The 115,343-nt window shown below is 36.1% G+C and carries 116 protein-coding genes, 1 pseudogene and 1 riboswitch (2 of these 118 cut by a window edge); of the genes and pseudogenes, 24 read left to right on the top strand and 93 right to left on the bottom strand.

The window, feature by feature from the left end:
• Positions 1-14, bottom strand: the beginning of a protein-coding gene (rnz, locus tag AN964_RS08965) for a ribonuclease Z (RefSeq protein ID WP_055739348.1). Its footprint begins 913 nt before the window's first position; only the first 14 of its 927 coding nucleotides appear in the window; the start codon lies at positions 12-14; its stop codon lies off the left edge, out of view.
• 353 nt (positions 15-367) lie between these two features.
• Here rnz and zwf point away from each other — a divergent pair, with 353 nt between their 5' ends.
• Both zwf and AN964_RS08955 read left to right on the top strand, forming a co-directional pair.
• Positions 368-1,876 carry a glucose-6-phosphate dehydrogenase gene (gene zwf / locus AN964_RS08960; RefSeq protein ID WP_055739347.1) on the top strand — a complete coding sequence of 503 codons (1,509 nt, stop codon included), beginning with the start codon at positions 368-370 and terminating at the stop codon, positions 1,874-1,876.
• A gap of 122 nt (positions 1,877-1,998) precedes the next feature.
• Entirely contained in the window at positions 1,999-2,448 is a 450-nt protein-coding gene (locus tag AN964_RS08955) for a YueI family protein (protein WP_055739346.1), read from the top strand.
• Here the strand turns inward: AN964_RS08955 and AN964_RS08950 are convergent.
• The 5 genes from AN964_RS08950 to mce form a co-directional block, all read right to left on the bottom strand.
• Complete coding sequence (locus tag AN964_RS08950; protein ID WP_055739345.1) at positions 2,445-3,680, bottom strand: DNA polymerase IV; 1,236 nt, start codon at positions 3,678-3,680, stop codon at positions 2,445-2,447. The two genes, AN964_RS08955 and AN964_RS08950, sit on opposite strands and share 4 nt — an antisense overlap.
• Before the next feature lie 35 nt (positions 3,681-3,715).
• Complete coding sequence (locus AN964_RS08945) at positions 3,716-4,195, bottom strand: chemotaxis protein CheW (RefSeq protein WP_055739344.1); 480 nt, start codon at positions 4,193-4,195, stop codon at positions 3,716-3,718.
• Positions 4,196-4,485: 290 nt separating this feature from the next.
• On the bottom strand, positions 4,486-5,607 hold the full coding sequence (locus tag AN964_RS08940; protein WP_055739343.1) for a tripeptidase T: 1,122 nt from the start codon (positions 5,605-5,607) through the stop codon (positions 4,486-4,488).
• Between the two features lie 144 nt (positions 5,608-5,751).
• Positions 5,752-7,299, bottom strand: a complete 1,548-nt coding sequence (locus AN964_RS08935) for an acyl-CoA carboxylase subunit beta (protein WP_055739342.1) — start codon at positions 7,297-7,299, stop codon at positions 5,752-5,754.
• Positions 7,300-7,333: 34 nt separating this feature from the next.
• A complete protein-coding gene (mce, locus tag AN964_RS08930) occupies positions 7,334-7,732 on the bottom strand; it encodes a methylmalonyl-CoA epimerase (protein WP_055739341.1) in 399 nt (132 codons plus the stop codon).
• Positions 7,733-7,911: 179 nt separating this feature from the next.
• Between mce and prli42 the strand changes: the two genes are divergently transcribed.
• On the top strand, positions 7,912-8,004 hold the full coding sequence (gene prli42 / locus AN964_RS26010; RefSeq protein ID WP_126648952.1) for a stressosome-associated protein Prli42: 93 nt from the start codon (positions 7,912-7,914) through the stop codon (positions 8,002-8,004).
• Positions 8,005-8,073: 69 nt separating this feature from the next.
• Here prli42 and AN964_RS08925 read toward each other — a convergent pair whose 3' ends face one another.
• The 12 genes and pseudogenes from AN964_RS08925 to AN964_RS08870 all read right to left on the bottom strand — a co-directional run bounded on the left by AN964_RS08925 (position 8,074) and on the right by AN964_RS08870 (position 25,105).
• Positions 8,074-8,511, bottom strand: coding sequence for a BrxA/BrxB family bacilliredoxin (locus tag AN964_RS08925; protein ID WP_055741192.1), 438 nt, complete (start codon positions 8,509-8,511; stop codon positions 8,074-8,076).
• Positions 8,512-8,859: 348 nt separating this feature from the next.
• Complete coding sequence (gene meaB, locus AN964_RS08920; protein WP_055739340.1) at positions 8,860-9,984, bottom strand: methylmalonyl Co-A mutase-associated GTPase MeaB; 1,125 nt, start codon at positions 9,982-9,984, stop codon at positions 8,860-8,862.
• Positions 9,985-12,153, bottom strand: coding sequence for a methylmalonyl-CoA mutase (scpA, locus tag AN964_RS08915; RefSeq protein ID WP_055739339.1), 2,169 nt, complete (start codon positions 12,151-12,153; stop codon positions 9,985-9,987).
• Between the two features lie 7 nt (positions 12,154-12,160).
• Positions 12,161-14,005 (bottom strand): methylmalonyl-CoA mutase family protein, encoded by a 1,845-nt coding sequence (locus AN964_RS08910; protein WP_083489270.1) that lies wholly within the window; start codon positions 14,003-14,005, stop codon positions 12,161-12,163.
• Between the two features lie 532 nt (positions 14,006-14,537).
• Positions 14,538-15,821: a dihydrolipoamide acetyltransferase family protein gene (locus AN964_RS08905; protein WP_055739338.1), complete on the bottom strand. Its 1,284-nt coding sequence runs from the start codon at positions 15,819-15,821 to the stop codon at positions 14,538-14,540.
• A gap of 18 nt (positions 15,822-15,839) precedes the next feature.
• A complete protein-coding gene (locus AN964_RS08900) occupies positions 15,840-16,823 on the bottom strand; it encodes an alpha-ketoacid dehydrogenase subunit beta (RefSeq protein WP_055739337.1) in 984 nt (327 codons plus the stop codon).
• Between the two features lie 24 nt (positions 16,824-16,847).
• A complete protein-coding gene (locus AN964_RS08895; protein WP_055739336.1) occupies positions 16,848-17,846 on the bottom strand; it encodes a thiamine pyrophosphate-dependent dehydrogenase E1 component subunit alpha in 999 nt (332 codons plus the stop codon).
• 187 nt (positions 17,847-18,033) lie between these two features.
• Entirely contained in the window at positions 18,034-19,458 is a 1,425-nt protein-coding gene (gene lpdA, locus AN964_RS08890; protein WP_055739335.1) for a dihydrolipoyl dehydrogenase, read from the bottom strand.
• A gap of 16 nt (positions 19,459-19,474) precedes the next feature.
• Entirely contained in the window at positions 19,475-20,581 is a 1,107-nt protein-coding gene (gene buk / locus AN964_RS08885) for a butyrate kinase (RefSeq protein ID WP_055739334.1), read from the bottom strand.
• A gap of 246 nt (positions 20,582-20,827) precedes the next feature.
• Entirely contained in the window at positions 20,828-21,925 is a 1,098-nt protein-coding gene (gene bcd / locus AN964_RS08880; protein ID WP_055739333.1) for a branched-chain amino acid dehydrogenase, read from the bottom strand.
• 17 nt (positions 21,926-21,942) lie between these two features.
• A complete protein-coding gene (gene yqiS, locus AN964_RS08875) occupies positions 21,943-22,848 on the bottom strand; it encodes a phosphate butyryltransferase (protein ID WP_055739332.1) in 906 nt (301 codons plus the stop codon).
• A 194-nt stretch (positions 22,849-23,042) separates the two neighbouring features.
• Positions 23,043-25,105: pseudogene (locus AN964_RS08870) on the bottom strand (sigma-54 interaction domain-containing protein).
• A 285-nt stretch (positions 25,106-25,390) separates the two neighbouring features.
• Between AN964_RS08870 and AN964_RS08865 the strand changes: the two are divergent.
• A complete protein-coding gene (locus tag AN964_RS08865; protein ID WP_055739331.1) occupies positions 25,391-25,630 on the top strand; it encodes a DUF2627 domain-containing protein in 240 nt (79 codons plus the stop codon).
• Positions 25,631-25,708: 78 nt separating this feature from the next.
• Here the strand turns inward: AN964_RS08865 and AN964_RS08860 are convergent, their stop codons facing one another.
• Positions 25,709-26,449, bottom strand: coding sequence for a glycerophosphodiester phosphodiesterase (locus AN964_RS08860; protein ID WP_055739330.1), 741 nt, complete (start codon positions 26,447-26,449; stop codon positions 25,709-25,711).
• A gap of 289 nt (positions 26,450-26,738) precedes the next feature.
• On the opposite strand from AN964_RS08860, the gene AN964_RS08855 reads away from it, so the two are divergent.
• On the top strand, positions 26,739-26,939 hold the full coding sequence (locus tag AN964_RS08855) for a cold-shock protein (protein WP_055739329.1): 201 nt from the start codon (positions 26,739-26,741) through the stop codon (positions 26,937-26,939).
• Between the two features lie 51 nt (positions 26,940-26,990).
• Here AN964_RS08855 and spo0A read toward each other — a convergent pair whose 3' ends face one another.
• The 28 genes from spo0A to AN964_RS08720 form a co-directional block, all read right to left on the bottom strand.
• Positions 26,991-27,779, bottom strand: a complete 789-nt coding sequence (gene spo0A, locus AN964_RS08850; RefSeq protein WP_055739328.1) for a sporulation transcription factor Spo0A — start codon at positions 27,777-27,779, stop codon at positions 26,991-26,993.
• Between the two features lie 288 nt (positions 27,780-28,067).
• On the bottom strand, positions 28,068-29,363 hold the full coding sequence (spoIVB, locus tag AN964_RS08845) for a SpoIVB peptidase (RefSeq protein ID WP_437177100.1): 1,296 nt from the start codon (positions 29,361-29,363) through the stop codon (positions 28,068-28,070).
• Between the two features lie 304 nt (positions 29,364-29,667).
• Positions 29,668-30,927 carry a group II intron reverse transcriptase/maturase gene (gene ltrA / locus AN964_RS08840; RefSeq protein WP_055737770.1) on the bottom strand — a complete coding sequence of 420 codons (1,260 nt, stop codon included), beginning with the start codon at positions 30,925-30,927 and terminating at the stop codon, positions 29,668-29,670.
• 611 nt (positions 30,928-31,538) lie between these two features.
• Positions 31,539-31,697, bottom strand: coding sequence for a hypothetical protein (locus AN964_RS26305; protein WP_161809225.1), 159 nt, complete (start codon positions 31,695-31,697; stop codon positions 31,539-31,541).
• 162 nt (positions 31,698-31,859) lie between these two features.
• Complete coding sequence (gene recN / locus AN964_RS08835; RefSeq protein ID WP_055739326.1) at positions 31,860-33,575, bottom strand: DNA repair protein RecN; 1,716 nt, start codon at positions 33,573-33,575, stop codon at positions 31,860-31,862.
• A 184-nt stretch (positions 33,576-33,759) separates the two neighbouring features.
• Entirely contained in the window at positions 33,760-34,209 is a 450-nt protein-coding gene (ahrC, locus tag AN964_RS08830) for a transcriptional regulator AhrC/ArgR (protein WP_055739325.1), read from the bottom strand.
• 167 nt (positions 34,210-34,376) lie between these two features.
• A complete protein-coding gene (locus tag AN964_RS08825) occupies positions 34,377-35,216 on the bottom strand; it encodes a TlyA family RNA methyltransferase (protein ID WP_055739324.1) in 840 nt (279 codons plus the stop codon).
• Between the two features lie 2 nt (positions 35,217-35,218).
• Positions 35,219-37,111, bottom strand: a complete 1,893-nt coding sequence (gene dxs, locus AN964_RS08820; RefSeq protein ID WP_055739323.1) for a 1-deoxy-D-xylulose-5-phosphate synthase — start codon at positions 37,109-37,111, stop codon at positions 35,219-35,221.
• A gap of 360 nt (positions 37,112-37,471) precedes the next feature.
• A complete protein-coding gene (locus AN964_RS08815; protein ID WP_055741190.1) occupies positions 37,472-38,332 on the bottom strand; it encodes a polyprenyl synthetase family protein in 861 nt (286 codons plus the stop codon).
• A 28-nt stretch (positions 38,333-38,360) separates the two neighbouring features.
• Positions 38,361-38,585, bottom strand: a complete 225-nt coding sequence (xseB, locus tag AN964_RS08810) for an exodeoxyribonuclease VII small subunit (RefSeq protein ID WP_055739322.1) — start codon at positions 38,583-38,585, stop codon at positions 38,361-38,363.
• Positions 38,578-39,933 carry an exodeoxyribonuclease VII large subunit gene (gene xseA / locus AN964_RS08805; RefSeq protein ID WP_055739321.1) on the bottom strand — a complete coding sequence of 452 codons (1,356 nt, stop codon included), beginning with the start codon at positions 39,931-39,933 and terminating at the stop codon, positions 38,578-38,580. Before xseA ends, xseB begins: the two co-directional genes overlap by 8 nt.
• 163 nt (positions 39,934-40,096) lie before the next feature.
• Positions 40,097-40,963, bottom strand: coding sequence for a bifunctional methylenetetrahydrofolate dehydrogenase/methenyltetrahydrofolate cyclohydrolase FolD (folD, locus tag AN964_RS08800; RefSeq protein ID WP_055739320.1), 867 nt, complete (start codon positions 40,961-40,963; stop codon positions 40,097-40,099).
• Between the two features lie 257 nt (positions 40,964-41,220).
• The gene (gene nusB / locus AN964_RS08795) at positions 41,221-41,613 is read right to left on the bottom strand and encodes a transcription antitermination factor NusB (RefSeq protein ID WP_055741189.1); all 393 of its coding nucleotides are present in this window, start codon (positions 41,611-41,613) and stop codon (positions 41,221-41,223) included.
• Between the two features lie 432 nt (positions 41,614-42,045).
• Entirely contained in the window at positions 42,046-42,456 is a 411-nt protein-coding gene (locus AN964_RS08790) for an Asp23/Gls24 family envelope stress response protein (protein WP_055739319.1), read from the bottom strand.
• A gap of 22 nt (positions 42,457-42,478) precedes the next feature.
• Positions 42,479-43,828 (bottom strand): acetyl-CoA carboxylase biotin carboxylase subunit, encoded by a 1,350-nt coding sequence (gene accC / locus AN964_RS08785; protein WP_055739318.1) that lies wholly within the window; start codon positions 43,826-43,828, stop codon positions 42,479-42,481.
• Between the two features lie 13 nt (positions 43,829-43,841).
• Entirely contained in the window at positions 43,842-44,348 is a 507-nt protein-coding gene (gene accB, locus AN964_RS08780; RefSeq protein WP_055739317.1) for an acetyl-CoA carboxylase biotin carboxyl carrier protein, read from the bottom strand.
• A 232-nt stretch (positions 44,349-44,580) separates the two neighbouring features.
• On the bottom strand, positions 44,581-45,129 hold the full coding sequence (locus AN964_RS08775) for a SpoIIIAH-like family protein (RefSeq protein WP_055739316.1): 549 nt from the start codon (positions 45,127-45,129) through the stop codon (positions 44,581-44,583).
• A 12-nt stretch (positions 45,130-45,141) separates the two neighbouring features.
• Positions 45,142-45,801 (bottom strand): stage III sporulation protein AG, encoded by a 660-nt coding sequence (gene spoIIIAG / locus AN964_RS08770; RefSeq protein ID WP_055739315.1) that lies wholly within the window; start codon positions 45,799-45,801, stop codon positions 45,142-45,144.
• Positions 45,802-45,805: 4 nt separating this feature from the next.
• On the bottom strand, positions 45,806-46,417 hold the full coding sequence (spoIIIAF, locus tag AN964_RS08765) for a stage III sporulation protein AF (protein WP_055739314.1): 612 nt from the start codon (positions 46,415-46,417) through the stop codon (positions 45,806-45,808).
• 35 nt (positions 46,418-46,452) lie between these two features.
• The gene (spoIIIAE, locus tag AN964_RS08760; RefSeq protein WP_235950591.1) at positions 46,453-47,640 is read right to left on the bottom strand and encodes a stage III sporulation protein AE; all 1,188 of its coding nucleotides are present in this window, start codon (positions 47,638-47,640) and stop codon (positions 46,453-46,455) included.
• A 30-nt stretch (positions 47,641-47,670) separates the two neighbouring features.
• A complete protein-coding gene (gene spoIIIAD, locus AN964_RS08755; protein WP_055739313.1) occupies positions 47,671-48,054 on the bottom strand; it encodes a stage III sporulation protein AD in 384 nt (127 codons plus the stop codon).
• Between the two features lie 55 nt (positions 48,055-48,109).
• Positions 48,110-48,313 carry a stage III sporulation protein AC gene (spoIIIAC, locus tag AN964_RS08750; protein WP_055739312.1) on the bottom strand — a complete coding sequence of 68 codons (204 nt, stop codon included), beginning with the start codon at positions 48,311-48,313 and terminating at the stop codon, positions 48,110-48,112.
• Positions 48,314-48,332: 19 nt separating this feature from the next.
• On the bottom strand, positions 48,333-48,848 hold the full coding sequence (spoIIIAB, locus tag AN964_RS08745; RefSeq protein ID WP_055739311.1) for a stage III sporulation protein SpoIIIAB: 516 nt from the start codon (positions 48,846-48,848) through the stop codon (positions 48,333-48,335).
• Complete coding sequence (gene spoIIIAA, locus AN964_RS08740; RefSeq protein ID WP_055739310.1) at positions 48,845-49,771, bottom strand: stage III sporulation protein AA; 927 nt, start codon at positions 49,769-49,771, stop codon at positions 48,845-48,847. Before spoIIIAA ends, spoIIIAB begins: the two co-directional genes overlap by 4 nt.
• A 136-nt stretch (positions 49,772-49,907) precedes the next feature.
• Complete coding sequence (gene efp, locus AN964_RS08735) at positions 49,908-50,465, bottom strand: elongation factor P (RefSeq protein WP_055739309.1); 558 nt, start codon at positions 50,463-50,465, stop codon at positions 49,908-49,910.
• Positions 50,466-50,531: 66 nt separating this feature from the next.
• Positions 50,532-51,593 carry a M24 family metallopeptidase gene (locus AN964_RS08730; RefSeq protein ID WP_055739308.1) on the bottom strand — a complete coding sequence of 354 codons (1,062 nt, stop codon included), beginning with the start codon at positions 51,591-51,593 and terminating at the stop codon, positions 50,532-50,534.
• A gap of 1 nt (position 51,594) precedes the next feature.
• On the bottom strand, positions 51,595-52,041 hold the full coding sequence (aroQ, locus tag AN964_RS08725) for a type II 3-dehydroquinate dehydratase (protein WP_055739307.1): 447 nt from the start codon (positions 52,039-52,041) through the stop codon (positions 51,595-51,597).
• Positions 52,042-52,130: 89 nt separating this feature from the next.
• On the bottom strand, positions 52,131-52,649 hold the full coding sequence (locus AN964_RS08720; RefSeq protein WP_055739306.1) for a YqhR family membrane protein: 519 nt from the start codon (positions 52,647-52,649) through the stop codon (positions 52,131-52,133).
• Between the two features lie 183 nt (positions 52,650-52,832).
• Between AN964_RS08720 and AN964_RS08715 the strand changes: the two genes are divergently transcribed.
• Both AN964_RS08715 and AN964_RS08710 read left to right on the top strand, forming a co-directional pair.
• Positions 52,833-53,783 (top strand): DUF1385 domain-containing protein, encoded by a 951-nt coding sequence (locus tag AN964_RS08715; protein ID WP_055739305.1) that lies wholly within the window; start codon positions 52,833-52,835, stop codon positions 53,781-53,783.
• A 246-nt stretch (positions 53,784-54,029) separates the two neighbouring features.
• Positions 54,030-54,383 (top strand): SA1362 family protein, encoded by a 354-nt coding sequence (locus AN964_RS08710; RefSeq protein ID WP_055739304.1) that lies wholly within the window; start codon positions 54,030-54,032, stop codon positions 54,381-54,383.
• Between the two features lie 3 nt (positions 54,384-54,386).
• On the opposite strand, the gene AN964_RS08705 is transcribed toward AN964_RS08710, so the two are convergent.
• Both AN964_RS08705 and AN964_RS08700 read right to left on the bottom strand, forming a co-directional pair.
• On the bottom strand, positions 54,387-55,271 hold the full coding sequence (locus tag AN964_RS08705; protein ID WP_055739303.1) for a patatin-like phospholipase family protein: 885 nt from the start codon (positions 55,269-55,271) through the stop codon (positions 54,387-54,389).
• A gap of 137 nt (positions 55,272-55,408) precedes the next feature.
• On the bottom strand, positions 55,409-57,967 hold the full coding sequence (locus tag AN964_RS08700; protein WP_055739302.1) for a vitamin B12-dependent ribonucleotide reductase: 2,559 nt from the start codon (positions 57,965-57,967) through the stop codon (positions 55,409-55,411).
• 477 nt (positions 57,968-58,444) lie between these two features.
• Between AN964_RS08700 and AN964_RS08695 the strand changes: the two genes are divergently transcribed.
• Together AN964_RS08695 and AN964_RS08690 are read left to right on the top strand one after the other, a co-directional pair.
• Positions 58,445-58,825, top strand: coding sequence for a rhodanese-like domain-containing protein (locus AN964_RS08695; protein ID WP_055739301.1), 381 nt, complete (start codon positions 58,445-58,447; stop codon positions 58,823-58,825).
• Between the two features lie 330 nt (positions 58,826-59,155).
• Entirely contained in the window at positions 59,156-59,953 is a 798-nt protein-coding gene (locus AN964_RS08690) for an AAA family ATPase (protein WP_055739300.1), read from the top strand.
• Between the two features lie 34 nt (positions 59,954-59,987).
• On the opposite strand, the gene gcvPB is transcribed toward AN964_RS08690, so the two are convergent.
• From gcvPB to gcvT, 3 genes are read right to left on the bottom strand one after another with little or no spacing between them, the layout of a single operon-like run.
• On the bottom strand, positions 59,988-61,445 hold the full coding sequence (gene gcvPB, locus AN964_RS08685) for an aminomethyl-transferring glycine dehydrogenase subunit GcvPB (protein WP_055739299.1): 1,458 nt from the start codon (positions 61,443-61,445) through the stop codon (positions 59,988-59,990).
• Positions 61,438-62,787, bottom strand: a complete 1,350-nt coding sequence (gene gcvPA / locus AN964_RS08680; RefSeq protein ID WP_055739298.1) for an aminomethyl-transferring glycine dehydrogenase subunit GcvPA — start codon at positions 62,785-62,787, stop codon at positions 61,438-61,440. Before gcvPA ends, gcvPB begins: the two co-directional genes overlap by 8 nt.
• Positions 62,788-62,806: 19 nt before the next feature.
• Positions 62,807-63,910 (bottom strand): glycine cleavage system aminomethyltransferase GcvT, encoded by a 1,104-nt coding sequence (gene gcvT, locus AN964_RS08675; RefSeq protein WP_055739297.1) that lies wholly within the window; start codon positions 63,908-63,910, stop codon positions 62,807-62,809.
• Positions 63,911-64,092: 182 nt separating this feature from the next.
• A riboswitch (glycine riboswitch) is annotated at positions 64,093-64,190 on the bottom strand.
• Positions 64,191-64,375: 185 nt separating this feature from the next.
• Here gcvT and AN964_RS08670 point away from each other — a divergent pair.
• Complete coding sequence (locus tag AN964_RS08670) at positions 64,376-66,082, top strand: DEAD/DEAH box helicase (RefSeq protein ID WP_055739296.1); 1,707 nt, start codon at positions 64,376-64,378, stop codon at positions 66,080-66,082.
• Positions 66,051-66,848, top strand: coding sequence for a YqhG family protein (locus AN964_RS08665; protein ID WP_055739295.1), 798 nt, complete (start codon positions 66,051-66,053; stop codon positions 66,846-66,848). Before AN964_RS08670 ends, AN964_RS08665 begins: the two co-directional genes overlap by 32 nt.
• Before the next feature lie 129 nt (positions 66,849-66,977).
• On the opposite strand, the gene AN964_RS25415 is transcribed toward AN964_RS08665, so the two are convergent.
• The 15 genes from AN964_RS25415 to AN964_RS08590 form a co-directional block, all read right to left on the bottom strand.
• The gene (locus tag AN964_RS25415) at positions 66,978-67,154 is read right to left on the bottom strand and encodes a YqzE family protein (protein WP_083489266.1); all 177 of its coding nucleotides are present in this window, start codon (positions 67,152-67,154) and stop codon (positions 66,978-66,980) included.
• Between the two features lie 45 nt (positions 67,155-67,199).
• The gene (locus tag AN964_RS08660; protein ID WP_055739294.1) at positions 67,200-67,697 is read right to left on the bottom strand and encodes a shikimate kinase; all 498 of its coding nucleotides are present in this window, start codon (positions 67,695-67,697) and stop codon (positions 67,200-67,202) included.
• Between the two features lie 18 nt (positions 67,698-67,715).
• Positions 67,716-68,090, bottom strand: a complete 375-nt coding sequence (gene comGG, locus AN964_RS08655; RefSeq protein WP_055739293.1) for a competence type IV pilus minor pilin ComGG — start codon at positions 68,088-68,090, stop codon at positions 67,716-67,718.
• A complete protein-coding gene (gene comGF / locus AN964_RS08650) occupies positions 68,080-68,574 on the bottom strand; it encodes a competence type IV pilus minor pilin ComGF (protein WP_055739292.1) in 495 nt (164 codons plus the stop codon). Before comGF ends, comGG begins: the two co-directional genes overlap by 11 nt.
• A complete protein-coding gene (locus AN964_RS08645) occupies positions 68,534-68,851 on the bottom strand; it encodes a type II secretion system protein (RefSeq protein ID WP_055739291.1) in 318 nt (105 codons plus the stop codon). The genes comGF and AN964_RS08645 overlap by 41 nt, the downstream gene beginning before the upstream one ends.
• On the bottom strand, positions 68,838-69,275 hold the full coding sequence (comGD, locus tag AN964_RS08640) for a competence type IV pilus minor pilin ComGD (protein WP_055739290.1): 438 nt from the start codon (positions 69,273-69,275) through the stop codon (positions 68,838-68,840). The genes AN964_RS08645 and comGD overlap by 14 nt, the downstream gene beginning before the upstream one ends.
• A complete protein-coding gene (gene comGC / locus AN964_RS08635) occupies positions 69,272-69,598 on the bottom strand; it encodes a competence type IV pilus major pilin ComGC (RefSeq protein WP_083489265.1) in 327 nt (108 codons plus the stop codon). Before comGC ends, comGD begins: the two co-directional genes overlap by 4 nt.
• Before the next feature lie 13 nt (positions 69,599-69,611).
• Entirely contained in the window at positions 69,612-70,619 is a 1,008-nt protein-coding gene (gene comGB, locus AN964_RS08630) for a competence type IV pilus assembly protein ComGB (RefSeq protein WP_183102050.1), read from the bottom strand.
• Positions 70,591-71,691: a competence type IV pilus ATPase ComGA gene (gene comGA / locus AN964_RS08625; RefSeq protein WP_055739288.1), complete on the bottom strand. Its 1,101-nt coding sequence runs from the start codon at positions 71,689-71,691 to the stop codon at positions 70,591-70,593. The genes comGB and comGA overlap by 29 nt, the downstream gene beginning before the upstream one ends.
• 246 nt (positions 71,692-71,937) lie before the next feature.
• Complete coding sequence (locus AN964_RS08620; protein ID WP_055739287.1) at positions 71,938-72,876, bottom strand: LCP family protein; 939 nt, start codon at positions 72,874-72,876, stop codon at positions 71,938-71,940.
• A gap of 324 nt (positions 72,877-73,200) precedes the next feature.
• Positions 73,201-74,682, bottom strand: coding sequence for a UDP-N-acetylmuramoyl-L-alanyl-D-glutamate--2,6-diaminopimelate ligase (locus tag AN964_RS08615; protein WP_055739286.1), 1,482 nt, complete (start codon positions 74,680-74,682; stop codon positions 73,201-73,203).
• A gap of 338 nt (positions 74,683-75,020) precedes the next feature.
• Positions 75,021-75,173 carry a DUF1648 domain-containing protein gene (locus AN964_RS27475; RefSeq protein WP_367591775.1) on the bottom strand — a complete coding sequence of 51 codons (153 nt, stop codon included), beginning with the start codon at positions 75,171-75,173 and terminating at the stop codon, positions 75,021-75,023.
• 155 nt (positions 75,174-75,328) lie between these two features.
• The gene (locus AN964_RS08600; protein ID WP_055739283.1) at positions 75,329-76,168 is read right to left on the bottom strand and encodes a DUF2785 domain-containing protein; all 840 of its coding nucleotides are present in this window, start codon (positions 76,166-76,168) and stop codon (positions 75,329-75,331) included.
• A gap of 104 nt (positions 76,169-76,272) precedes the next feature.
• A complete protein-coding gene (locus AN964_RS08595) occupies positions 76,273-76,656 on the bottom strand; it encodes an NUDIX hydrolase (protein WP_244885863.1) in 384 nt (127 codons plus the stop codon).
• Positions 76,657-76,716: 60 nt separating this feature from the next.
• Positions 76,717-77,436 carry an alpha/beta fold hydrolase gene (locus tag AN964_RS08590; protein ID WP_055739281.1) on the bottom strand — a complete coding sequence of 240 codons (720 nt, stop codon included), beginning with the start codon at positions 77,434-77,436 and terminating at the stop codon, positions 76,717-76,719.
• Between the two features lie 176 nt (positions 77,437-77,612).
• Here AN964_RS08590 and AN964_RS08585 point away from each other — a divergent pair, with 176 nt between their 5' ends.
• Positions 77,613-80,141: a glycosyltransferase gene (locus AN964_RS08585; RefSeq protein ID WP_055739280.1), complete on the top strand. Its 2,529-nt coding sequence runs from the start codon at positions 77,613-77,615 to the stop codon at positions 80,139-80,141.
• 32 nt (positions 80,142-80,173) lie between these two features.
• On the opposite strand, the gene AN964_RS08580 is transcribed toward AN964_RS08585, so the two are convergent.
• Positions 80,174-80,812 carry an NUDIX hydrolase gene (locus AN964_RS08580; protein ID WP_055739279.1) on the bottom strand — a complete coding sequence of 213 codons (639 nt, stop codon included), beginning with the start codon at positions 80,810-80,812 and terminating at the stop codon, positions 80,174-80,176.
• Positions 80,813-81,043: 231 nt separating this feature from the next.
• Between AN964_RS08580 and AN964_RS08575 the strand changes: the two genes are divergently transcribed.
• Entirely contained in the window at positions 81,044-82,300 is a 1,257-nt protein-coding gene (locus AN964_RS08575) for an MFS transporter (protein ID WP_183102052.1), read from the top strand.
• 188 nt (positions 82,301-82,488) lie between these two features.
• Positions 82,489-82,728 carry a DUF2626 domain-containing protein gene (locus tag AN964_RS08570; protein ID WP_055739278.1) on the top strand — a complete coding sequence of 80 codons (240 nt, stop codon included), beginning with the start codon at positions 82,489-82,491 and terminating at the stop codon, positions 82,726-82,728.
• Between the two features lie 227 nt (positions 82,729-82,955).
• On the opposite strand, the gene AN964_RS08565 is transcribed toward AN964_RS08570, so the two are convergent.
• Positions 82,956-83,591 (bottom strand): MBL fold metallo-hydrolase, encoded by a 636-nt coding sequence (locus AN964_RS08565; RefSeq protein WP_055739277.1) that lies wholly within the window; start codon positions 83,589-83,591, stop codon positions 82,956-82,958.
• A 214-nt stretch (positions 83,592-83,805) separates the two neighbouring features.
• Between AN964_RS08565 and AN964_RS25410 the strand changes: the two genes are divergently transcribed.
• Positions 83,806-83,979: a DUF2759 domain-containing protein gene (locus tag AN964_RS25410; protein WP_083489263.1), complete on the top strand. Its 174-nt coding sequence runs from the start codon at positions 83,806-83,808 to the stop codon at positions 83,977-83,979.
• A 14-nt stretch (positions 83,980-83,993) separates the two neighbouring features.
• On the opposite strand, the gene AN964_RS08560 is transcribed toward AN964_RS25410, so the two are convergent.
• The 8 genes from AN964_RS08560 to rpmG form a co-directional block, all read right to left on the bottom strand.
• Positions 83,994-85,121, bottom strand: a complete 1,128-nt coding sequence (locus AN964_RS08560; protein ID WP_055739276.1) for a YqgU-like beta propeller domain-containing protein — start codon at positions 85,119-85,121, stop codon at positions 83,994-83,996.
• Between the two features lie 145 nt (positions 85,122-85,266).
• A complete protein-coding gene (locus AN964_RS08555; RefSeq protein WP_055739275.1) occupies positions 85,267-87,138 on the bottom strand; it encodes an LTA synthase family protein in 1,872 nt (623 codons plus the stop codon).
• A 119-nt stretch (positions 87,139-87,257) separates the two neighbouring features.
• Positions 87,258-88,226 carry an ROK family glucokinase gene (locus tag AN964_RS08550; protein ID WP_055739274.1) on the bottom strand — a complete coding sequence of 323 codons (969 nt, stop codon included), beginning with the start codon at positions 88,224-88,226 and terminating at the stop codon, positions 87,258-87,260.
• A gap of 5 nt (positions 88,227-88,231) precedes the next feature.
• Positions 88,232-88,438, bottom strand: coding sequence for a YqgQ family protein (locus AN964_RS08545; protein ID WP_055739273.1), 207 nt, complete (start codon positions 88,436-88,438; stop codon positions 88,232-88,234).
• Between the two features lie 37 nt (positions 88,439-88,475).
• A complete protein-coding gene (locus tag AN964_RS08540) occupies positions 88,476-90,005 on the bottom strand; it encodes a rhomboid family protein (RefSeq protein ID WP_055739272.1) in 1,530 nt (509 codons plus the stop codon).
• A 131-nt stretch (positions 90,006-90,136) separates the two neighbouring features.
• Positions 90,137-90,313: a protein YqgO gene (gene yqgO, locus AN964_RS26300; RefSeq protein WP_161809224.1), complete on the bottom strand. Its 177-nt coding sequence runs from the start codon at positions 90,311-90,313 to the stop codon at positions 90,137-90,139.
• A 68-nt stretch (positions 90,314-90,381) separates the two neighbouring features.
• A complete protein-coding gene (locus tag AN964_RS08535; RefSeq protein WP_055739271.1) occupies positions 90,382-90,942 on the bottom strand; it encodes a 5-formyltetrahydrofolate cyclo-ligase in 561 nt (186 codons plus the stop codon).
• Positions 90,943-90,997: 55 nt separating this feature from the next.
• Entirely contained in the window at positions 90,998-91,147 is a 150-nt protein-coding gene (rpmG, locus tag AN964_RS08530; protein ID WP_055739270.1) for a 50S ribosomal protein L33, read from the bottom strand.
• Between the two features lie 183 nt (positions 91,148-91,330).
• On the opposite strand from rpmG, the gene AN964_RS08525 reads away from it, so the two are divergent.
• Together AN964_RS08525 and AN964_RS08520 are read left to right on the top strand one after the other, a co-directional pair.
• Positions 91,331-91,684, top strand: a complete 354-nt coding sequence (locus tag AN964_RS08525) for a hypothetical protein (protein WP_126647720.1) — start codon at positions 91,331-91,333, stop codon at positions 91,682-91,684.
• 26 nt (positions 91,685-91,710) lie between these two features.
• The gene (locus tag AN964_RS08520; protein ID WP_055739268.1) at positions 91,711-92,166 is read left to right on the top strand and encodes an endolytic transglycosylase MltG; all 456 of its coding nucleotides are present in this window, start codon (positions 91,711-91,713) and stop codon (positions 92,164-92,166) included.
• A 35-nt stretch (positions 92,167-92,201) separates the two neighbouring features.
• On the opposite strand, the gene AN964_RS08515 is transcribed toward AN964_RS08520, so the two are convergent.
• From AN964_RS08515 to AN964_RS08495, 5 genes are all read right to left on the bottom strand, one after another.
• Complete coding sequence (locus AN964_RS08515; RefSeq protein WP_055739267.1) at positions 92,202-94,403, bottom strand: peptidoglycan D,D-transpeptidase FtsI family protein; 2,202 nt, start codon at positions 94,401-94,403, stop codon at positions 92,202-92,204.
• A gap of 136 nt (positions 94,404-94,539) precedes the next feature.
• Complete coding sequence (locus AN964_RS08510) at positions 94,540-96,762, bottom strand: peptidoglycan D,D-transpeptidase FtsI family protein (protein WP_055739266.1); 2,223 nt, start codon at positions 96,760-96,762, stop codon at positions 94,540-94,542.
• Between the two features lie 154 nt (positions 96,763-96,916).
• Positions 96,917-98,137: an MFS transporter gene (locus AN964_RS08505; protein WP_055739265.1), complete on the bottom strand. Its 1,221-nt coding sequence runs from the start codon at positions 98,135-98,137 to the stop codon at positions 96,917-96,919.
• Between the two features lie 147 nt (positions 98,138-98,284).
• On the bottom strand, positions 98,285-98,893 hold the full coding sequence (gene sodA, locus AN964_RS08500) for a superoxide dismutase SodA (RefSeq protein ID WP_055739264.1): 609 nt from the start codon (positions 98,891-98,893) through the stop codon (positions 98,285-98,287).
• 129 nt (positions 98,894-99,022) lie between these two features.
• Positions 99,023-99,505, bottom strand: coding sequence for a DUF456 domain-containing protein (locus AN964_RS08495; RefSeq protein WP_055739263.1), 483 nt, complete (start codon positions 99,503-99,505; stop codon positions 99,023-99,025).
• A gap of 246 nt (positions 99,506-99,751) precedes the next feature.
• Here AN964_RS08495 and AN964_RS08490 point away from each other — a divergent pair, with 246 nt between their 5' ends.
• The 3 genes from AN964_RS08490 to ispG all read left to right on the top strand — a co-directional run bounded on the left by AN964_RS08490 (position 99,752) and on the right by ispG (position 102,493).
• Entirely contained in the window at positions 99,752-100,525 is a 774-nt protein-coding gene (locus AN964_RS08490; RefSeq protein ID WP_055739262.1) for a DUF1189 domain-containing protein, read from the top strand.
• Between the two features lie 434 nt (positions 100,526-100,959).
• Positions 100,960-101,289 (top strand): protein YqfZ, encoded by a 330-nt coding sequence (yqfZ, locus tag AN964_RS08485; RefSeq protein WP_055739261.1) that lies wholly within the window; start codon positions 100,960-100,962, stop codon positions 101,287-101,289.
• Positions 101,290-101,389: 100 nt separating this feature from the next.
• Entirely contained in the window at positions 101,390-102,493 is a 1,104-nt protein-coding gene (gene ispG / locus AN964_RS08480; protein WP_055739260.1) for a flavodoxin-dependent (E)-4-hydroxy-3-methylbut-2-enyl-diphosphate synthase, read from the top strand.
• 64 nt (positions 102,494-102,557) lie between these two features.
• Here ispG and AN964_RS26660 read toward each other — a convergent pair whose 3' ends face one another.
• Positions 102,558-102,989: a DUF4190 domain-containing protein gene (locus AN964_RS26660; protein ID WP_183101948.1), complete on the bottom strand. Its 432-nt coding sequence runs from the start codon at positions 102,987-102,989 to the stop codon at positions 102,558-102,560.
• 200 nt (positions 102,990-103,189) lie between these two features.
• On the opposite strand from AN964_RS26660, the gene AN964_RS08470 reads away from it, so the two are divergent.
• On the top strand, positions 103,190-103,762 hold the full coding sequence (locus AN964_RS08470; RefSeq protein WP_055739259.1) for a hypothetical protein: 573 nt from the start codon (positions 103,190-103,192) through the stop codon (positions 103,760-103,762).
• A gap of 23 nt (positions 103,763-103,785) precedes the next feature.
• Here the strand turns inward: AN964_RS08470 and AN964_RS08465 are convergent, their stop codons facing one another.
• A complete protein-coding gene (locus AN964_RS08465) occupies positions 103,786-104,211 on the bottom strand; it encodes a Fur family transcriptional regulator (protein ID WP_055739258.1) in 426 nt (141 codons plus the stop codon).
• A gap of 556 nt (positions 104,212-104,767) precedes the next feature.
• On the opposite strand from AN964_RS08465, the gene AN964_RS08460 reads away from it, so the two are divergent.
• Entirely contained in the window at positions 104,768-105,022 is a 255-nt protein-coding gene (locus tag AN964_RS08460; RefSeq protein WP_055739257.1) for a DUF2624 domain-containing protein, read from the top strand.
• A gap of 38 nt (positions 105,023-105,060) precedes the next feature.
• Here AN964_RS08460 and AN964_RS08455 read toward each other — a convergent pair whose 3' ends face one another.
• Positions 105,061-105,954 carry a deoxyribonuclease IV gene (locus tag AN964_RS08455; protein WP_055739256.1) on the bottom strand — a complete coding sequence of 298 codons (894 nt, stop codon included), beginning with the start codon at positions 105,952-105,954 and terminating at the stop codon, positions 105,061-105,063.
• Positions 105,955-106,144: 190 nt separating this feature from the next.
• On the bottom strand, positions 106,145-107,461 hold the full coding sequence (locus AN964_RS08450) for a DEAD/DEAH box helicase (RefSeq protein WP_055739255.1): 1,317 nt from the start codon (positions 107,459-107,461) through the stop codon (positions 106,145-106,147).
• A gap of 245 nt (positions 107,462-107,706) precedes the next feature.
• Here AN964_RS08450 and vrrA point away from each other — a divergent pair, with 245 nt between their 5' ends.
• Positions 107,707-108,510, top strand: coding sequence for a VrrA/YqfQ family protein (vrrA, locus tag AN964_RS08445; protein ID WP_055739254.1), 804 nt, complete (start codon positions 107,707-107,709; stop codon positions 108,508-108,510).
• A gap of 204 nt (positions 108,511-108,714) precedes the next feature.
• The gene (locus tag AN964_RS08440) at positions 108,715-109,674 is read left to right on the top strand and encodes a 4-hydroxy-3-methylbut-2-enyl diphosphate reductase (protein ID WP_055739253.1); all 960 of its coding nucleotides are present in this window, start codon (positions 108,715-108,717) and stop codon (positions 109,672-109,674) included.
• A 24-nt stretch (positions 109,675-109,698) separates the two neighbouring features.
• On the opposite strand, the gene AN964_RS08435 is transcribed toward AN964_RS08440, so the two are convergent.
• The 7 genes from AN964_RS08435 to dnaG form a co-directional block, all read right to left on the bottom strand.
• Positions 109,699-110,817, bottom strand: coding sequence for a Nif3-like dinuclear metal center hexameric protein (locus AN964_RS08435; RefSeq protein WP_055739252.1), 1,119 nt, complete (start codon positions 110,815-110,817; stop codon positions 109,699-109,701).
• Positions 110,814-111,518: a tRNA (adenine(22)-N(1))-methyltransferase gene (locus AN964_RS08430; RefSeq protein WP_055739251.1), complete on the bottom strand. Its 705-nt coding sequence runs from the start codon at positions 111,516-111,518 to the stop codon at positions 110,814-110,816. Before AN964_RS08430 ends, AN964_RS08435 begins: the two co-directional genes overlap by 4 nt.
• A gap of 98 nt (positions 111,519-111,616) precedes the next feature.
• Positions 111,617-112,000, bottom strand: coding sequence for a cytochrome c550 (gene cccA, locus AN964_RS08425; protein ID WP_055739250.1), 384 nt, complete (start codon positions 111,998-112,000; stop codon positions 111,617-111,619).
• A gap of 193 nt (positions 112,001-112,193) precedes the next feature.
• On the bottom strand, positions 112,194-113,336 hold the full coding sequence (locus AN964_RS08420) for an acyl-CoA dehydrogenase (protein ID WP_055739249.1): 1,143 nt from the start codon (positions 113,334-113,336) through the stop codon (positions 112,194-112,196).
• A 97-nt stretch (positions 113,337-113,433) separates the two neighbouring features.
• Complete coding sequence (locus AN964_RS08415) at positions 113,434-113,964, bottom strand: hypothetical protein (RefSeq protein ID WP_055739248.1); 531 nt, start codon at positions 113,962-113,964, stop codon at positions 113,434-113,436.
• 116 nt (positions 113,965-114,080) lie between these two features.
• A complete protein-coding gene (gene rpoD / locus AN964_RS08410) occupies positions 114,081-115,217 on the bottom strand; it encodes an RNA polymerase sigma factor RpoD (RefSeq protein ID WP_055739247.1) in 1,137 nt (378 codons plus the stop codon).
• A gap of 79 nt (positions 115,218-115,296) precedes the next feature.
• Positions 115,297-115,343, bottom strand: the final stretch of a protein-coding gene (dnaG, locus tag AN964_RS08405) for a DNA primase (protein ID WP_055739246.1). It continues 1,765 nt past the right edge of the window; the window shows 47 of its 1,812 coding nt (coding positions 1,766-1,812); the start codon falls outside the window, past its right edge — the gene reads right to left on this strand; its stop codon occupies positions 115,297-115,299.

Genomic DNA, 115,343 nt, shown 5'->3' with positions numbered 1-115,343 from the left:
AACAATAATTCCAAACATTAGCCCTCCCATCACTTCTTTTCTATAGACTGTTTTCGTATCGTTTGTTGCTATTTGTAAATCGTGTTATAACCTTAAATAGACTTAGTTTCATTCCTTTCTTAAAAAAGCTATACATTTAAAACCCGGATGTTTATAAGGGTTTCGTCTACGAAAGCTACATAGCTTTTCTAAATAATACCATAATAATAGAAGCAATTCCTATTTTTAAAGTTGAGTAGCAAATATATTGCTATTCATGCGTGCTAGCGATAGAATTATGAACTTGTAGGGACTTTTTTATTTAGTATAAATGCGAATTTTTGGCATCCTATAGAGTAGAAACATGAAAAGGAGAGGTATTACCATTATGAAATCAAATGAAACTCCATCGTCATTAATCATGATTTTTGGTGCAACCGGCGATTTAGCTAAACGTAAACTTTTCCCATCCCTTTACCATTTATACCAAAAAGGGAGATTAGGCAATAATTTTGCTGTAATTGGAACAGCAAGGCGCCCATGGACACACGAAGAATTAAAAGAAAATGTGAAGGATTCTGTTCTAACGTCTATCGGTAATTGCGAAAATATTGATGAGTTTGTTTCACATTTCTACTATCAGGCACATGATGTAACAAATACAGAATCATACATAGAATTAAAACAATTAGCTAATCAGCTTGATGAGCAATATTCATTAAATGGAAATCGAATTTTTTATTTAGCAATGGCACCTGAATTTTTCGGTACGATTGCCGAACATTTACAAACAGATGGTTTAAATGATACATCTGGATTCAAACGATTAGTCATTGAAAAACCTTTTGGACATGATTTAGAGTCTGCAAAAGCTCTAAATACCCAAATTAGAAAGGCTTTTAATGAGGAAGAAATCTATCGTATCGATCATTATTTAGGGAAAGCAATGGTGCAAAATATAGAAGTAATTCGTTTTGCGAATGCTTTATTTGAGCCGCTATGGAATAATCGTTATATCTCCAATATTCAAATCACATCCAGTGAGATTCTCGGTGTAGAAGAACGGGCAAGATATTATGAAAAAAGCGGTGCACTGCGTGATATGGTTCAAAACCATATGCTGCAGATGGTGGCACTACTTGCAATGGAACCGCCGATTAAATTATCCACAGATGAAATTCGCAGTGAAAAGGTCCGAGTATTTCGTGCGCTCCGTCCAATAGAAGGCGAACATGTAAAGGAATATTTTGTTCGCGGCCAATACGGCGCTGGGCAAATTGATGGTCAAGATGTACCGGCTTACCGGGATGAATTAAATGTTGACCCAGCTTCCAATACAGAAACATTTGTTGCAGGAAAATTAATGATCGATAATTTCAGATGGGCAGGAGTTCCATTCTATATACGAACAGGAAAGAGAATGGAAACAAAATCTACTAAAATTGTGATTCAATTTAAAGATATACCGATGAATTTGTATTACAATACAGAGCAGCAGCAGCAGTTGGCACCAAATCTGTTGGTTATTCATATTCAGCCAGAAGAAGGCATTACACTGCATCTTAATGCCAAAAAATCAGGACAGCATATGGAAACAACCCCTGTTAAATTAAACTTTTCCAATACAAGTACACACGGCATTAATACGCCGGAAGCATATGAAAAGCTTTTGGATGATTGCCTGCGCGGCGATGCAACAAACTTTGCCCATTGGGATGAAGTGGCCTTATCATGGAATTTCGTTGATAAAATTTCCGAGGTTTGGGAAAGTAAAGAGCAAACAGAATTTCCTAATTATGCATCCGGTACAATGGGACCAAAAGAAGCAGATGAGCTTCTTGAAAATGACGGTTATTTCTGGTGGCCGGTATCAAATTTAGATATTGATAATTGTTAATGTGTGCTAAAAAAAAAAGACCTCATGTTGATGGGGTCTTTTTTAGCAAATTAGGAACCAATTTTTCCTTTAAAGCTTATTTTGTATAGAGTAAGGAACAAAAATTTAGGAGGTACATTCTCTTGAGAAACCCTAGCCTTGAAGATTATTTGGAAAAAGGCTTGTACGGTGAAAAACAGATAAAGCCTGCAGAAAAAAAGAAGTTTTTAGGAACATTTAGAGAGAGGATTGTTGTAGCTCTAACGAAAAGCCAGGTAATGGAAAAGGATGTCTATCCCGAAGTAGATCATTTTATCAAACAGCATCCGACAGCGACTTTATTGGTAAATGGAGACTTGAATTATTCCGCCATTTCCAAATACATTCAAATCGCTAAATCAAACGGAATGTCATTTTCCATCGTTACCAATCATACAAGCTCAACAAATATTGGCTTAGTATTAGCATATGATTATGCTATTGATAAAGAAGATATTTTTATCCAAAAAACGAAAATCACCTCAGAGGTCGAAAATAAAAAAAAGGAAGGTTTGTGGTCCTCCCTAAAAAGTAAATTTAAGAAAAAAAGCTAAGTTGGTTCGTTATCATTTTTGGGAGTAGGTTGATGTGTTCTCCCTTTCAGGGAAACCCCTTTCGTTACGGCATGTTCCCCAAACTTTTCACGAAGCATTTCCATCGCATTATAAAGGGGTTCCTTCTTTGCTTCCTTTTCATAAGAAAATAAATCTAATTGTTCCACAGCTTGATGCTGTTCTACTAAATCCTGTCCAGTCACCCCTAATAGTCTTACAGGGTTTCCATTCCAATGCTTTAAAAACAAATCCTTAGCAGCTGCATAAACATCCTCTGCTTTATTGATTGGATTTTGTAATTTTCTACTGCGAGTTATCGTTTGCCGATTTTTATAGCGAATGGAAATAGAAACATTTGTCGCATAATATTCTTTCTTTTTTAATCTATTTGAAGTCTCTTCCGATAATTTTTTTAAATATGCTAACAACTCGTGCTGGTTAGCAATATCTTTAGGCAATGTTAACGAGCTTCCCACACTTTTATAATCATTAGCGGATTCAGGATCAACCTTTCTCTTATCTTCGCCATTAGCCCTTTCCTTTAATTGCAATCCTCTTATACCTAGTAGATGGCGTAACCTAATATCGTTCGCCTTTGCTAAATCATGTATTTTTTCAATGCCTTCGGACGATAATTTTTCAGCTGTTTTTTTTCCAATTCCATGCATTTCAATCAATGGCAAGGGCCAAAGTTTTTCCGGAACATCCCTTTTTCGCAAAATGGTTATTCCAAGCGGCTTTTTCATATCTGAGGCCATCTTTGCTAAAAACTTATTTGGTGCAATTCCAATACTGCATGGCAAGTCTAATTCCTGTATTAACTGTTTTTGAATTTTTTCTGCAATCTCTATTGGAGTGCCGTATTCACTGCTATCTGTAATATCAATATATCCTTCATCAATAGATACCGGCTCCACCAGATTGGAATATTGCCGTAAAATAGAAAACATGGCAGATGAGGCTTCACGATACCGGTGAAAATTTGGCCGCAAAATAATTAATTGCGGGCATAGTTTTTTAGCTTCCCATACAGTCATTGTCGTTTTTACACCGAATTTTCTTGCCTCGTAGCTGCATGTAACGACAATTCCTTTTCTCTCCTCGGGATTCCCTGCAATAGCTAGCGGTTTCCCCTTTAAGGAAGAATCATGGGCCATTTCAACCGCTGCAAAAAAACTATTCATATCAACATGAAGAATGACTCTACCATTTTTAGGATAATATTGGTTCATACTTAGACACTTCCTAAAGCAAGACTACTTAATTCTCAAATTACTTCTTGTGAATATTCCTTCATATATTCTTTAATTTCCTTTATACCTTCTAGGGAAGAAAGAAGTATATTTGGATCGATCATCGTGATAAGACGTTCTTCAAGATTGGCAACACTCGTAAAATAAGCGGTTTTTGAATATGCAAGTAATCCTATTTGCTGCAATGATTCGTTAGCAATGTCAAGAATCTCCTTTGCTTCCTTCACAAGTAATCCAATTGATAACTCATCGGTGTTTAACACAATCATTCTTACATCATCATTTTCTTCCATCGGTCTTTGATAAAGAACCATTTCAAAATCAATCACAGGAATCAGTTCTCCACGAGACTTTACAATCCCCTTTACGAATGTTGGTAATTGCGGAATAGTTGTTACTCCTTCATTTTTCTCTATTGAAACAACAAATTCCACTGGTATTCCATATTCTTCATTTCCAACTAAAAAAATGACTGCTTTACTGCTGAGTGACAAAAAGTATTCCTCCTAAAAGAGCAGACTTTTAAAAGTCTGCTCAAGTTTTTCAATTTTTCGGAAAGTATATTTACTTTTTTTATATAAAGCTAAAATAGTCTAGGTTACTGTCTAGCGTAAGCAGATATCGGCTAGCGGATTTCTCCGTCTCCTCCCTACGATAAGTCAACAACAATTGAAAATGGAAGTGCTATTTTCACTTGTTCGTGAACTACCTCACTGTGTTTCCTTTATCTCGAGGTGAGCGACTACGAAATCCGTACGCTAGAGCTAACGGCGCTTCTGCTTTTCTACTCTCCTGCTACCTCTTGAACGATGGCAACAACCATCTCAGAAAGCTTAACAAGTTCTTCAATTGGCATTCTTTCATTTGTTGTATGAATTTCCTCGTATCCAACGGCAAGATTTACGGTTGGAATTCCAAATCCGGCAATCACATTCGCATCACTGCCTCCGCCGCTTTGTTCCAATTTACATTCACGGCCAATTTTAGCAGCTGCTTTCTTTGCCACTTCCACCACTTGGTCTCCATCTGCAAATTTAAAGCCTGGATACATTACTTGAACTTCTACATCTGCTTTACCGCCCATTTCCTTAGCAGCTTCTTCAAATGCCTCTTTCATTTTTGCAACTTGAGCTTCCATTTTCTCAGGAACTAAAGAACGTGCTTCTGCAAGAATATCAACACGGTCACATACAATATTCGTTGCTTGTCCGCCTTCAAAACGTCCGATATTCGCAGTTGTTTCTTCATCAATTCTGCCTAAAGGCATTCTAGATACTGCTTTTGCAGCGATGGAAATGGCAGAAATTCCTTTTTCAGGCGCAACCCCTGCATGAGCTGTTTTTCCATATAACACGGCTTTAATTTTCGCTTGAGTTGGTGCTGCTACTACAACATTCCCAACTTTTCCGTCACTATCAAGCGCAAAGCCATATTTTGCTTTCAATAAAGATGGGTCTAGCACTTTTGCCCCTACTAAGCCAGATTCCTCGCCTACTGTAATAATAAATTGAATCGTACCATGTTCAATATTTTGTTCTTTTAAGACACGGATGGATTCAAACATTGCAGCAAGACCTGCTTTATCATCAGCACCTAAAATCGTTGTACCGTCTGTTACTACATAACCATCTTTAATGGAAGGTTTTACTCCATTACCAGGTACAACCGTATCCATATGGGAAGTGAAATAAATCACATCAGCAGATGCTTTTGAACCTTTTAAAGTACAAATTAAATTTCCTGCTCCATGTCCTGTCTGAGAAGTAGTATCGTCTTCGAAAACTTCTACCCCAAGCTCTTCAAATTTCTTTTTCAAAACCTTTGCAATTTTAGTTTCATGCTTTGTTTCGGAATCAATTTGAACTAATTCCAAAAATTCGTTTAATAAACGCTCTTGATTAACCATTGTAGTACCTCCTGCTATGTAATAGAATCTCGATTTAATGTAGAATTTTATGTTAATTACTACATTAGTATATCGCTATTTCTTCATGTGGACAAATAAACTTTTTCGGTATTCCTACAATCGTTACTTTTGCTTTTATTCATGTTAAAGAGGGATATTCCCATGTTTTTTATATGGTCTTTCCTCTTGTTTATTCCCAAGCATTTCTAATGCTTGAACAATTTTCATTCGCGTTTCGCGTGGATCTATAACATCATCCACCATTCCTTGTGAAGCTGCTATATATGGATTAGCAAATTTTTCACGGTACTCAGCAATCTTCTGTTTTCTTGTTTCTTCCGGATTAACACTCGCCGCGATTTCTTTCGCGAAAATAATATTTGCTGCACCCTCTGGTCCCATCACTGCAATCTCTGCATTTGGCCATGCATATACAATATCTGCCCCTATCGATTTACTGTTAAGTGCAACATAGGCACCACCATAAGCTTTTCTTAAAATAACAGTAATTTTTGGAACTGTCGCTTCTGAGTAAGCATATAGAATTTTCGCACCGTGACGGATAATTCCTCCATGTTCTTGTTTAATCCCTGGAAAAAATCCAGTCACATCCTCAAATGTAACAATTGGAATATTAAACGAATCACAGAATCGAATAAATCGTGATGCTTTATCAGATGAATCAATATCCAGGCCGCCGGCCATAAATTTCGGTTGATTGCAAACTAAACCGACTACTTCTCCACGGATTCTTGCAAATCCTACTACAATGTTTTTAGCAAATTCCCTTTGCACTTCAAAGAAGGAGTCCGCGTCCACTACTTGCTCAATTACTAAGCGTACATCATACGGACGAACAGCATCAAAAGGTACAATATCCGTTAGATCTGGACGATAATCATCCCCATCCCAGGAATTCTTTATCGCCTTTTCTTTACTATTTTGGGGTAAGTAACTAATAAGTTTTCTTACCATTTGCAGCACTTCTTCTTCCGACCCCGCACGAAAATGAGCATTTCCGCTAATGGTGTTATGTACTTTTGAACCCCCTAGATCCTCGGATGAAATTTTTTCACCAGTTACTGTTTCAATAACCTTTGGACCTGTAATGAACATTTGACTCGTTTCATCCACCATAAAAACAAAATCTGTAATAGCCGGAGAATAAACAGCTCCTCCTGCACACGGCCCCATAATAACGGAGATTTGCGGAATTACTCCGGAATAAATAGCATTTCGATAAAAAACATGTCCGTAGCCATCCAGCGATACAACACCTTCCTGGATGCGTGCACCACCTGAGTCGTTAAGACCAATAAATGGAGCTCCATTTTGAGCTGCCAAATCCATAACATTCGCAATTTTCTTGGCATGCATTTCCCCTAAAGCTCCGCCGAAGACGGTAAAGTCTTGTGAAAACAAATAGATAGGACGGCCATTTACTTTTGCATAGCCAGTTACAACACCATCCCCAGGTCCCTTTGCATTTTCAAGTCCAAAATCATGCCCTCTATGCTCAATAAAGGCATTCAGTTCCACAAACGAGCCAGGGTCTACTAATAACTCAATTCTTTCTCTGGCCGTTAATTTCCCTTTTTGATGCTGTTTTTCAATTTTATCATCGCCACCGCCTAGTTCTATCTCCCTTTTTCGATCATATAGTTCATTAATTTTCTCATATATATCCGTCATCGTTTTTCCCCCTTGATGTGTATCGATATTCCTATTATCCCTTATCACAAAGTTCATATAAAACTCCATGCCCTGCTTTTGGGTGCAGGAATGCAACCTGCGCTCCATGTGCACCAGGCTTTGGAACGTCTTGAATCATACGGATACCCTTTTCCTTTAATTCCTTTATGCGTTCTTCAATATTATTTACATCAAATGCGATATGGTGAATTCCCTGACCGCGAGATTCTAAGAATTTCGCGATGGCACTTGATTCATTCAAAGGTTCTAGCAATTCTAAACGTACATTTCCTGCATCAATAAATGCTACCTTTACATTTTCAGATTCAACATCCTCTATTCCGATGCATTTTAAAGAAAGCGTTTCCGTATAAAAAGGCAACACTTCCTCTATAGAGGTAACAGCTATGCCAATATGATCTACATATTTCATTTTTTTGCCCCCTTGCTGTAACAACCTACTATATTATACTTATACAGCTATTGTCGAAAATCCTGCTTATCACTAGATTTTCATAAAACTGCCGTAATTCGTACCGAATAGTGCTTGTCAGTCGTTCATTTCATCACTACAATATACATAAGTACAGGATAATCAAGGAGTGAATAGAAATGTCAAAAAAGACACAGAAGTTTGTGGTCTATTTGATGCTAATTGCCATGATTGCCTCCACGCTCTTAGCAGGATTAGCTTATCTTCTTTAGTTATTATTAAAGACTCATGTCCAAACATGGGTCTTTTTTGTATAAAAAAACCCGGAAATTCCGGGGTTTTTATACTTCTTCACAATATTTTTCAAATGTATCTTGTAATTTATTTACAACAGACATTGGGTCATGACCCTCAATTTCATGTCTTTCCACCATAGTACAAAGTTTGCCGTCTTTTAGTAGTGCGAAGGATGGTGAGGATGGGGGATATCCAACAAAGTAACTGCGTGCCTTCTCTGTAGCTTCCTTATCTTGACCTGCAAACACCGTTACAAGATGATCAGGGCGTTTATCGTAATGTACAGCATGTGCTGCTGCTGGGCGTGCAATTCCACCTGCACATCCACAAACTGAATTTACTAAAACAAGTGTTGTACCTTTTTGATTTAATGCTTCTTCTACTTCATCTGCTGTTTTTAATTCTTTATAACCTGCACTGACTGCTTCGTCGCGTGCTTGACGTACAACATCATTCATAAAAATATTAAAATCCATGCTCAACATTTTCGCTTCCTTTCCTATCATAACTCAAATTAATAATAACAGGTTTTTCATCGGATTATCAAATGTTCTAGCTTATTTTTTCATTTAAAAAAACCTGTTTGAGTACAAAATATTTTTTCACTCTTTATGTAAATAAATATGTTTCTGAAAATCTTTTAGTATAGATGGATCCATCCTAAAAAAATAATATCCAAATCTAAGAAAAGAGCCATTACAAATGTTTAAGTTTCCCTAATCGGGGTATGCTAATAATACATCTAGATCCATACCCCTAAACTCCCTAGATGTTTTTTGGATAGCGTAAATAAACGCTATCCCTTTTTGTTCTTCTTTCATTACATATTTCTAACCATTTTTTAAGCTTGACTGATATTTTTGAAACAGTGTATCGACTGCATTCGATACCGTTATCGTTTCTTCCATCACCGCGTTCTGGATAAAAGGCAAATACTGCTTTATTTCTTCATGCTGAAAAAAGGAATTCTCCAACCTCTCACGTATCATAGCAAACAACCATTCTTTTATTTGTGATTGGCGCCGTTCCGTAAAAGTCCCACTATTTTTCGTTTTTTCTATAAATAGTTTAATGGTATCCCATAATTCTTGAATACCATCGCCATGTAACGCGGAACAAGTATACGCCTTTGTTTCCCATCCCTTCGTTGCCGGCATTAAAAAATGCAGAATTTGATTATATTCCCGTTTTGCTTTCTCCGCTAATTTTTTATTTTCACCGTCCGCTTTATTTACAACTATAGCATCTGCCAGCTCCATAATACCCTTTTTCATTCCTTGCAGCTCGTCACCTGCGCCTGTGATGGAGAGGAGCAAAAAGAAATCAACCATGCCTCGAACAATCACTTCACTTTGCCCTACTCCAACCGTTTCCACAATGATAATATCGTAACCCGCTGCCTCACATGCAATCATGCTTTCCCGAGTTTTCCGATGAACACCGCCAAGTGTCCCTGTTGACGGTGATGGTCTAATAAAGGCATTAGGATGTTTCGCTAGTCTTTCCATGCGTGTTTTATCACCTAAAATACTCCCACCGCTTACAGTAGAACTTGGATCTATCGCAAGAACAGCTACTTTATGCCCTTTTTCACATAATGAATACCCAAATTCCTCAATAAACGTGCTTTTTCCAGCACCAGGCACCCCTGTAATTCCAATTCTTATGGAAGGGTATGCATTTGGCAATAGGAGGTTCAATAAGTCTTGAGCTTTCTGATAATGATGTTTTGCATTGCTCTCAATTAATGTAATGGCTTTTGAAAGCATGATCCTGTCGCCACCCATTACCTTTTGAGCCAACGCCTCAATCGATAGACTTGAATCTTTCGCTTTTTGAAATTTCTTTTTCCCGGAAGACTGAAGACCATCATGTGTAGATTCGACTCCCGGCATATACGTTGAAGAAAACGACTTGTTCCCAACTGACCATTCCGGACTTTTTTGGTCTCCCATCTATTCCATCACTTCCTCATAGCCTAAACGACGATAAATTTCTTCAATGACTTTTTGTGCGGCTACAGGGATGACGGTTCCCGGTCCAAAAATTGCTACCGCGCCGTTTTCTCTTAAAAATGGATAATCTTGTGCCGGTATTACTCCGCCAATGACAACAATAATATCCTCCCTGCCGATTGCCTTTAGCTCCTTCACCAGCTCTGGCAACAGTGTTTTATGACCTGCTGCTAAAGAGCTTACCCCTATAACATGTACATCATTTTCTGCAGCCTGTCTCGCTGTTTCCTTAGGAGTTTGAAATAATGGACCGATATCAACATCGAATCCCAAATCTGCAAATGCAGTGGCGATTATTTTTGCCCCTCGGTCATGACCATCCTGCCCCATTTTTGCAATTAGAATTCGCGGTCTTCTTCCCTCATTCTCCATGAACTGACTCGTCATTTCTACTACTTCCGCAATTTCCTCTTCATTGGAATAATTAGATCCATACACTCCTGAAATGGAACGGATAACTGCTTTGTGTCTGCCCGAAACCTTTTCAATCGCATCGGAAATTTCTCCGAGGGTTGCCCGCACCCTTGCAGCAGCAACTGCTTTCTCCAATAAATTACCTTCTCCCGTTCTTGCTGCTTCCGTTAAGTCTTGTAATGTTTTTTGAACCTCCATCTCATTACGGGAGGCTTTTAAACTTTCCAGCCTCTCCATTTGCTTCTGACGTACAACGGCATTGTCGATATTGAGAATATCAATTGGTTCTTCCCGCTCTAAACGGAAACGATTCACACCGATGATGGCCTCTTTTTTCGAATCAATAAAAGCTTGCCTTCTTGCGGCTGCTTCCTCGATTTTCATTTTCGGAAGACCTGTTTCAATTGCCTTTGTCATCCCGCCTAAGCCTTCGATTTCTTCAATATGCTGCCATGCTTTCTTCATTAATTCATCTGTAAGAGATTCCACATAATAAGAACCTCCCCAAGGATCAATTACCTTCGTAATTCCGGTTTCTTCTTGCAAATAAAGCTGCGTATTTCTCGCAATGCGTGCAGAAAAATCAGTAGGCAGGGCGATCGCTTCATCCAAAGCATTCGTATGTAGAGACTGTGTATGCCCCATTGCGGCAGCATGTGCCTCTATTAACGTCCGAATGACATTGTTATACGGATCTTGCTCAGTAAGACTCCACCCAGATGTTTGACAATGAGTTCTTAAAGCTAGTGATTTCGGATTTTTCGGTGTAAATTGTTTCATTAATTGTGCCCAAATCCGTCGCGCGGCTCTCATTTTTGCCACTTCCATAAAGTAGTTCATTCCAATTGCCCAGAAAAAGGATAGTCTTGGTGCAAAGGAATCAATATCAATGCCTGCTTTCAGTCCTGTTCGAACATATTCGAGACCATCTGCAAGTGTATATGCCAATTCAATATCCGCTGGAGCACCTGCTTCTTGCATGTGATATCCAGAAATAGAGATGCTATTAAATTTCGGCATTTTTTTTGAGGTGTACTCAAAAATATCTGCGATAATTCTCATCGACATTTCAGGAGGATATATATACGTATTGCGAACCATGTATTCTTTTAAAATATCGTTTTGAATCGTCCCGGAAAGCTTTTCCGGATTTACGCCTTGTTCCTCTGCAGTAACGATATAAAAGGCCATTATCGGCAGGACAGCACCATTCATGGTCATAGAAACAGACATTTGCTCTAATGGAATACCATCAAATAATATTTTCATATCTTCTATCGAATCAATTGCAACACCGGCTTTTCCTACATCCCCGGTTACGCGTGGATGATCGGAATCATATCCGCGGTGTGTTGCCAAATCGAAGGCAACCGATAAGCCCTTTTGGCCCATTGCCAGGTTTCTGCGATAAAAAGCATTACTTTCCTCCGCTGTAGAAAAACCTGCATATTGTCTTACTGTCCATGGCCGATTTATATACATAGTTGGGTAAGGACCCCTTGTGAAAGGTTCAAGCCCTGGGAAATCCTGAAGATGTGAGAATCCTTTTATATCTTCTTTTGTATAGAAAGGTTTAATTTTTATTTTTTCATTTGTCATATACCCAGCCGGTTGACCATTATTTTGTTTACTTTCAGCAGCAGGTACATCTTTTATATCATAGATAGGATGGATATTTTGAAAATTCGGTTTCATCTTTCGATTACACCTCCCACAAATTCAATAATGAAGTTATTTTTTCCACTATGTTTTGATGTAAATAGATGGAGCCAGCTATCCCACTCGAACGGTAGCTTTCCATTTCCTCCGCTGAAAATCTGCCAGCTATCTCTACATGAATAGATGGATAATTTGCATGTATCCATTCTCCTATTCTCTTCCCATATTCTTTGTACATATCATCCGTTCCGCAAATACAATAGTAAGGTAACTTTGTTTCTTCTATATATTTTTTTACATCCTCCAGTGTAGTGCATTCGTGCCCCCAATCCGTTTTGATACCACCAGTAGCCAACACGCCTGTTACAAAATCTGCTCTCGGTTTATAGTCTTTTAAGGAACCTAAACATATAAGTCCGGCATTCAAGCTTTTTCCATTTGAAACTAAATCATCGGCTCGTTCTCGCAGTTTTTCCAAAGCCTGTGCTATTCTCACTGGATAAATAGGGATAATATTGCAGTCTCCTTTTTCTGGTGTACCATGGATGAACGAAATTTGTTCAGTTGGATTTGCATATACATTGGCTCCAATAACAGATTGTTGCCTTTTTTCTACATCTAAAAGTCTGTTATTTAATACTTGATTGATTTCATTTTGAATCCATCCTGATTTTAACCCTTCTACTATTCCACCTAATGCATCAATTTTTTGGAAAAGCTCCCATGCTTTTTCTATTAATTCATTTGTCAAAGACTCAATATAATAAGAGCCACCTGCTGGATCTGAGATTTTGTTTAAATATGCCTCCTCTTTTAATATAAATTGCGTATTTCTTGCAATCCTAGCAGAAAACTCTCCATTTTCTCGGAAAGCCTCATCATATGGAGAAACATGTAAATAATCGATTCCCCCTAGAATAGCAGCGAATGCCTCATTTCCTGCCCGCAGCATATTCACATAAGGATCTAAAACAGTTTTTGTAAATGTTGAAGTTTCAGCACTAACTGCTACGCGATCCTCGGATGAAGATAATCCATATGCTTTTTCTATTGTCGTCCAAAGCGCTCGAAAAGCCCTCAGTTTCGCAATTTCCATGAAAAAGTTACCGCCAATAGCAAAATGAAAAACGAGCTTTTTAACCGTTTGACTTGGCTGCCATCCGTAACGTTTCATGTGCTCGATATAAAAAACAGCCTCTGATAAGGCAATTGCTAATTCTTGGACGGCATTTGCACCACCGTTATGATAAGGAGTTGTATCTATTAATATAGTTTTAATACTTGGTAAGGTTTGGTTTGCAAGTAAGATTTGCGAACCCCATTTTTCTAAAATGGAAGGATTATCTGCATCCAATTCCCCTTGATGAAGATTACATGAAATTGGATCTGTAGCAATAACTCCATCGGGTGCCAATGTTTTTATTTTTAATGCTTTTTCCAAAAGCAACTGAAAATTCTTTTTTGTTAATAAGAATAGGGGAATATTTTGAGTATCCAGCTCAGAGAAATCAATTTCTTCCATATTACTTAAGTAATCAACATCAAAGGAAAGTGAATCCTGACCGTTTGCAAGTGCTCGTGTCAATAATGTTTTCACTTCATCCCAATTTCGATTCATGATTCTTTGCGAGACTTTCCATGATGGTTGCTGCTCCCCTATTGAATCAAAACCACGTATTCGCAGGTTTGCACCAGGAATTTGTTCCACCATTGTGAATTCCAAATCCTCATTGGAATATAAGGGTTTTAACCGAATATTTTCATATGTTTCACTATACAGTGAATCAATTGTATTGTTTTTCAATGAATTTTTTACCGAAGTCACCCAATCATCCACTGTATATGATGGAAATGATTGGTGTTTTAAATCTTTATGGTTAATTGTCACGCTGTAATACCTCCTTCACCAGGGTATGTAACCGATTGCAATTACCTGAAAATAAAATGGAATTAGAATTTACCTAATATTATTTTAGTATAAAAATGAAATAGATTCCATATTTTCATAAAATATTGGCGACTGAAACCTTCGAATAATGATTATAAATAGATGAAAAGCTTCATTATTGTACTAGGGGAATATTGCAAAACTGATTCAATTAATAAATTCACGTTGTTACACGAGGAAATGGGTGAACGCGGATTTTTTCAAGTCTTCAAACCATGATCTTCCCTATGAATCGACTTTACCGGACACACGTTCCGTTATTCACATGAAAAACCCTCTTTTCATCATATTGGCGGACACACATTCCGCTAATGGATGAAAATCACTCAAAAAGAACTGCCTTTTGCCCCAATAACGGATCGAGTGTCCGCTAAACTCAAAAAAGCACCACTTTTGTCACAGATAACGGATTCTCTGTCCTAATATAGAATTTCTCGCAACAAAAAAACCGCTGTTCGACAGCGGTTTTTCATTAATATACAGATGTATTTTCTTTTGATATGTTTTCTAAAATGGCTTTTACCCTTTGAAGGAATCGGCCACATACTAATCCGTCCAACACACGATGGTCTAGTGACATACAAAGGTTTACCATATCACGAACAGCAATCATCCCATTATTCATGACAACAGGACGTTTCACAATGGACTCCACTTGGAGAATTGCCGCTTGCGGATAATTAATGATTCCCATTGATTGGACAGAGCCAAAAGAACCAGTGTTATTTACAGTAAATGTTCCGCCTTGCATATCATCTGATTTTAAAGTACCAGTACGAACTTTATTTGCTAAATCAAATATTTCGCGTGCAATGCCTTTGATAGACTTATCATCTGCATTTTTAATAACCGGAACGAACAAGGCATCATCAGTTGCAACTGCGATAGAAATATTAATATCTTTCTTTTGAATAATTTTATCCCCAGCCCACATCGAATTGATTTGCGGGTATTCTTTTAGAGCTTGTGCTACCGCTTTTACAAAGAAAGCAAAATAAGTGATATTAAAGCCTTCGCGCTTTTTGAATTCGTTCTTAATGGAATCGCGATATTCCACGAGACTTGTTACGTCCACTTCCATCATTGTCCATGCGTGCGGTGCTTCATGCTTGCTGCGAAGCATATTCGCTGCAATTGCTTTTCTGACACCTGTTACAGGAATCTCAATATCTCCTGGAATAACAGGAATATTTGGAGCTTGCGCTTGTGCAGCAGGTTTTGCTGCTTGTACTGCTGGTGCCTCATTGACAGCTGCTGGTTCTACCACTTTTTGCTCTTGTGGTGCCGGAATCGTTCCCGATTCAATGATTTTCAATAAATCCTTCCTAGTAATACGGCCTTCCTTGCCAGTTCCTTTGACTTGGGAAAGGTCAATATTATGCTCCTGTGATAATTTTAAAACGGCCGGAGAATATCTTACCTTTCCGGCAAGGTTTGCCGGGGCTTCCGCTACAGGTGCAGCTGCCTCTTCATTTTTTGGAGCCTCAGCCGCTGAAGTACTTGCACTTTCTCCACCTTCGACTTCGATGGTACAAATAATTTCTCCTACAGCTAATGTATCCCCTTCGGCAGCAATAAGTTCTTTTATTACACCAGTAAAAGAAGAAGGAACTTCAGCATTTACTTTATCCGTCATTACCTCTGCTAGCGGGTCATATTTATTTACTTTATCTCCAGGAGAAACAAGCCACTTGCTTATGGTACCTTCTGTTACACTTTCCCCTAATTGAGGCATTGTAATGTTTTCGATTGCCATATAGTTGACCTCCTTCTATTAAAATTCTGCAAGCTCACGCATTGCTTTTTCAACCTTATCAGGATTTACCATGAAGTATTTCTCCATTGTTGGAGCATATGGCATTGCAGGAACGTCTGGACCAGCAAGACGCATAATCGGTGCATCAAGGTCAAACAGACAATTTTCAGCAATAATTGCAGAAACCTCACTCATAATGCTTCCTTCTTTCGTGTCTTCTGTTAGAAGAAGGACTTTTCCAGTTTTGGATGCAGCTTCAATAATAGCTTCTTTGTCAAGTGGATAAACAGTGCGTAAATCTAAGATATGTGCTTCAATACCATCCTGAGCCAATCGTTCAGCTGCTTGCAATGCAAAGTGGATGCAAAGTCCATATGTAATTACCGTTATATCCTCGCCTTTACGCTTTACATCTGCTTTGCCGATTGGTAGAACATAATCATCCTCAGGAACCTCTCCTTTAATAAGACGATATGCCCTTTTATGTTCAAAGAATAGAACCGGATCCTCATCGCGAATAGCAGCCTTTAATAAGCCTTTGACATCATAAGGTGTAGAAGGCATCACAATTTTCAATCCTGGTTGGTTGGCAAATACAGCTTCAACAGATTGTGAATGATAGAGAGCACCATGGACACCGCCACCATATGGAGCACGAATAACAATAGGACAGTTCCAATCGTTATTAGAACGATAACGGATTTTTGCTGCTTCTGAAATAATCTGGTTTACAGCTGGCATAATAAAATCAGCAAACTGCATTTCAGCAATTGGTCTCATCCCGTACATTGCAGCACCAATTCCAACTCCTGCAATGGCCGATTCTGCTAAAGGTGTATCCAGCACACGATCTTCTCCAAATTGTTCATATAAACCGTGGGTTGCTTTGAATACCCCACCTTTTTTTCCTACATCTTCCCCTAAAACAAAAACTTTAGGATCACGTTCCATTTCTTCACGAATAGCCATTGTTACAGCATCTATATATGAAATAACCGGCATTATTTTTCCCTCCTATTCTACAACTTATTTCTCTTGTGCATAAACATAAGTTAAAGCAGCTTCCGGATCTGCATATGGTGCATTTTCCGCATAGTCTGTTGCTTCATTTACGATTTTCATGACACGATCATTGATTTCTTTTTCTAATTCGTCACTCATAACGCCGACTTCTTTTAAATAGTTTGCAAAGGTGAAAATAGAATCTTTTTCTTTTGCAGCATCGACTTCTTCTTTAGAACGATATGTACGATCATCATCGTCAGAAGAATGCGCTGTTAAACGATAAGATACTGTTTCAACTAAAGTAGGACCTTCTCCGCGTCTACCTCTATCTGCCGCTTCTTTTACTGCTTGGTAAACTGCAAGAGGATCGTTTCCATCAACTGTTACTCCTGGCATTCCATAGCCGATTGCACGATCGGACACTTTTTCACATGCTAATTGCTTTTCTATCGGGACTGAGATTGCATATTTATTATTTTCACACATGAATATGACTGGTAATTTGTGAACCCCTGCAAAGTTAGCACCTTCATGAAAATCTCCTTGATTGGATGATCCCTCACCAAATGTTACAAAGGTAACGAGATCTTTGTTTTCCATTTTACCGGCTAATGCAATCCCTACCGCATGTGGTACTTGTGTTGTTACTGGTGAAGATCCTGTTACGATACGATTTTTCTTTTGACCAAAATGACCAGGCATTTGTCTTCCACCTGAATTCGGATCTTCCGCTTTCGCAAAACCGGAAAGCATTACTTCCGTTGGAGTCATACCAAATGTTAGAACAACACCAAGATCACGATAATAAGGTAAAACATAATCCTTGTCACGATCTAATGCGAAAGCTGCTCCAACTTGTGCCGCTTCTTGTCCTTGACATGAAATGACAAAGGGAATTTTTCCGGATCGATTTAATAACCACATACGTTCATCAATACGTCTTGCCATTAGCATTGTTTCATACATTTTTAAAACAGTTTCATCACTTAACCCTAGTGCTTGATGACGATTTTCAGCCATTTTACTACCTCCTATTTAAAAAAGTTTAATCTTTGTCTAGCGTTAGTAGATATCGGCTAGCGGATTTCTCCGTCTCCTCCCTACGATAAGTCAACATCAGTTCGTGAACTACCTCACTGTGTTTCCTTTATCTCGAGCCTGCGACTACGAAATCCGTACGCCGATGAGCAAGGCACTTCCGCTTTTCTTATCCATGTATTGCTTTTCCATCAACCGCTAAAGCAGCTTCTCCAATTGCCTCACTTAATGTTGGATGTGGATGGATGGTATGCGCAATCTCCCATGGAGTTGCATCGAGAACACGTGCCAGACCTGCCTCGGAAATCATATCTGTAACATGTGGGCCAATCATATGTACACCTAATACATCATTTGTATCCTTATCTGCAATAATTTTCACGAAACCATCCGCTTCACCGTAGACAAGAGCTTTTCCAATTGCCCTAAAGGAAAATTTCCCGACCTTTACATTATATCCTTTTTGATTTGCTTCATCTTCTGTTAAGCCTACACTAGCCATTTCCGGGTTACTGTAAATACATTTTGAGATGAGTGTATAATCAATTGGAGATGGATTTTCTCCAGCGATATGCTCTACCGCAACAATGCCTTCATGGGATGCAACATGTGCAAGCTGTAATCCACCAATAACATCACCAATTGCATAAATATGGGATTCTTTTGTTTGATAAAATTCATTTACTTGAATGAATCCTTTTTCTACAACGATTTCGGTATTGTGTAATCCGATATTTTCTGTGTTAGCAGCACGTCCTACAGATACCAGAAGTTTTTCAGCAGTAAATTCTTTCTTTTCCCCATTCCATTCAGCACTAATGGTTACCGAACTATTTCCTTTTTGCAATGTCTCGGAAAGAACCTTCGCTCCCGTAACAATGTTAACTCCTTTTTTCTTCATTAATCGCTGAATTTCCTTTGAAATATCCTTATCTTCTGTTGGCACTATGCGGTCCGCATATTCAATGACAGTTACCTCTACACCGAAATCGGAAAGCATGGAAGCCCATTCAATCCCAATAACTCCTCCGCCAACTATAATAATAGAATTTGGCAAAGCTTTAAGTTCTAATGCCTCATCAGAGGATATAACCAACTCTCCATCTATATCTAATCCAGGAAGAGATCTCGGTCTGGATCCTGTGGCAATTATAACATTCTTCGGAATTAGCATTTCATTTTCCTCACCGGATTTCATTTCTACTGAAATTGTTCCAGGCATAGGCGAAAAGATCGAAGGTCCTAATATTGTACCAGTACCCTCGTAGACATCTATCTTTCCTTGCTTCATTAAATGCTGGACACCCTTATGGAGAGTTTCTACTATCCCATTTTTTCTTTCTTGCACACGATCAAAGTTAAGAGAAACTTCACGTGCTACAACCCCGAATTCTTCACCGCGTTTCGCTGTTTTATACACTTCAGCACTTCTGAGTAATGCTTTACTTGGAATACACCCGCGATGAAGACATGTACCGCCAAGTTTTCCTTTTTCTACAATCGCTGTTTTCAAACCTAATTGTGAGGCACGAATAGCCGCTACATAACCGCCGGTTCCGCCTCCCAAGATGACTAAATCATATTCTTTTGCCAAAATGGTGCTCCTCCTTTTATAATGCTTTTTCCATAACTCCTGGGTAATCTTTTGCAGTTTCTTCGCCATTTAGTACTCTATAGACACCTTCAGCTAATGCTTGGAGCTCGTTTTCTCCTGGATAAATAATGACATCGGCAATCCAGCTGACATATTCACTTATAGATTGTACAAAAGATTTGCCATATGCTAAACCTCCAGTTAAAACAATCCCATCGACTTTTCCCATTAATACAGCACTTGCAGCGCCAATTTCTTTCGCTACCTGATAGGCCATTGCATCATAAATGAGCTTAGCATACTCATCTCCATCAGCAATCATTTGTTCCACTTTCACAGCATCATTTGTAGCTAAATAGCCTACAAGACCGCCGCCGCCTACTAATTTCTTTGTCAACTCATTTCGATAATACTCGCCGGAAAAACAAAGGTCAATAAGATCGCCTGCAGGAACTGTACCTGCTCTTTCGGGACTGAATGGACCTTCCCCATGAAGACCATTATTAACATCTATCACTCTTCCGTTTCTATGGGCTCCTACTGTAATCCCGCCACCCATATGAACGACGATTAAATTAAGTTGATCATAATTTTTTCCCAATTGTTTTGCTACTTTTCTAGCAACAGACTTTTGATTTAATGCATGAAAAATACTTTTTCTTTCGATAAGAGAAAACCCTGATATTCTTGCAAGTGGTTCTAATTCATCTACAACGACAGGATCTACAATAAAAGATGGTATATTTAATCCTTTAGCGATTTCATAGGCAATAATTCCACCAAGATTAGAGGCATGCTGTCCGGAATAACCAATTCGTAAATCTTCGAGCATCGCTTCATTAACAGAATAGGTACCACCTTCAATAGGTCGGAGTAGTCCGCCTCTTCCGCACACAGCATTTAGTTTGGATATATTAATGCCTTCTTCATCTAAAGTTTCCAATATAGTTTGTTTGCGAAATTCATATTGATCGATTACATTTTCAAACTGTTGGATCTCCTCTGTTTTGTGGCGAATTGTTTTTTCTAAAATAGAATGTTCATTATCAAAAATACCGATTTTAGTAGAAGTTGATCCAGGATTAATAACAAGTATTCTGAAATTAGCACCTGATAAAGACAAAAATGTTACCTCCGTTTGATGTTCTATAAAAGCGCTCTCGCGTCCTTCTACAAATTAGAAGTTAGAGGTTGGGTTTAAAGAAATAGGCAACGCAGCCGTTTTCTATATTCTTAAAATTCCATTGGACTTCAGATTAAGTTGCTTTATATTAGGCAAGAAACGCCACACTTTTAGCCATTTAACGGGCTTAAGGCATCTGCCTATACCACAGAAGAGAAGCTAGAAGTGAGGCGTAGTTTCTACAAATTATGCACGGTTGCTTAAGATATGGCGGCTGTTCAATAAGAACTGGCTTCTTGACTTAGAAACTTTCGCAATTCTTTCCTCTGCCATTCGATCTGCCGCTACATATGTTGGAATTCCATCGCGTTTTGAAATTTCAATAATTTTTTCAATGCTATTATAAATGCCTTCAACCTTTTTCATTGCACGGTCACGATTATATCCATAAAGCTCGTCAGCAACATTGATTACTCCACCGGCATTAATAACAAAATCTGGTGCATATACGATGCCCATTTCATGGATTTGATCACCGTGACGAGTTTCCTTTAATTGATTATTGGCAGAACCTGCAATAACTTTTGCTTTTATTTGCGGTATCGTATCATCATTTATGATTGCTCCAAGTGCACATGGTGCAAAAATATCACAATCTACACCATAAATTTCATTTGGATCTACTGCTTTTGCGCCAAATTGTTCTACCGCACGTCCTACCGCTTCTTTATTAATGTCCGTTACGATTAATTTTGCACCTTCTTCATGTAAATAACGGCACATTTCAAAAGCAACGTTACCAACACCTTGTACTGCAACAGTAAGACCTTCTAATGAATCAGTTCCAAATGCTTCTTTTGCTGCAGCCTTCATCCCGACATAGCAACCATAAGCAGTAACTGGAGATGGATTTCCCGAAGAACCAAATGCTGGTGATATACCTGTTACGAAATTTGTTTCTTCATGAATAAGGTCCATATCAGCAACGGTTGTACCAACATCTTCCGCTGTAATATAACGTCCGTTCAAACCTTGAATAAAGCGTCCGAAAGCACGAAACATTTCTTCGTTTTTATCTTTTCTTGGATCACCTATTATAACCGTTTTTCCTCCACCGAGGTTTAACCCTGCAGCAGCATTCTTATAAGTCATACCGCGAGCTAAACGGAGTGCGTCTTCAATTGCCGCCTCTTCAGATTCATATGTCCACATTCTTGTCCCACCTAATGCTGGCCCAAGAGTCGTATCATGAATAGCGATAATTGCTTTTAATCCTGATTGTTCGTCTTGACAAAATAAAAGTTGTTCATAATCATATTTTCCCATGTATTCAAAAATTTTCATTGTTCATTCCCCTTTTATCATTTTTTAGTTGAACAGATTGCTAAAGCAAGAGATCTGAGCTTGCTTATTGCACTATCAGATCGTGATGTTAAAACAATTGGTGCTGCAGCTCCAGCAATCATAGCACCGACTTGTGCATTAGCAAAATAAATCAATGATTTATAAAGTGCATTACCTGTTTCAATATTTGGAACAAGCAGAATATCCGCAGCACCTGCCACATCATTTTCAATCCCTTTATGCATTGCTGCTTCTTTAGAAACAGCAATATCGAGTGCTAATGGCCCTTCGATACGACAGCCGCTTAAGGATCCATTTATATTCCTTTCCCTTAATGCAGCTGCATCAATTGTTGCTTGCATGCTCGGATTAACCACTTCTACTGCAGCTAAAGCAGCAACCTTCGGACTATCGATTCCAATAGCATGAGCAAGCTTTACAGCATTTTGCACTATTTGTTCTTTCTGATCGAGATTAGGAGCAATATTCATGGCGGCATCGGTTAAAAGGATGAAACGATCATAGCTTGGGATTTCAAAAACAGCAATATGTGATAGAACATTACTAGTCCTTAATCCATAATCCCTATTTAAAACTTCCTTTAAAATAGTGGATGTCGCAACATTCCCTTTCATTAGAACATTAGCTTCATGGTTCTTGACTGCCATGACAGCTTTTGTACATGCCTCTTGAGGTGAATCTACATGTTTAATATTAATATCATCTAACTCAAGAAGATGTGGTGCATGCTTCTTTAATAATAAATGAATTTGATTAGAATCACCAAACAAGATAAATTTTGCTATTTTCTTTTGAATGGCTAAAGAAACTGCTTCGAGTACTTCAATATCTTCGGCGACCGCTACAGCCACAATAGCCTCTTCGTTTTGGGTTGCTTTATTTACTAATTGGTCTAAATCCATTCCTGCTGCTTCAACCCCTTTTGCATCATTTTTTACGACATTTTTTTAATATGCAATTATCGTACCAACATTCATTTATCATTGTCGAAATTGATAAAAACCCCTAAAACATCTAATTCTCGTGAAAACTTCTTGGTAAAGTTTTTTGCCAAAAACTTCTTATAGAATGCGCAAAAAAATTCATACCATGAAAATTATTGCATGTCATTGTTTGCAAGATTGTATTTTTCTAATTTGTAATAAAGATTTCTTAATGAAATTCCTAATTGTTTTGCTGTAGCAGTCTTATTTCCATTATTGTTTTCCAATGTTTCTTTTATAACTTGACTCTCAAAATCCTCAACCATCCGTGTTAATTCCTTATTTTTCACATGAATATTAGATGAAGCAGTATGTAGGTTTTTATCGGATGATAAAAAAACTAAATGTTTAACATCTATATTAATTTCACTGTAATCCATGAAAATAATAGCACGACCTAAAATATTCTCAAGCTCTCGGACATTGCCAGGCCAGTCGTAGTCCATTAAAACATTCATGGCCTTTGGTGTTACTCCTTCTACATTTCTTCCATAATCACGATTAATTTTTTGAATAAGACGATCGCATAAAAACGGAATTTCCTTTTTTCTATTTCGTAATGGCGGTATTTGAATGGGCATCCGATTTAACCGATAATATAAATCTTCCCTGAAGGACCCGTTTGCAATAGCTTTTTCTAAATTAACATGTGTCGCAGCAATGACTCGAACATTAATTGGAATAGGTTTTGTACCACCAACGCGTATTATCTCATTTTCTTGGAGAACACGTAACAATTTTGCTTGGGTATTGATACTTAATTCGCCTATTTCATCAAGAAAAATGCTGCCATTATTTGCTTCCTCAAACAAACCCTTCTTGCCGCCTCTTTTAGCTCCAGAAAAAGCACCTTCCTCATATCCAAATAATTCACTTTCCAACAACGATTCAGAAATCGCTGCACAATTTACGCGAACAAACTTATTGTATCTTCTATCACTTGCATTATGTATAGCGTGAGCAAACAATTCTTTCCCCGTTCCAGATTCTCCTCTTAATAGAATCGTTACAGGTGTTTTTGCTGCCAGTTTTGCTTGTTCTACGGAAATATTCATTTCTTCTGAATGGCTGATGATATCGGCAAATGTATATTTTGCTTCCAGTGTTCGAATGATTTGTCTTGCAAGATGAAGCTCTTTTGTAAGAGATTGGATTTCCGTGACATCGTGAATAACACCTACACTCCCCTTTAGTTTTCCATTTACAATAATAGGTGCCACATTTACTATTACTTCTTTTTTCATAGGGCCTACCCGCATTTTTGCACCACGCACTGGTCTTCTTGTTTGGAGAACCTTAAAATGCATGCTTTCTCCCTCAGAGATATCTGCTGTTGCAGGCTGCCCGATGACCTGTTCTTCCGTTAATCCAGTAATACGTGTGTATGCAGGATTAATTAATATCCCCCGCCCGTATTCATCCACTACAGAGATGGCATCGTCACTCGATTGTATAATAGCTTCCAGCATGGTTTGAATTTCTTTTAGATTCGTAATTTCTTCAGCAAGAGAAACAACTTCCGAAACATCTTTAAAAACAGCAATCGCTCCAATTATCTCATTGTTATCCGTTATCATTGGAATACGAGTTGTAATAATTTTTTTCCATTCTTTAATTCCGTTTCTTGGTTTGCTTCGATTCTTCTCGTTTGAATGACCCTTAATAGCTGGCTGTTTGGGATAATCTCCAATATATGGCTGCCCACTGCCTCTGACATAGTCGCATCTGTCATTCGCTCTGCACTGCGATTAAAGAAGATAATAGTCCCCTCGTTATCGATCACAACCATTGCTTCATCTGTAGAATTTAAAATTAGTTGATGTTTATAGGATTCATCCTTTAATTTTTTGATTAAGTCCTCTTTTTCATCTAGTAATTTTGCAATGAGAAATGCAATACTTCCCGGAATGAGTATAGTATCCTTTTTACATTTTTCATGAATTTCCCGATAGACTCTTTCCTCTCCAGTTACTTCTACAATGAGATCAATGGGATTGTTAATAAAAGTTCTCCAGTCCTTTCCGACTGTAATTCCATATTCTTTTGCAAGTTTAATTCCAATAGCATTTTCATTTGGATCTGTAATCGCAACTACCTTAAAATCATGACTATTTTTAAATATTTTTAAAATAGCAGTTCCACCCTTACCGCCACCTACCACTAACACGTTTTGCAATTTTTTTCCTCCTAAAATTGCAATATTTTTCATATTTCTATTGTAAGAAAAAAGTGTTCACTTGACAAATTTAATCAGTAATATATCATTTTCTTAGGTAAGGCTCTTTTCTTAAACTTCGTTGTTTTTGTGAGAAAATCTTCTAGCCTTCCGTAGTCTACTTAAGCAGGGCAGCCTTTTAAGAAAAAATGCCCGAAACTAAGGCTAAGTTAAGATTTAAAACAAATTACAAAAAACTATAATCTATACAAAAACAACCCAGGTGAATAATAAGGAGTTTTTAGGATGATTCGATTAATTGCGCTGCTTATTTTAGTAATACCCGGCATTTTCGCAGCAATCGGTATAAAATTAATGAGGGATATGCTGTTCGGAATATTACAACATCCATTTCCATATTTATGGCTACAGTTTTTAGTGGGCCTTATTTTCTTTGTCGGTGGGCTTGGTTTTATTGCCGGTTTCATTTTCCATCGTGATCGGAAGCGTAATAAAGTACAAAAACGTTTCAGTAAAAAAGTGTAATAAAAAAAGGAAGCGCCGCTAGCCGATGGCTGCTTGCGCTTATACAAAAAAATCTGCATTTTAGATATGCAGATTTTTTTATTTTGTATAAGCGTTTCTTAGTTGAATTGCTTCTTCTGGAAAATCTGTAATAATAGCAGAACAGGACAGCTTTAAAAGCCTATTGATATCCTTTTCTTTGTTTACTGTATAGGGACGAACCTGAATTCCATATTCCATTGCAGAAGTAATGATATCATCCGGTGCAATTTTATAATTCGGATGGATTGCTTTAGCATGAATAGAGGAAGCGTATATCCAAGGCATGAACAGCCCATCTGAATATAATGGCGCGATTTCGACTTCAGGTGCCAAACGGTAACAATGGATAATCGAATAATGATTAAAGGAAGAAATAATAATCCTTTCTTCATAATGATACTCCCGAATTAATTGAATGACTTTTTCCTCTATTAAGGGATATTCGATTTTCCCTGTTTTTAATTCAATATTGCATAAGAGGTTATTTGTTTTCATCCATTCGAAAACTTCCCTTAATGAAGGAATATGTGGTGCCTTAAATAAAGTTTTAAGACTTTTTGACTGGTAACTGGCATTTAACTTTTGCAAATCTTTTAAAAGATAATCTTTAACAAATCCTTTTCCATTCGTGGTTCGATTAACCGTTTCATCATGGATGACTACAATCTCACCGTCTTTTGAAAGTTGAACATCTAGTTCAATCCCATCGGCATTACTTTTTTCTGCTGCGATAAATGCATCCATTGTATTTTCTGGATATGTACCGGCTGCACCACGGTGAGCAAAAATAAGAGTCATGCTGTCACATCCTTAACATTTTTTCTTTCCTACATTTTATTATATGGTTTGAATAATGAACATGAAGAAATTCCAAATTATTGTTTTAAAAAATATATACTTTCATTTGTTAAAATTCAAGTCATAGTAACTACGTCATACTTGCTTATTTTTGCATAAACTGATATTCTTAAAGGGAATTATTTTTGTTCGGTATGTAAGGAAAGAGAAAGTGTTATAACTTATCGCCTAATATCACTTGAGCAAGGATAGTAATACATTGTGTGTTTACACACTAGGAGGAAATAAAATGACACAAGGTACAGTAAAATGGTTTAACAGCGAAAAAGGTTTCGGCTTCATCGAAGTTGAAGGCGGAGACGATGTATTCGTTCACTTCTCAGCGATTCAAGGCGAAGGTTATAAAACACTTGATGAAGGCCAAAAAGTAACTTTTGACATTGAACAAGGAGCACGCGGACCTCAAGCTGCTAACGTTCAAAAAAACTAATTTCCAAAAACAAAAAAACAGACTCTTTTCGAGTCTGTTTTTTGTTTATTCCTAACTTGCCTTATGCTCTAACCGTAACTTATCCGCAACCATTGCGATAAATTCTGAATTTGTTGGTTTTGCTTTAGACATGCTAACAGTATATCCAAATAAGGAGGAAATGGAATCGATATTGCCACGGCTCCAAGCAACTTCTATTGCATGGCGAATAGCCCTTTCCACACGACTGGCAGTAGTGTTGTATTTTTTCGCGATATCTGGATAAAGTACCTTTGTAATAGATCCCAATAACTCAATGTCGTTATATACCATGGAGATAGCCTCCCGTAAATATAGATAGCCTTTGATATGGGCAGGCACACCAATTTCATGAATAATACTTGTGATACTTGCATCTAAATTTTTCGTTTTTGTTTCACCGGAAGTTCTAATGGATGATGATGTTCTTTTTATAACAGAGCTTCCTTTTCCACTTACCTGACGTATCTGATTTGCTAAATTCTCCATGTCAAATGGCTTTAAAATAAAATACGATGCACCAAGTTCAACAGCCTTTTTCGTTACATCCTCTTGTCCAAAGGCAGTCAGCATAATCACGTTAGGCAAAGAGGATAGATTTAATTCTTTGATTTTTTCCAATACGCCTAGTCCATCTAAATGAGGCATGATAATATCTAGTATAAGTACATCTGGAGCAGCATCCTCAATTAATTCTAAACATTCTTGGCCATTATAGGCTGCACCAGTTATCTCCATATCATCTTGAGAAGAAATAAATTCCTCTAATAATGAAACTAACTCTCGGTTATCATCCACTACAAATACTTTAATTTTCTTCACTAGCAGTTTCCTCCTCAGTTTTAATCCCTTTTCAATTTTGTACTATAAACATTTTCGACAATTCCATTTAAAATCCTTCTATTTATTGAAAATTTCCCAAAAAAATAAGTTTTTCTTTTGTTTTCTTTAAATTTCTCTCGTTTTCGACCGTTTTCGATACAATATGTTAATTTTGTCGAAAAATCTTTATTTTTATCATAACATATTTTACAAAAAATTAACTATGGCGTTAAGCATTTTAAATATGAAAATGGAATTAAAAAAAAGCAAGCTGAAGAGATGGCTCTGTCAGCTTGCTTTTTCTTTCTCATTATAAATGTTTATCCCGGCCTTGTTTAACATCCATTCAATATGAACTCCGTACCCGGAAGTTGGATCATTGACAAAAACATGAGTGACAGCACCTATTAATTTTCCATCCTGGATAATGGGGCTTCCGCTCATCCCTTGCACTATTCCTCCCGTTTTAGCAAGGAGTTTAGGATCCGTTACTTTAATGATCATTCCTTTAGTTGCAGGAAACTTTTGAGGAATAGTACTGACTACTTCTATGTCAAATTCCTCGACCTTATCACCATTTACAACGGTTAATATTTTTGCCGGACCTTCTTTTACCTGATCAGATAAGGCAATAGGTAAAGGTTTATCATAATTACCATTTTTGATTACCTTGTGTAAATTACCAAATATCCCAAATGGACTATTTTGTTTGATATCACCAATTACTTCTCGGTCAGATGAAAATCGAGCCAGTTTTTCACCAGGATTACCATTGCTACCTTTTTCAATGGATGTGACAGTTGATTTTACAATTTGGCCATTTTCTACAACAATTGGTTTTTTTGTATCCATATCCGAAATAACATGTCCTAATGCTCCATATTTTTTTGATTTCGGATCAATGAATGTCATGGTACCGATTCCGGCAGCGGAATCTCTGATATACAATCCTAATTTATAAATTTTTTCCATTTCATCTTTTTGTGGCTCAATTTCTGTATTAAATTTTCCAGAATCGCGTTGAATAGTTACCTTCAGGGCAGTTCCATTTTCCCCAGCTTGCTGAACAAATGGAGCTACATCTGACATTTTTTCAATGGTATGACCATTTAATTTTGTGATGATGTCCCCTACTTTGATACCTGCTTGATCCCCGGGTGATACTTTGCCATTTTTGGTATCAACCAAATGATGCCCGACCACTAGCACACCCTTTGAATTTAATTTAACTCCAATTGATTGTCCACCAGGAATGACTCGAAAATTTTTTAATACTTTGACGTCAACTTTTTTTATCGGCAAACCTGCTAATTCTAACAGTATTTCATCTCGCCCGGCTTTTTTCCCTTTTATCGCAAGAGAATTTTTTTCTTCATGTACATTCACATGTTCCGTGGAAGGATTAATATTCGCCGAAACTTCAGCAGCTTTTGAGAAATTTATTTCATCACCCTGAATGAGGGTGACACTTTTTGGAATGTGGAGATAGTCTTGAAAAGGTTTTGAAAACCCTATAAAACATAGTGAAACAAGGAGAAATCCACCTAACAATTTTCTAAGAAGTTCCCATTTCAAACTTTTCACTCTCCTCGCTTCTAGTCCACACTTATTTCATCTTTTTATTTATCTTTTGTAGCAGAAATAAGCCTTTTTCTTTTTAATTGCTACAGTTTTAATTTAGCCTTGAAATGCTCGAAATATAACACAAGCTGATGAAAAAAAGCTACCCTTTATGGATAGTAATAACAATTGAATAACCATAAGAAACAACGGATGATTGATATTTATTTATTTTTTCGTATTTCACTTAATAATCGAGTAGGAGGAGGTGACTAACCCCCGACCTCTCACACCACCGTACGTACGGTTCCGTATACGGCGGTTCCATTTATGTCTGACGTAGTTGAGAATATCTCACATAAAGACTCTTCAGCCCTCGCATCTCCCAATAGGAGTTTGTGAGGGTTTTCTGTAGGATTGGGCTTCTGGCTATTCTCCAATATTTCTTTCTAGAGTTTCCCCATTCGTATGCCTTCTCTTTTGGAATCCCTAATCCAATGAGTTTTCTTACTTTGGTTTTTGGTTTCTTCCATTCTTTCCATTGGCACATTCTGAGACGCCTTCTAATCCATTCGTCTAATTCTTTGAAAATAGTGGGTGTATCTGCTAATGCATAATATCCGCACCAGCCAATCAAATATTGATTCAGCTTCTCTATTCTATAATCCATTGGAATTGGTTTTGACCTTGAAGTTAATTCTCGTATCCGTTTCTTGACACGTTGAATACTTTGGTTTGACATCCGCACCTTCGGTTTCTTATGAAATGTGAAGCTAAAACCTAAAAACTTTCTTTTCCAAGGTCTGTCTACAGCTGACTTTTCTCGATTCACCTTTAGTTTTAGAGTAAATTCAATGAAAGTAGTAATCGAGTCCATTACTCGCTCTCCGGCTCTTCTCGATTTTACGTAGATATTACAATCATCTGCGTATCGGACAAACTTGTGCCCTCTCTTTTCTAACTCTTTGTCTAGTTCATCTAGAACGATATTGGAGAGTAAAGGACTTAATGGTCCACCTTGGGGCGTACCCTCCTCGGATTTCGTTATGACTCCATTAATCATAATGCCAGACTGTAGATACTTCCGAATTAGTGATAGGAGCGTTCTGTCTTGAATCCTTTTGGATAGAGTCCGCATTAATCTATCATGATTGACTTTATCAAAGAATTTCTCCAAGTCCATGTCGACTACCCATCGGTATCCCTCTTCGATATATTTCTTCGCTTGTCTAACACCGTCATGACCTCGTTTGTTTGGTCGAAAACCATAGCTCTGTGTTGAAAAAGTCGGGTCGAAGATAGGGGTTAAAATCTGAGTAATCGCCTGTTGGATGAAACGGTCTGTCACGGTTGGGATACCTAATAACCTTACTCCACCGTTCGGTTTTGGGATTTCAACCCGACGGACAGGAGAAGGTTGATAAGTACCCTCCATTAAGGATGTTTTAAGTGTATCCCACGTTTCGAGAATATGTCTTCGTAGGTCTTTTACGGACATATTGTCTACTCCATGACTTCCTTTGTTCTTTTCTACTCGCTTTAATGCCAGTAAAAGATTTTCCCGTGACAGCATTCGTTCCATTAACATTGAGATTTATCCTTTCTACGTGAACAATACATTCTCATTAAGTGGGTTCTTTACTAAGCCCTCCCGAAGTCCCCCATGGAATTCACCATTTCTTCCTTTCAGGTAGGTTCCGTAAGAATTTTCTGCTTTCATACATAAAGAACCGTTTGCCGAGTGTTTGTTCTCCTAAAATGGTTCAGTCCTTCCTTGATTCTCTCGAGCAAACCAAGTACTACGACTTCGGCTGACTTCTGATTGTTCAGCTATCCATTACTAGATAGGTTACCAAGTGTACTTGGCGTATCAACCAGACCTCCCCGGGTAAGAGTGCAATCTTTCCTTCCATCTATCTGCTTCATTTACTTTGTATCACCTTCGGCAGAAAGGACTTTGTTTTGTATTGCAAACTCATCCAATGATACCTAGCCTTGTATGAAGTTCGTGTTCCTCAGACCGGAAGTTTGCCGCTCGCTTCCTTCAGATTCCGCGTCACCACGGACACCCTTGCGTTAAGCTAACTGCTACTTCTGCCTTCACAGTTCGGGACTTTCACCCTAGAGACTACACCCATGCCGGGCGCACAATAAAGAAAAAGTACCTCTAATTCAAGGTACTTTTCAGAAATAAATAAATTATGGCGCTATACATTGGCCATACTTATTGCAATTTGGATTTCCGCCGCCTCCATCATGATCACGATCATAGTTAGGCGGACTGGCACTTGCAGTCGAAGAAAACAATAAACTTAAAATTAAAAAAGCACCAGCAGCAGAACCAACTACCTTTTTCATGCAGAACACCCCCTTTAAAATTAATTATTAACAATATTCTACATTTTCTTTAAATAACCTGCTTATAATTGTAAAAATTTATATAAGTTAGAAAATTTTTCAAGAATGGAAAAAGCCATGAAATCTATTAGAAATAAGTTTCATGGCTTTTGTTTATTATTATTAATTAGTCGCTTTAGTTGCATAGGCTAGTTCAATTAATTCTTTGGCGTGTTCCTTCGTTACATCGGTAATTTCCACTCCGGAAATCATACGGCCAATTTCTGTGATTTTTTCATCATGTGATAATAGCTTTACACTTGTTCTTGTTCTTCCGTCTGCCATTTCCTTGCGAATAAATAAATGGGTATCAGCCATAGCCGCTACTTGAGGAAGATGTGAAATACAAAATACCTGTGAATTCGTAGAAATTTGATGTATTTTTTCTGCGATAGCCTGGGCAACACGACCGCTTACACCAGTATCCACTTCATCAAAAATGATGGAAGTAATTCCTTGATGTTTAGAAAATATCGTTTTTAATGCCAGCATCATTCTGGAAAGTTCTCCGCCAGAGGCTACCTTTGCAAGTGGTTTCAAAGGTTCTCCAGGGTTTGTTGAAATATAAAACTCAATTATATCTAAACCATCTTTTCTGAAAGGAATATCTTGCATGTCCAAGAAATTCTCTGCGCTTTGATGGAATCTAACTTCAAAAATAGTTTTATCCATGTAAAGCTGCTTTAATTCGTTTGAAATAGCTTCCGTCAGTCTTTTTGCCCAAATATGCCGTAAATCACTTAACTGTTTGCCTTCGAGGAACAAATCCTTTTGCATTGTGGATAAACTTTTTTGTAATTTTTGGATGTGACTTTCACGATTGGTAATCGTTTCAATTTCCTCTTCTATTCTCGCACCATACTCTAATATTCCTTGTATGGATTGTCCATATTTGCGTTTCAATTGATTTATTTCATTTAAACGGCTTTCAATATCGTTTAAGCGATCAGGTTGGAATTCTAGTTTGTCCAGCTCATCACTTAAATTTCTTGTAATATCTTCAAGTGTATAAAAGCAGTTTGATACCGCTTCAAGCATCGGCTCGTATTCCTTATTTAGTTCGGCTGCAGTTTCCATTTGACTCATTAACAAACTCACCCAGTCAAGTCCCCGCTGTTCTCCTTGCAACGCGTCGAAACTTGTTTTTAACGCATCAAATAATCTTTCAAAATTCATCAGCTTTCTTTTTTCATCCAAAAGTTCTTCATCTTCATTTAACCGAAGATCTGCATTATGTATTTCTTTCAGCTGAAATTGAATTAGATCTAACCGATGAGCCATTTGTTGTTCGTTCTCACTTAGCTTTTTTAAACGAGATAATGTTTGTTCATAATTTTTATAAACTTCACTGTAATTAGCTATAGCTTTTTCAATGTCCGCTTTCCCATACTGGTCAAGCAGATGTAAATGCAACGATTCATTCATTAATTCCTGGTGCTCGTGCTGACCGTGAATATCCACTAATGTGCTCCCTATTTCCCGCAATACAGAAATAGTAACGAGCTTACCATTAATTCTGCAAACATTTTTTCCGTTAGTGGAAATATTACGATGAAGAACCATCATCCCTTCTTCTATTTCGATGCCAAATTCACGCGCTCGCTCTATACATGGATGTTCATTGCTTTGAATGGTAAAAAGTCCTTCGATTTCGGCTTTTTTTTCCCCATGACGGATAAATTCTACAGATCCTCTTCCGCCGACAAGTAAATGAATGGCATCGATAATTATGGATTTACCTGCACCGGTTTCTCCGGTTATCGTTGTTAATCCTTTATCAAACGATAAGTTTAACTCATCAATAATCGCAAAGTTTCTAATGGTTAATTCTTGTAACAAGACATTGTCACCTCAATATTATTAGGGCTGTTTTCGTATATATTATTGCTTTTCGCTCTTTGCACAAAAAAACTAAAATTGTATTAGTTTCAGGGCTTTTCTTAAACAGAAGCCATTTTATAAGCATAGAAATTTAAGAAATATTGATTAAACAAGCAAAAAAACTTAAAGAAAAGAGCCTTTATTAAAGCATGTCTAATATTTTTTCAGAAATTTTCTTTGATTTTTCCTGATCCCTGCATATAATAAGGCATGTATCATCTCCACATAGAGTACCTACTATTTCTTCCCAATCAAGAATATCAATCAATGCGCCGATAGAATGAGCATTTCCCGGCAAGGTTTTTAAAACAATTAAATGCCCAGCATGATCGATGCTAATAAAAGCATCTGTTAAATTTCTTTTTAATTTTTGTAAAGGATTAAATCTTTGATCAGCAGGCAGACTATATTTGTATCGCCCATCATTTAAAGGAATTTTTACTAAATGAAGCTCCTTAATATCTCGTGAAATTGTCGCTTGCGTTACATTAAATCCCGCATTCTTCAATCGGTCTACTAATTCATCTTGGGTTTCAATATCATATGTGGTTATTAATTCTCTTATTTTAATTAGACGTTGACCCTTACTCATCCAAAAACCACCTCATACACGAATCATAAATAATTTCTCTATTTATCAACATGTTAGCTTATTTTAAAATAAATGTACACAGATAAGAAAAGCACCTTGCTCATCTGCCTAGCCACATGGAGCTAGTTACAAAATTTATTCATTCTTATATCATAAAAAAGAAGCAATCAGTGAGATGCTCCTTTTGATAATTCCATATGTGCTTCTTCCACAAGTTGTTTAATTCCAACAGGTATTAGATTATTTCCTTTTTCCTGAGACTCTCCACACCATTTTAAATGGATTAAAAACTCTATATTTCCTTCTCCGCCTGTTATAGGGGAATACGAAATATTTTCGGTGTTATAACCTAATTCAAGCGCCAATCCAATTATCTTATCAATTACTTGTTCATGTACTTTCTTGTCGCGTACAATCCCTTTCTTTCCCACTTGCTCTTTTCCAGCTTCAAATTGGGGTTTAATAAGCGCAATAATGTCACTGTCAGGAACTAATAATGTTTTTAAAACAGGAAAAATTAAGGAAAGTGAAATAAAGGATACATCAATGGTTGCGAAATTAGGCATTTCACCCGCTAGATCCGCAGGGGTTACATACCTAAAATTAGTTCTTTCCATAACGATAACCCGTTCATCTTGCCGAAGCTTCCATGCGAGTTGATTATATCCAACATCCAGTGCATAAGACATTTTTGCTCCATTTTGCAATGCACAGTCCGTAAAACCGCCTGTCGATGCCCCAATATCCAATAAAATTTTATCCTGAATATTAACATTAAAAACCTTTAATGCCTTTTCAAGCTTTAATCCGCCTCGACTAACATAAGGAAGTGCATTCCCTTTTATCATTAAAGGGATATCTTCATTCACTTTTTCCCCAGGTTTATCTAAACGATTTTCGTTGGAAAAAACGAGGCCAGCCATAATCGCCCGCTTCGCTTTTTCCCTTGTTTCTATAAGGCCTCTTTCCACAAGAAGTATATCTAATCGCTGCTTTTTCATCTTCATCATTATGCCCTTTTTTGTTTTTTGGGAGAAATCGAGATAATTTTTTTAACGGCATTTTCTGCTGTAAACCCAATTTCCTCTAATAATTTATCTACATTTCCGTGCTCTATAAATTGATCTGGAATTCCCATTCTGTCAATAACATTGTGATAATACCCATTGTCATGTGCAAATTCTATTACAGAGCTTCCGAATCCGCCTTGAAGGACGGCTTCTTCAATTGTTAAAATCGGTATATTTTGATCTAAAATACTTCTTAGCATTTTTTCATCCAATGGTTTAATGAACCTGGCATTGACCACTTTAACAGAATATCCTTTCTTTAATAAATGATCCGCTGCCTCCATTGCCATTGGTATGGAAGTTCCAAATGTTAATATAGCTGCTTCAGTACCTTCTCGTAATATTTCCCAAGTGCCAATTGGAATTTGTCTAAGATCTTCATCCATCGGAACTCCAACCCCATTTCCGCGGGGATATCTCATGGCAATTGGTCCATTATCATATTTAATTGCGGTATTCACCATATGCTGGCCTTCGTTTTCATCTTTCGGCATCATAATCACCATATTCGGAATATGACGCAAAAAGGCAATATCGAAAACACCTTGATGTGTTTCCCCATCTGCTCCTACTAACCCTGCCCGGTCAATACCAATAAAAACATTTAAGTTCTGACGGCAAATATCATGAACAACCTGATCATATGCACGTTGCAGAAATGTTGAGTAAATGGCAAGGAAAGGCTTCATTTTTTGAGTAGCCAATCCTGCAGCTACTGTTGCAGCATGCTGCTCGGCAATTCCTACATCATACATCCGATCGGGAAGCTGTTCCGCAAATTTTTCGAGCTTGGAACCAACAGGCATTGCGGGAGTAATGGCCACAATACGTTTATCTTTTTTAGCAAGTTTTAATACAGTATCACTAACTAATTTGCTCCATGCTGGAGGCGCATTCACAGGCTTAATTAAATCGCCAGTTTCAATTTTATATTGACCTGTTCCGTGCCATGTTCCAATCGTATCATTCTCCGCAGGTTTATACCCTTTCCCCTTTTTGGTAATGACATGCAAAAGAACTGGACCTTTTGTTTTTTTGGCATATTGAAAATTCTCAAATAAAGCTTCAAAGTTATGACCATCGACAGGACCTAAATAAGTAAATCCTAATTCCTCAAAAAAGATGCCGGACACAACCAGATATTTTAGACTGTCTTTAATTCTTTCAGCGGTTGCTGCCAGTTTTCCGCCTACTGCAGGAATTTTTTTAAGGAGATTTTCTAGTTCATCCTTCGCCCAGCGGTATTTTCCTGCTGTCCGCAATCTTCCCAACACATTATGAAGAGCACCAACATTAGGTGCAATTGACATTTCATTATCATTTAATACCACAATTAAATCTTTTTGTTCATGGCCAATATGATTCAAAGCTTCAAGTGCCATTCCGCCTGTTAAAGCACCGTCACCGATAACAGGGACAATAAAAGATTTTTCCCCTTTGATATCCCTTGCTATTGCCATTCCCATTGCAGCAGATAAGGAAGTAGAACTATGTCCGGTTTCCCATACATCATGTTCACTTTCAGCCATTTTCGGAAATCCGCTGAGTCCTTTATATTGTCTTAATGTATCAAATTGATCTGCACGGCCCGTTAATATTTTATGAACATATGATTGATGCCCTACATCCCATAATATTTTGTCATTGGGACTATCAAAGCATTTATGCAAAGCAAGGGTTAATTCTACAACACCCAGGTTCGGGCCGATATGTCCGCCTGTTTTGGAAATTTTTTCAATTAAAAAATGACGGATTTCCTCACTAAGGTCTTTTAATTGCTCTATATTCATATTCTTTAAAAAGGATGGGTCCTTAATTGATAATAGATCCATGATGGATCACTCACTTTCATAATTAATTCCTTTATAAATGATTATATTATAGCTGTTTTCGTAAATTGTTTTAAATCCTAAACTAGTCTTAGTTTCGGGGGTATCTTTTCATAAAAACTACGGTTATAAGATCTTCTATTACATAAACAACAAAGTTTATGAAAAGAGCCATTAATAATTTCATTTTCTACAATAATAGCCTATATTATTTATTTTAATGGAAAAAGTGCCGCTAACACTAATGTGATAACGGCAACACATTCGACATAAATCATGATTCAGCATTAAAATATGTATAGAGCAATGTATGGATAGTATATCATAACATCCATTTTTACTCAATTGACCCAACAAGGAGTCTTAATGATCTCTAACAGCAATCAGATCTGTCATCTGGGAAAGAAGATCTGTTTGTAATCCTGTTTGTCTTAAAATTCCCTTCGCTTGCTCAATATGATATTGTAGACGTTCCTTAGCTCCTTCTAGCGAAAGAAGTGATGGGTATGTACTTTTATGGTTTGTAACATCACTTCCAATAGTTTTTCCGACAACATCTTGATTTCCTTCAATATCTAAAACATCATCTCTAATTTGAAAGGCTATCCCAATATGATTAGCATATTTTTCAAAGAGTTCCTGCTGTTTCTGGGTCGCACCACCGATCAATGCCCCTGCCATTACAGAAAAGCTAATTAGTTTTCCTGTTTTATTTGCGTGAATATATTCTAATTGATCGATGGACAATGTAGTATTTTCACCTTGCATATCTGCAACCTGTCCGCCCACCATTCCTTCCGCACCTGCGGCAATGGACAACAGTTTCATTAGTTCTAATTTAGCAGTTGGAGTAAGTTGTTGATCTTCTGCGATTAGTTGAAAGCTATACGTTAACAATCCGTCTCCGGCAAGAATTGCAATTGCCTCGCCGTAAACCTTATGATTGGTAGGCTTTCCTCTTCGCAAATCATCATTATCCATCGCAGGAAGATCATCGTGAATAAGCGAATAGGTATGGATCATCTCTACTGCACATGCGCACGCCAAGCCTTTATTAATATCTTGTTTTAAAGCATGCAAAGTGGATAAAAGTAATATGGGGCGGATTCTTTTTCCTCCTGCTTGTAAAGAATAATCCATAGCTTCTTTAATGATAGACGGAGCATTTAATACTGCAATATACTTTGATAGTTCCTTTTCAATTTGAACAATGTATTGCTTCATAAATACATTCAGCTCAGTTGCACTCAATTTACTCGTCCTCCTTGATGATAAACTCCTCTTCCCCATCATCTGTAATTACCTTTGCTAATTGCTCTTCAACATTTTTCAATTTATCGTGGCAAAGCTTGGACAGTTCCATCCCTTGCTTGTAAATATTTAATGCTTCTTCTAAAGGTACATCCCCTTCTTCTAATCGTTGTACAATGACTTCTAATTTTTCCATAGCTTCTTCAAATGTAATATTTTCACTCATCGTTTAAACTCCCTTCTATCTCCTTAACGGTACAATTTAACGTACCATCTGAAACTCTCACTAAAATGGAATCGCCTCTGTTCGCTTGAGAAATACTTTTAAGTAAAGTCTTATTCTCTGTATAGGTTACACTATACCCTCTATCCATTATTTTCAGAGGACTTAACGCTTGTAAAGTGCTTACCATTTGGGAAAAATCCTTCTGTTTATATTGTAAAATGAGATTTAAGTTTTTTTGAAGACCCTTTGTTAATCGTGTGCAGGAGTCCTTTTCCCGTTTTAATTGTTCAGAAGGCCGATTTCGATAAAGCCGTTGTTTCAAAAACTGCAGCTCCGATTTTGCCCGCTCATATAATAAATGATTTTCTCGCGTTAATTTTTCCGTTAAACGATCAATATGTTCCATTTTTTGTTGATATAGTAACTGAGGGTTTTTAAAAATATAAGAACGTTTAATAAAGTCAAGACGTTTCTTTTCATGACGATAAATATCTGATATTCCTCTTATCAAACGGGATTTTTTATTCAATAATCGTTCCATTAATTCTTCAATATGCGGAACAGCAAGTTCAGCAGCACCAGTTGGCGTCGGTGCCCTTAGATCAGCAACAAAATCAGCAATCGTAAAATCTGTCTCGTGTCCAACCGCTGAGATGACCGGAATATTCGATGAAAAAATAGCTCTGGCAACAATTTCTTCATTGAAAGCCCATAATTCTTCTATTGATCCGCCACCGCGTCCGATAATTAGCACATCTGCCTGCTTTAATTCGTTTGCTTTTTGAATTGCTTGAACAATCGATTTAGCGGCATTTTCCCCTTGAACAAGTGCAGGATGTAAATTAATGGCTCCAATCGGATACCTTCTTCTAATGGTCGTAATTATATCCCTGACAGCAGCTCCAGTCGGTGAAGTAATAACCCCGATTACTTTCGGGTATGGAGGAATTTTACGTTTTCTTTCCAAAGAAAAAAGTCCCTCATTTTCTAGTTTTTCCTTGAGCTGCTCATAAGCTAAAAAAAGCCCGCCAATTCCATCAGGCTGCATTTCTTTCACATAAATTTGATACTGACCACTTGCTTCATAAACGGAAATCGAGCCCCTGATTAATACATTCATCCCATTTTCCGGTTCAAATTTTAATTCTTTAGCTGCTGAAGAAAACATAACAGATAGAATACGTGCTTTTGCATCTTTCAATGTAAAATAGATGTGTCCGCTTGAATGCCGTTTAAGATTTGAAATTTCTCCCTTAACATAGATATCTGTTAAATAAGGGTCAGCATCAAATTTTCTTTTTATATACTTTGTTAATGCTTGAACGCTTAAATAATTTGGATTTGACATTATAACACCTTCAATTATGTAAAGCGCAGAGCTGCTTGCGCTAGACAAAGATTAACTCGTTAAATAATTTAAATTAAAAATAACAAACTTTCTTATTATTTGAAGAAAAGCTGCTTCCTGCATTTTTTTGGAAGACAGCTTTTTCTTATTATTATACACTTTTTTACCTTTGTTGGCGATGATGAAAATCGTTCTGTGCGGATTTCAATGTGTTAGAAAGCAGCATGGTTATAGTCATCGGTCCGACTCCACCTGGAACAGGTGTTATGTAAGAAGCTTTCGTTTTAACATGCTCAAAATCCACATCCCCGCATAACTTTCCATATTCATCCCTGTTCATCCCTACATCAATGACAACAGCGTCTTCTTTTACCATGTCTTCTGTCACAAATTTCGCTTTTCCAATAGCTGCAACAAGAATATCTGCCTGCTTGGTGTAGTAGGATAAGTTATTTGTTCTTGAATGACAATAGGTAACAGTTGCATTTTCATTCAAAAATAATTGACCTGCTGGTTTGCCAACGATATTACTTCTACCTATAACGACAACATGTTTTCCTTCAATAGAAATTCCTTCGTGTTTGATCATTTCCATAATGCCAAATGGTGTACATGGCAAGAATGTATCTTGCCCTGTCATCATTTTCCCAATATTAATTGGATGAAATCCATCGACATCTTTTTTCGGAATAATCGTTTCAATAACCCTCTTCTCATTAATCTGGGGCGGTAAGGGTAACTGCACTAAGATACCATGAATAGAACTGTCTGTATTTAGTTCTTTAATTTTTTCAAGTAATTCATTCTCTGTGACTTCTTCGCTTAGTTCTATTAACACCGATTTCATCCCTAATGCATGACAGCTTTTTTGCTTATTCGTTACGTACGTCCTGGAAGCAGGATTATTTCCGACTAAAATGACTGCAAGACCGGGAATAATTCCTCTTTTCGTTAATACTTCCACTTCACTCTTTATTTCCTGACGAATATCTTCAGCAATTTTTTTACCATCAATGATTTTCGCTGACAATCGATCCATCCCCTTATTTGAAATAATAATTCATTTTATGTTTTTTACCATATAAATTATTTCATGAGATTCTTTGTCTAGCGCAAGCAGCTAGGGACTTGTACGTCCTCTCCCTAGGATAAGCCAGCATCGAATCGTCCACGATCGTGTTTCCTACATCTTGCATCGAAGACGAAAATTTCCGTACGCCAGTGCTGCAGCGTTTGCATTTTTCTTCTGATGTCTTTCTTTAAGCGACTAAACAGAGAAGTAAAATACTACTTATTAATATTTTCTTTAATTTTTGATAGGACACCGTTAATAAATTTACTGGACCTTTCATCCCCAAATCGTTTAGAAATTTCCAAAGCTTCATTAATTACCACATTTGACGGGACATCTTCAACATAATTCAATTCATACACCGCTAACCGTAAAATATTTAATTCTACTTTTGCAAGACGATTAACAGACCAGTTTTCAAGATGATTGGAAATGATTTCATCAATTTCCTTTATTTTTTTTGAAGTTCCATGTACCAGCTCGGAAAGATAAGGATCTACAGGTGCACCCTGAAGGATATTTTCCATGGCTTCTTCTGGATTCGCTTCATTCATATCTATTTGAAACAATGCCTGAAGAGCTTTTTCACGAGCCGTTCTTCTTTTCATCATTATGTATTTCTCCTTTTAATTGAAATAATGTGAGGTATATCTTTTTATGCTTTAAATTTATTGTATTACATTCAAAGTGTTACCATAAAAGATAATATCATAAAAGGCTCTTTTCTTATACTGTTGCTTTTGTATTCGAAAAATTCTAGGTAACATCTTATTTGGTTAAACATGAAGAAACATGGTAAGAAAAGATACCCCAAAACAAGGACTAATTAGGATTTATAACAAATGAGGAAAAACCAAAATTAATACGAAAACTGCCTCATAAAAAGGAGAAACTCCGAATGGTTTATAAAAATCTATAAAGCAAATATAGTTTTCAGAAAAATAAAAGAGTGCCTGACACCATCATCAATAAATAGAATGTTTCATCCTACATATTGAAGTAACCATGGTGACAGACACTTAAATGATAACCTCATTTAATTATGAAAGTTCATCTATTTCACTTTCATGCTTTTGATTTTCAAATTGTATCCCTACAATATGAATATTAACTTCATCGGCAACTAAAGCTGTCATATTAATTAAAGCCTGACGAATATTATCTTGAATTTTCCCAGCAACAGTCGGAATCGATACTCCAAAATTCATAATACAGTACACGTCCACTTTAATACCATCATCAGCTAAATCGACTTTTACACCTTTGCCATGATTTTTCCGGCCTAAACGCTCTGCCACACCAGTTGCAAAATTTCCTCGCATTGAAGCAACACCTTCTACTTCAGATGCTGCAATGCCCGCAATAACCTCTATGACCTCAGGAGCAATTTCCACTTTTCCAAGATCATTATTTACTGTCTCCATCTCTAGCATTGGATTTGTTTCTACCATGATCAAACACCTCCATAGAGCATTATTTCATTACATCATATTTTTCTAAAAACTTCGTATTAAAGTCCCCGGATACGAATACCTCATTTTCCAACAATTTCAAATGAAACGGAATGGTTGTGTGAACGCCTTCAACAGCAAATTCACTCAAAGCACGTTTCATTCGGGCAATCGCTTCTTCTCTAGTAGCTCCATAAGAAATAACCTTTGCAATCATGGAATCGTAATAAGGTGGTATTGTATATCCAGGATATGCTGCGGAATCCACACGAATGCCTAAACCACCAGGCGGTAAGTACATATTAATTTTTCCTGCTGAAGGCATAAAGTTTTTCTCGGGATTTTCCGCATTAATACGGCATTCAATTGCCCATCCATTAAACGTCACATCTTCTTGTTTTAAAGATAGCGGTTTACCAGAGGCAACAAATATCATTTCTTTAATTAAATCCACTCCAGTTACAAGCTCTGTTACCGGATGTTCTACTTGAATACGAGTATTCATTTCCATAAAGTAAAACTTTTGATGATTGTAATCATATATAAATTCTACTGTACCTGCGCCGGAATAATCAACCGCTTTGGCAGCTTTAACAGCAGCTTCACCCATTTTCTCACGAATTTCACTTGTTAATGCAGGAGACGGTGTTTCTTCAAGCAATTTTTGTAATCGTCTTTGAATAGAGCAATCTCTCTCCCCTAAGTGAATAACATTCCCATGTTGGTCTGCCATAATTTGAATCTCAACATGGCGGAAATCCTCGATGTATTTTTCAATATAAACACCTGGATTACCAAATGCTGTTGCCGCTTCTTGCTGAGTAATATTGATTCCTTTAATAAGATCTTCTTCTGTTCTAGCAACACGAATTCCTTTTCCACCACCGCCTGCTGTGGCTTTGATAATAACTGGATATTCTATTTTGTTTGCTAATTCAATTGCTTCTTCAATACTCTCAATAATTCCTTGTGATCCAGGTACGATTGGTACTCCAGCAGCTTTCATTGTTTCTCTGGCAACATCCTTCGTACCCATTTTAGAGATTGCCTCTGGGCTTGGACCAATAAAGATAATGTTGCAAGCTCTGCACAGCTCTGCAAAATCTGCATTTTCAGCTAGGAACCCATAACCTGGATGTATTGCATCACAACCGGTTAATTTTGCTATGCTGATAATATTTGTAAAATTTAAATAACTATCCTTTGAAGCTTTTGGACCAATACAATAAGCTTCATCTGCCATCTGAACATGAAGAGCTTCTTTATCTGCTTCAGAATAAACAGATACTGCCTCTATTCCTAAATCACGGCATGCACGAATTATCCGGACAGCAATCTCTCCTCGATTAGCAATTAAGATTTTCTTTATCACTGATGATCGCTCCTTACTTCGTCTTTACCAAGAATAGTGGTTGTCCATATTCAACAAGTTGTCCATCTTTTACTAGGATTTCCACAATTTCTCCTTCAACCTCTGCTTCAATCTCATTGAAAAGCTTCATCGCTTCCACAATACATACAATAGAGTCGCTTTTTACTTGTGATCCTACTTTTACATAGGCATCTTTATCAGGTGATGGTGATTGATAGAAAGTACCTACCATTGGAGAAACAATTTTATGTAAGTTTGCATCTTGTGCAGGAGCTTGCTCTACCTTTCCATCAACACGATTTGTCATTGCATTTTCAACTGGTGCAGCTGCCTGAACCTGCGGTACACTTTGTACTACTTGTTGCTGAACTGGTTGAGCAACGACTTGCGTTTCAACTACAGCTACATCAGAACGTTTTTTCATTTTTATTGAAGCACCTTCGCCTTCAAATTCAAATTCATCAATGCTTGACTGATCAACAAGTTTAATAATTTCGCGTATTTCTTGAATTTTAAACATATTACACCTCTTCTAAAATTTATGGAACGATACGAATAGTATTTCCATGCTGATTTTAAGGTAGCTGTTACCCAGATTTATATAATAATAAACTTTCTTTAAAAAAAATAGGGTAACAAATATTAGGACTAACTATTAATATCATACGATAACATAGATTAAAAATTCAACCGTCTGGAAAAAGTGTAATATAAATTAATAAAAAAACAAAAAAAGGGAAATTTATTTTCCCTTATTTTTGAAACTCAACAGCTACTTGTGGAGAACTTCCAATTTGCTGTTCAACAAGTTTTATAATATCGTTTGCCGCAGCTGTGCTCTGTTCTTTGGATTTTACTGTAATATTAATATTTGTGCCGTCAGATTCAACCAAAGCATCTTTATAACCATGTGATTTTATTAATGTCTCTAATGCTTGTTCCTGCTGTGCTGTGTCTTTAAGTTTTTGCATTTCATCATATATTTTATTTTTATCATCTGCGGATAAATTTGTAGTGGCCAATTTATTTGTTAATTGTTCTTGTAATTTACTTCTTTCATCATCTCTTGAAATGCGCATTGCTTCAAATGCCTGATCCCCTGCAACTTGTGTTGAAATATTTACTTTTCCATCTTTTTTAGATGTTGTAGAATTGGCTTTATCACTAGTATTTTTTCCGTTTTTATCTACCATCGCCAAATCATTATTTGTTTTTGGATCAGAAGTAACATAGTAGACTGATAGAACTACGACTAGACTAAGCATTGTTAATAACCAAACTGTTTGTTTTTTAAGTAACATTTTAAATCCCCCTTAATTTTTTTTCGGTAAAACCGTTACCTTATAATCTGGAACATCAAATGTTCTAGCTACTGCTTCTTTCACCCATCTTTGAATAGTTATATTTTTTGCCCCTTCTGCTACGACAAGGACACCAGCGATATTTGGTTTCTTTGTTTCTGTAACAATAGGAGTCTCATTTTCTCCATTTCGGATGATTACTAGCTTTTCATCCTGAGAAAGATCTTCTACCTTTCGTTCACCGCCATTTCGGTCTGTTTCCGTTGTTGTTTGATTTTGAGTGGTGGTGTTTTTTTCATACACTTTGCTTTCCGTTGATCCAACATTCACAACTACTTTTACCTTGCCGACACCGTCTATTTGTTCCAAAGCATCTTTTAATTCACTTTCGTACTGTTCCTCGTAGTCTTTCATCGATTTAGCTTGTTTCTTCGATGAACCAGTTCCAAAAGTTGCAACATCTTTTTGATTACTTGGCTGGTTAAAGACAGGTGTGGAATTATCGTTTTGGCTTTTATTCCAGATGTTGCTGATTAGCATGATAGCAATCCCAAAGAGCAGAAGAATTAAGAAATATTGAAGCCTATTATTTTTTTTCCCGCTTCCTTGGTTCTCTTTTGATGAAAAAAGCTTTTCTTTTATCCAGTCGAAGGGCCCTTTATTTTCGCTCATGTAGCTACCTGTTCCCCCTTTCAAAATGTAGCTCTATCGATTGGTTCGTTAAGTTCCACTGTTTAGTTAAGAATGTACTAATACTTTGCGTTTCTGCGGAATTTTGATTATCAACTGGTTTTTGCGTATCAATTTTGATAGGTTCAATGGTTGCTATTGCCGTTTCATCCTTTACATCCTTCAAATAAAGGATAATTTTATCGATATTGTCTACAGATACTTTGCTATAATCTTTCATCGTAATGGAGATATCACCATCTATGCTTTTTCCAAAACGGTCTATCAACTCCTTATTTACATCTTTTTTCATTTGGACAGCCACTTGTTTTAATTTATATGCATCTTGGGAGGCTTGTATTTCTTTTTTTTTCATTTCTATTGAATTTTCTACTTGATTTTTGTTTACAAACGATTTGGCGGATACTTGTGCCATAAGACTATCAAAATCCTGCGAAAAAATTTTCAAAACTGGCGTCAGGATAATAGCGATTAATAATAATCCGGTGACTAGTTTTGTATATTTTTTCATCGAAGAGCTTGGGAGCAGCATGTCCACAATCATGGCTAAAAGGATAAACACAATAATGTTCATGATCCATTCCGTTAAAAAATGCATGGAGTTCCCTCCATTCTGTTAAATTTATTCATGTCTTATCGCATCATCATCGTTATATTTCCAGCCGTTATGATGATGGTAAGACTAAGAAAAAACATAATCGCTACAATGGCTAGTGCCGCAAATACATAGATCATATTTTTGCTGATTGTATCTAAGCATGCTATGACAGGACCATTTCCAACTGGCTGAAGGATTGCGGCTGTAAATTTAAACATAAAGGCTAACGTGAGAATTTTTATGGCAGGAAATGCCGCAATAATTAAGACAATTGCTACACCCGCTAGCCCCAATGTATTTTTCAATAGAACAGAGGCACTTATAACTGTATCCGCAGCATCGGTAAACATCCTTCCAATGACAGGGATGAAATTTCCGGTTACAAATTTTGCTGTTCGGATGGAAATACCATCCGTTACCGCCGTTGCAGTTCCTTGCACGGAAATTACCCCTAAAAAAATCGTCATAAATATTCCTAATAAACCGATAGAGCAATTTCTTAATAGTTGTGCTAATTGGGTTGCTTTATATTGTTCTGAAAGCGTGCTGACAATGCTTAACAAGGTTGATAATAAAAGAAGTGGCAGAACAACATATTGGACGAGAATGCCGCTTGTATTCATGAGGAAAATAATCACAGGATGGAAAAATGCAGCAGATGCTATCCCTCCAGAAGTAGAAATTAGAGCTAAAAGTAATGGTATTAGCGCCAGTATAAAATTTATCATCATACTAACCGCATCTTTTGTATAATTAATTGCAACATGAAAGCTATTGAGAGCAATAATTATCAATACCATAAAAACAATCGAATAAGCTACTTTGCTTATAGTCCCTTGTTCAAATGCATTGTGCAAGGATTGAAGAAATAAGCTAAATATGGTTAAAATAATCAAGGACCCCAGCAACTTCCCATTCATCACAATTTCCTGAAACATAAACTTAAGAATTCCATGAAACCATTGATTTAAGGAAAAGCTTTTGTCTCCTTTAATAAAATCAACTAGGCTGCCTTTTTGACTGTCTGGTAGAAAACCTCCGTACTCATCCACAATCTTTTGCCAATATCCTGTTAGATCGTTTATTCCTAAATCATCCATTTGTTTATTCACGAGCTCGTCTTGTAAAGCTTCTCCTTTATTTTCATCAGTAGCTGCCAATACCGTGTTTTGTCCAATAAAAAATAGGAATAATACTATTAATAACTGCATCCATTGCCGCAATTCGTTTCACCTCTTTATTGCTTGTCCGTCTTATCCGCTTGGAATAAGATTGATGACAGTCTCAATAAGTACACTTAATATTGGTATAGACATTGCTAAAATAATTATTTTTCCTGCTAATTCTACTTTCGCTGCCATTGCACCTTGACCAGCATCCTTAGAGATATGGGAGGCAAATTCTGCAATATAAGCTACTCCGATAATTTTTAAAATAGTTTCGACATAGATAGTATTTACATTTGCATTTGAAGCAATTTTTTGTACCATATGAATGATTTCTCTCAATTGGTCTACAAGGAATAGAAATATAGCACAACCTACAAATAATACTAATAGAAAAGCAAAATTAGGCTTTTGTTCCTTAATAATCAAGGCTAAAAAGGTTGTGATGAGAGATATTCCCACTATCTGTATAATTTCAATTCTTAAGCCCTCCCTTTTTCATATAAAATAAAAATCTTACGATGTTCTATTGAAATAGAAATACAGATTTTATCTTTCCGAATAAATCACCAACGATAGAGGCAACCATAAACAAGATATATATAAAGCCGAATAGCGTTACCCATTGGGCATACTCTTTTTTGCCAACTTGATCCAAAATGGTATGCAGAAATGCGACAACAATTCCGACTCCTGCGATTTTAAATATGATATCAACATCAATCCCCACTATTTCTCCTCCCTACTCACTACATCAATAAAATGACAATTAATAGACCTGATAAAAACCCCATACTCTTCACCATTTTTTCATAACGCTGCTGCCTTTCATGCGCATCCGCTTCTTCCCTTTCCAAATGCGTAATGGTAAGATTAATATTTTTTTGCTCAGTAAGGCGATCATGCTTTCCTAAGTTTTCTCCAAATTGAGTTAATATCTCGTACTCATTTTGTTTTAGGGATGTCATCTTCCAAATTTCTTGCAAGCTTGATTCCCATGCATTTTTTACAGTCGTTTCGACGGTAAGAAGTTTGGCAGAGAAGGATGAAAAAAAAATGGAAAGTGGCTTCGGAAATTGAGTTGAAAGCTTTCTTGCTGCTTCATGCAATGGAGTATGGCCGTACATAATTTCTGCTTCAAGTGATTGCAATGCTGATTTAAACCATCGTAATTGTTTAGGTCGCTCTGTTAAATGTTTAGATATTTCAAATCCTGCCCAAGTGGTTGAAAATATAATAAAAATGGCACCAATAATTTTTATCAAGTTGAAACACCTGCTTTAAATGTCAATTCTTTACCGCGGCCATCTCTAATTTTTTTTATCGTTCCAGGTCCGTTCATGCGTGATAACTCTATATACCTCTCAAAAACTTCTAACTGCAAAATTTCTTTTAAAATAGGTCTTTTTTGAATTTCTTCGAGGGAATTTCCGTGAGTGGTCATCACTAAAATGATTCCCGCATTAATAGCTTCCATAATTGCTGTGCTGTCTTCCTCTCGTCCAATTTCATCTACTATTAATACATCAGGGCTCATAGAGCGAATCATCATCATCATACCTTCAGCCTTCGGACAAGCATCCAGTATATCCACTCTAGGACCGAATTGTAATTGGGGAACACCTCGCACACAGCCCGCGATTTCCGATCTCTCATCGACAATTCCTACTTTCATTGGTGGAATGTGCTTGTCCTTTAAGCCAGTTGAAATGAGTCTGGCAATATCCCGTAAATAAGTGGTCTTCCCCGTTTGTGGAGGACCGATTATCATTGTATGATGCCATCTATTTTGATATAGGTACGGAATAAAGTTTTCCGCAACCCCTATCTTTTCCTTTGCAATCCTTATATTGAAGGAGGATAAATTTCTAATTGCTTTTACATAACCATTTTCTAGGATTACTTTACCCGCAAGGCCAACCCTGTGCCCTCCATCAACGGTAATATAGCCTTTTTTTAATTCTTCATCTAAAGTATAGAAGGAATGATTGGCAATTCGATTCATGAATTGCTCAGCATCCTCTTCCTTTACTATATAGGGGAGGAATAATGGTTCATTCCTCGCTATTACCTCTAAAGGTCGACTAATTCGGATGCGAATTTCTTCTAACGAATCTTGGATGGGAGTCGGTAATTCTTGTATTTTTCCGGAAATTGTTTTTGGCAATAAGGCTAATATGTTTTCCATCACTGATTCCTCCTTTTGTACAGCCCTCCCGATACTAAATGTATTCGATTCTATCAAAATTATGACTTGGAAAAATAGGCATAAAAAAAGAAATCGAAATTGCTTTCGATTTCTTCGACTTTCATTTTTCATTTATTTAGGCTCTTGAAACGTAAGAACCATCACTAGTATTGATAATTAGCCTGTCGCCTTCATTTACAAAGAAAGGAACTTGAACAACTAAACCAGTTTCCACTGTAGCTGGCTTAGAACCGCCAGAAGCAGTATCTCCTTTAATACCTGGTTCCGTTTCTGTAACAGTTAACTCAACTGTATTAGGAAGCTCTACTCCTAGTGTTTCTGTTTGGAACATCATAATGTTTACTTCCATATTTTCTTTTAAAAATTTTAATTCATATTCAATAGAAGATGTAGGCAATTCAATTTGTTCATATGTTTCATTATCCATAAACACATGAGAATCACCGTTTGCATATAAGTATTGCATTCTGCGGTTATCAATTTGAGCCTTTTCTACCTTTTCGCCGGCGCGAAAAGTTTTCTCTTGAATTGCGCCAGTTCTTAGGTTACGTAGTTTTGAACGGACAAAAGCTGCACCTTTTCCTGGTTTTACGTGTTGGAAATCCATTACACGCCAAATTCCTCCGTCCACTTCGATTGTTAGACCTGTACGAAAATCATTTACAGAAATCATGCTTTTCTTTTCCTCCTCGTTTATATGACAATCCTATGGTGCTGAAATTTCACCCGTGCATCCATTCTACAGTATTATTAAATCCTTTGTGGAATGTGTGATGGTTTCGTTTGAGTTATCTGTGATTAATGTATCATCTTCTATTCTTACGCCGCCCAGTCCCGGAACATAAATTCCCGGCTCCACTGTAACAACCATTCCTGGTTTCAGAACGATATCCGAACGGACGGATAAGGATGGTCCTTCATGAACCTCAAGACCAATTCCATGCCCTAAGGAATGGCCGAAATATTCCCCATAACCATGGTTTGCTATATAATCACGAGCAATAGCATCGGCTTCAATTCCTGTCATTCCAGGTTTGATTTTTTCAATGGAAAGTAATTGAGATTCTAATACAATATTATAAATTTCTTTTAGCTTTGCAGGTGGTTCACCAACCGCTACTGTTCGCGTAATATCGGACACATAGCCTTTATAAAGAGCTCCGTAATCTAAAGTAACAAAGTCGCCTTTTTCGATAACTTTGTCACTTGCCACTCCATGTGGAAGAGCGGAACGAGTTCCAGATGCTACGATAGTGTTGAAAGAAGAAGAGGTCGCTCCACATTTTCTCATAAAAAACTCAAGCTCATTCGAAACTTCAAGCTCTGTCAATCCCGGTTTAATATAATCTATAATATGTTTGAATGCCGCATCCGCTATGTCGGCAGCTTCCTTTAATATCTTAATCTCTGATTCAGTCTTTATCAAGCGTAAATTTTCAATAAGGTTTGTGACTGGCACTAATTCTGCTTGGATTTCCTTTTGATATGTTTGGAAAGAAGAATATGTTACATAGTCTTGTTCAAATCCTAGTTTTTTTATGCCAAGCTGTTTAACCTGACTCGCTATTTCCTCATGGATAAGGCCTTTGTGTTGAACAATTGTAAAGCCTTCAGCCTGTTTAGAAGCTTGTTCTACATAACGGAAATCAGTAATAAACAAAGCTTTATCTTGGCTTATAAGGACTACTCCCGCTGTTCCGGTAAAATTTGAAATATATCGGCGATTATAATCACTAGTAATTAAAATTCCATCTATTCCATTTCCCCGAAATGCCTCACGTAATTTATCCAGTTTTTTCATTTCATTCTCCCCTTTTTATGTATTCAAGCAATGCTTTTAAAGCTAATTCATAACCAAAAAAACCAAAACCAACAATTTGGCCAACTGTAACTGGCGCAGTGACAGATTCTCTTCTAAAAGATTCCCTTGCATGTACATTTGAAATATGCACTTCAACAACAGGAACATTGACTGAAGCTATCGCATCACGAATAGCATAACTATAATGTGTAAAAGCCCCTGGGTTTAAAATAATCCCTGTATAGTTTTCCTCTTCTGCATGATGTATTTGGTCAATTAAGTCGCCTTCGTGGTTGGACTGAAATGCTTCCGTGACAGCACCATAGGAAGCAGCTGTTTTTTTTAGATCTTCAATTAAATAATCGAGTGTATTGTTTCCATAAATTGTAGGTTCTCTTTTCCCAAGCAAATTTAAATTTGGACCATTTAGAACTAAGATTTTTTTCATTTTTTTACACCTTTTTATGTAAGAATGTTCAACATATTCATTCTATCATAAAAAATGAAAACGAAACTAGCCATGCGATAAAAAGCAAATTAACTTTTCATATCCTTATTTTTTTCTTTATTTTTATCCTGATAATGTGTTCTTTCATTTTGTTCATAAGATATAGAGTACCCTATGAAAACTCCGTACAGAATATATAAACACGCACATGTGATAATCGTATTTAAATCCAGTTTTAGAAACGGCTTCATACCTGGAAAAATCGGATTTAATATGATAAACACTATTAAAAATAATACAATGCCGTAAATGGCCCCAACCCATATTGTTTTAAATTTTTTTAAAATTGCGTAATATATAAATGAAACGGGAATGGAAATAATGCCATATGCGATAATGGAACTGACTATCCCAATCCAGCTTTCTCTCCAAGAACCAACAGTAAACGGCTCTAAAATAATGTTAGGTTCCACTTTAATAAAGTTTAAATAATAAGTAAAATATCCTACTGCACTCCACAAAAGTCCTCCGAAGAATCCGGTGATAAAAACCATCTTAGCAAAAGAACCCGCTTCATTGAATCCAGCTTCTTCATGTTTCGAATCCATGTAATTCACCTCCAAAAATTAAGGAGCTTTTGACACAATTGTTTCAAAGTCCTTATTAGTAGAATAACCATATCTATTCCAGCTAGTCGTATAACGTTTTTTTTAGTAAAATGAATATAACTCTATACGAGAGGGAGATATCGAAAATTCGATTCTTTATTAGAAAATAGGCTGGTGACTTTCATGGATAATCAAAAAGCCCCTTCTTACGGTGGGCAAGCAGTTATAGAGGGAGTAATGTTTGGTGGAAAATATCAAACCGTTACGGCGGTACGACGAAAGGATTCTTCCATCGAATATTTTTATTTACCTCGTAAAACAAGGCCTGTGTTACAAATGCTAAAAAAGATACCATTTCTTAGAGGGATTATTGCGATAATAGAAGCAAGCGCGAACGGATCCCAGCATTTAAGCTTTTCAAGCGAGAAATTTGAAGTAGATCCTAATGACGATGAAAAAATAAAGGATGAAAAGGTTTCCAAAACAACCATGGTCATAGGTGTTGCAACCCTTGGCGTACTTTCTTTTTTATTTGGTAAGTTTGTTTTTACACTTGTCCCTATATTTCTTGCAGCTTTGTTTAAACCCATCCTATCAAATGATGTCGCACAAGTATTACTTGAGGGATTTTTTAAGCTTCTTCTATTGTTGGGATATATTTATTTTGTATCCTTAACACCTCTTATTAAGCGTGTTTTTCAATATCATGGGGCAGAACACAAGGTAATCAATACCTTTGAAAATAATTTAGAGCTTACAGTAGAAAATGTGCAATCACAGTCACGATTGCATTATCGTTGCGGAAGCAGTTTTATTCTATTTACAGTTTTCATCGGCGTCATCATATATTTATTCGTTCCGACAAGTCCATTATGGTTAAGGATTGTGGATCGAATTGCTCTTATTCCTGTTGTACTTGGAGTCTCATTTGAGGTTTTGCAATTTACAAATAAATTACGGGAAATCCCTGTTCTAAGATACCTTGGATATCCCGGATTATGGCTACAGCTCCTAACAACAAAGGAACCAACAGATGATCAGGTAGAAGTTGCAATTGCATCATTTAAAGAATTGCTACGGGTGGAAAACGAGAAAAAAGACATTTCCGCGGAAACACCGAATATGTCCCTATAAAATAGATTGTTTACCAAACTGATAAATGGGTCTGCGGTCCGAATTGCTTTCTCTGAGAAAGTTATATTCCTTTTAAAAACTTATTATAGGCAATATCGGCCGCATACCGATTTGTTTTTTTCAGAACGAAAAAAGAATGGAGATTTATACTTGAAATGAAACTCATTCCAAATTGAATTGAAAATTGGTATAAAAGGTTGATTTTGAGGAAACAATGCTTATGATGCTCAAATGGAGGTGGCTTTTTTGCACATAAGAAATAGTCTAATTGGTGTTATCTTTCTCCTAGCAGTCATTGGCTTTGGTACAAAATTATTTATAAATCCAGCTTCCCTTTTTAGGCAAATATTGTTTTCTGTTCTTGTAATAGCGGCTATCTTTTTCATTTATCGAATATGGATTGGCAAAAAATCTAATGCAAAAGAACAAAGAAATTTTATCAAAGCAGCCCGAAAATCAAAAAGGCGTCTAAAAAAACGGCAATCATCCGGTAAGCAAACCTTACAAGCCCGTAAAAAACCGATTCGAAAAAAATCAGACGTTCAGCTTACCGTAATCGAAGGAAAAAAAGGAAAAAAGAAAAATCGTGCAATCTTCTAAATCTTAATATGACCATTTTTTTAAAAATTCTTTGGTTCGCAAACGTCCTAAATCAATGAGGGCGTCTTTTTTTTCCTTTATTAAATCAAATTCAATCGATGTAAAGTTATCTGTCGGAATAAAGATAATATCCTTTTCCATTTGCCGCGAAATATATTTCATATCATGAGCGTCCTTCATTGTGTCAAACAATGCTCCAAATAATTGAAAGCCATTTTTTATTACATGTTTTCGATGATCCTTTAGCTTGGTGCTTAAAGAAATACCAATTACTGGCCGTATTTTTTTTGTGCCTTCTTCTACAAATAGCCACATTGGGAAATTACTTAATACTGCACCATCTACGATAAAGTTTGTACCATCTAAGGATTTTAGTTTGACTGGTTCAAAAAAATAAGGGATGCTACAGCTCATTCTTATCGCTTTTGCAACCGGAAAACTGTCGATTGGAACGCCAAGGTCCACTAAATTATCAGGTAGAACTAATAATCTCCCATTTGTTAAATCAGAAGCTACAACTCTTAGTTTTTCTTTCGGCATATCTGCAAAGGTATATACTCCCTTTTCCGCTAATTTCATTGATAGCCATTCTTCGAAAGCCTTGCCTCGATATAAACCTAATCTCCAGTATAAAAATAGCCATTTTGTGAATGGCAAAGGAAGCAACGTCTTTCGTGTATCCAGAAATTGAGAAAGATCCACTTCCGCAGCTAACTGCCTTAATTCTTGACTAGTATATCCGGCTGCAACAAGTGCTGCAATAATGGATCCGGCACTTGTCCCGGCAATCCGTTTAAATGTATATCCTCTTGATTCAAGCTCCTCATATGCACCAATTAATGCTAATCCTTTTATCCCACCTCCAGAAAACACACCATCAATCTCCATAATCTCCATCCCCTTCAGGTAGTATTTATATATTTTTAAGAATGGGGAAAGGAAAATAGAACTTATTAGCTTAAACAAAAATTATGTTTTAAATAGAAAAGGAGCTAAGCCCAATGCTTAACTCCTCTTTTTTTGCTTTACAATCCACATTTTAATTGGGCATTGCAATTGTCACAAGTATTGCATCCACCAATTTCTTTTACCGTTCCTTTACGACATACTGGACATGTATTACCTATTTCCGATCCAATTGTCACACTTGTGGAACGTAAATCCTGGATGGTATCCACTAATACGACCGCTGGTTTTTCCGGTTGATTTGCATTAACATCTTCATCAAATTGATTTTCTTCCGCCTTCAATGTTAAAACTTGCGAATCACGGCTGCCGTCAACATAAACTGTGCCGCCCTTTGCTCCGCCTTTATAAAGTCGCTCATAAACCTTTTGAACTTGTTCCACGGAATATCCGCGCGGTGCATTTACCGTTTTGGAAATAGAGCTATCAATCCATCTTTGAATGACACATTGTACATCTGCATGTGCTTCCGGCGCAAGCTCCATCGCTGTTGTGAACCAAAATGGAAGTTGATTTGGGTCTGCTTCTGGATGTTTGTCTAGATATTCTTGAACGATTTCCGCTTTTACTTCAATAAATTTACCTAAACGTCCGCTGCGGTAATAAGTAAAGGAGAAATATGGTTCTAAGCCTGTTGAACAGCCAATCATTGTTCCGGTTGATCCTGTCGGAGCAACTGTAAGAAGATGCGAATTGCGAATTCCATCCGCAAGAATGGATTGTCTTATGTCTTCAGGCATTTTGCTCATATATCCCGTTTCGATGAATGCTTTGCGTAATCTGTTAGTTTCCTCGTCTGTTTCTCCTACTAAGAATGGGAAGCTTCCTTTTTCTTTCGCAAGCTCAATAGAAGCACGATATGCTGTAGTTGCAATCGTTTCAAACACTTTATCTACAAGAATATTTCCTTCTTCAGAGCCATATTCTTTTTCACAGTAAATCAATAAATCGGCAAGTCCCATCACACCTAGACCTACACGGCGTTCACCAAGTGCTTGCTTTTTGTTTTCTTCAAGGAAATATGGAGTAGCATCAATAACGTTATCTTGCATTCTAACGCCAATTTCAACCGTTTGTTTTAGCTTTTCGAAATTAACCGTTTTATTTTCTTTATCTGCCATTTGTGCTAAATTCACCGCTGCTAAGTTGCAGACACTGAATGGTGCGAGGGGTTGTTCACCACATGGGTTTGTCGCAACAACTTTTTGTCCATATGCCTTTGCATTAGTCATGTCGTTTGCATTATCAATAAAGAAAATACCAGGTTCTGCAGAATAAGTAGCACAAATATTAATTAAATTCCACAATTCTTTTGCTTTCATTTTGCGGTATGTTTTGACTTTATGTCCGAGCTTTTCCCATTCACGAACGTCTCCGACTTTATGCCATTCTTCATTATAAATCTTCATTTCTTCCGCGCTATAATTTTCAACATCTGGGAAACGAAGTTCATATACAGCATCTTGTTCAACTGCATCCATGAAATCTTTTGTTAAACATACAGAAATATTGGCACCTGTTAAGAATTCTGGATTATGAACGGTATAGGTACCACCAGCAGTCAACTTTTCCTGAGCATCATTTAAAATACCTTCGCTAAAACCACCTTGGCCAGGAATCGATTTATAATTTAATATTCCCTGATACATCGCTTTTTCTTGTTCAGTCAGCGGTGTAAATTTGAGCTTTTCTTTCGCGTGCTTTTTAATTGTCTCGTCTTCTGTCGTCTCAAGTAAAAATCTTAATATACGAGGATTTTGCATTTTTGAAATAATAAATTCCACTATATCCGGGTGCCATGAAGAAAGCATTATCATTTGTGCCCCACGTCTTGATCCACCTTGTTCTACAAGATGTGTGAGTTTCGCAATATCATCCAACCATGAAACTGATCCGGATGATTTTCCGTTTACCCCTTTTGCTAATGTATTTCTTGGACGAAGTGTTGAACCGTTAGTTCCGACTCCGCCGCCTCGGCTCATGATTTCCATTACTTGCTTCCTGTGTTCGGAAATACCTTCGCGGGAATCAGGAACAAACGGCATCACATAGCAATTAAAATACGTTACATCTGTATCAGCTCCAGCGCCGTATAATACCCTACCGGCTGGAACAAAATTTAGGTTTACTAATTCTTGATAGAATTTTTCAAACCATTCTTTACGTTTTTCCTCTGTTTTTTCAACTGCAGCAAGGCCTGTTGCGTTGCGTTTCGCAATTTGCTCATAATAAACTTCTAAAGGCTTTTCAATTATGTCAATAGATCGAACAATTAAGCCTGTTTCTATTTCGTTTTGATCATCAAGTGCACTTCTGTACTCCTCCTCAATCAAAACCTTTGCAACATTTCTTTCCCAATCTATCTCTTGTATAAATCCTAATCCGCGAGCAGGAAATTTAGGGTCTTCTTTGATGGTTAAAACGACAAAGTCACCAGCTGTAAGAGTAATCTTTTCTGTATCCTTGAATGCATAGCGGTCAATCATGACAAGACGGGATACCCCTTTATGCGTGATGTGCATGTCAGAAGAAATAGGGTGAACTTGAGGAAAAAGACTAATATCCTTGTTTAACCTCTCCTTATCAATATTCATTTTTGTGGTAAACGCAACAGACATTTTGACAACTCCTTTATATATCTATCAATTTCTAACTCTAGCAAGTTAAACTCTGAGATGTATTTACTTATAATAAATTATCATAAATCCCACCTCAATATCAACATATAGTATTTAAAAAACAGAATTATATACTATATATAGTTTTTAGGTGACTTTTGTCCGTTTTTGTCAAATGTTGAATAAAGCAAAATTAGGAGATTAGAAGAGATATTCTAAGATTCAATAGGAATTATCCTTAAAAACAGATGAATTCCCACGTTGCAATAGAAACAATTAAAATTAAACCCCGCATTAAAAGGGAATTCTACGCAATAGCAATTTATAAAAAAAATAAATATTTTTGTTGAAATTTTTATTTTTTTATATTAGAAGGTGATTTTTTTAATCTTATACAGTTTTGTTAAAATGTTTTGATTCATGAAGCTTTGACGAATATAATAGATATAGTGTTACTCGCAGAAAGGAGCAAAAAAATTGTCACAATGGTATTTTTTTATCATCGTAGTTGTAGCGATTCTTGCTTATACTCTTTATAATTATTTTGCGCAAAAAAGAATCGTTAAAACATTAACAGAAGAAGAATTCAAAGCCGGATATCGAAAGGCTCAGCTTATTGATGTTCGTGAGGTAAATGAATTTGAGAACGGTCACATCCTTGGAGCCCGGAATATTCCTCTATCTCAAATGAAAATGAGAATGAAAGAAATTCGCCCGGATAAACCTGTTTATCTATATTGCCAAAGCGGAATGAGAAGTGCACGTGTCGCTCAGATGTTATACCGAAAAGGCTATAAGGACTTATATCAGCTACAAGGCGGCTTTAAGAAGTGGACAGGCCGTATTAAAGCAAAATAATGAAAACCGCAGATTGACTGCGGTTTTTTATATAGGCTCTATTATTTTTCGTTTACGTATGAGAATTCATAGGCGGAGTATTTCCGGCTAATGTATATAATGGAGGCATAAGTAGTAGATATAAGCGGAGATATTCCGATTAACTGCTCTAAATAGGACAAAATCCAAGGATTTGGATAACATAACCGGAAAACCTCCCCTTATTTTTAGGGAAATAGGAGTATTTCCAAATTTAAACGGAAATTTTCCGTTTATTTTTCAAACAGGTAAAATCAATATTCAGTTATAACAGGGCCTTTATATAAAAAAAGAAAGATAGGTGAAAAAGTTATGTTTTTACAGTCGATACAATGGAAGGATATAACCACCAACCGTAATTATCCTTTTTCTTTGCCGATCTTTGAAGATTTTCAGTCCATTCACTTTCTTCATCCAATTACTATTTTCATAGGGGAAAACGGGAGTGGAAAATCAACGTTTCTGGAAGGTTTAGCAGCAGCCTGTCAGCTTCCGACTGCGGGTGGTGCAGAAGTAAATGATGACCCTGATTTACGGCACGCAAAGGCGCTAGCTGATTCTTTCTTTATAAAATGGCGGGAAAAGACAAGAACAGGTTTCTTTCTTAGAGCGGAGGATTTTATATCATTCACAAAACGAGTCAAACAGATGAGATTAGAAGCGGAACATCAATTGAATTTAATAGAAGAAGAATACAGACATAAGTCAGCTCATGCAAAATCCCTAGCATCTTTGCCACACAAACGAACATTATATGAACTAAATCACCTCTATCAAAATGGTTTGGAAACTAGATCCCACGGTGAAAGCTTTTTAGATTTCTTTCAAGCAAGAATCAAGCCAAATGGGCTATATTTACTCGATGAGCCAGAAGCTCCTTTATCTCCTATGCGGCAACTTACATTAATCAGTATTATTCTCGAAGCAGTTCAAAGCGGATCCCAATTTATCATTGTCACTCATTCTCCAATATTAATGGGGATTCCTGATGCAGATTTATATACTTTTGATTCTCATCCTCCTGCAAAAATAGACTTTGAGGAGACGGAGCATGTTCAGATTACAAAACAATTTTTAGAAGCACCGCAGCGCTTTCTAAAATATCTATAGAAAAAGACCTCTTCCCAAAAAGAGGCCTTAATTATTATACTTGATATCTTAAAATCGGTTTTCGTGCCGCTTGTGTTTCATCAAGACGTTTAATGACAGTGTTATGCGGAGCTTCTTGCACAATCTCAGGATTCTCTTCCGTTTCTTTTGCAATTTGAATCATTGCATCGATAAAGGCATCAAGCGTTTCCTTTGATTCTGTTTCCGTAGGCTCAATCATCATACACTCTTCCACATTAAGCGGGAAGTAAATAGTAGGCGGATGGTATCCAAAGTCTAACAGTCGTTTTGCGATATCCAATGTACGTACACCAAGTTTCTTTTGACGTTTGCCGCTTAATACAAATTCATGCTTACAATGACGATCATACGGAAGATCATAATATTCTGCTAATCTTCTCATCATATAATTCGCATTTAATACTGCATTTTCTGTTACCGCTTGTAATCCGTCAGGACCCATTGTCCGGATATACGTATAGGCTCTGACATTAATACCAAAGTTTCCGTAATATGGTTTTACACGGCCAATGGATTGTGGACGATCATAATCAAAGGCAAATTCGTCCCCTTTTTTCACGATAACTGGTTTCGGTAAGAAAGGAATTAATTCTTTTTTCACTCCAACAGGTCCAGAGCCAGGTCCACCACCACCATGAGGTCCAGTAAATGTTTTATGAAGGTTTAAATGCACGACATCAAATCCCATATCTCCTGGGCGTGCTTTCGATAATACAGCATTAAGGTTTGCACCATCATAATACAATTTACCACCGGCGCTATGAACAATCTCCGCCATTTCAAGAATATTTTCTTCAAAAAGACCAAGAGTATTTGGGTTAGTCAGCATTAAAGCAGCCGTATCAGGTCCAACTAAGCTTCTTAAATCATCTAAATCTACCAAGCCATTTTCATTTGACTTAACCGTAATCGTTTCAAGACCAGCTACAGTAGCAGATGCAGGATTCGTACCGTGAGCAGAATCAGGAACAATTACTTTTGTTCTCTGTGTGTCCCCGTTTGCTTCATGATATGCACGAATCATCATTAATCCAGTCCACTCTCCATGGGCTCCAGCTGCAGGTTGAAGGGTTACTTCGTCCATTCCAGTAATTTCAATTAAATGCTCTTGTAAATCGTACAATAATCCTAAAGCACCTTGGACAGAGCTTTCATCTTGTAATGGATGAATATGGGCAAAACCAGGGTAACGAGCAACAACCTCATTAATTTTTGGATTATATTTCATGGTACAGGAACCTAGTGGATAAAATCCGGAATCAACACCGTGGTTGCGCTTTGACAACGCGGTATAGTGACGCATAATATCTAGCTCGGCTACCTCTGGAAGATTTGGTTCCTCTACTCGAAGATAATCTGTAGGAAGATATTCTCCAAGATTTGTTTCGGGTACATCTAATTCAGGTAAGCTATATCCAACACGACCTTGTTTCGTTATCTCAAAAATGAGTGGTTGATTTGCATTATTCATGGCTATCCCCCAATTCCTCTACGAAGTTATCAATTTCTTCTTTCGTGCGAAGTTCCGTTACAGCTATAAGCATATGATTCTCTAATCCTGGATAATCTCTGCCTAAATCATAGCCGCCAATGATGCCACTCTCTAATAATTTCTGATTAACTTCTTTAACAGGTTTAGCGAGCTTAACAACAAATTCATTAAAGCTTGGTCCTGTAAAAGCAATGTCAAACCCATTATCTTTGAAAACACGCTGAGCATATTGGGTCTTATGAATATTTTGTGAAGCCATTTCCTTTACGCCTTTTTTCCCTAAAGCTGTCATGGCTACAGATGCTGCAAGTGCATTTAATGCTTGGTTTGAACATATATTAGATGTAGCTTTGTCACGTCTAATATGTTGTTCACGTGCTTGTAGGGTTAATACAAATCCCCTTAGACCATTCTCATCTGTCGTTTGTCCCACTAATCGACCAGGAACTTTTCTCATTAATTTATTTGTTACAGCGAAATATCCGCAATGGGGGCCACCAAATGCAGATGGGATTCCAAAAGTTTGCGCATCCCCGACAACAATATCAGCTCCAAATGAACCAGGAGGGGTTAAAACTCCCAATGCTAGCGGATTACTTGAAACAACAAACAGCCCTTTAAATTGATGAGCAATAGGTTCAATCTCCTTTAGAGGTTCAATTTGTCCAAAAAAGTTTGGATATTGAACAATTACTGCGGCAACCTGATCATCTATTTCCGCTTTTAATGCGTCAAGGTTTGTAACACCATTTTCATGAGGAATTTCCACCACTTCAATGTATTGGCCTTTTGCATAAGTTTTTAATACTTCACGGGATTCAGGATGGACCGCTTCCGAAATAAGAACTTTTTTCCGTTTTGTTTGACCGCAAGAAAGCATTGCAGCTTCTGCAAGAGCAGTTCCCCCATCATACATAGATGAATTTGCTACATCCATACCTGTTAATTCACAAATCATCGTTTGAAATTCAAAGATTGCCTGTAATTCACCTTGAGAAATTTCAGGCTGATATGGTGTATATGCAGTATAGAATTCTGATCTTGAAATGACATGATCGACAATTGTCGGAATGTAATGGTCATATACTCCCGCTCCTAAGAAGGAAACATATTGTTTTAAGTCTGCATTCTTGGAAGCTAATCTTGATAATTCTTTTAATAAAGCTGTTTCCGATTTTGCTTTTTTAATATTATATTGACCTTTAAAACGAACTTTTTCCGGAATGTCTTGGAACAATTCATCAACTGAGTCTACCCCTATTGCTGCCAGCATCTCTTTTTGATCTTGTTCTGTCATCGGCAAATAACGATGCGTTGTCATGTTTCGGTTCTCTCCCATCCTATTTTTTTACCCTTTTATAAAATGGTGTTGGCACAACTTTAGCCTTTAATAATTTCCCACGTATTTCTACGTTTACTTCTTGGCCAATTTCACTATTTTCGATATTGACTAGTGCAAGTCCAATGTTCGTTTTGAATGTTGGAGATTGTGTACCTGAAGTTACTTCACCAATTTCAACATCACTTGCGAATACTTTGTAGCCATGTCTTGGAATGCCTCGATCAATCATTTCAATTCCAACTAACTTACGCTTTAAGCCATTTTCTTTTTGAGAGGCTAAAGCATTTTTACCGATAAAATCAGCTTCTTTCCCTACTTTCACGGCAAAGCCAATTCCCGCTTCCAATGGGGAAATATCTGCAGAAAGCTCTTGTCCGTATAAAGGAAGGGTAGCTTCAAAACGAAGTGTATCCCTTGCACCTAGTCCACAAGGTAATACTCCATCTTCTTTGCCGGTCTCTAATATAGCTTTCCATAAGCTTGCTGCATCTTCTTTTTTGCAATAAATTTCAAAACCATCTTCCCCAGTATATCCAGTTCTTGAAACCAGTGCAGAAGCTACAGATAAGTCAACGTTGGAAGAAAATTTAAAAAACTTAATCTCCGACAATTCCTTGTTTGTTGCTAGTTTTTGTAGAATTCCTTGCGCTTTCGGTCCTTGAATGGCAAGCTGTGCAATGCTATCAGAAATATTTTCAAGCTTCACATCACCGAATACATGCTTCTCTAGCCATACAAAATCTTTTTCAATATTTGCTGCGTTTACAACGAGTAAGAAATCTTCCTCTGAATTTCTATAGACCAATAAGTCATCAACGGTGCCGCCATTTTCATAACACATTGCAGTGTACTGGGCACCGTTATCTGCAATTTTCGCAATATCATTTGTCATCATTTTTTGTAAAAACGCTAAACTGTCTTTACCTTTTACCGTGAATTCTCCCATATGAGAAACATCAAATAATCCAGCTTTTGTTCTCACGGCTTCATGCTCTTCCTTAATGCTAGAGAATTGCACCGGAAGCTCCCATCCGCCAAAATCAATTGTTTTCCCACCATATTCTTTATAAACATCAAACAATGGTGTTCTTTTTAATGACATTCTTTTTCCCCCTCATTTGATAGTAGAATTCTTACTATGCTCTTTTTTAGGCAGAAAGGCATAAAAAAGGACAGAAAAACTCTGCATATTAAAGCCTGAGTTTCTCTGTCCTGTAACCTGAAAGTTTACCGTCATAATGGTTTTCCTCTTGGGTGGCTTATAATAAGCACTCTCCAGAGCTGCGTCAAACAAGAGTCTTTTTGCCTGAGAGATTCACAACTTTCGCTATTTGCTCCTTCGGCGCTGCCAAGTACGCGGCAGTCTCTCCCCCTGTTCTCATTCGCCTATATTAAATTAAAAAGTGGGCATACTAAGAAATAACGAAAATGTCATGCTTTACTTTATGTTCAAGCTATTTTCATCCTAACATTAAACACATTTTTCAGCAATCATTTTTAGTACAGAATTAGGACATATTTTATTCTATTTTACAGTCCTTGGATCACAGAATAAGGAGTGGCATAAATGACGATCCATATTGAATTTGATCAAGTTTGGGGAGAGGAATTATCAGAGCGTTTCGGGAAGGATGGTCCATGGGGAAATTGGGAGCTTTATAAGCTAGCAATTGAAATGGAAAAACATTTCATTATCCCTGAATTTGAAGGATTACAAGCTCCAAAGCATTTAGCAAATCTTAAACCTTTGCCACATCAATTAGAGGTTGCGAGACAAGTAGTCGAAAAGATGAACGGAAAAGCGATTCTTGCAGATGAAGTAGGGCTCGGGAAAACAATTGAAGCCGGCTTAATCTTAAAAGAATATATGATTCGAAAACTGGTGAAAAAAGTTTTGATTTTAGTACCTGCCTCATTAGTTTCTCAATGGGCTTTCGAGTTAAATACGAAATTTCATATTCCTGCTGTTGCACAAAAGAAAAGCTATGTATGGGATCAATGCGATTGTGTTGTTTCATCTATCGATACAGCGAAAAGAAGTCCGCACAGAGAAAAAATATACGAACAAAATTATGATTTAGTGATAATCGATGAAGCGCACAAATTAAAAAATCATAAAACCAAAAACTATGAATTTGTTCAAAATCTTAAAAAGAAATTTTGTTTATTATTGACGGCGACCCCTATCCAAAACCGGATTGACGAAATCTTTCATCTCGTGTCTTTATTAAAGCCCGGACATCTAGGCAACCAAACAGGGTTTCTTGAGAAATATAAAAATGGGGATCGTAATATAAAAGATGATAAACATCTTAATGATTTAGTTAATAAGGTTATGATCCGCAATCGCCGTGCAGATACAGGAATTGAATGGACGAAACGCCATGTAAAAACTGTATTAATAGAATTTAATAACGAAGAAAGAGAACTTTATAATGCAATTGATGTTTTAAAAGGAAATCATGATTATGTCGCAAATGCCGGATTTACCATTATGACACTGCAAAGAGAAGCATGCAGCAGCAGAGAGGCTGTATATTATACTTTAAAAAATATGCTTAAAAAAAGAGAAAATCCAACACCTGAATTTGAGGAAAAAATACACTTCCTCATAAAAAAAATTGAAGCGGTTAAACAAAATTCAAAAGCGGAAAAAACACTGGAGCTTATAAAGCAAATAAATGATAAAGTTATCATTTTTACAGAATACCGTGCAACCCAGCTATATTTGCAATGGTTTTTAAAACAGCATGGAATCACTTCTGTTCCGTTTCGGGGCGGATTTAAACGCGGAAAAAAAGACTGGATGAAAGAACTGTTCCAAAAACATATCCAAGTTCTGATTGCAACTGAAGCTGGCGGGGAGGGAATTAATCTACAATTTTGTCACCATATGATTAACTTTGATTTGCCATGGAATCCGATGAGATTGGAGCAAAGGATTGGACGTGTACATCGTCTTGGTCAGGAAGAGGATGTGCATATTTATAATTTTGCTACAAAAAACACAGTAGAAGATCATATTTTAAAGCTGCTGTACGAAAAAATTAATTTATTTGAGCGGGTTATTGGAGAGCTGGATGACATATTGACAAGACTGGAATTCGGTAAATTGGAGAACCATTTAAAAGATATCTTTCAGAATTCTAAATCTGAAGGGGAAATGAAAATAAAAATGGAGAACCTAACAGAAATGATTCAATTTGCAGAAACGATGAAAAATCGAGAGGAGGAAACGCTGCATGCAGCAGGAGGAAATTCATCAATATCTTGAACGTTACTTCTTGGCTAATGAATGCGAAATTTTGGAGAACCAAAATGGTTATTTAACCGTACAACTTACTATTGATATGGATAAAGAACTTATGAATCGCCCTTTTTATTGGCATTATTTAGAGAAAACAGGTGGTATTCCTAATCCTGCAAAGCTAACTATTATTACAGATAAAAGTAAAACTCCTGATGAAGTCAAAGGCGAAATGATTCATTTCGGAGCACCTCGGCTTCATCAAATATTTCAATCGACGAAAAAACTCGCTGGGTTTATTCGATTATTTGAAGAGACAAAGGTTTTACATAATCAACAACGACCTTTGTATCCTTGGTTAGGTGTAAATATAAAAATCTCCTATCAATGTGATCGCAAGCGGGATATTTTTCGATCTTTTGGTCTTAACATGATTAATGGCGGATTAGTGGAAAATTTTCAAGACTATTTACAAACAAAAAAGCTTACACCAAAGATACCCGATTTATGTTTTACGCTATCCCCTATCATTATGCCAAAAAGCGGAATAAATAGGATCGAAGCATTTTTAAAGCAAGAAATATTAATGGAAGATCATGAATGGGCCGTACAAGCTAGACAAAGATGGGATGAGGATTTAGCATTATTAGATCATTTTTATGAAGACATGGAGGAAAAACCGGAAAGCTATCAAATAGAAAAGGAAGCTTTACGTGAGCAATACGAACCGAGCATTAGAATAGAAATTATTAATGGGGGACTTTTCTATTTAACACAGCCAACGGTAAATTAAGAAAATCGCAAGCTCCTTGCACATTAGCAGGCCAATAGGCAATATAAGAATACAGCATATGATGATTCACATATTTTTTAACTTTAAAAAAAGAAAGAAAATAGAAGAGACTTTTTAAAATTGACTCTTCTATTTCCTTTTAAAAATCATCAAAATGGCAAATGGTATCATCCCAAACCATCTGTATAAAAATGGAGATTTTTCTAATTTTCTTTGCAGCCGAATTTCTTTTCTAGCTGTTTTCGGTGTATCGAAATGTTTAACAAAGGTTTGAGTTATATACTTAATATAATCATTTGTTGACACTACAGGCACTCCTCCTTTATTTATTGCAGTGTGCCCATTAAGTGTCTATTTTATTCTTTTTATTATTTCATATGATGTTTCATCGATACTTAAATGAGTTGTATCGATAATAAATTTTGCCGTATTTTCATAGAAACATAGTCTTGATTCATATAACGCTTGCACTTCGTCCAAGGTTTTATTTACGAAGAGAGGCCTGGAAGTATCATACTCGATTCTTTCCATAATTTTTTCTATTCTACATTTAAGAAAAACAGATGATCCAGTTGTTTGGATAAAATCTCTATTTTCTTTACGCAGAATAATCCCGCCGCCTGTCGTAATAATACCATTGATGTTTTTGGTACTTAGGAGTATTTCCGATTCTTTGTCCCGGAAATAAGGTTCTCCTTTTTCAGCAAATATTTGAGATATTTTTTTCCCTTCTGCTTGTTCTACTAAATGATCCGTATCAAACACAGGTATATGAAGATCCTGAGATAATTTTTGTCCAATTGTTGTTTTTCCTGCACCCATAAAGCCGATAATATAAAGTGGCAGCATTTGTTAGAGCTTCTCCTCTCAAATTTCGATCCATTTAGAAATTCGCTTATCTTCCTGATCATAAATTAGTTCATTTTTCGTTACCTGTCCATATGATAGATATGTTACAAGGATGATTCGATATCTACCATCATCCATTAATTCAATTTGATAACTTACCTTTCCTTCATCATATGATATCACTCCTTGCATCTTCATTTTTTGATTTTCGATACGTTCTATTAAGGTTTTCATTGTTAAGGAAATCATACTGTTCCTTATATAGTAACTTTTTGTTTCATGAAGATAGCGTGATTCCGATAAATAAATTTGGACGGAGGAAAGAATAACAAAGAAAACAACAAAGGTGACCATCAGAGTATATGGCAACATAAATCCTTTCTCACTTTTCAATTATCTCTCCCCCTACCTCGGGTTCTTCCTTCATAACCGGTTTAAAAATTGTAAATCCAGCAATTTCTTGATGATTGTTTGTAAATTGAATCACAAGATTAATATGATTTGCTTTCATCGTAAACTCCGCATTTCTTACTTTTTGCAATACTACCTCATGTCCAGTATCATGTACACGTCTGCGCAGCAATAAACCAAATGACTCATAGGTAACCTTCTCTCCATTTACTTGTAAAATTAGTTTGTTTCCCGTAATATCTACCGAACTGCTATTCCTTATTTCCCTTCTTAACTGTATCAGAAAGATGTTCCATTCATACGCGTCCTCTGTGGATAATGAATGATTGATATGATTAAATCCTTTTATTACTAAGGGAATAAGACTTAATATTGTCACTGCGATCATTAAAGAGATAATACTTTCTGCTAATGTAAAACCTTTTTCACTTTTCCAATTCTGTAACACATTTTTGCCCGTTTTCATAGAAAACACATGCTTTCCACATCCCGTTGTTAGACGTTAATTGAACCTCATACATCTTCCCTTCAATGGATTGGCTGCTTACCGGTACTGTATCGTTAATCGTAAAATGTTCTATTGATTCATATAAAACTCGATACGCCATTAATTGTTCCTTTTCATCATTTAATTTCATGATCATCTGAAACATAAGGGGAAATAGAACAGTTGCAACAAAAAGGATTGCACCAAATGAAACTAATCCTTCTGCTATGGTAAAACCTTTTTCATTCCTGCACACGGAATCTTCCCCTTCCAATATTAAAAATCAATTTAAACGTCTGTCCGTTTATCTCAAATGCAAGTGTTCCAAATCTGCTAATATTGCCATCCCTCAGAATATTGAAGGAGTTGAAAGAACCATTTAATAGTTTTACAGACGAAGTCATAGACCTATTCACAATTACTGTTCCTTTAGCAGTCTTCATCATATAGCGGTTATAAGCCGGGTAAAATTGAACTGTTACTAACTCTTGCCTGCTGATCGTATAGGTTTGGGCATAGTACAGGTCTGCTTCTAATTGCGAAATAACCATCTTCTTTTCTAGTGTGCTTTTTAGAGGCTTGAGACTTGCAATACTTAGAGAGAGGAAAATGGTGAGAATCAATAATACGATTAAGACTTCGATTAGTGTAAAGCCTTTGTTTCCAAGATAAGCTTTCAAGAGTTGCTCCCTTTTGACTCTGTAACTTTTCCATCCGAGTCAATGCGTACAGAATTTCCGTTAGGGCAAGTCTTCCTATCTTCCTTCAGGTACTTTTCTTTGATAAGTTCAGATACATCCGTAGGATATTTATTAAATTCCATTTCATAAGCTTCCACTTGTCCTTGCACCATATTGACAAAAGCTTCGCATCCTTTATTATTAATGTTTTTACTATGCTTTGTGATATTAGGAATAGCAACAAAAATTAAAATGGTTATGATCAATAAAACGACCAACATTTCAATCAATGTGAACCCTTTTTCACTTTTCACTAATTTCAAATGTAAAACCTCCTTAAATAGAATCCATCATGTCAAACATCGGCAGCATTATGGACAAATAGACGGCGAGTACTAATAAGCCAATAATGAAAAACATGACAGGTTGAATTATTTTAAATACCTTTTCCATCTTTTCTTCGATTTGTCCAAGACAAAAACGGCTATAAAACTGTAACTCTTGATCCAATCTTCCATTTTTTTCACCATGTTGGATTACCATAATTAACTGAGGATCATAGAAGGAAAACTTAGAAAGGGAATTGGAAAAGGAATAACCTAATGTCAGATCTTTACGAATCAACTCTGCTGTGTTTTTAACTAATGGTCGGTAATGTTGTGATGCTATGCAGGCTAAAACCTCATTAATAGAAAAACCGCTCTGCAGTAAAAATGAGCATTCTCGAGCCAAAAATTGACTATTAAACAATCGAAAATAGAAACGGACTGCAGGAATCCGTGCTATCCATTCCGCGTTTTTAACTGGTGTATTTTTTGAAAAATACAAACAGGAGAAAAGGAATACCAAAAATACAATTACACAAAATATAGAAAGTAATAAGGGTCCTTTTTCCATTAGCTGGGTAAAAAATCGAATCAGTGGTGAAGGATGATAGTCCATTGAGGAATAGAGGTCTGTAAATTGTGAAAGTAATAGGTTTTTCAGCAGAAACAGAATAAGGATGAGAATCCCTATCAAAACCAGCGGATACTGTAATAATTTCATCATCATTTTTCGCTCATTATCTCTTTTAATTAAATACGTTCCAGCCTCCTTTAATGCTATTGCTATGTTACCGTGTTTATCAGCAAAAAATATTTGTGCACAGGCTTTTTTATCAAATTGTTCTTCACTGAGAATCTCATGAATTGGTATTCCTTCTTGTAATTTCTTTAACATCGCCTGTGTAAAACTGCTGCCCCTTTGATCCATTCTTCCTAAAAAACCGATGGCATCTCCCATGGAAAAACCATTTTGCAGCATATCGCCGAGTCTATTTAAAAACATACCCTGCTCTTTCAAGGTTTGCTTCTTCCGTTTCAAAAACCCAGCGATCATATTCTTTTTTAGAAATATATCCAAGTGCAATCCCCTTTCGTAACGATTCTTTTAATGTGAAATATTGATATGGAACATTTTCACCACTAGCTTCATTTAATACATGCTGCAATGATTTCCCATACAAAAGCTCATAAACGGCCGCTCTTCTTTTTTCATGATAATGCGGACAATATTTGGAACATTGATCTCCGCAAAACGGACAAATGAGCGTAACAAGACGTTGAGCTGTAATCCCGATTATTGTTTGTTCAATTTCATTTAGTTTTATCCCAAATTCTAATAAGCGATAGATCGCTCCCTTTGCATCTCTTGTATGCAATGTGCTAAGTACTAAATGACCTGTTAAAGCTGCTCGAACAGCTATTTCTGCAGTTTCATGATCCCGAATCTCTCCCACGATAATAATATCGGGGTCATGACGTAAAATCGCCTTTAAGCCTGTGCTATATGTTATCCCCGCTTTTTCATTTACCTGTACCTGTAAAAAATGTTCATTTTTTATCTCGACAGGATCTTCTAAAGTAATAACATTTCGTATATCTTTATTTGCGCATTTCTCGACTAATGTGTACATGGTTGTAGATTTCCCACTGCCAGTCGGACCTGTAAACAGCAAAAGCCCATGTGAGTGCATTAATAAAGACATGAGTTTTTTAGCACTGTTAGGAAAAAGTGATATTTGATCAACGGAAAATGTTTTTTTATCTGAGAGGATTCGAATAACTAGGCTTTCTCTGGAATTTGCAGTTGGGAGAGTGGAAATTCTTAAAGACGTATTATGATGTGGAATACTCAGTTGAAAGGAACCACTTTGAGGTTTTCTTTTTTCACCAATGTCTAACGAGGCCATAAACTTGAAATGGGATACAAGTCTTTCCCCTATTGTAACGGGTAGGGGCCGATGCGGAGTTAATCTGCCGTAAAGTCGAAATTGTGTAAGATAATCATCTTGTCTAGGGATAATATGAATGTCAGTCGCATTCAATTTTATCGCCTGTTCTAATAGCAAATCTGCTACTTTTTCAATGGACATATAGAATAATACACCACCTTTTATTTTCGTAAAGACTTATTTCGACAAAAAGATGGATTTTCCTGCAAGATTTTAAAATTTTTCATAAAAAATTTCCATGTGGTACGATTAAAAAAATATATGCCTGAGCAGTTACTTACACTGTTTTTTTCTAATTTCTAGCTTAAATTAAATAAAAAAGAACCAAAGCAGGGAGTCAAATGGAAAACTCCATACTTTGGCTATTAACACCTTTTTAATAGGTACTTAACTATTTGATGATAAAAATTCATCTAAAGCTTTTTTGTTTTGAGCTAAATCGATACTTAATACCTCCCCTAAATGGTCATATCGTTCATTTGTAAAGGATCCATTAACAGGAATTCGCATGGTCTGTATTTTGCTGGACTTGCTTGTGAGCAAGTCTTTTCCCAATGACAAAAGGGTAGGTGTATCTATGTTCGTATCCACATATGGTTCAATTACCCCCATTATTTTAGGAAGTTTCAAAAGGCTTGTCATACTGTAAGCTTGATCCTTCAGTTTGCCAATCACTTCCTGCTGCCTTTGAACTCTACCGAAATCACTTAGATTATCATGTCTAAAACGGACATAACCTAATAATTTCTTTCCATGGAGCACTTGCTTCCCCGGTTGTAGCGTCATCCCGATTCCATAAGACATTTTAGACGGAACATCCACTTCAATCCCTTCAGGGGCAATGACATCCACTACTTTTTCAAATCCTTTGAAATCAACAACCGCGTAGTAATTAATATCGATTCCAAAGTTTTCTTGAATCGTTTGTCTTAAGAGCTCTGTTCCACCGATAGCATACGCTGCATTAATTTTTTGTCTTCCATGTCCAGGAATATCAACAAAACTATCCCTCATTATCGAAATTAATTTTGCTTGATGAGTATTCTGATCATAATGTGCAACCATTATAGAATCCGTTCGAGCAGGTCCTTCTCCACGTGAGTCACTACCTAATAAAAGAACATTTATTTTTCCAAATTTAACTTCTTCACCTTTAAATGATATTACATTTTTGTTATCGTCTTTAAAATTTCCTGCCTTTGCTATTTGGACACCTTGTATATATTCAATAATTGCATAAATACCTACACCAAAAGTAATAAAAACTAATAAAACGAATATTACACGTCCCCATCTTACACGCCTTCTTCTCTTTTTTTTCTTCATTTTTCTCTCCTTGTAAAGTATGTACGCGAATCTTTTTTCATTTTTTGTCGAATAAACAAGCTATTAATAATATGACATAACTTTATTTCACTCAGATTACAATGCTTTAAAAATAATATGAACTTACATTTCACAAGACTTTTTACACATCATTTTTGAAAGAAGAAAATAAAAAAACATTCCTAGTTCAAGGAATGTCGCTGCTTGGTTAATATTGATTTTAAAAAATAATTTTGATGTTGCATTTTCCCATTACATAATTATTTCATTGAATATGATTTGATAATTCAATCGGATTACTCTCCCTTTATAAAAAATTAAAAATTACTTCTTCAAAAGTTCCGACAATGCCTTTTTTGCAATCTCTTTATCATCAAATTGAATCGTTTTGTTTTCTAGAATTTGATACTTTTCATGTCCTTTTCCCGCAATTAATATAATGTCATCCTTAGTAGCAATATTAATCGCTTTTACGATAGCCTCATCACGGTTTACAATGGACAGACAATTATTTGGATTTACCATTCCGTTACGAATATCTTCTATAATGCTAACTGGATCTTCGGTTCGGGGATTATCCGAAGTGATGATAACAGTATCGCTATATTGGTTTGCTATTTTCCCCATAACTGGTCTTTTTGTTTTGTCTCTGTTTCCCCCACAACCAAATACCGTAATAATTTTTCCTTTTGCAAATTCTTTAATCGTAGATAAAGCATTTTCCAATGCATCTGGAGTATGGGCGTAATCTACTATCACGAGGAATTCCTGACCAACGTTTACAATTTCCATCCTGCCATCCACACTACTTAATTCACTTAAACTTTTTTTAATATCCGATAAGGAAACTCCTTCAAGTAAAGTAGCTGTGATTCCAGCCAAAGCATTATAAACATTAAATCTTCCTACTAAGTTAAGATCAATCTCTATTTCTCCAGCAAAACATTTAAGAACAAACCTAGTCCCTTTAGAAGTTAGCAAAATATTATCCGCTGTAACATCTGCTTTTTTGCTTATGCCATATGTAATAACTTCTGCTGGTGTTATTCTTCGAAAGAATTCTTTTGAGGGATCATCTGCATTCAAGACAGCATATTTATTATTTTTTGGTGTGAAAGCATTTCCTAACCTAGAAAAAAAGGAAGCTTTCGCATCCCTATACGCCTCAAAAGTACCATGATAATCTAAATGGTCTTGGGTTAAATTTGTAAAGATAGCAGTCTGAAAATGACACCCAAGCACCCTTCCCATATCCAGCCCCTGAGATGACACTTCCATTACACAGTATTCGGTATTAACTTCTGCCATTTTCCGCAAGTGTCGCTGAAGGATTGGAGGTTCTTGCGTATTGATATCGGTAGGGTAAACATTGTGATTAATTTTAACCCCGTTATTCCCCATTAGGCCTGTTTTATATCCGTAGTCTGAAAGAATCTTATCGATTATGTATGAGGTTGTTGTTTTCCCGTTTGTTCCTGTAATTCCAATTAATTTCATGTCTAATGACGGATAACCATAAAAATGGGTTGAGATAATTGCCATTGCATATCTTGCATCATTCACAATGATTGTTGGAACATCTATTCCTAAATCTCTTTCCGTAACTAATGCAATAGCTCCATTTTTTATTGCATCATTTGCATAATGATGTCTGTCCTCTAAAAATCCTGTGATCCCAGGAGTACAAATGAATAAATTGCCTTTTTCGATTTTCCGTGAGTCCATTTGAATGCCTGTAATTTCAACATTCATGTTACCTATTGTTCGTTTTATCGTTAGGAGTTTTGAAATTTCTATCAATTTCATCTAAACGGCACCTCCTTTGAATGTATTTTCAACAATTATTTGATCCTAGCAGAACGTAAAGCCATAAATACAATGGTCCCAATCATAACGATTATAAAGATGAGCAATTCCCAAATGCCAAACCCTACCCTGGTACCTAAAATTGAATAAATCCAACTCCAACTATTATATGCAAGGAAAATAGTGATCTCAGCCTTAATAATATGAACCATTAGTCTTGCATTTTTATATTGGCCCTCTATATTTCTTTCCGTTAAGTTAGAATAATTATATAAATGAGGAAATTTCTCCAGAATAGTCATGCCATCCCATATAATAAAAGTAATTAATGGAAGGATTCAAACAAAAGCTTTATTTCCCCATCCATCTGCAACATCATTTCCATTAAAATGAATTGGGATCCTATTTGGTAAACATGGGTACATTATTATGATATATATCACGTTTCCAATTATTATTAGCAAACAAATGATATCTAGTAAGATTTCCATCTTTGACCTATGGATGTTTAACTTAGGACGCTTTTGCAATTGCATAAACCATCTCACCTCTCTTATTTATTTACGTACAGTTGAAGAGATGGTTTCATAAGCTAGAAAAGATTAAGTCTGGACATAGAAAAACTTATCATTCGATTCCAAAACACTTACCTTTTATAAACAACATCATGCCATCTCTTTATAATATGAGATATTTGCACCCTAGATTCTTGTCCTCTGTCCATAAATCCCAATCGAAAATATAATGATTTTAGGAAATTCATTATATTCGTTCTTGTTCTATAAAAATGAAATGAATAACGTTCCACCTTAAATATTTCGTCCAAAGAACTACTGATTGTTTGGAGCCAATCTCCTAACAACTCATCGCTCAATCCTTTATCCAGAAGTGCATCGATTGCAAATAACAATCTTTCATCCTCATCATCTATATAACTCCCATTCTTAAATAAACAAGAACGAATAGTTTCTAATGCATCCGGTATTTGTGATGGATAAAAAACGGGATGGGAAATAGCTGTCGTTAACAGGTCTGCTCCATGCGCAATACTGTGTGCCCATCCTTTTTCCTCCACAAATCCGCGAACATCATTTTCTTTCTGTAAATAAAGAAAACTGCTTTGAATACTTTTTTCTACAAGCTCTTTGGAAAGAAATCTTTCTTCAATATCTTGATTTAAAATCAACTGAGCAGCAAGAGCAGAAAAAGAACGTTTAAATACCGAATCTGAATTTACTTCCCCGATCTGGAAGAATAAATAATTTGCTCCTATGCTGGTTTCCAATATTCTTTCCATTAGACTAAAACCAATTAAGCTATTTTCTACTAACCGGCAAAAAGTTAAATGAATCAGGTCATCCCTTAATACAGAATCCGTATCTCCAATATATTTCAACATCATATCGATTAGTTTGTCTTGATTTAATAAAGAAATCTCTTCATCTTTCATGTTTTTTATTATTAGTAGTTGTTCTTTTAAATTCATTCCATACCCTCATTACCATTTTTTATTTTTCCAGTATATTCTTTTCTTATCTTCACAACTGGAAATATCATGATGGATTATCGACACAATTTCTTGGAATATCTTTAGATACATACGAACCTTTGAATAATATCTATTACTTCTCTCGGTCTAATATCAATAAAAGCGCATTCCTCGATATACACCCATACCGGCTCATATGTCCCTCTATTCCGTTTTAGATCAGTGAATTCTTCTCCTGCCCCTGTTCCAAATTCACCTTCCATCATCTCCGCAAGATAAAAATATTGTGTTCCATTGTACTCAAGTTTTCCGATTAACTCCCTGATAGCAACTTTAACTCCTAGCTCTTCATAAGCTTCTCTAATTGTGGCTTCTTCCGGTGTTTCCCCTTCCTTAATCCCTCCGCCAGGAAACACATAATATACAGTTCCTTCCCTTGTTCGTTTTATTAGTCCGATTTTCTGATTCTCCTTATCTACTAGCACAACAGATCCTCTATTTCTAATAAGAATACCCCCAAAAAAGTTTCTTCAAATCTAAATCTATTAAACTATTTTATTATTTTGCAAAAACAAATCTAGAATGTTTGTATAGACTTCCGGCTGTGCATCATGGACAAGATGAGATGCAAATGGAACAACGGCAATATGTATATCCGAAATCATTTTCTTGTAAGTTCCCACTCCACAGACTTCATGATCTTTTTCTTCTCCTACGATATACAAAACGGGAATCCTTAGATTCTCTACCTTCCCTGTTTCGTGAAACGGATACCAATCCTCTTTTTTGGCTAGTGAAAGAAATTTAGTCCAGTTATTATTCTCATGTAAAGCATCATAATATGCCCTTGCATTATTATCATTCAGAAGCTGATCCTGTTGCTCTATATCTGCCTTCTGTAATTCTTCCCAGTTGTCCGGTTTTAATGGGATAACTCCCGATATCGACAATGTGTAAACACGATTAGGATATTTTTTGGTAAACATTAATCCCACTATTGCCCCCAAGGAGCAACCAACTATATGGCACTTTTGAATATTTAAAAAATCTATGGTTTCATATAAATCCTCTACGGAATCATAAAAGAAGTTGTCTATTTTGGAACAGGTAGACTTTCCATGACCACGTAAATCAGGCAAAACAATTTTGTAATGTTTGCTAAAAAACTCCGCCTGATATTGAAAATCAGTTTCTCCTGTTTGCAATCCTGTATGAAGAAAAAGTATAGCTTCTCCTTCCCCCAAAATCTTTGTATGTAATATCAATCATTTCCCTCCTAAAGTTTACAGCTTTTATACAAATTCACTAATGTTAGCATCTTTTCCCAAAAATTCATTTTACTTTTATTGTAAACGGACATACTAATATTGCCAAGCTTTCAGACAAACGTTTTCTGATTTTTCCACTACTTGAAGTAAAGAAATATGGAGGAGAAGTAATAGTGAAAAAGGCAGTACTGATGAAGAAAGTAAAATTTGTTCTAAGTCCCATGAAGAAATATGTTCTCGACGGAGGTTTCAGGGGTAGAGTTTTATATACGAAGTATTTAGAGAAAAAGCCATTAAGGGAAAAAACTATTTTATATGAATCCTATCATGGGCAAAGTATGACTGGAAATCCATATGCAGTATTTAAATATTTGATACATCATCCAAATTATAAAGACTTCCAGCATGTTTGGGTTGTTCAAGATTATTCAGTCATCCATGACGAATATAAACAATTGCGTAATGTAAGGTTTGTTCAAAAGGAAAGCAGCAAATATATTAGTTACCTTGCTACTGCAAAATATTTAATAAACGATACTACTTTCCCTTACTACTTTCAAAAAAGAAAAGATCAAATTTATGCAAATATTTGGCATGGTACCCCTCTTAAAACAATGGGAATCGATATTAAAAATCGGGGGAAAACAGATCATAAAAATATTCAGCGAAATTTTCTTTTTACCGATTATATGGTGAGTCCAAATAAATTTACTGCCGAAAAGCTTCTGCATTCTCATGACGCATACAGTATATTTAACGGGAAAGTATTAGATTCCGGTTATCCCCGTGTTGATCTAATGTTTCAAGCGAATAAAGAAGATATAAAGAAAAAATTATCCGTTCCACCCGATAAGAAGGTAATTCTATATGCTCCAACATGGAGAGGAACGTTAGGCAACGAAAAAGATGAAAGTGAAAAGCTATTAAAGGATATACAATACCTAAAAGAACAAATCAGCAGTGAATACACTGTACTATTAAAGTCCCATTATTATGCTCATAAATTTTTCGAAGAACAAGGTTTAGCCCATTTATGTGTTCCAAACATGATAGACACGAATGAAGTGTTGTCGATTGTCGATATTTTAATTACGGACTACTCCAGTATTTTTTTTGATTTTTTACCCTCGAAAAATCCGGTTATCTTTTATGCACATGATGAAGAGGAATATCAAAAAGAACGAGGCACTTATATTCCAATGGACCAATTGCCTGGCCCATTATGTCACCTTTTAGACGAGGTGATAAGTGCAATCAACAATTCTATGACTATAATGGATAATTATCGAGACAGATATAAGAAATTTTTAGACGAGTTTTGCTACCATGACGATGGAAATGCAACCTCTCGCTTTGTCGAGACGGTTTTCGAAGGAAAAGTATCGGATAAACTCTTTCAAACACTCTCTAATAAAACAAAAATCCTTATTTATTGCGGAGGATTTTTAAATAATGGGATTACTACTTCTGTAACAAACTTACTTAACGCCATTGATTATGACAAATATGACGTAACTGTTCTCGATTATGGTGATAACGATAAACAAGAAAAATGGAATAACGTCGAAAAATTAAATAAAAATGTTCGATTTATCCATAGAGTTGGAACATGGAATGCCACTCTATCCGAATGGTACCGTCACGCCTTACTGTTACAAAGAGGTGCCTACTCTTCCTCTATGAAAAAACTACTTCCTAAAAAAATGTACAGAAGAGAGCTTGAGCGAATAATCGGTAATACTCCATACGATATTGGTATTGACTTTAGCGGGTACAGTCCGTTCTGGGCTTCTCTAATTGCTTTTGGGGATTTTAAAAAGAAAAGCATCTATTTACATAATGATATGGGCCAGGAAATGAATAAAAAAGTAAATAATAAATATCCTCATCGTCAAAACCTAAAAGTTATTTTTTCGTTATATAACTATTTTGATAATGTTGTGTCTGTATCCAAGCTGACAAATGAACAAAATAAAAAAAGCTTGAATAAAGTAGTAAAAAATATGGACAGGCGTATGAAATATGTCATCAATAATATTGATTATGAAAAAATCCTTGCAGGGCGAGAGGAATTTTCCGAAGAATTGGTTATAAACTTCAAGAACAAACATTATATGCTGTCAATATCTAATGATCATCACAATCATCTGGAATTAACAGGGTACCGGATACCTGATGAAAAGGATATTAATTTTATCAATATTGGCAGGCTCAGCCCGGAAAAAGATCATGAAAAATTAATTGCAGCCTTTTCCCATATTGCAGCAAGACATCCCAATACGAAGTTATTTATCGTAGGAGATGGAGATTTAAAAAAATCTTTACTGGAGTTGGTAAAAAAACTAAAGTTGGAGGAAAAAGTCATCTTTACAGGACAAATCAGCAATCCATATGCCCTATTAAACAAATGTGATTGCTTTATCCTTTCCTCTAATCATGAGGGGCAGCCCATGGTGCTCCTAGAAGCCCTAACCCTTGGAAAACCTGTAATTGTTACGGATATTCCTGGTTCGAGAAGTGTTGTTGAAGGCGGTCATGGTTTAATTGTTGAAAATTCCATTAAAGGATTAATAGATGGAATGGAACATTTTATAAACGGAGAAGAGCTTTTTGAGAAACAATTCGATTATGTAAACTATCGAGAAGAAGCGATGAAAATGTTCTATGAAACAATTTGCTTGATGGAAAACCAAATCGGTTAATCCATTTTAATAAATTTTGTGTATGAAACACCTCATTCATTATTCAGAGGTGTTTCGTTTTTTAATAGTTCTACAAACTGTTTAATAATACCCGCTGTTAATCCCCATATCACATAATCTTCGTAGTAGTAAAAATACTCATCCAAATGTCTTGTCTGCCATTTATATTTTTGCCCTCCGCGAATATGCTCGTAAGGAAACCCATCTTCAGGTGCTGCTTTGAAATGAACTTTAAAACAATCAGGTGGATTGGAAATAAAATGGGTCAAGGGAACCGTAAACACTTTATCTACTTCTGATGGATTAGGATTCAAGATCTCGTGTTTTGATATATATCCAACAAAAGGGTATATGATAGTGCCGAACGGTGAAATTGTATAATCCAATGGAGCAATAATAGAGATGCATTCATTTGGAATCCCTAGTTCCTCTGAGGTTTCTCGAATGGCTGTATATTGTTCATTTTTATCTCCCTTATCCATCTTTCCTCCAGGGAAACAAATTTCGCCAGGCTGTCTTCTAAGACTTAGTGCGCGTACTTCTAGCAATAAATGAATTTCATCATCCACTTTTAATAATGGCAGCAGAACAGCATATTTAGTAAAATGTTGTGCCCCCATAATAGACGGTATTCGATTTTCTAAGTTTGTCTTTATTTTTTCGATATCCATCTCAAAACACCTCCATTTTGAACACACTCTTATTTTAGCATGTTAATTTTACATATGTTATTCGCCTTAAAATGGGAAATTCCTTCGTAGGAAAGTTCTATTCCTTCACTAGGTACTGTCACAGCTTCTTCATGATTATCATCATTATGGAAAAATATATATGGTATAATTTTCATGCGGAAAATTCTAATAATTAACCAAAATTTTTCATATTGGAGATGGTGATGCATATTGGTACAAACGGAAAAAAGCCTAATTGGGAGTTGGAAGCTTCCCATATTACTTTTGTTTGGGATAGGAATTTCAGGTTTAGGTGATTATGTTTATCTTATTGCCATTAATTTGCTTATTTTAAAGATGACCCATTCTGCTGCAGCTGTAGCCGGGCTATGGATTATAGGTCCAATCATTGCGATACTGACAAATTTTTGGTCAGGCGGCTTTATTGATCGAGGGAATAAACGAAAAATATTAATCATTACAGATTTTGTCCGGGCCATTTCAGTAGCCATCATTCCATTACTATCTTCTATTTGGTCCATTTATCTCATGCTTATTATCATAAGTCTTGCAAAAGCATTCTTTACCCCAGCCTCAACTACCTATATTACGAAATTGATTCCTTCTCAGCAACGGAAACGGTTTAATTCCATTAATAGCCTTGTAAGATCTGGTGCATTTATTGTTGGTCCTTCAATCGCAGGTGCCTTATTTCTATTTAGCTCTGTTGACATTGCCATTTATATAAATGCATTTAGTTTTGCTTTTTCAGCATGTATTTTATTCTTAATGCCTAATCTGGATGAAAAGTTGAAAATTTCTGATTCCCAAAAAACTAGGACATATAAAATACTTCTGAATGATTGGAAGGATGTAATCGGGGCATATAAGAAACAAGCTTTTGTTTTTCTAGTCTACAGTTTATATCTTGGCACGATTATCTTTACTTTTGCTATGGACGCGCAAGAGGTTGTCTTCACCCAAAAGGTTATTGGACTTAGTGAAACGGAATTTAGCTTGCTTGTTAGTATTACAGGAATAGGATACTTACTCGGATCCATATTTGTTTCATTTATGTCACATCATCTTAGCATTAAACAATTAATTGGAATAGGAATAATGCTTATGTCCGCTGGATATATTATCTATTCTCTTTCCCACCATTTCACAACCGCAGTAATTGGTTTTACCATACTGGGGATATTTAACGCCTTTTCCAGCACAGGGTTTACTACGTTTTATCAAAATAATATCCCAATTGAAATGATGGGGAGGATTTCCAGTATTTTAGGTGTATTCCAGAATGCTGCTCAAGTTATTTTCCTATTATTTATCGGCTTTCTTGGAGACATATTTTCACTACGGAGCATCATTGTAATTTTATCTATTTTTAACTTTTTCATCGCATTAATAATAACCTTTCTTATTTTTAAACCGGAAAAAAATTTGTATTTTATGGAGCCCTCAGAAAAAAAGGAAAGTTTGTAAAAAATACACGTATAAAACGGTTGTATCAACACAAATTAATAATAAAATTGGACCCGCAAATAAATATTAAAAAATGAGTATTATCACGCAAATGTCACAAACTACAGTATTGGTGTATTTACAATATGCACATTTTTCCTTTATAATTATAAATTGATGGATACACATGGTACAAAGGAGGGATACATATGGATCGCATGTACAGAGTATTAGGATTTTGGACTGCTATGTTTACTGTAATGTTTTATCTATTGGGATTAGATAAAACGGCTTTATTATTCCTTGGACAAACAGGATTTTTTGTATTACTAAGTTATTTAAAATTATCAGAACGTATGTATATGTATATTTTTGGTGCATATTTAACCGTGTTTTTCGCAGGATTTACATACTATACAACTTTCTTAATGGTACCAGGTGCAGAATAATGAACAAATGCGAAAGCGCCGCAGCTCTGGCGTATGGATTTCGTAGTCTTCGACTGAGATAAAGGAAACACAGTGAGGTAGTTCACGAACTGATGTTGACTTATCGTAGGGAGGAGACGGAGAAATCCACTAGCCGATAGGCGCTGTAGCTAGACGTAGATAACTTTTATAAAGAGGTTTTCTACAGTGTGAAATTATAAAAAAAGACTCTTTTATGGAGTCTTTTTTTAATATCCGTTTAAAAACGGATTCAAGTTAATTTCTTTTTCAATGGTTGTAGTCGGGCCATGTCCTGGAAGAACCTTTGTTTCTGCCGGCAATATCAATAATTTTTCTTCGATGCTATTTAGTAATTGCTCATGACTTCCCCCAGGTAAATCAGTTCTGCCAATGCTTCCTTGAAATAAGGTATCACCCGCAAAAACAGTATTTATGTCTTTTACATAAAAAGACACGCTACCTGGTGAATGACCTGGTGTCTCAAATATTTCAAAAGTAAATTCGTCGATAGTCAATTTACCTTCCACTTTTAACAATTTATCTGCAGGTGAAGCAATAATGGATCTTCCATTTAAAAATAATTGGGACCCATTTAGAGAAGGATCAGTTAACCAACTTGCTTCTTTTTCATGGACATAAACAGGAATCTTGAAAGCCTTTCGGATCACCTCTACTGCCCCGATATGATCAAAATGAGCATGTGTTAATAATATCGCCTTTGGTTGTAGCTCTTCCTTTGCTAAGTATGTGATTAATTTGTCTCCTTCCGAACCTGGATCAATAATAATACAATCCTTTTGTTGATTGTAAAGCACATAACAATTTGTTTGTAAAAGACCAAGAGGAATTTGCTTCCATTCCATTTCAAATCAACCTCCACTTCTTCGTCCATTCTATCATGAGAGGATGAGAAATAAAAAAGACTGAAAAATTTATTCATGAAATTTACATGTAAGGGTAAACTATGACAAACAACTTTCACTTTTTCAACTCGACAAAATTTATGAGAAAATGTAATATAATATAGAGTGCCATTATTTACATAAGATTCATACAAAGGAAAGGGGTTTGTGAGACATGGGTACTGTAATTATCTTTGCTCTTGTAACACTACTAGCTTTATTCGCAGTATTTAAAACGATCAAAAATAGAAATCCGCTTGGATTTATTTGGGCAATTCTTTCAGTGTTGGTTTTTGGATTCTTTACAGTCATGACCGTTATTAATTCTGGATATCCGGCAACTGTATAAAAAAAGGGCCAATTTTAAGGGCCCTTTTTTTCATATTCAACAATTGATTTTATTTTTCCATTATTCAAGTTGATAAGTTGATTCAATTGATTACCGTATAAACACATTGTTCCATCTGGAGAAAGGGAGATAGGTTGATTTTTCAGCTCATCCGTTATCATTTTTTTCTCCTTCCTCTGAATATCAAATTGGATCAACTGGAACTTCCCGCTATACTCATCGATAGAACCACCCTCACTAGGAACAAAGGTCAAAAATTGATTTCGAAGGAAATCATAATTTGGCACAAGCCAATTATCATACTGATTAAGATGTGGAACCTCAAAAGTAAACAATTCATTTAATTCCTGATTATAAAAATGATACACAGCCTGGTCCTTATGATTTTCTGGTATAGTGATCGTCATTAAGTACGGTGAATATGCTGCAAACTTATAAATTCTTGGAAATAATGTTTTTGCCAAATCGGAACCGGATAAGGAAACAGAACGTAATGGAGCAAAAAAATGCATCTCATTATCTTTCCAGTCTTGAAATAGAATTCCGTCTCCATTAAACCATTTCACAAATGGATCTGCTGCCGGATATTTTTTAAACGTGCGATTTTTAACATCCAATACATGTACTTGATAACTCCAATCTTCAAAAAAGACCGTTGTTAAGATCAAATCGGGATTATTATTATTCCAATCAAAGCTTAAATCATAGGAAGGTACTTTTCTTGTAAAAAGAACTTTTCCATTAAGATTTATCACATTAATCTCTGCCATGTAAGTTAATGATGCAGAATGGATTAACAGCTTCTTTTTATCTGGAGCAATTACTACATTTTTGACTGGGTTATCTGAAGTATATAAAATATGCTTTTGTCCATCCAACAAATTATAACGATAAATATTCGTATTGTTTTTATCTTCCGCTACATATACCACTGTATTATTATTCAACCATCCGACGATTTTTTGAAAGGAATCCTCTTCTATAATAAGTGGTTTTACTTTATCGTAGGGTGATTTCGTGGATTGTTTGTGTGTTGTTGTTATTTTATTTTCACGATGATGACATGCGGAAAGTGAAAACATGAACATAACAAGGAGGATGAATTGTAGAATCTTCCAATAAAGACTTTTATCTTTTCTCACTATTTCTCCATCCCCCTACGCTAACATGTTTTTCGAATTTCTATTTTCATTATATTATAAGCAAAGTAAAATATTAAAATTGTTTCATAAACATTATAATACTATGACAATTATTCAAACCCCCTTATAAAAACGAGGACCCGCTTTATTTGCGGGCTTTGTAAAATCTCAGGAGATCGCCATATATAATTTTATCTGAATACATGAATACTCTTGATTCTTCTCCAATAAAAGGTTTGCATCGCCTTACGTCTACTTCTGTTCCAGTCTTCCGCAAATAACATCTATTTGCTGTCCAAAGATATTGATCCGTGACAAATCTGCCGTCTCTAAAAATGACGTGTTGTTTATATGACGGTGAAAGCAAGTCATGGCCAAATTGTACATCATTTCTTGTATTTATCCCCATTAGATGTAGTAAAGTAGGTCTTATATCAATCTGACCTACGACTTTAGAAAAAGTTATACCTCTACCATGGTCTGTTATTCCTGGAATATGAATGATAAGCGGTATCTTTTGCAAATTAAACGTATCGTAAGGGGTGATTTCCTTTTCGAAATATTGACTCATAGCAGCTTGATGATTTTCTGATATTCCATGATGATCGCCATACAAAACAATAATGGATTTATCATAAAGTTTTTCATCCTTCAGCTTTTGAATAAATTTCTTTATCGCTTCATCTTCATATCTTACCGTCGTAAAATAGCGATTTACCACGGAGTCATTGGAATCATATTCTTCTATGAGCCTATCCTCTACGTTTAATCTAAAAGGATGGTGATTGGTAAGTGTAATCATTTTCACATAAAACGGCTTCGAAAGTTTCTTTATTATATCTATAGACTGTTCAAAAAATGGAATATCCTTCAATCCCCATCCGACCGAATTATCCGTTGTTATAGTATAAGAAGTGGAAGAAAAGAATTTCTGATATCCAATTGCCTTGTACATGATATTACGATTCCAAAAGCTTTTGTTATTAGCATGCATTGCAGCGGTATAATACCCATGATCTTGCAGGCTTTTAGCCAAGGAATGATACGTGTTGCTGCTATGTGTAAAAAATACTGCTCCTCGATTTAATGGATATAGGGAATTTTCCACTAAAAATTCAGCATCAGAGGTTTTTCCTTGTCCTGTTTGATGATACAGGTTAGAAAAATAATAACTTTCTTTCATAAATTGGTTTAAAAACGGTGTAATTTCCTTTCCATTCATTTTCGAATGAATGACAAAGTCTTGTGTAGATTCCAAGGAAACAAGGATTAAGTTCCGCCCTTTTGCTAATCCAAAAAATTCTTTATTCGGAGGTGCATAATTTGCTCGAATATAATTTTGCGTATCTATCAATTTCGTACCATCTGCAAATGCCTTCTGAGCAGATGATTTTGACTGGAGGATTAAATCATATAATTGATAGTTATAAGTACCTAGGTTTTTGACAAGCAGCTTTCGGTCAAAAGTTCTTGTTAAAAGCTGCGGTCTTACTAGTTCCGAAAAAATAAGGTTTAAAAACAATACAATACAGGCAATCGAAAAATATAAGCGTCGGTGTATTATTGTTCTTAAGGGAGAAATGCTTTCAAATAATAAGCTTTTTTTTGAAAATAGTAATAACATTAAAGTGTCTGCGAAAAAAATAATATCCCACCATTTAATTTCTGCAAAAACACTATCCCCGAGTTCCCCAAAATTACTCGTTTGAAAAAGAATGGGAATCGTAATAAAGTCATTAAAAAAACGGTAAAAAACAATATTTGCATACAAAATAACAGACAAAAATAAACTCGATAAAATGATAAAACGAAACTGGCTTTTTACTGTTTTAAAAAAAAGACATGCTCCAAAAAGTAACATTAAAAAACCGATGGGATTAATAAGTAATATGATCCCCTGTATGATATTGGCAGGCTTGAAATGAAAGCATGTCAAGTAAACTATATATGTTTTTACCCAAAGCAAAAAGGTTGCAATGACCGGTAAGAAAATGCCTGCCCTGCTATTACGAAACATTAATATCGAAACCTCCATCTTACAATGGAATTTATTTCTGGTTGTAATATTAATATAGTGGGCATTTATATACATTTCATACCAGTCTTGCAACCATTTTATTTAAATGCTTAACTGCTTTAATGTTTATTTTTTGCTAACCATGCTGCTCCTAGAATGCCTGCATCATTTCCAAGTGTTGCAATCGCAAGTTCTGTTGACGCAGAAACAGCGGAATAAGCAAACTGATTGAAGTATTTTTGTAATGGATTTAATAATAAATCTCCCGCTTTTGATACTCCACCACCGATGACAATTTTTTCAGGATTGAGCACATTTCCGATGTTTGCGAGAACTAGTCCTAAGTGAAGCATAATCTGTTCAATGATGGATGCGGATAAGGTATCCCCTTGATTCATACAATCAAAAACATCTTTCGCTTCAATTGAACCCTTACTTATGTAAAGATCCTTCAAAGAAGATTCCCCTTCGTATTGGATGATAGTATCTTTTGCAACCCTTACAATACCTGTAGCAGAAGCAACCGTTTCAAGACAACCCGTTTTTCCGCAGTTACAAGGAGCTCCGCCTTCTGGAATAATCGTAATATGGCCAATTTCACCCGCTGCCCCTTTTACTCCTTGGACAATGTCGCCATTAACGATTATTCCTCCCCCTACACCTGTTCCTAAAGTTACGCAGGCGATGTTTTTTGCTCCATTCCCTGCCCCTTTCCACATTTCCCCTAATGCTGCACAATTTGCATCATTATCAATTTCAACTGGCAAACCACTTAAATCACTAAGCAATTTTACAATTGGATAATTCTTCGGCCAACCGAGGTTTACCGCTTCATAAATAATTCCTTTTTCTTTATCCACGGCTCCCGGTGCTCCCATGCCAATCCCTATTAATCTTTCTTTCGTTTCTCCAAGCTCAACCATTTTTCTTTGAATGGAATCCGCAATATCAGGTAAAATATTTTTCCCTTGCTCCGACTTATCCGTTGGTATTTCCCATTTATGAAGAATCTCTCCATCCTCTTGAATAAATGCTAGCTTAACACTCGTTCCCCCTAAATCTACTCCTACAATCCATTTGCCTTCCAACCATCTCACCCTTTCCCATGATTTTTTTCTTTCTCTATTTCCATTCTTAATATCAATAGAGCATTTTGAAATTCATCCTTTTGAATAAGCCCCATTTTATATAATTCTTTTATCTCTGTTGCCATTAGTTCAAGGTCCAAAACCCTTTCCCCAACGTAGATAATAATTCCAAATCGTTTCAATAGTTGTTGAACATCGTATACTGTTTTCACCTAGAACACCGGCTTTCTTGCTTATCACTTAAACTCTTTACGGAATTTGGTTGATTCGATTAAGTAAATCCTTATATTTTTTATCATCTGTAAGTTTTACAGCTTTCTCTGCTTCTTTTTTTGCCGCCGATTTATTTCCTTCATATAAATAAACTAAAGCTAAATTAAAATGTGCGTTAGGTAAGTTCGGCTCCATTTTTATTGTTTGAATTAGATGCTCCTTCGCTTCGGAATATTTCTTTAATTGAATTTCCACATAGGAAAGCTGAAAATATGTATCAGCATTCCCTTTTCTTTTTGACACATATTCGTTAAGCAGCTCGTATGCTGCATCATAATTGCCTTCATTTATTTGTTTTTGTGCCACTGAATTCACTACATCCGGAGGTGAATAATTGCCGCCGTGATATCCAATGAATAATCCTCCAATAGAAATGGCTAATGTTAATACGAATGCCCCCATTTGAATAGTAAGTCTTTTTTTCTTAGGAAAGTGTACAATTGCAGCCGCCAAAAAGCCTCCTACCAATCCTCCGATATGGCCAAAATTATCGATACCGGAGACGGAGTATCCAAAAACTAAATTTATGATAATGACCACGATTACATTTGTACCCATTGTCCTGAAAAAAAGTTTCGGATAGATGGCTCCTAAATACAGCAATGCTCCAAAGCATCCAAAAATAGCTCCGCTTGCACCGGCAGAAACACTGCTACTAAAAAGAAAACTCGCAAGCGTTCCAGTAAACCCAGCAATTAAATATATAATCAAAAAACGTATTCGTCCATAAATCCGCTCTATAGTAGGGCCTAAATAATAGAGGGCTAATGAATTCATTATTAGATGGATAATGCCAATATGAAGAAAAATTGGGGTAATAAAACGCCACCACTGTCCTTCGATAATGAATGGATTATACTTGGCACCAAAGCGAATTAAGTTTTGTATATTGGAGCTTCCACCCGTTATTTCCAGCAATAAAAAGACAATTATTTGAATACCGAGGAGTATGTATGTAAAAAGCGGTTTCCCATTATCAAATAGCCGTTGTTCTTCCTGTGTTCGTGAAACGGCATTTGTTAAGACAGTATCCCTAAGATACTGCACATCCTCTTCTTCATAATGATCTTTAAGTGAAATAGAAATATGCTGTTGGACAAAGTTGCTGATTTGTTGAATCCCATTTTCCACATCAGTGCTTTCAATTAACCTATTATATACAATCGTCTTTCCTTTATTGATCGCCAATGGAGATTTCAGGACTGATTGATAGTCATCCACCGGTGGATATGTACTTACATAAATGTTTAAAACGTTCAGACTTCTTTTCATGAAGTGTTTACGTAGCTTTTCTGCTTGGATACATGTATGCTCAGCATCCCTTTTTAACCAATTTCCCCAATCAAGATCATACCTAAGCATTCTTATTATTTGGGCATTTTTATTGGATGTGTCCTCCAACCAAATTTCTCGGTAATCTTCACTAATTTGAATGAGACGATACTTTTTTTCTACAATAAAAAAATAAGCTAGCCTCCAAAACAAAAAGTCCTGCGTACCGCTCAATCTTTTCCCCGCCTTTAAGTATAGAAATTTATTTATATTATTTGATTAATATTTACTATAACGAAAAAATAGACCACCTGTAAAGCAATACATATGCGCTTCAACAGGTGATCTTATTTTTTCATATATTTTTACCGAAACGTATTTTCCATGAACTTGTTGCGAATTCCTGGAATGCTCATTACTGCTCGAATGGCTACTTTCCGAATCCAGTAGCTTCCAAATACAATATTTAATATTTTATATCTGTATTTTATAATACCAGCTATTAAGACAAAAGGAACAATCCATTTCATGATAGTACCCAATCATTTTCCCTCCATTGCTTTTTATTTTAGTATGTGGAGTGGATCTGGATTTATCCAATGATTTAATACTAGAAACTAAAATAATCCTTCTCTGTCATAATAGCTTTCACTGGGATATCATGTTTTTCCACCGGAAGCACTTGACATAATTGTAAAGAAAATGCTAAGGACATTGTTTCTCCATTAAAATGCTGTAAATAACGATCGTAGTAGCCGCCACCAAAGCCTATTCTGTAACCATAAAAATTAAAAGCTACCCCCGGCACGATGATTAAGTCCAGTTCTTGTTGTCTTACTTCATCTGTTTCATCTTCTTTTGGTTCATATAACCCAAAATAGACGGATTCTAACTGTGTAAAGGAAGTAATTTGTCTGAACACCATTTGTTTTGTTTCAGGATGGCATTTTGGAACAACCATTCTCTTTCCTTCCAGCCATCCGCTTCGAATGATTTGCCATGTATCAACCTCAGGCGGACGTGATATCGTTAAGGCGACGGTATTTGCCTTTTTCCAAACAGGTAATTGATAAAGTTTTTTGGCAATCTCAAAAGAATGTTGTTCATAAGTGCTTTTATCTAACTTTTTTAGATCACTCACTATTTTCTGCCGAATCTCTTTCTTTTCCATCCCATCCCCCGCCTTTTTGCTTATATGAAAAAAGCAGCAGGAAATTTCCTACTGCTTACTTTGTTTCACGGTGTGTTGTTGTACGTTTTTCTCTTGGACAGTATTTTTTAAGTTCAATACGGTCTGGATTATTACGTTTATTTTTTGTTGAAATATAGTTACGCTCACCGCACTCAGTGCAAGCTAATGTTATATTTACACGCATGTTTTTCCCTCCAAACTTCATTGCATTCTCAACTATTCATACGACTTTTCTATAATATCATTTTTTTTAAGGAAATGCTAGTCCGTTTTTCACCTTCATTATGCATATGTTCTACTAATTATGCTAGATATGAAAATTTGTTTATGATATAACTTTAAATAGTACATGAGGAGGAGTGGGATTTTGAACTCTTTAATCTTTTTATTATTAATACTGTCCATCCTTTTATTCATTATTTCCTTTTTTCAAAAAGACCGAACATCTAGCGTTGAAAAAGAGGTGGAAGAGCTTTCTTTGAATCTTTATCAGGAAACATATCAATTAAAAAAACGAATGAAGGTTTTGGAGGAAGAACTTTTAATGGACGGGAATGGATCTCAGAATCAATCTTTTTCACCGCCGCGAAATGAAATAAATGCGATTTTAAAAAATCAGGTTATTGCATTACATAAACAAGGTTTAAATGTAGAACAAATTTCCAAGCAGTCTGCTTTACCCATAACGGATGTGCAAAAAATTATTTTACAGCTAAGCTAATGCAAGGAATGTGAGAGGAGATAATAATGGATAGAAGAACTACAAGAGCATTTGCTTCTGGCCTTTTATTTACATCCTTATTATTAATGGGATATCAGCATTTTTACAGTGGTAAGGACTCAAATTCTATAAAAGAAGGGTATAAATCGGTTAAAATTAGCGAGCTCAACAGTCTCCAAAGTGAAGTAACTACTTGGAAACAAAAATATAACCAGCTCAAAAAAGAAGAGGCAAAGGAAGTACAATCAAAGGAAAATCCAAAACAAACAATTGTTAAATATCATTTATCTATAACAAGCGGAATGACACCAGAAAAGATTGGGACAAGACTTAAGACAGGTGGAATTGTAAAGGATGGCAAGAAATTTGTACAGTATTTAATCGATCATCATTATCATAGTAAAATTCAAATTGGAGAATACGAACTGAATAATAATATGAGTTTTGCAGAAATTGCAAAAAGCATTACAAAAGGAAGATAATCGGCAACAAAACATGTTGCTGATTATCTTCCTTTTTATTCATTCTCGTTAGCATCTGAATTAGCCTCTACCTTCTTGGCATCCTCAATATTTTCAACCTTTTGGGTTGATTCTGCATTACTTAATCCTTCTTTTTCCCTTTTCTCCTTTAAATCGAAATATGCTTTAAACACTGCATCCGCAATTTCAAGGTTGACATGTGTTTTATCCGTTAAGTTATATGGTACAACAACTGATAGTGCAACTTCCGGATTATCGTACGGGGCATATCCGGCAAAAGTTACGTTCCAAGTCCAAATAATTTCATTAGGTTTACGATTTGGACCATCATATACCGACTGAGCTGTACCAGTTTTCCCAGCAATTTTATATTGTTTATTATGAATTCCACCATAAGCCGTTCCTAACGGATCGTTCACCACTAGCTTTAGACCTTCTTGCACATGTTTCACCCAATCACTTTTCATATCAACTTTATTTAGGATTTTCGGTTGAATACCATGGGCAATCGGTCCGAGCTCATCCGATTTAACATTTGGCTCCCGAATTTCCTTTACGATATGCGGTTGTAAGCGATAGCCTCCATTTGCAATGGTTGAGATATATTGTACGAGCTGAAGCGGGGTATACGTATCGTATTGTCCAATCGCAAAGTCTAATACTTTCCCACTTTCAGGAGGGATACCTCCGCCAATTCCTGCAGATTCCCCAGGTAGATCTATACCGGTTTTCACTCCAAGGCCAAATTGAGAAAAGTTATTCCGAAATTTCTTAATTGTTTCTATTTTATCAAATAATAATGGGCCATGAGGAACATAATTTTGTCCTCCAACTTTCATAGCCAATTTAAACATGTATACATTGGAAGATCTTTTAAGTGCATATAAATCATTGATGTTTCCAAAGCCAATGCCATTCCATGATTTCTTTACATCTGTACTTTTTAAATATATAGGCTCATCCCTAATTATCTCATATGGTTTAATAGCTCCTGTTTGATACCCAGTCAATACGGTTGCACCTTTTACAGCTGATCCCATAGAATAGGAGGAATTCATATTTCCAAGTGCATAATCATTTATTTCGGTTTTTCCTGTTTCTTTATCCTTTACATATTGTTTACCTGCCATAGCTAATAGCTCTCCGGTTCTCGGATTCATCACCGATACAAATGTACGATCCAAATACGGCTGGCCCATTCGTGCTTTTCCTAGTTTGTCTTGAATAATTTTCTCTACAGCCTGCTGAAGATCAATATCGATGGATAAGACTAAATCATCTCCTCTTTTCCCTTTTCGAATCACTTTCGATTCTAATACATTTCCTGTCTTATCTGTTTTATTTTGGACTTTTTCTTTTTCTCCTTTGAGCACATCCTCATACTGATATTCAAGATAGCTTTTTCCGACACGGTCATTCCGGCTGTACCCGAGTGCTGTATAATACTGTGCTTTTTCTTTAGGCAATCCTTCTTTTGAAGAGGTAACTTTCCCAAGGACTGAACCAAGAACGGTATCTCCGGATTCATTTTTAAAGACAGTAAATCGGTCCCAATCAATCGTCGTGTCCACACCTGGAAGCTTATCTAAATTTTCACTTACTACGGCAAATTCTCTTGGTGTAACATCTCTTTTAATGATTTGGGTAGTTAAGGCGTATCCATTCATTTCACGATAAATGGCTAACACTTCTAATTCCTGCTTTGTAAAAGACTGAATATCTTTTTTGGTAATTCGATTAAGTTGAAGCTGATAACTTTTTGCATTAATTTCTTTTTGATCAAGATGAGCCTTTTTAAATGCGGCTAAATCTTGATCGGTAATTAGAGCTTTTGCTTCATCAGGATGAGTAAGAATCCAAAAATCTTTCCGATCCCTTTCTGTTATCGCTTTAAAATCATCTTTAGAGTCTTTATTTATTAGTTTTGCCAGCTTGCGAGCCACTTCCAGCTTCAATTCAGGTTTTGCCGATTGCGGAATCGTATATGTAATGGCATTTAGCGGTTTATTTCCTACAATCAGCTTACCATTGCGGTCAAAAATTAGCCCCCGTGGTACCGGGTTATAAACTGAAACATCATTTGTTTTATTTATTTCCTTCTTGTAATCCTCACCATGAACGATTTGAACAATCCCTAATCGTAAAATAAGAACGGAAAACAGTAAAAAGACAATTAAAAATAACAGGTTCATTCTTAACAGGACAAATGGCTTTTTTTTATTTTTCACCGTTTCCATTTCAATACCCCCACTGCATAATTTTTCCTTTCTACAATTGTAAAGGATATATCCAATGTATTCCATAAGAAAATAAAAAATATTTCATTTTAATAAAAAAACCGTTTAGTCTTTAAAGACTAAACGGTCAACAAAATTATTGTGCTGAGCTCGAAGTATTAGTAGAAGAATTTGTAATCTTTGCATCCTTAGCATTTTCAACTTTTTGAGTTGAGTTAGATTTATCGAGTCCTTCTTTTTCCCTTTTCTTTTTTAAATCAAAGTAAGCTTTAAATACTTGATCAGCTATCTCTAAGTTAACGTGTGGGTCAGCTTGTGTCCCTTCATATGACCAAGGAACAACAACGGATATTGCCACTTCCGGATGATCATATGGTGCATAACCGGCAAAAGTAACATTCCAAGTCATTGGAGGTAATTCATTTCTTTTCCAATATTCACTAGCTTTTGGACCATCATATAAACCTTGTGCGGTTCCAGTTTTTCCTGCTACTTTATATTCTTTATTAATATGACCATATGCAGTACCGCCTTGTTCATTTACTACTTCCCATAATCCTTTTTTAACATGGTCAATCCATGAAGATTTCATGGATAAAGTATTTAAAACATTTGGTTGAATCTCATCGATAATTGGTCCTAATTCATCTGATTTCTCACTTGGTTCACGTATCTCTTTAACAATATGAGGTTGTATACGATAACCACCATTTGCAATTGTAGAAATATATTGTACTAGCTGTAATGGAGTGTAAGTATCATATTGTCCGAACGCAAAGTCTAATACGTTACCGGATTCTTTTGGAACTCCACCGCCATAACCAGCAGATTCGCCTGGTAAATCAATTCCTGTTTTGACTCCTAAACCAAATTGATTAAAATTATATCTCAGTTTTTTTATTGCATCTAATTTATTGATGCTTAATGAGCCATTCGGTACATAAGTATATTGTCCGCCAATTTTCATAGCGATTAGCATCATGTACACGTTTGATGATCTTTTTAAAGCGGTTAAATCAGATATTGGTCCCATTCCATACGGTGTCCAAGATTTTTTCACCTTCGTGCCTGCAAATTTTAAAGGCTGGTCTACTTGCACCTCGCCAGGATGAATAACTCCTGTTTGATAACCAGTCAATACGGTTGCAGCCTTTACAACAGATCCCGGTGAATACGAAGTTGTCATATTTCCTAAGGCGTAGTCAGCTAATACGGTTTTACCTGTTTTTGGGTCAGTGACATATTGTTTTCCCGCCATTGTCAAAAGGTCGCCTGTATTTGGATCCATAACAGAGACAAATGCCCTATCCAAAAATCGATGCCCAGGTTTATTTTTGGCTAATTCTTTTTCAATTATTTTCTCCACTTGCTGCTGAAGGTCAATATCAATAGATAAGACTAAATCGTCCCCTCTTTTTCCCTTGCTGACAACCTCAGATTCAAGAACATTCCCTGATTTATCCGTTTTATTTTTAACTTTTTCTTTTTGTCCCTGAAGAACATCTTCATATTGATACTCTAGATAACTTTTACCAACGCGGTCATTACGACTGTAGCCGCGTGATAGATAATAATCGACTAGCTCTTTCGGTAAACCTTCCTTGGATGAGGACACATTTCCAAGTACAGAACCAAGAACAGCGTCACCTGTATCACTTTTAAATACGTTGTAACGTTCCCAATCGGTAGTAGTATCCACCCCTGGAAGTGAGCTCAAGTTTTCATTAACCACCGCAAATTCCTTTGGAGTAACATTCTTATTTTTAATAATTTGCGGAGAAAGTGCATAACCGCTGGACATTTCTCGATAAATAGCTAGAACTGCAAGCTGTTGTTTAGAAAATGAATTGATTTCTTTATCTGTAATTCGATCTAATTGCATTTGATAGATATCGCTGTCGCTTAATTTACCGTCTTTTAGCTTCTTCCATTCTGCATCTGTAATTTTAGCTTTCGCCTCATCTGGATGAAGCATAATCCAATAATCTTTACGATCTCTTACCGTAATGGATTTTAAATCATCTGGTGAGTCTTTTTTTATTAATGTTGCTAATTTTCTTGCCTCATTGAGCATTTCTTCTTGTGATGTTGTTTTTGATCTAGTATACGTTATTGCATTCAACGGTTTGTTTCCAACAACCAATTTATGATTTCGATCATAAATTTTCCCTCTTGGAACGGATGTATCTACTGTTACATCTTCCGTGCGTGCAATCTCTCGTTTATAATCCTGACCATGTACAATTTGAACAATTCCCAGCCGAAGAATTAAACAGGAAAATAGCACAAAAACAACAAAAAACAACATATTCATCCTTAATGGAACATGTGTCCTTTTCTTTTTTTTCGTTTTCTTCAATGTTCTCGGGTCCTTCCTGCATTTAATTATTCATTCTTATATTGTAAAGGAACAAGCCTTATTATTCTACAGGTAGAATCAAGAAAAGTACGAATGGATTACCTATTGTCAAAAAATATTCAAAGACAATCGACAAAAGTCGACTGTCTTGTTGTTAGCCCGATGATTGAATTTTTACTCGTCTGATAAAAAGGGAAATGCATAAATGACCAGCACCGATAATCATTAGTAATATTGGAATGCTTTTCTGTTCATTGAAGAAGGAGATAGCAAAAATAAAACATAGGATGGAGACGACACGACCGCAATTAAGAAAAAGCTCCCTGACAACAATATATTCTATCCTTGCTTCAGCTGCTTTCCAACCTTTGCCGATTACATCGTATGTCATCGAAATATATGGAACTAATATCATTGGATACGCAAGCGCAATAATGGCTCCATAAATTAATAATCGAGGAAATGTGACCTCGAACACGATGACATAAATAGCTAAATATAGAAACAAGCCTCCTAATAATATCGACTTTTTGCGGTATTTGGTTTTAATCAACCTAGAAGCAAGAGAATAGCCAATAAAGGATATTCCAGAGTTAATAAGCCCAAACGTGCCAAGTGCAAATTCGCTTCCTGTTGATATAAAAACAAATACCGAAATGACAAATACAAAGGTTCCATCTCGTAAACCTTGAACAAAATGAGCATTTGTGATTAAACGCCAATTTTGATTATTTTTTCTTTCTTGCAAAATCCTTTTAAACAAATAACTGCCGTGTGCTGGTCTGCGCTTTAAAAAAAAGCTCGTTACTACTGCTACACCGAACAGTAATAAAGATAGACCGAATACAATGGTATAACCAATGTTGGAGGCAAGTCTAGAAATGATGAATCCAGCTAATATTGGTCCAATCATCCCCCCCGCCGAATTTAATGTCCCTAAAAATCCATTAAAAAAATCTCTTGTTTCCGGTTCCGTAATCTCAAACGTTAAAACATTAAACGCCAACCAATAAAAGCCATAGCCTATTCCTAATAAACCGCCTAAAATTATAATAAAATGGGATGCGCTACTCCCAAAAAAGAGAACAGATAAATAAAAAAGTGCTAAAAAAGTAACACCAATCCTTAGCACAATCACCCTGTCAATTTTTTTCGCCCATCTTCCTGCCAATATAAATGTAAGCGGCTGTAAAACTACAACAGATAAATTATAAATTGCCAAATCCAAAAATTCTCCGGATTGCTTCCATAAATAAATATTGACGAATGTATTGGATAAAGAAATACTGATTGAATATAAGCCACCAATAAGCAGTAACAAGGTCAAATCCCTTGTTAATTCAACCTCACCTAACAGCTTTTGTAATTTACTCATTTAAAACTCCCCTTTTTCATCCTTTATATTTTTTAGAAAAAGGGGTGACATTATACATAAGAATGTTAGAAGTTATAAGTTGGCTATAAAAGAAGTAATGTATAAATACAAAAAAGCATCGAACCAATGGTCCGATGCTTTATTTCATTATTTTCCTGCTTCGTAAAGCTTAGAAACTTCGTCCCAGTTCACTACATTCCAGAATGCTTTAATGTAATCAGGACGACGATTTTGATAATTCAAGTAATATGCATGTTCCCAAACATCTAATCCTAATAATGGAGTTTTACCTTCCATTAATGGGTTATCTTGATTTGGTGTACTAGTAACTTCTAATTCACCATTGTTTAGAACTAGCCAAGCCCAGCCTGAACCGAAACGTCCAGCTGCAGCAGCAGCAAAATCTTCTTTGAATTTATCAAAGCTGCCAAACTTGCTATTGATTGCGTCTGCTAATGCTCCTGTTGGCTCACCGCCTCCATTTGGAGAAAGAAGCTTCCAGAATAGAGAGTGGTTTGCATGTCCGCCACCATTATTGCGTACAGCAGTACGAGCTGCTTCTGGAACAGCGTCTAAATTAGAAATTAAATCCTCTACAGATTTGTTTAATAATTCATCTTGACCTTGAAGTGCATTGTTCAAGTTAGTTACATAAGTATTGTGATGCTTTGTGTGGTGAATATTCATTGTTTCCTTGTCAATATGAGGCTCAAGAGCATCATATGCGTATGGTAATTGCGGTAATTCAAATGCCATTTTAATACTCCTCCTTATGTATCAATTTTGAACCTAAATGATTCAAATTTTCTTCCACTTAAGATTAACAAATTTATGCAAAGCAATCAAATATGTTGCACTATATTTTTGATAAAAATTTTAGAATTTTTACAGCACAACAAACAGAAAATATCCAACCATTAAAATCTGAATAAAACCTTTTGTAATAACACTGCTTATAAATCCAAGAAGTGAACCAATCCCTATCTTAAAGGCTGATTTAATCGGTTTACGGTTCACAAGTAACTCTCCTAAAACCGCTCCAAGAAACGGTCCAATAAGTATTCCGACAACCGGAATAATAAATGGGCCTGCAATTAATCCGATTGTACTTCCCCACACTCCCGCTTTGGAGCCGCCAAACTTTTTTACTCCAATTAAATTAGATACATAGTCGGCACTAAATAACAAAATAATGAATAATACCTCGATGCTCCAAAATAACCAATTTAATGGGCTGAATGTAAAGAATAAGCCATAAAGCAGGAATCCTCCAAGCATAAATATCGCACTAGGAATAATAGGATAAACCAAACCTATAAAAGCAATAACAAAAACTACGGTGATAATGATCCAGTATAGAACTTCCATTTTTCATCATCCTTTTTCACGGAAAGTAGAAAACAATACTTAACATAATGAACTTTTATTATTACAATGGAAAATAGCGGAGTTTAAAACTACTCTTGAATAATATTGCTGATGTTCTTACCGCTTTAAGCGTCCACATTTACGATAGCTTTCATCCTAAAGTTACTAAACCCGTTAACGTGAACGCATAAGGCTATAAATCAACAATATACATAATCAGCTTAAAATATAAAGGAAGTGAAATATGTGAACATATTTACCAGATTCGTTAAGAGTCTATATTCCCCAAAAGAAGTTGCAAAGTATCGATTTCTTGGTATCGGTAAAACGATTTTTTATGTATTTATAATCATGTTTATATCCATTTTACCAGGCATCTATCATTTTTCAAAAATGGCAGCAACTGCTTTAGAAGAAGGGAAACAAGTTTTCTTAGAGGACCTTCCGTCTTTTACCATATCAAACGGAGACCTAATTTCTAAACAAAGCAGTCCGATAATTATCCCCAAAAATAATGTTACTATCGTATTTGATCCGACTGGTGACTTAAGTACCAATGATGTCCAAGAAAAAGGTAATTCTGTTGGGCTATTAAAACATGAGTTTGTCATTGTAGCTAATGGACAAGTCCAAACCTTCCCTTATACTGCTCTCGAGAATATGAAGGTGACGAATAAAGATATTGACAGCTTTATCAATTCATTAAAGGGTGTTATGTGGATTGCCATACCAATCATTTTTCTTTTCTACTATTTGTTTGTCTCAGCATTAGGGTTTATCAAAATTTCTATATTTGCAGGCATTGGAGCATTATTCGCCCAGACACTCGGAAGAAAACTAAGTTATCGTCAAGGATGGCGGCTATCTGCACACAGTATTACATTATCAACCATCTTTTTTATGCTAATGGACTTATTAAATACTGGCGTACCAGGTGGCATGTTCATTGATTGGTTCGTTTCTCTTCTATTCCTTTATTTAACTATTCGTGAAATACCGAAACCAAAGATAGATGCATAAGAAAAGCGCAAGTGCCTTGCTCATCGGCGTACGGATTTCGTAGTCGCAGGCTCGAGATAAAGGAAACACAGTGAGGTAGTTCACGAACAAGTGAAAATAGCACTTCCATTTTCAATTGATGTTGACTTATCGTAGGGAGGAGACGGAGAAATCCGCTAGCCGATAGGCGCTGTAGCTAGACAAGATTAAACTTGTTAAATTATTTAGATGTTGAAAAATTTTATACTTTCTTATCCCTTAAAAAAACTGGCAGACGCCAGTTTTTTTCATTTTGAAAATGATTTTCGGTAATTTTTTTGTAAAATATTCTATTTTTAACGCTTATATGCTAGCGGATTTATTCATCATTAGAAAATTTTTTTCGTTTTACAGTCATATCTCCCCTTGGACAAGCATATATACATGATATATCCAATCCATAGGGGGCATTCACTTTGAAAAAATTCGTAGCCTTAATTGTAGCAATCATTGTCCTATATAGTGTCTATTATGATTTAAAAATTGGAACGATTCCCGCCGCAACACATGCTTCAGAGGTAAAAACTCCCCAAGAAACAACCGCTAAACCTACCGTTCCATTTCAACTAAAAGAAGTCGAGCCTGGTGAGACTGTTCTAACAATAGTCGAGCAATTAGAAAAAGGACCGCTTTCTGTACCAATTAATAAAGTTATCCATGATTTTCAAAAATTAAATAATGGTATTAAACCCGAGGAGATTCAGATTGGGCAGGAATATAAATTTCCCGTTTACAAAAAAAGGTGAGTGGGTATTTCTTGTCAATTTGAATAGAAGTGATAAAATACTTATGTGTATATTAATTTAATTATCATATGAGTTGTTAAATATAAAGGAGAGAAAACCCTTGGGTGAACTTATACATCGTTCAAAAACACGCCCCGTAAAAGTCGGAAATTTGACGATCGGCGGCAGTAATGAACTTTTTATTCAAAGTATGACAACAACCAAAACACATGATGTGGATGCAACTGTACGTCAAATTGAACGCTTAGAAGAAGCAGGATGTCAAATTGTTAGGGTGGCATGCCCGGATGAACGTGCAGCAAATGCAATTCCAGAAATAAAAAAACGAATCAATATTCCTTTAGTTGCGGATATTCATTTTGACTATCGTTTAGCTTTAAAAGCAATTGAAGGCGGAGTAGATAAAATCAGAATAAATCCTGGTAATATTGGAAAAAGGGAAAAAGTTGAAGAAGTTGTAAAAGCTGCGAAGGAACGCGGTATTCCGATTCGTATTGGAGTTAATGCAGGAAGCTTAGAGAGACATATCTTACAAAAATATGGATACCCTACTGCTGATGGCATGGTAGAGAGTGCCTTACATCATATTAAAATCCTGGAAGATCTCGACTTCCACGATATTATTGTATCTATGAAAGCTTCAGATGTTAATCTTGCAATTGAAGCATATGATAAAGCTGCAAGAGCATTTGACTACCCACTTCATCTTGGTATTACTGAATCAGGAACGTTATTCTCCGGAACAGTAAAAAGTGCAGCGGGACTTGGTGCAATCTTAAATAAAGGCATCGGTAATACACTGCGTATTTCCTTAAGTGCCGACCCTGTTGAAGAGGTAAAAGTTGCCAGAGAGTTATTAAAGGTATTTGGACTTTCCTCAAATGCGGCAACATTAATTTCCTGTCCAACATGCGGAAGAATTGAAATCGACCTAATAAGTATTGCAAATGAAGTAGAGGAATATATTTCAAAAATAAAAGCTCCAATTAAAGTATCCGTGCTTGGTTGTGCGGTAAACGGACCTGGTGAAGCAAGAGAAGCAGACATTGGAATTGCCGGGGCAAGAGGAGAAGGATTATTGTTCCGTAAAGGGCAAATTGTTCGAAAGGTTCCTGAAGAAACAATGGTAGAGGAATTGAAGAAAGAAATCGATATTGTAGCTGAAGAGTACTTTAAAAAACAAGCAGCAGAACTAAATCAGTAAGAAAAGAGCGTGGCCAATTGGCACGCTCTTTTTTTTAGCTCCTACGATACAAATGGAACTCCATTTAAAAAAATGGAAGAACAAATATCCCTATGATGATGGAAACGACCCCAATACCAATACTCCATGCCCCTAAGGTTCCAGCACCCTTATGACGGGCTACAAAACCAAGAACAACTGCTGCTGCACCTAATATTACCGGTAACACAAATAATGATATGATCGATAATGCTAAAGCGGCCCAGCCAATTGCCCGACCACCAGTATCCACATCATTCCTGTCATTATCTTCCCTATCCTCATATCGTTCATACCGATTCATTTGAACAGGTGTTGCAATTTCTGCAGCTGCTTCTTCATCAAAATCATGATGATTATCGTCGACTTTTCGAGCTCCATACATGTTATCTAAATCTTCTGCATCATGTATATCGTGATCATCTTCGACATCATGTACTTCATTATCAAGCTTGTCATAACGTGTATCTTCTTTCAATGCTATCCCCTCACTTTCTAGAGTAAGAGCAGGAGCATTTATAATATGTGCTTTTCAAAGCCTATTTATACCGTTGAGTTATTACGCAACTATTTAAAGGAAAAATACAATATTTTTCGCAGGTTTATACATTATATGTTAAACTTTGTTAGTAGCATTTTTAGCTTATTTAAAAATTACGCTTAAGGAGTATCATCTTTATGAAAAAGAGATTTGGCATTGACATAGACGGCACGGTTACAAGTCCAGATGCACTATTGCCATTCATCAACAAAGAATATCAATTAAATTTAACGTTGGATGATATCACAGAGTATGAACTAACAAATGTTATTGATATCCCTGCTGATGAATTTTATGAATGGTTCATTAAAACAGAACCGGTCATTTACGCACAGTCACCGCTTGCAGTGGGAGCAAAAGAGGTTTTAAATAAATGGAAAGAAGAATTTGAATTATATTTTATCAGTGCAAGGAGTTCGAATCTTCTTGAAGTAACAAATACTTGGTTTAATCAAAATGATATTAAATATCACCATATTGAATTAATTGGATCCCATCATAAAGTGGAAACGGCAAAAAAATATAATGTAGATGTATTCTTCGAGGATAAACATGATAATGCTGTCATGATTCATGAAGAATTAGGCATTCCAGTTATTTTGTTTGATACCCCATATAACCGAGATCCCATTCCTGAAGGTGTTATTAGAGTAAAAAATTGGAGCGAGGCAGATGCTTGGATAAATAATTGGGTTAAAATAAAATCATAAGGAAACATACTCCTTATGATTTTTTACATTTGATGATGGGTTATACAATCAGGGCATTTGCCATAAATTTCAAATTTATGTCCTGATACTTCATATCCTTTCATATCTTCCTCAATATGATTCATCGGACAAATTTCAATTTCTTTCGTTTTTCCGCAATCCAAACAAATAAAATGATGATGGTGATTATTCGTCGAACAACTGAATCGAAAGTGCTTTTCCCCAGATAACTCCGTGGCTTCTAGGATTTCTAACTCAGCGAATAAGGACAGATTGCGATATATTGTATCAAAGCTTAAACCCGGATAATCCTCTTTCATATATTCTAGAACATCTTTTGCAGTTAAATACTTATTATTGGAAGCAAATAGCTCTAGCATTTGTTCTCGTTTCCCCGTATGCTTATACCCTTTTTCCTTAAGTGTTTGCATAGCTTCTGCTAAGTGCATGCCACATTACACCTCTTCTTCCCTTGTCGTTAATAAATGTTTTTCAGTGCGTTTTATGAGAAAAGAAATTAGTAATAATATAATGGAAATCATCACAATGGTTCCACTTGTGAGCCAAATTAAATAAAATCCGTTTATTAATCCATTGATAACAGATATCTCTCAAAGAATAATGGAATTTAAATCGTTTGTTTAAACCCCTTCACAAAAATCTCATACTTGCGGCTACTTAACAAAGTGGAATTACCTGATCCATTTGGACCAACAAGCGTTAAAAAAAGCTCCACATAGTACAGATAGGTTTATATTTTCAATAATATATTCACGTTCGTATCGAAAGCTGATATTTTTTACATTAATAATCGGATTTTCCAAAGAATGTTCTCCCTTTCGATAATAATCATTCCGATTTAGAACATTTATGAGTATACCTCAAATCAAGCAGTCTGTAAAATTTTTTCCTTGCAAAATATTGTTTTCGTTTGAGAAATTGCCTATAAAAATAGGAACATTTTTTGTGTCCCCTTCATATGTTTCAAGGAGGGAGTGATGTGCGATGAAATTATTACAAAATGTGATTAATTACAAAATCAACATAATCACAGGTGATGAATTACTTAAGTATGCAAAACAATTTAATGTTAAATTAACGAAAGCGGATGCCAGTAAAATTGCAGCCTACTTACGAGGTAAAAATCTCAATATTTTTAGTGACAGTGACCGAGCAAAGGCTGTTAAAGATGTAGCAAAGCTTACGAGTCCTGAAATAGCTAAAGAAATAAATAAGGTTCTAGTGCAATTTACCAAGTAATAAAAATAAGAAGATCGGAGGCTAATCCGATCTTCTTATTAATCATTCATGATGGTTTCTAATAAATTTTCCTCAAATTTTTTATTCCTTAACATCGCAATTTCATGCTTATAAGGCGCTTTTTTATTGTTTTTGTCTTCCCCTACATATGGCGTTTCAAGTATTTTCGGAATGTCCTTCAACTGATCGTGGTGAACAATATAACTTAAAGCATCAAAGCCAATGTGACCAAAACCAATATTTTCATGACGATCCTTACTTGCTCCGCATATGTTCTTGCTGTCATTGATGTGCAGTACTTTCATTTTATCAATCCCAAGAATTTTATCAAATTCATCTAATACGCCATCGAAATTATGGACAACATCATATCCAGCATCATGAGTATGACATGTATCAAAACAAACTGATAATCGATCATTATGTTTTACACCATCAAAAATCTGAGCAAGCTCTTCAAAGGAACGTCCGCATTCGGATCCTTTACCTGCCATAGTCTCTAAGGCGATTTGGACTTTTTCATTACCAGTTAAAACTTCATTTAAACCTTCAATAATTTTCTTAATTCCTATTTCTGTGCCTTCGCCTACATGTGCTCCAGGATGTAAAACGATTTGTTTTGCACCGATGGCTTCTGTCCGTTCGATTTCGGATCGAAGAAAATTTACTCCAAGTTCAAAAGTACTCGGATTTACTGCATTTCCAATATTAATAATATATGGTGCATGAACAATAATTTCATCAATACCATGCTCTTTCATGTGTGCCAGTCCAGCCTCAATATTCAAGTCTTCAATTTTTTTCCGTCTTGTATTTTGAGGTGCACCAGTATAGATCATGAATGTATTAGCACCATACGATACCGCTTCTTCACTAGCTGCAAGTAGCATCTTTTTTCCACTCATGGAAACATGTGATCCCAATTTAACCATTTCTCACAACTCCCTTTCAAAGGCTCTTTTCTTAAATTTTATTTCTTTTGTATATGAAATCTAGATAACAACCTTAAATGGTTAAAAAATAAATAAACTTGGCAAGAAAAGATTCCCCAAAGCCAAGCATACTTCGGATTTACTTCTAAAGACTGCAAGCGACAATAGCGAAAACACTCTCTTCAAATTTCTATTTGCGTTTTTGAAGTCTTCGTTCCCTTTTCTTGATTTGTTCTACTTGTCTATTTATTTTCTTCTTATAACCCGGTTTTACCTTTTTCGGCTTTTTCACCAAGTTTCTCGCTTTTTCTTCGATTTCATCTTGCGTTTTCTTTCTCTTACTTCGTTTGTTTCGATCTTCAAGCTGAATCCATTCTCCCTTGTTAATATCCTGATATAGAAAATGAATTCCCATTTTCTCCAAACGATTTAATGCATCTTCATCAGATGTCTCGTATATGGTTAAGGCGATTCCGGAAGCACCAGCCCGAGCTGTTCTTCCTGCGCGATGGATATAAAAGTCCAAATCTTGTGGAAGCTCATAATTAATTACATGACTGACGCCTTCTATATCAATTCCACGTGCAGCAAGATCAGTAGCAATAATATATTGAAAATCAAGGTTGCGAATTTGCTTCATTACCTTTGTACGCTCCCGTGGGGTTAAATCTCCATGGAGTTTCCCAACCTTTATCCCTTTATCAATAAGTTGATCCGCTACTTGATCTGCCATTGCTTTTGTATTCGTAAAGACAATGGCAAGATATGGATTAATCATCCCTAGAATTTCATATAGTAGTCCAATCTTTTCACGACTTTTTAACGGAACGAGAATATGTTCAATATTTTCGGCGGATATATGTTTTGGCTGTACATGCTCGTATGTTGGATTTTCCATATATTTCTTTAAGAAAGGCTTCATTTTTTCCGGAATCGTTGCTGAAAACACCAACATTTGCAATTCCTCTGGCATTCGTCCAGCAATTTGATCCACGTCAAATAAAAAGCCCATATCCAGCATTAAGTCAGCTTCATCCACCACAAGTGTTTTAGCTGTATAAACAAATAAAGCATGTTCCCTTATTAAATCATTAATTCTTCCCGGAGTTCCAACAACAATGTGCGGTTGTTTCTTCAACTTTTCGATCGTTCGCTGTTTATCCGTGCCTCCAATAAATAAGCGCGAATGAATGATACTTTGGGAATCTTCATTTGCTTTCGTTATCTTTTGGATTTCCTGGTAAATTTGGCTGGCTAATTCCCGAGTCGGAGCTGTAATTACAGCTTGTACCTCATCTTTGCCTGGATCAATGGAGTGAATAATTGGTAATAAATAGGCATGAGTTTTTCCCGTACCAGTTTGGGATTGTCCAATTGCACTCTCTCCACGCATAATATTTGGAATCATTTTCTTTTGAATTTCTGTTGGTTCATAAAAACCAAGATCATTTATTGCTTTTTCAATGAATGGTTTAAAGTGGAAAATAGAAAAACGATTTTCACTCAAAATATCACTCTCCTTGTGAAGGAATTTCTTTTATTTACAATGAAAAATAGGCGTGTTAAATGAAAAGTCCATTTTGTTATTATAATCGACATTCAAGAAAACTTCCACCCTGACCGAGGTTTTATAGAAAAGAAGGAAGGTCATTTATATTGCGAATAATAATTCAATGGAAATACAAGACGTTTTTTTCTTTTATGCATATTGTAATATAGAGCATTTCGTTTTCTAGAAAGGAGGCGTGAGGTATGAATATGCCACCAGGAGGTTTTCCACCATTCCTTGGAAATATGGCGAGGGTCCCTATGCAGATGGGTGGAATGACGAGAGCGCCATTTAACCTATTAGGCGGTCTTGGAAGATCACCGGGAAATATGTTAGGTGGAGGTATGGCCCAGAATCCAATGCAAATGATGGGCAGAATGGCTGGTCTCGGAGGTCGAATGCCAATGGGTGCCGGCGGAATGAATGCAGGAGGCGGAGGTGGAGGTCTTCTTTCCAGACTTTTTTCACGTGCAGGGGCCGGTTTAGGCGGTGCAGGCGGTGGTGCCGGTGGAGGGGCTGGTAATGTTGCAAATGCAGCAGCGGGTTTCAGCAGGGCAGCAACCGGTGGTGGAGGAGGTCTTTTACGAAGTTTAGCAAATCCCGGTTCCATTAGTACATTCCTAAATAATACACAAGGAGTTTTACGAGCTGCTGGTCAAGTTGGACCAATGGTTAGGCAATATGGACCGTTAGTTAGAAATCTGCCTGGGATGATTAAAATGTATAGAAGCTTAAATAGTTCAAATACCGATGAATCGTCTGATGATAATAACGAAAATGAAAAAGAATCTTCAGCAATTGAAGAGAAAAGCACCTCGAGAAAGAAACAAGTAAAAAGAACCTCCTCTAGCAATAAAGGAAAAAAGAAGACAACTAGGAAAACGACAAAAAGATCTTCTACTGCTAAAAAGGAAGACAATGAGAAAATCACGGGAAAGGATTTCCGAAAAGGAGTTACCCTAAATTCAAATAAGAAGGGTGCATCCGTTCCAAAATTATATATTTAAAATGTATAGGCGTTATGTGTTTTTTTCGCATAGCGTTTTTTAAATGGAGGAGTTTTACAATATCTCACTTTTTTAGCATTACTATCGATAATCAGGCAATTACACATTTGATCTTTTCTTTGTAATATATGCACTTTTTTTATATAATATTTTTGATGTGTAATAGATTAAAGAGGATATTTTTATTCTCAAGGAGGATTTTTCATGGAGGTTATTAAAATATCCCCACGCGGTTATTGCTATGGCGTCGTTGATGCGATGGTCGTTGCACGTAATGCAGCTTTAGATAAATCATTACCTCGTCCAATCTATATATTGGGCATGATTGTTCATAATAAGCATGTTACAGATGCATTTGCTGAAGAAGGTATTATTACTCTTGACGGAAAAAACCGGAAAGAGATACTTGAAAAAGTACATGAGGGAACCGTTATCTTTACTGCACATGGTGTTTCACCGGAAGTGCGGGAACTAGCAAAGCAAAAAGGTCTTGTTACAATTGATGCAACCTGCCCTGATGTTACAAAAACACATAATCTTATTTTAGAAAAAAAAGATCAGGGATTTGATGTTATTTATATAGGAAAAAAAGGACATCCAGAGCCAGAGGGTGCTGTTGGAGTAGCACCTGACATTGTTCATTTAGTTGAAACATTGGAGGATGTTAATCAATTGAACATCCAAAATGAAAAGATTATCGTAACAAACCAAACGACGATGAGCCAATGGGATGTTCAACACATTATGGAAAAAGTAAAAGAAAAATACCCTAATGTGGAGATTCATAAAGAAATTTGTTTAGCTACGCAAGTAAGACAAGAAGCAGTAGCAAATCAGGCAGGTCAAGCTGACGTTCTAATAGTAGTTGGCGACCCGAAAAGCAACAACTCCAACAGACTTGCACAAGTGTCGGAGGAAATTGCAAGTACAAAGGCTTATAGAATAGCGGATATTTCAGAAATTCAACTTGATTGGATAAAAGATGCGAAGAAAGTAGCTGTTACAGCTGGTGCTTCTACCCCAACTCCAATTGTTCGGGAAGTCATTCAATTTCTAGAACAATATGATCCAATGGACGAGACGACTTGGGCGAGAAAGAAGGAAGTACCTTTAAATAAAATACTTCCGAAAGTTAAAAAACTGAGTGAACAAACTTTAAAATAAAAAATCGGCTTTGGCCGATTTTTTTTATAGGAAGGTAAATGGATCAGTATGAATGTCTGAAGCGATAAACGAGACTTCAAACCCTTTTTCTTCACACATTTTTGTTAACATTTGCGCTACTCCGTTTTTCATTACCTTTTCGACATTATGTCCTGGGTCTACTACATTTAAGCCGGCATTCATCATATCGTGAGCAGTATGGTAATATACATCACCTGTTACGTACACATCTGCCCCTTTAAATTTTGCATGTTGATAATATTTGTTTCCGTCTCCCCCTAGAACAGCTACTTTTTTGATTATATCGTTCAGGTTACCTACTACACGAACTGTTTTTACATCTAAGGTAGTTTTCACATGCTGCGCAAATTGTTCTAAGGTCATGGATTCTGGCAGCACTCCAATCCTGCCAAGCCCTAAACTAGGACCTTTGTTTTCAAGCGGATATATATCATATGCCACTTCTTCATATGGATGTGCTTTTATCATTGCGGATAAAACTTTTTTCTCTAAATAATCCGGAAAGATAGTTTCAATTTTCACTTCTTTTGTTGCCTCTAATTTTCCTACTTCCCCTATAAAAGGATTGGTATTTTCACCTGGTAGAAATCTTCCTGTTCCCTCAGAAGTAAAAGAACAATGGCTATATTGCCCAATTGCTCCGGCTCCGACCTTGCCTAATGCTGACCTTACATCGTTTTCACTCTCGATCGGCACATAGACAGCAAGTTTCTTTAGTTTTTGTTCGAATGTTGGAACAAGTATATCGACATTTTCTAATTTTAATGCGCTTGCTAGTAAATCGTTAACTCCACCAGTTGCCACATCTAAATTTGTATGGGCAGCATAAACAGCTATATCATGTTTTATTAGTTTTTCTATCAGTCTGCCAGAAGGGGTGTCCGTTGTTATTTTTTTTAAGGGGCGAAAAATTGGTGGATGATGGGCAATAATCAACTGAACATTATTTTCGATTGCTTCATCCACTACTTCTTCTAAAACATCAAGTGCAACCAGCACTTTTGTTACGGGCTGATTCAGCTTACCAACCTGTAATCCAATAGGGTCTCCATCCATAGCATATTGCTTTGGCGAAAAGCTTTCAAATAGCTGAATGATCTCATGTCCATTCACTTTTTTCAAGAGATTACCTCCTCTACCATCCTAATATTTTTTTGAAGCTGATTTTTCTTTTCCGTTGTCTCCACTGTTTCTACTGCTTGGTCTAAGGATTTTATAATGCGTTTCCATTGTTCCACTTCTTGATGCCATTTTTTTTGGAAAACGTTATTTTTTTCTTTTATTAACATTGGCCCCATCAAAAGCTCTTCATCTGATAACGTATAAGGTCCATTATCATTTATAGGTTCTAATACGAGAATCTCGTAAATTTTTTGATCTTCTTCAAGTATCTGTTCTGCAATAATCTTCCAACCGTGTTCTATACACCAAGTACGTATCGAAATAGCTGCGATATTAGGTTGAAGGATCAATCTTTGAACACCGCTTAGTTTCTCTATTCCCTGATTTAAAATCGACGTAATCAGCGCTCCACCCATTCCTGCAATTGTTATACAATCGACTTCCCCTTTTTCAATTACTTCGAGACCGTCACCTTTTCTGACTGAAATAGCATGGCTTAAACTCGAATTATTTACTTGCTGTAACGCAGATTGATATGGTCCCTCTACAACTTCCCCAGCTATGGCAAATTCCGCTATACCATTTTTCACGGCATAACAAGGCAAATAGGCATGGTCTGAACCAATATCCGCGACTTTTGATCCTATAGGTATGTATTCACTAACTGCCTCTAATCTTTTTGATAATTTTTCTATGTTCATTTTTTCACCACTTTTTTAGTCTTCTTTTTTATTTTAGACGTTTTTAAAAGCAAAAAAAAGTTCTTCGCACATTTGCGAGAACTTTTTTGACCTAAATTTTACTTCAACTTCGATAGCCAATCAGCCATTGCATCAATATTTTCGGCAGGAACTAAACCTGCAGGCATTCCGCCATTTTTACCATTTTTCAAGACATTTTTAATTTCATCTTTTGAAATCTTTTTACCAATTCCGTGTAAATTAGGACCAACATTTCCCTCTAAATTGTTACCGTGACATGATATACATGTTGTTTTTGCAAAGCTTTCCGGATCAAATTTTCCTCCAGTTTGACCGGCTGGAGCTTCTGTTTTCGCATCTCCCTTTTTATTATCTTTGGCAATCTCTTTTGCATCGCCAAGCCCCTTAACAGAGAGAAAGAATACAAGTACAATTCCTAGCAACATAATAAAAATGTAAGGTATAGCAGGATTACGTTTCACAAAATAACCTCCCTTATGTAAGAAACAAAAAAATACCTATTGGTGCAAACAATTTTATTTTACTCGAAAAACAATGGAAGGAAAACCCCTAATTAGCAAGATTCATCATATTTTCGGAATTTAGACAAAAACTTCATCCATAAATAGATGAAGTTTTCGGCTTTCGATATTTAGTTTGTACCATTTTTATAAATTAATTACATCCAACTTCTCTGGAAATCACCATACGTTGAACTTCTGATGTGCCTTCACCAATTTCAAGCAATTTAGCATCTCGCATAAATCTTTCTACATGGTAATCCCTCATATAGCCATTTCCACCATGAATTTGAACGGCTTGATTCGTAATCTCCATACAAATTTCTGAAGCGTATAATTTACACATTGCCGCTTCTTTTGTAAATGGTCGACCTTGATCTTTTAACCATGCCGCTTTATACACCATATTTCTTGCCAACTCAATTTTCATCGCCATATCGGCAATTTTAAATTGGGTAACTTGAAATTCAGATAAAGAACGGCCAAATTGCTTTCTTTCTTTTGCATATTCTAAAGCTTTCTCAAATGCAGCCTGAGCAATCCCTACTGCCATCGCACCAATACCAATTCTTCCCCCATCTAACGTGACAAGAAACTGCTTAAACCCCTTGCCACGTTCACCCAGCAAATTCTCTTGTGGGACTCTTACGTCCTCTAACACTAATTCCGTAGTATTTGAGGAATGCAGACCTAGCTTTTCGTAATTATCAATGACACTAAAGCCCTTTGTATTCGTTGGGACAATGATTGCACTTATCTCCTTGTTGCCCTCTAATTCACCCGTAATCGCTGTCAGTGCTAAATGTTTTGCGTAACTAGCATTTGTTATGAAACATTTATTGCCGTTAATTACAAAGTCATTTCCGTCAACAACTGCGGTCGTTTTCGTCCCGCCTGCATCTGAGCCTGCATTAGGTTCAGTTAAGCCAAATGCCCCTAAAGATTCACCTGTACAAATCGGAGTCAGAAATTTTTCTTTTTGTTCCTTTGTTCCAAACATATTAATTGGTGCCCCGCCAAGGGAAATATGGGCAGAATATGTAATCCCAGTTGATCCGCAAGCGCGACTTAATTCTTCCACAACAATCGCAAAACTAATTGTATCGGCACCAGCCCCTCCATATTCCTCCGGAAATGGAAGCCCCATCATCCCTAGTTCACTTAATTTCTTGAAAATTTCTGTTGGAAACTGTTTATTCCGATCACGTTCCAATGCACCGGGAGCCACCTCTGCATCAGAAAATTCACGTATAGTGCGCAAGATCATTTTTTGTTCTTCCGTAAGCTCAAAGTTCATTTCCATCCCCCTCACATCTTGTATCCGCTTACATTAAATATTATAATAGAGGTGGACTAATTTTCTCAACTTTTAAAAGTTTTTCATTATTTAATCATTATACTAAAATATAAATTAAAAGCACAGAAATCCCAATTATTCCGGAAATAATAAAATAATACAATTTTAATTTCCATCCCGTAAATATCCAGAGCAGGCAGTTCACAATGATAATAATACTTAATGATAAAGCTCCATTATGAAATAATTTATCATTCAATAAAACGGACAGAAAAAGTAAATGCAAGCTGGCACCAATATAAAAAAATGTATACCAATATTTTTTTTTAGAATAATAAATTCCGAATAATAGCAATAAAACGACAAAACTTGTCAAAATCATCGTTTGCAAAACAAAATTGAATTCAGTAAAATAAATGACAAATACTGATAAACCTAAAGTGGCTAATATAAGAAAAATAATAAAACTATTTTTCCAAAATGCTTTATCCCGACTTTTTTTAGCCGACGATGTTTCCCCTTCTGTATATAAAGCGAGTAAAAAATCACAATAATGTTCGGGTAACATTTGATGCTGTTTCCAATATGTAATTTCGTTAATAATTATTTCTTTTCTTGAAGAATTCATTTGCAACACATCCTGTCATTCAATGATTCGAGATTAAGTGGCAAAATTCCTTTTTTATATGTAAAATTAAACAAAAAAATTAGTTTACCCGGTAAAGGTAAACTAATAACTAAATATTATTCAAGAAAATCTTTTAGCCTTTTGCTTCGGCTTGGATGGCGCAGCTTTCTAAGTGCTTTCGCTTCTATTTGGCGAATACGTTCACGGGTAACGCCAAATACTTTTCCAACTTCTTCTAAGGTTCTTGTTCTGCCATCGTCCAAGCCGAAACGTAATCTTAGAACATTTTCTTCACGATCTGTTAATGTATCCAATACGTCTTCTAATTGTTCTTTCAACAATTCATAGGCGGCATGTTCAGATGGTGATGTAGCATCCTGGTCTTCAATGAAATCACCTAAATGGGAATCATCTTCTTCCCCAATTGGTGTTTCTAATGAAACTGGTTCTTGAGCAATTTTTAAAATTTCCCGAACCTTTTCAGGTGTTAAGTCCATTTCCTCTGCAATTTCTTCAGGTGAAGGTTCACGGCCTAAATCTTGCAGTAATTGACGTTGCACTCGAATCAGTTTATTTATTGTCTCTACCATATGAACAGGAATTCGAATGGTTCTGGCCTGATCGGCAATTGCACGTGTGATGGCTTGTCGAATCCACCATGTAGCATAGGTACTGAATTTAAAGCCTTTGTCATAGTCAAACTTTTCTACCGCTTTAATAAGTCCCATATTGCCTTCTTGAATTAAATCCAAGAAAAGCATGCCACGGCCAACGTAACGCTTTGCAATACTTACAACCAAACGTAAATTTGCTTCTGCCAATCTTCTTTTCGCTTCTTCGTCGCCTTGCTCAATTCGTTTTGCAAGTTCAATTTCTTCATCAGCGGAAAGGAGATCAACACGCCCAATCTCTTTTAAATACATTCTAACTGGGTCATTGATTTTTACACCTGGAGGGACACTTAGATCATTTAAATCAAATTCATCCTCTTCATCTTTTTCTAACTCATGGATATCTGGAGATTCTTCGTCATCATCTTCATTATCTTCCAGAATCTCGATTCCTTGTTCACCTAAAGTTTCATAAAATTCATCCATTTGTTCGGAATCTAATTCAAAATGGCTAAGCTTTCCTGAAATCATTTCATATGTTAAAAATCCGCGTTTTTTACCGCGTTCAATTAATTGTTCTTTTGCTTGATCAAGAGTCAATTCAGGTTCTAATTCTTTGGAACGAGCTGATTTTTCAGCCATTTGTTCCCCTCCTTCCAACTATTTAAACAAAACGAATATAATGGTTATGTTATTCATTTTGATATTATCCATTAAATTATCATAATGACTTGCGAAGCTGTATAATTTCATTTGCAATGGATAAAG

Source organism: Heyndrickxia shackletonii, assembly GCF_001420715.1.
GTDB lineage: Bacteria > Bacillota > Bacilli > Bacillales > Bacillaceae_C > Margalitia > Margalitia shackletonii.
This window is presented reverse-complemented; position numbering and strand designations above follow the sequence as displayed.

Excerpts from the sequence above, each read along its gene's own strand:
- AN964_RS08600 (WP_055739283.1), bottom strand. The coding sequence starts at position 76,168 with ATGAATTTAAAAGAACAACTACTAATAATAAAAAACATGAAAGATGAA.
- AN964_RS08825 (WP_055739324.1), bottom strand. The coding sequence starts at position 35,216 with ATGAAGATGAAAAAGCAGCGATTAGATATACTTCTTGTGGAAAGAGGC.
- AN964_RS08700 (WP_055739302.1), bottom strand. The coding sequence starts at position 57,967 with ATGTCTGTTGCGTTTACCACAAAAATGAATATTGATAAGGAGAGGTTA.
- AN964_RS08505 (WP_055739265.1), bottom strand. The coding sequence starts at position 98,137 with ATGAGTAAATTACAAAAGCTGTTAGGTGAGGTTGAATTAACAAGGGAT.
- comGA (WP_055739288.1), bottom strand. The coding sequence starts at position 71,691 with ATGTCCATTGAAAAAGTAGCAGATTTGCTATTAGAACAGGCGATAAAA.
- gcvT (WP_055739297.1), bottom strand. The coding sequence starts at position 63,910 with ATGTCATTAAAAAGAACACCATTGTTTGATGTTTATAAAGAATATGGT.
- sodA (WP_055739264.1), bottom strand. The coding sequence starts at position 98,893 with ATGGCATTTGAATTACCGCAATTACCATACGCATATGATGCTCTTGAG.
- AN964_RS08495 (WP_055739263.1), bottom strand. The coding sequence starts at position 99,505 with ATGGAAGTTCTATACTGGATCATTATCACCGTAGTTTTTGTTATTGCT.
- AN964_RS08790 (WP_055739319.1), bottom strand. The coding sequence starts at position 42,456 with ATGGTAGAAACAAATCCAATGCTAGAGATGGAGACAGTAAATAATGAT.
- dxs (WP_055739323.1), bottom strand. The coding sequence starts at position 37,111 with ATGGATCTATTATCAATTAAGGACCCATCCTTTTTAAAGAATATGAAT.
- AN964_RS26305 (WP_161809225.1), bottom strand. The coding sequence starts at position 31,697 with ATGAAAAAGGTAGTTGGTTCTGCTGCTGGTGCTTTTTTAATTTTAAGT.
- mce (WP_055739341.1), bottom strand. The coding sequence starts at position 7,732 with ATGAAATATGTAGATCATATTGGCATAGCTGTTACCTCTATAGAGGAA.
- AN964_RS08430 (WP_055739251.1), bottom strand. The coding sequence starts at position 111,518 with ATGAACATAGAAAAATTATCAAAAAGATTAGAGGCAGTTAGTGAATAC.
- comGF (WP_055739292.1), bottom strand. The coding sequence starts at position 68,574 with ATGAAAACGGGCAAAAATGTGTTACAGAATTGGAAAAGTGAAAAAGGT.
- vrrA (WP_055739254.1), top strand. The coding sequence starts at position 107,707 with ATGAATATGCCACCAGGAGGTTTTCCACCATTCCTTGGAAATATGGCG.
- scpA (WP_055739339.1), bottom strand. The coding sequence starts at position 12,153 with ATGAAACCGAATTTTCAAAATATCCATCCTATCTATGATATAAAAGAT.
- AN964_RS08535 (WP_055739271.1), bottom strand. The coding sequence starts at position 90,942 with ATGGAAAAGAAAGAGATTCGGCAGAAAATAGTGAGTGATCTAAAAAAG.
- AN964_RS08555 (WP_055739275.1), bottom strand. The coding sequence starts at position 87,138 with ATGTTTCGTAATAGCAGGGCAGGCATTTTCTTACCGGTCATTGCAACC.
- AN964_RS08660 (WP_055739294.1), bottom strand. The coding sequence starts at position 67,697 with ATGCTGCCACTTTATATTATCGGCTTTATGGGTGCAGGAAAAACAACA.
- AN964_RS08775 (WP_055739316.1), bottom strand. The coding sequence starts at position 45,129 with ATGTTACTTAAAAAACAAACAGTTTGGTTATTAACAATGCTTAGTCTA.
- AN964_RS27475 (WP_367591775.1), bottom strand. The coding sequence starts at position 75,173 with ATGGAAATCTTACTAGATATCATTTGTTTGCTAATAATAATTGGAAAC.
- prli42 (WP_126648952.1), top strand. The coding sequence starts at position 7,912 with ATGTCAAAAAAGACACAGAAGTTTGTGGTCTATTTGATGCTAATTGCC.
- gcvPA (WP_055739298.1), bottom strand. The coding sequence starts at position 62,787 with ATGACAACGCATCGTTATTTGCCGATGACAGAACAAGATCAAAAAGAG.
- AN964_RS08730 (WP_055739308.1), bottom strand. The coding sequence starts at position 51,593 with ATGAAAAAACTGGATAAATTACGTGAGGCATTTCGGGGAAATGGAATA.
- zwf (WP_055739347.1), top strand. The coding sequence starts at position 368 with ATGAAATCAAATGAAACTCCATCGTCATTAATCATGATTTTTGGTGCA.
- AN964_RS08420 (WP_055739249.1), bottom strand. The coding sequence starts at position 113,336 with ATGAACTTTGAGCTTACGGAAGAACAAAAAATGATCTTGCGCACTATA.
- AN964_RS08705 (WP_055739303.1), bottom strand. The coding sequence starts at position 55,271 with ATGGAGATTGATGGTGTGTTTTCTGGAGGTGGGATAAAAGGATTAGCA.
- nusB (WP_055741189.1), bottom strand. The coding sequence starts at position 41,613 with ATGAAAAGAAGAACGGCTCGTGAAAAAGCTCTTCAGGCATTGTTTCAA.
- AN964_RS08855 (WP_055739329.1), top strand. The coding sequence starts at position 26,739 with ATGACACAAGGTACAGTAAAATGGTTTAACAGCGAAAAAGGTTTCGGC.
- AN964_RS08935 (WP_055739342.1), bottom strand. The coding sequence starts at position 7,299 with ATGACGGATATATATGAGAAAATTAATGAACTATATGATCGAAAAAGG.
- AN964_RS08465 (WP_055739258.1), bottom strand. The coding sequence starts at position 104,211 with ATGCACTTAGCAGAAGCTATGCAAACACTTAAGGAAAAAGGGTATAAG.
- AN964_RS08865 (WP_055739331.1), top strand. The coding sequence starts at position 25,391 with ATGATTCGATTAATTGCGCTGCTTATTTTAGTAATACCCGGCATTTTC.
- AN964_RS25410 (WP_083489263.1), top strand. The coding sequence starts at position 83,806 with ATGGGTACTGTAATTATCTTTGCTCTTGTAACACTACTAGCTTTATTC.
- spoIIIAG (WP_055739315.1), bottom strand. The coding sequence starts at position 45,801 with ATGAGCGAAAATAAAGGGCCCTTCGACTGGATAAAAGAAAAGCTTTTT.
- xseA (WP_055739321.1), bottom strand. The coding sequence starts at position 39,933 with ATGTCAAATCCAAATTATTTAAGCGTTCAAGCATTAACAAAGTATATA.
- AN964_RS08470 (WP_055739259.1), top strand. The coding sequence starts at position 103,190 with ATGAAAAAGAGATTTGGCATTGACATAGACGGCACGGTTACAAGTCCA.
- AN964_RS08565 (WP_055739277.1), bottom strand. The coding sequence starts at position 83,591 with ATGGAATGGAAGCAAATTCCTCTTGGTCTTTTACAAACAAATTGTTAT.
- AN964_RS08455 (WP_055739256.1), bottom strand. The coding sequence starts at position 105,954 with ATGGTTAAATTGGGATCACATGTTTCCATGAGTGGAAAAAAGATGCTA.
- efp (WP_055739309.1), bottom strand. The coding sequence starts at position 50,465 with ATGATTTCTGTAAATGATTTTCGTACAGGTCTAACAATCGAAGTGGAC.
- AN964_RS08860 (WP_055739330.1), bottom strand. The coding sequence starts at position 26,449 with ATGACTCTTATTTTTGCTCACCGTGGTGCAGCCGGTACATATCCAGAA.
- AN964_RS08615 (WP_055739286.1), bottom strand. The coding sequence starts at position 74,682 with ATGAAATTGATAGAAATTTCAAAACTCCTAACGATAAAACGAACAATA.
- bcd (WP_055739333.1), bottom strand. The coding sequence starts at position 21,925 with ATGAAAATTTTTGAATACATGGGAAAATATGATTATGAACAACTTTTA.
- aroQ (WP_055739307.1), bottom strand. The coding sequence starts at position 52,041 with ATGAAAAAAATCTTAGTTCTAAATGGTCCAAATTTAAATTTGCTTGGG.
- AN964_RS08415 (WP_055739248.1), bottom strand. The coding sequence starts at position 113,964 with ATGAATTCTTCAAGAAAAGAAATAATTATTAACGAAATTACATATTGG.
- AN964_RS08690 (WP_055739300.1), top strand. The coding sequence starts at position 59,156 with ATGTTTTTACAGTCGATACAATGGAAGGATATAACCACCAACCGTAAT.
- AN964_RS08905 (WP_055739338.1), bottom strand. The coding sequence starts at position 15,821 with ATGGCAATCGAAAACATTACAATGCCTCAATTAGGGGAAAGTGTAACA.
- AN964_RS08665 (WP_055739295.1), top strand. The coding sequence starts at position 66,051 with ATGCAGCAGGAGGAAATTCATCAATATCTTGAACGTTACTTCTTGGCT.
- AN964_RS08940 (WP_055739343.1), bottom strand. The coding sequence starts at position 5,607 with ATGGTTAATCAAGAGCGTTTATTAAACGAATTTTTGGAATTAGTTCAA.
- AN964_RS08570 (WP_055739278.1), top strand. The coding sequence starts at position 82,489 with ATGGATCGCATGTACAGAGTATTAGGATTTTGGACTGCTATGTTTACT.
- spoIIIAF (WP_055739314.1), bottom strand. The coding sequence starts at position 46,417 with ATGCATTTTTTAACGGAATGGATCATGAACATTATTGTGTTTATCCTT.
- ltrA (WP_055737770.1), bottom strand. The coding sequence starts at position 30,927 with ATGTTAATGGAACGAATGCTGTCACGGGAAAATCTTTTACTGGCATTA.
- AN964_RS08715 (WP_055739305.1), top strand. The coding sequence starts at position 52,833 with ATGGATAATCAAAAAGCCCCTTCTTACGGTGGGCAAGCAGTTATAGAG.
- meaB (WP_055739340.1), bottom strand. The coding sequence starts at position 9,984 with ATGGGAGACCAAAAAAGTCCGGAATGGTCAGTTGGGAACAAGTCGTTT.
- AN964_RS08580 (WP_055739279.1), bottom strand. The coding sequence starts at position 80,812 with ATGGATATCGAAAAAATAAAGACAAACTTAGAAAATCGAATACCGTCT.
- ahrC (WP_055739325.1), bottom strand. The coding sequence starts at position 34,209 with ATGAGTAAGGGTCAACGTCTAATTAAAATAAGAGAATTAATAACCACA.
- xseB (WP_055739322.1), bottom strand. The coding sequence starts at position 38,585 with ATGAGTGAAAATATTACATTTGAAGAAGCTATGGAAAAATTAGAAGTC.
- rpoD (WP_055739247.1), bottom strand. The coding sequence starts at position 115,217 with ATGGCTGAAAAATCAGCTCGTTCCAAAGAATTAGAACCTGAATTGACT.
- AN964_RS08520 (WP_055739268.1), top strand. The coding sequence starts at position 91,711 with ATGGATAGAAGAACTACAAGAGCATTTGCTTCTGGCCTTTTATTTACA.
- gcvPB (WP_055739299.1), bottom strand. The coding sequence starts at position 61,445 with ATGAATAATGCAAATCAACCACTCATTTTTGAGATAACGAAACAAGGT.
- AN964_RS08620 (WP_055739287.1), bottom strand. The coding sequence starts at position 72,876 with ATGAAGAAAAAAAAGAGAAGAAGGCGTGTAAGATGGGGACGTGTAATA.
- rpmG (WP_055739270.1), bottom strand. The coding sequence starts at position 91,147 with ATGCGTGTAAATATAACATTAGCTTGCACTGAGTGCGGTGAGCGTAAC.
- AN964_RS08440 (WP_055739253.1), top strand. The coding sequence starts at position 108,715 with ATGGAGGTTATTAAAATATCCCCACGCGGTTATTGCTATGGCGTCGTT.
- AN964_RS08895 (WP_055739336.1), bottom strand. The coding sequence starts at position 17,846 with ATGGCTGAAAATCGTCATCAAGCACTAGGGTTAAGTGATGAAACTGTT.
- AN964_RS08950 (WP_055739345.1), bottom strand. The coding sequence starts at position 3,680 with ATGAACCAATATTATCCTAAAAATGGTAGAGTCATTCTTCATGTTGAT.
- spoIIIAA (WP_055739310.1), bottom strand. The coding sequence starts at position 49,771 with ATGGAAAACATATTAGCCTTATTGCCAAAAACAATTTCCGGAAAAATA.
- AN964_RS08670 (WP_055739296.1), top strand. The coding sequence starts at position 64,376 with ATGACGATCCATATTGAATTTGATCAAGTTTGGGGAGAGGAATTATCA.
- AN964_RS08515 (WP_055739267.1), bottom strand. The coding sequence starts at position 94,403 with ATGGAAACGGTGAAAAATAAAAAAAAGCCATTTGTCCTGTTAAGAATG.
- AN964_RS08460 (WP_055739257.1), top strand. The coding sequence starts at position 104,768 with ATGAAATTATTACAAAATGTGATTAATTACAAAATCAACATAATCACA.
- accB (WP_055739317.1), bottom strand. The coding sequence starts at position 44,348 with ATGTTTAAAATTCAAGAAATACGCGAAATTATTAAACTTGTTGATCAG.
- AN964_RS08720 (WP_055739306.1), bottom strand. The coding sequence starts at position 52,649 with ATGGATTCGAAACATGAAGAAGCTGGATTCAATGAAGCGGGTTCTTTT.
- AN964_RS08900 (WP_055739337.1), bottom strand. The coding sequence starts at position 16,823 with ATGCCGGTTATTTCATATATAGATGCTGTAACAATGGCTATTCGTGAA.
- yqiS (WP_055739332.1), bottom strand. The coding sequence starts at position 22,848 with ATGGATTTAGACCAATTAGTAAATAAAGCAACCCAAAACGAAGAGGCT.
- AN964_RS08815 (WP_055741190.1), bottom strand. The coding sequence starts at position 38,332 with ATGAAGCAATACATTGTTCAAATTGAAAAGGAACTATCAAAGTATATT.